The 115,343-nt window shown below is 53.3% G+C and carries 109 protein-coding genes, 3 tRNA genes and 1 riboswitch (2 of these 113 cut by a window edge); of the genes, 31 read left to right on the forward strand and 81 right to left on the reverse strand.

Going from position 1 to position 115,343, the window contains the following annotated elements; all coding sequences use genetic code 11:
- From tsaB to adk, 3 genes are all read right to left on the reverse strand, one after another.
- Positions 1–156: the start of a tRNA (adenosine(37)-N6)-threonylcarbamoyltransferase complex dimerization subunit type 1 TsaB gene (tsaB, locus tag AACY82_RS03505; protein ID WP_339615374.1), read on the reverse strand. Its footprint begins 543 nt before the window's first position; the window shows 156 of its 699 coding nt (coding positions 1–156); the start codon lies at positions 154–156; its stop codon lies off the left edge, out of view.
- Between the two features lie 167 nt (positions 157–323).
- Positions 324–1,088 (reverse strand): hypothetical protein, encoded by a 765-nt coding sequence (locus AACY82_RS03510; RefSeq protein ID WP_339615375.1) that lies wholly within the window; start codon positions 1,086–1,088, stop codon positions 324–326.
- 545 nt (positions 1,089–1,633) lie between these two features.
- On the reverse strand, positions 1,634–2,287 hold the full coding sequence (gene adk, locus AACY82_RS03515; RefSeq protein ID WP_339615376.1) for an adenylate kinase: 654 nt from the start codon (positions 2,285–2,287) through the stop codon (positions 1,634–1,636).
- Between the two features lie 455 nt (positions 2,288–2,742).
- Between adk and AACY82_RS03520 the strand changes: the two genes are divergently transcribed.
- A complete protein-coding gene (locus AACY82_RS03520; protein ID WP_339615377.1) occupies positions 2,743–3,072 on the forward strand; it encodes a type 1 pili tip component in 330 nt (109 codons plus the stop codon).
- 106 nt (positions 3,073–3,178) lie between these two features.
- Here the strand turns inward: AACY82_RS03520 and AACY82_RS03525 are convergent, their stop codons facing one another.
- The 3 genes from AACY82_RS03525 to AACY82_RS03535 all read right to left on the reverse strand — a co-directional run bounded on the left by AACY82_RS03525 (position 3,179) and on the right by AACY82_RS03535 (position 7,191).
- The gene (locus AACY82_RS03525; protein WP_339615378.1) at positions 3,179–3,709 is read right to left on the reverse strand and encodes a shikimate kinase; all 531 of its coding nucleotides are present in this window, start codon (positions 3,707–3,709) and stop codon (positions 3,179–3,181) included.
- Between the two features lie 38 nt (positions 3,710–3,747).
- The gene (locus AACY82_RS03530; RefSeq protein WP_339615379.1) at positions 3,748–5,394 is read right to left on the reverse strand and encodes a methyl-accepting chemotaxis protein; all 1,647 of its coding nucleotides are present in this window, start codon (positions 5,392–5,394) and stop codon (positions 3,748–3,750) included.
- An 81-nt stretch (positions 5,395–5,475) separates the two neighbouring features.
- Positions 5,476–7,191 (reverse strand): potassium/proton antiporter, encoded by a 1,716-nt coding sequence (locus AACY82_RS03535; protein ID WP_339615380.1) that lies wholly within the window; start codon positions 7,189–7,191, stop codon positions 5,476–5,478.
- 136 nt (positions 7,192–7,327) lie between these two features.
- Between AACY82_RS03535 and AACY82_RS03540 the strand changes: the two genes are divergently transcribed.
- Entirely contained in the window at positions 7,328–9,325 is a 1,998-nt protein-coding gene (locus AACY82_RS03540) for a VacB/RNase II family 3'-5' exoribonuclease (RefSeq protein ID WP_339615381.1), read from the forward strand.
- Positions 9,326–9,332: 7 nt separating this feature from the next.
- Positions 9,333–9,809, forward strand: a complete 477-nt coding sequence (locus AACY82_RS03545; protein WP_339615382.1) for an EVE domain-containing protein — start codon at positions 9,333–9,335, stop codon at positions 9,807–9,809.
- 83 nt (positions 9,810–9,892) lie between these two features.
- Here the strand turns inward: AACY82_RS03545 and AACY82_RS03550 are convergent, their stop codons facing one another.
- Positions 9,893–12,463 carry a pectinesterase family protein gene (locus tag AACY82_RS03550; RefSeq protein WP_339615383.1) on the reverse strand — a complete coding sequence of 857 codons (2,571 nt, stop codon included), beginning with the start codon at positions 12,461–12,463 and terminating at the stop codon, positions 9,893–9,895.
- A 391-nt stretch (positions 12,464–12,854) separates the two neighbouring features.
- Between AACY82_RS03550 and AACY82_RS03555 the strand changes: the two genes are divergently transcribed.
- Positions 12,855–13,442, forward strand: a complete 588-nt coding sequence (locus tag AACY82_RS03555; RefSeq protein ID WP_339615384.1) for a hypothetical protein — start codon at positions 12,855–12,857, stop codon at positions 13,440–13,442.
- 111 nt (positions 13,443–13,553) lie between these two features.
- Positions 13,554–14,384, forward strand: coding sequence for a S1-like domain-containing RNA-binding protein (locus tag AACY82_RS03560; protein WP_339615385.1), 831 nt, complete (start codon positions 13,554–13,556; stop codon positions 14,382–14,384).
- A gap of 283 nt (positions 14,385–14,667) precedes the next feature.
- Here AACY82_RS03560 and AACY82_RS03565 read toward each other — a convergent pair whose 3' ends face one another.
- The 3 genes from AACY82_RS03565 to guaB form a co-directional block, all read right to left on the reverse strand.
- Positions 14,668–15,294: a YceI family protein gene (locus AACY82_RS03565; RefSeq protein WP_339615386.1), complete on the reverse strand. Its 627-nt coding sequence runs from the start codon at positions 15,292–15,294 to the stop codon at positions 14,668–14,670.
- 1 nt (position 15,295) lies between these two features.
- Entirely contained in the window at positions 15,296–16,873 is a 1,578-nt protein-coding gene (gene guaA, locus AACY82_RS03570; protein ID WP_339615387.1) for a glutamine-hydrolyzing GMP synthase, read from the reverse strand.
- Positions 16,874–16,959: 86 nt separating this feature from the next.
- Positions 16,960–18,435, reverse strand: coding sequence for an IMP dehydrogenase (gene guaB / locus AACY82_RS03575; RefSeq protein ID WP_339615388.1), 1,476 nt, complete (start codon positions 18,433–18,435; stop codon positions 16,960–16,962).
- Between the two features lie 204 nt (positions 18,436–18,639).
- On the opposite strand from guaB, the gene xseA reads away from it, so the two are divergent.
- The 4 genes from xseA to AACY82_RS03595 all read left to right on the forward strand — a co-directional run bounded on the left by xseA (position 18,640) and on the right by AACY82_RS03595 (position 22,367).
- On the forward strand, positions 18,640–19,974 hold the full coding sequence (xseA, locus tag AACY82_RS03580) for an exodeoxyribonuclease VII large subunit (RefSeq protein ID WP_339615389.1): 1,335 nt from the start codon (positions 18,640–18,642) through the stop codon (positions 19,972–19,974).
- Between the two features lie 55 nt (positions 19,975–20,029).
- A riboswitch (TPP riboswitch) is annotated at positions 20,030–20,149 on the forward strand.
- A 36-nt stretch (positions 20,150–20,185) separates the two neighbouring features.
- A complete protein-coding gene (gene thiO, locus AACY82_RS03585; protein ID WP_339615390.1) occupies positions 20,186–21,334 on the forward strand; it encodes a glycine oxidase ThiO in 1,149 nt (382 codons plus the stop codon).
- Positions 21,331–21,555, forward strand: coding sequence for a sulfur carrier protein ThiS (thiS, locus tag AACY82_RS03590; protein WP_339615391.1), 225 nt, complete (start codon positions 21,331–21,333; stop codon positions 21,553–21,555). Before thiO ends, thiS begins: the two co-directional genes overlap by 4 nt.
- Before the next feature lie 2 nt (positions 21,556–21,557).
- A complete protein-coding gene (locus AACY82_RS03595; protein ID WP_339615392.1) occupies positions 21,558–22,367 on the forward strand; it encodes a thiazole synthase in 810 nt (269 codons plus the stop codon).
- On the opposite strand, the gene AACY82_RS03600 is transcribed toward AACY82_RS03595, so the two are convergent.
- The 20 genes from AACY82_RS03600 to trmJ form a co-directional block, all read right to left on the reverse strand.
- A complete protein-coding gene (locus AACY82_RS03600; protein WP_339615393.1) occupies positions 22,364–23,266 on the reverse strand; it encodes an AEC family transporter in 903 nt (300 codons plus the stop codon). The genes AACY82_RS03595 and AACY82_RS03600 overlap by 4 nt on opposite strands.
- A 39-nt stretch (positions 23,267–23,305) precedes the next feature.
- Complete coding sequence (gene der / locus AACY82_RS03605; protein ID WP_339615394.1) at positions 23,306–24,694, reverse strand: ribosome biogenesis GTPase Der; 1,389 nt, start codon at positions 24,692–24,694, stop codon at positions 23,306–23,308.
- Positions 24,695–24,753: 59 nt separating this feature from the next.
- The gene (gene bamB / locus AACY82_RS03610; RefSeq protein WP_339615395.1) at positions 24,754–25,896 is read right to left on the reverse strand and encodes an outer membrane protein assembly factor BamB; all 1,143 of its coding nucleotides are present in this window, start codon (positions 25,894–25,896) and stop codon (positions 24,754–24,756) included.
- Positions 25,893–26,570, reverse strand: coding sequence for a tetratricopeptide repeat protein (locus tag AACY82_RS03615; protein WP_339615396.1), 678 nt, complete (start codon positions 26,568–26,570; stop codon positions 25,893–25,895). Before AACY82_RS03615 ends, bamB begins: the two co-directional genes overlap by 4 nt.
- A gap of 59 nt (positions 26,571–26,629) precedes the next feature.
- Positions 26,630–27,910 (reverse strand): histidine--tRNA ligase, encoded by a 1,281-nt coding sequence (gene hisS, locus AACY82_RS03620; RefSeq protein WP_339615397.1) that lies wholly within the window; start codon positions 27,908–27,910, stop codon positions 26,630–26,632.
- A gap of 35 nt (positions 27,911–27,945) precedes the next feature.
- Positions 27,946–29,058: a flavodoxin-dependent (E)-4-hydroxy-3-methylbut-2-enyl-diphosphate synthase gene (ispG, locus tag AACY82_RS03625; protein WP_339615398.1), complete on the reverse strand. Its 1,113-nt coding sequence runs from the start codon at positions 29,056–29,058 to the stop codon at positions 27,946–27,948.
- Positions 29,059–29,060: 2 nt separating this feature from the next.
- Positions 29,061–30,023: a RodZ domain-containing protein gene (locus AACY82_RS03630; protein ID WP_339615399.1), complete on the reverse strand. Its 963-nt coding sequence runs from the start codon at positions 30,021–30,023 to the stop codon at positions 29,061–29,063.
- 14 nt (positions 30,024–30,037) lie between these two features.
- A complete protein-coding gene (gene pilW / locus AACY82_RS03635) occupies positions 30,038–30,853 on the reverse strand; it encodes a type IV pilus biogenesis/stability protein PilW (protein ID WP_339615400.1) in 816 nt (271 codons plus the stop codon).
- A 68-nt stretch (positions 30,854–30,921) separates the two neighbouring features.
- The gene (gene rlmN / locus AACY82_RS03640) at positions 30,922–32,082 is read right to left on the reverse strand and encodes a 23S rRNA (adenine(2503)-C(2))-methyltransferase RlmN (protein WP_339615401.1); all 1,161 of its coding nucleotides are present in this window, start codon (positions 32,080–32,082) and stop codon (positions 30,922–30,924) included.
- 24 nt (positions 32,083–32,106) lie between these two features.
- Complete coding sequence (ndk, locus tag AACY82_RS03645; protein ID WP_339615402.1) at positions 32,107–32,526, reverse strand: nucleoside-diphosphate kinase; 420 nt, start codon at positions 32,524–32,526, stop codon at positions 32,107–32,109.
- 164 nt (positions 32,527–32,690) lie between these two features.
- Positions 32,691–33,113 (reverse strand): SufE family protein, encoded by a 423-nt coding sequence (locus tag AACY82_RS03650; protein WP_339615403.1) that lies wholly within the window; start codon positions 33,111–33,113, stop codon positions 32,691–32,693.
- 42 nt (positions 33,114–33,155) lie between these two features.
- On the reverse strand, positions 33,156–33,695 hold the full coding sequence (gene sufT / locus AACY82_RS03655; RefSeq protein ID WP_339615404.1) for a putative Fe-S cluster assembly protein SufT: 540 nt from the start codon (positions 33,693–33,695) through the stop codon (positions 33,156–33,158).
- Positions 33,696–33,718: 23 nt separating this feature from the next.
- Positions 33,719–34,081, reverse strand: a complete 363-nt coding sequence (locus AACY82_RS03660) for an iron-sulfur cluster assembly accessory protein (protein WP_339615405.1) — start codon at positions 34,079–34,081, stop codon at positions 33,719–33,721.
- A 25-nt stretch (positions 34,082–34,106) separates the two neighbouring features.
- Positions 34,107–35,330 (reverse strand): SufS family cysteine desulfurase, encoded by a 1,224-nt coding sequence (locus AACY82_RS03665; RefSeq protein WP_339615406.1) that lies wholly within the window; start codon positions 35,328–35,330, stop codon positions 34,107–34,109.
- Complete coding sequence (gene sufD / locus AACY82_RS03670; protein ID WP_339615407.1) at positions 35,317–36,639, reverse strand: Fe-S cluster assembly protein SufD; 1,323 nt, start codon at positions 36,637–36,639, stop codon at positions 35,317–35,319. Before sufD ends, AACY82_RS03665 begins: the two co-directional genes overlap by 14 nt.
- The gene (gene sufC, locus AACY82_RS03675) at positions 36,639–37,388 is read right to left on the reverse strand and encodes a Fe-S cluster assembly ATPase SufC (RefSeq protein ID WP_339615408.1); all 750 of its coding nucleotides are present in this window, start codon (positions 37,386–37,388) and stop codon (positions 36,639–36,641) included. The genes sufD and sufC overlap by 1 nt, the downstream gene beginning before the upstream one ends.
- A 78-nt stretch (positions 37,389–37,466) precedes the next feature.
- Positions 37,467–38,903 carry a Fe-S cluster assembly protein SufB gene (sufB, locus tag AACY82_RS03680; RefSeq protein ID WP_339615409.1) on the reverse strand — a complete coding sequence of 479 codons (1,437 nt, stop codon included), beginning with the start codon at positions 38,901–38,903 and terminating at the stop codon, positions 37,467–37,469.
- Positions 38,904–39,022: 119 nt separating this feature from the next.
- Positions 39,023–40,186 (reverse strand): aminotransferase class V-fold PLP-dependent enzyme, encoded by a 1,164-nt coding sequence (locus AACY82_RS03685; protein ID WP_339615410.1) that lies wholly within the window; start codon positions 40,184–40,186, stop codon positions 39,023–39,025.
- 27 nt (positions 40,187–40,213) lie between these two features.
- Positions 40,214–40,720, reverse strand: a complete 507-nt coding sequence (iscR, locus tag AACY82_RS03690) for a Fe-S cluster assembly transcriptional regulator IscR (RefSeq protein WP_339615411.1) — start codon at positions 40,718–40,720, stop codon at positions 40,214–40,216.
- A gap of 138 nt (positions 40,721–40,858) precedes the next feature.
- The gene (gene trmJ, locus AACY82_RS03695; protein WP_339615412.1) at positions 40,859–41,647 is read right to left on the reverse strand and encodes a tRNA (cytosine(32)/uridine(32)-2'-O)-methyltransferase TrmJ; all 789 of its coding nucleotides are present in this window, start codon (positions 41,645–41,647) and stop codon (positions 40,859–40,861) included.
- Between the two features lie 203 nt (positions 41,648–41,850).
- Here trmJ and AACY82_RS03700 point away from each other — a divergent pair, with 203 nt between their 5' ends.
- On the forward strand, positions 41,851–42,654 hold the full coding sequence (locus tag AACY82_RS03700) for an inositol monophosphatase family protein (RefSeq protein WP_339615413.1): 804 nt from the start codon (positions 41,851–41,853) through the stop codon (positions 42,652–42,654).
- 89 nt (positions 42,655–42,743) lie between these two features.
- On the opposite strand, the gene AACY82_RS03705 is transcribed toward AACY82_RS03700, so the two are convergent.
- The 5 genes from AACY82_RS03705 to queA all read right to left on the reverse strand — a co-directional run bounded on the left by AACY82_RS03705 (position 42,744) and on the right by queA (position 50,405).
- The gene (locus AACY82_RS03705; protein ID WP_339615414.1) at positions 42,744–44,798 is read right to left on the reverse strand and encodes a PAS domain-containing protein; all 2,055 of its coding nucleotides are present in this window, start codon (positions 44,796–44,798) and stop codon (positions 42,744–42,746) included.
- A 122-nt stretch (positions 44,799–44,920) separates the two neighbouring features.
- Entirely contained in the window at positions 44,921–46,087 is a 1,167-nt protein-coding gene (gene secF / locus AACY82_RS03710) for a protein translocase subunit SecF (protein WP_339615415.1), read from the reverse strand.
- Positions 46,088–46,098: 11 nt separating this feature from the next.
- Complete coding sequence (gene secD / locus AACY82_RS03715) at positions 46,099–47,955, reverse strand: protein translocase subunit SecD (protein ID WP_339615416.1); 1,857 nt, start codon at positions 47,953–47,955, stop codon at positions 46,099–46,101.
- Positions 47,956–48,147: 192 nt separating this feature from the next.
- Complete coding sequence (tgt, locus tag AACY82_RS03720; protein ID WP_339615597.1) at positions 48,148–49,263, reverse strand: tRNA guanosine(34) transglycosylase Tgt; 1,116 nt, start codon at positions 49,261–49,263, stop codon at positions 48,148–48,150.
- A 74-nt stretch (positions 49,264–49,337) separates the two neighbouring features.
- On the reverse strand, positions 49,338–50,405 hold the full coding sequence (gene queA, locus AACY82_RS03725; RefSeq protein WP_339615417.1) for a tRNA preQ1(34) S-adenosylmethionine ribosyltransferase-isomerase QueA: 1,068 nt from the start codon (positions 50,403–50,405) through the stop codon (positions 49,338–49,340).
- Positions 50,406–50,549: 144 nt separating this feature from the next.
- Between queA and AACY82_RS03730 the strand changes: the two genes are divergently transcribed.
- The 6 genes from AACY82_RS03730 to AACY82_RS03755 all read left to right on the forward strand — a co-directional run bounded on the left by AACY82_RS03730 (position 50,550) and on the right by AACY82_RS03755 (position 55,510).
- Positions 50,550–50,636 (forward strand) — tRNA-Leu (locus tag AACY82_RS03730).
- Between the two features lie 221 nt (positions 50,637–50,857).
- On the forward strand, positions 50,858–52,138 hold the full coding sequence (gene egtB, locus AACY82_RS03735) for an ergothioneine biosynthesis protein EgtB (RefSeq protein ID WP_339615418.1): 1,281 nt from the start codon (positions 50,858–50,860) through the stop codon (positions 52,136–52,138).
- Between the two features lie 25 nt (positions 52,139–52,163).
- Positions 52,164–53,168, forward strand: coding sequence for an L-histidine N(alpha)-methyltransferase (gene egtD, locus AACY82_RS03740; protein WP_339615419.1), 1,005 nt, complete (start codon positions 52,164–52,166; stop codon positions 53,166–53,168).
- A complete protein-coding gene (locus AACY82_RS03745) occupies positions 53,158–53,925 on the forward strand; it encodes a PhzF family phenazine biosynthesis protein (RefSeq protein WP_339615420.1) in 768 nt (255 codons plus the stop codon). The genes egtD and AACY82_RS03745 overlap by 11 nt, the downstream gene beginning before the upstream one ends.
- Positions 53,926–54,031: 106 nt before the next feature.
- Entirely contained in the window at positions 54,032–54,946 is a 915-nt protein-coding gene (locus tag AACY82_RS03750; protein ID WP_339615421.1) for an adenylate/guanylate cyclase domain-containing protein, read from the forward strand.
- Positions 54,947–55,021: 75 nt separating this feature from the next.
- Positions 55,022–55,510: an RDD family protein gene (locus AACY82_RS03755; RefSeq protein WP_339615422.1), complete on the forward strand. Its 489-nt coding sequence runs from the start codon at positions 55,022–55,024 to the stop codon at positions 55,508–55,510.
- Positions 55,511–55,581: 71 nt separating this feature from the next.
- Here the strand turns inward: AACY82_RS03755 and lptG are convergent, their stop codons facing one another.
- Positions 55,582–56,640 carry an LPS export ABC transporter permease LptG gene (lptG, locus tag AACY82_RS03760; RefSeq protein ID WP_339615423.1) on the reverse strand — a complete coding sequence of 353 codons (1,059 nt, stop codon included), beginning with the start codon at positions 56,638–56,640 and terminating at the stop codon, positions 55,582–55,584.
- Entirely contained in the window at positions 56,627–57,718 is a 1,092-nt protein-coding gene (gene lptF, locus AACY82_RS03765) for an LPS export ABC transporter permease LptF (protein WP_339615424.1), read from the reverse strand. The genes lptG and lptF overlap by 14 nt, the downstream gene beginning before the upstream one ends.
- 311 nt (positions 57,719–58,029) lie before the next feature.
- Between lptF and AACY82_RS03770 the strand changes: the two genes are divergently transcribed.
- From AACY82_RS03770 to AACY82_RS03780, 3 genes are read left to right on the forward strand one after another with little or no spacing between them, the layout of a single operon-like run.
- Positions 58,030–59,514, forward strand: a complete 1,485-nt coding sequence (locus AACY82_RS03770) for a leucyl aminopeptidase (RefSeq protein ID WP_339615425.1) — start codon at positions 58,030–58,032, stop codon at positions 59,512–59,514.
- Between the two features lie 5 nt (positions 59,515–59,519).
- The gene (locus tag AACY82_RS03775; RefSeq protein ID WP_339615426.1) at positions 59,520–59,960 is read left to right on the forward strand and encodes a DNA polymerase III subunit chi; all 441 of its coding nucleotides are present in this window, start codon (positions 59,520–59,522) and stop codon (positions 59,958–59,960) included.
- An 11-nt stretch (positions 59,961–59,971) separates the two neighbouring features.
- Positions 59,972–60,481, forward strand: a complete 510-nt coding sequence (locus tag AACY82_RS03780; protein WP_339615427.1) for a hypothetical protein — start codon at positions 59,972–59,974, stop codon at positions 60,479–60,481.
- Positions 60,482–60,497: 16 nt separating this feature from the next.
- On the opposite strand, the gene AACY82_RS03785 is transcribed toward AACY82_RS03780, so the two are convergent.
- Both AACY82_RS03785 and AACY82_RS03790 read right to left on the reverse strand, forming a co-directional pair.
- A complete protein-coding gene (locus AACY82_RS03785) occupies positions 60,498–61,712 on the reverse strand; it encodes a sugar efflux transporter (RefSeq protein WP_339615428.1) in 1,215 nt (404 codons plus the stop codon).
- Positions 61,713–62,039: 327 nt separating this feature from the next.
- Positions 62,040–62,480 carry a response regulator gene (locus AACY82_RS03790; protein WP_339615429.1) on the reverse strand — a complete coding sequence of 147 codons (441 nt, stop codon included), beginning with the start codon at positions 62,478–62,480 and terminating at the stop codon, positions 62,040–62,042.
- 229 nt (positions 62,481–62,709) lie between these two features.
- Between AACY82_RS03790 and AACY82_RS03795 the strand changes: the two genes are divergently transcribed.
- Positions 62,710–63,402 carry a S24 family peptidase gene (locus AACY82_RS03795; protein ID WP_339615430.1) on the forward strand — a complete coding sequence of 231 codons (693 nt, stop codon included), beginning with the start codon at positions 62,710–62,712 and terminating at the stop codon, positions 63,400–63,402.
- 491 nt (positions 63,403–63,893) lie between these two features.
- Here AACY82_RS03795 and aceF read toward each other — a convergent pair whose 3' ends face one another.
- The 5 genes from aceF to AACY82_RS03820 form a co-directional block, all read right to left on the reverse strand.
- Complete coding sequence (gene aceF, locus AACY82_RS03800) at positions 63,894–65,804, reverse strand: pyruvate dehydrogenase complex dihydrolipoyllysine-residue acetyltransferase (protein WP_339615431.1); 1,911 nt, start codon at positions 65,802–65,804, stop codon at positions 63,894–63,896.
- Between the two features lie 108 nt (positions 65,805–65,912).
- Positions 65,913–68,564: a pyruvate dehydrogenase (acetyl-transferring), homodimeric type gene (gene aceE, locus AACY82_RS03805; protein WP_339615432.1), complete on the reverse strand. Its 2,652-nt coding sequence runs from the start codon at positions 68,562–68,564 to the stop codon at positions 65,913–65,915.
- A gap of 304 nt (positions 68,565–68,868) precedes the next feature.
- Positions 68,869–71,868: an insulinase family protein gene (locus AACY82_RS03810; RefSeq protein WP_339615433.1), complete on the reverse strand. Its 3,000-nt coding sequence runs from the start codon at positions 71,866–71,868 to the stop codon at positions 68,869–68,871.
- The gene (locus tag AACY82_RS03815) at positions 71,868–72,971 is read right to left on the reverse strand and encodes an AI-2E family transporter (RefSeq protein ID WP_339615434.1); all 1,104 of its coding nucleotides are present in this window, start codon (positions 72,969–72,971) and stop codon (positions 71,868–71,870) included. The genes AACY82_RS03810 and AACY82_RS03815 overlap by 1 nt, the downstream gene beginning before the upstream one ends.
- 25 nt (positions 72,972–72,996) lie before the next feature.
- A complete protein-coding gene (locus AACY82_RS03820; RefSeq protein ID WP_339615435.1) occupies positions 72,997–73,260 on the reverse strand; it encodes a sulfurtransferase TusA family protein in 264 nt (87 codons plus the stop codon).
- Positions 73,261–73,464: 204 nt separating this feature from the next.
- On the opposite strand from AACY82_RS03820, the gene AACY82_RS03825 reads away from it, so the two are divergent.
- Positions 73,465–74,901 carry a M48 family metalloprotease gene (locus AACY82_RS03825; protein ID WP_339615436.1) on the forward strand — a complete coding sequence of 479 codons (1,437 nt, stop codon included), beginning with the start codon at positions 73,465–73,467 and terminating at the stop codon, positions 74,899–74,901.
- 13 nt (positions 74,902–74,914) lie between these two features.
- On the opposite strand, the gene AACY82_RS03830 is transcribed toward AACY82_RS03825, so the two are convergent.
- The 3 genes from AACY82_RS03830 to AACY82_RS03840 are packed head-to-tail and all read right to left on the reverse strand — an operon-like array spanning position 74,915 to position 76,717.
- Complete coding sequence (locus tag AACY82_RS03830; RefSeq protein WP_339615437.1) at positions 74,915–75,139, reverse strand: SlyX family protein; 225 nt, start codon at positions 75,137–75,139, stop codon at positions 74,915–74,917.
- Positions 75,140–75,174: 35 nt separating this feature from the next.
- Positions 75,175–76,344, reverse strand: coding sequence for a serine hydrolase domain-containing protein (locus AACY82_RS03835; protein ID WP_339615438.1), 1,170 nt, complete (start codon positions 76,342–76,344; stop codon positions 75,175–75,177).
- Positions 76,345–76,372: 28 nt separating this feature from the next.
- Positions 76,373–76,717, reverse strand: a complete 345-nt coding sequence (locus tag AACY82_RS03840; protein ID WP_339615439.1) for a cytochrome c — start codon at positions 76,715–76,717, stop codon at positions 76,373–76,375.
- A gap of 110 nt (positions 76,718–76,827) precedes the next feature.
- On the opposite strand from AACY82_RS03840, the gene yciH reads away from it, so the two are divergent.
- Positions 76,828–77,151 (forward strand): stress response translation initiation inhibitor YciH, encoded by a 324-nt coding sequence (gene yciH / locus AACY82_RS03845; protein ID WP_339615440.1) that lies wholly within the window; start codon positions 76,828–76,830, stop codon positions 77,149–77,151.
- Between the two features lie 87 nt (positions 77,152–77,238).
- On the forward strand, positions 77,239–77,775 hold the full coding sequence (locus AACY82_RS03850) for an energy transducer TonB (RefSeq protein ID WP_339615441.1): 537 nt from the start codon (positions 77,239–77,241) through the stop codon (positions 77,773–77,775).
- Between the two features lie 79 nt (positions 77,776–77,854).
- On the opposite strand, the gene AACY82_RS03855 is transcribed toward AACY82_RS03850, so the two are convergent.
- The 7 genes from AACY82_RS03855 to AACY82_RS03885 all read right to left on the reverse strand — a co-directional run bounded on the left by AACY82_RS03855 (position 77,855) and on the right by AACY82_RS03885 (position 82,157).
- Positions 77,855–78,802, reverse strand: a complete 948-nt coding sequence (locus AACY82_RS03855) for an acetyl-CoA carboxylase carboxyltransferase subunit alpha (protein ID WP_339615442.1) — start codon at positions 78,800–78,802, stop codon at positions 77,855–77,857.
- Between the two features lie 345 nt (positions 78,803–79,147).
- Positions 79,148–79,957 carry a DUF4198 domain-containing protein gene (locus AACY82_RS03860; protein ID WP_339615443.1) on the reverse strand — a complete coding sequence of 270 codons (810 nt, stop codon included), beginning with the start codon at positions 79,955–79,957 and terminating at the stop codon, positions 79,148–79,150.
- 46 nt (positions 79,958–80,003) lie between these two features.
- Positions 80,004–80,471, reverse strand: a complete 468-nt coding sequence (locus AACY82_RS03865) for a DUF2271 domain-containing protein (RefSeq protein ID WP_339615444.1) — start codon at positions 80,469–80,471, stop codon at positions 80,004–80,006.
- Positions 80,472–80,510: 39 nt separating this feature from the next.
- Entirely contained in the window at positions 80,511–81,188 is a 678-nt protein-coding gene (locus AACY82_RS03870) for a PepSY-associated TM helix domain-containing protein (protein WP_339615445.1), read from the reverse strand.
- Positions 81,189–81,276: 88 nt separating this feature from the next.
- Positions 81,277–81,600 carry a TfoX/Sxy family protein gene (locus AACY82_RS03875; RefSeq protein ID WP_339615446.1) on the reverse strand — a complete coding sequence of 108 codons (324 nt, stop codon included), beginning with the start codon at positions 81,598–81,600 and terminating at the stop codon, positions 81,277–81,279.
- A gap of 15 nt (positions 81,601–81,615) precedes the next feature.
- A complete protein-coding gene (locus AACY82_RS03880) occupies positions 81,616–81,819 on the reverse strand; it encodes a hypothetical protein (protein WP_339615447.1) in 204 nt (67 codons plus the stop codon).
- 110 nt (positions 81,820–81,929) lie between these two features.
- Positions 81,930–82,157, reverse strand: coding sequence for a hypothetical protein (locus AACY82_RS03885; protein WP_339615448.1), 228 nt, complete (start codon positions 82,155–82,157; stop codon positions 81,930–81,932).
- 123 nt (positions 82,158–82,280) lie between these two features.
- Between AACY82_RS03885 and AACY82_RS03890 the strand changes: the two genes are divergently transcribed.
- From AACY82_RS03890 to AACY82_RS03900, 3 genes are read left to right on the forward strand one after another with little or no spacing between them, the layout of a single operon-like run.
- Entirely contained in the window at positions 82,281–83,465 is a 1,185-nt protein-coding gene (locus AACY82_RS03890) for an NnrS family protein (RefSeq protein WP_339615449.1), read from the forward strand.
- A 35-nt stretch (positions 83,466–83,500) separates the two neighbouring features.
- Positions 83,501–83,938: an Rrf2 family transcriptional regulator gene (locus tag AACY82_RS03895; protein WP_339615450.1), complete on the forward strand. Its 438-nt coding sequence runs from the start codon at positions 83,501–83,503 to the stop codon at positions 83,936–83,938.
- Complete coding sequence (locus tag AACY82_RS03900) at positions 83,935–84,300, forward strand: SirB2 family protein (RefSeq protein WP_339615451.1); 366 nt, start codon at positions 83,935–83,937, stop codon at positions 84,298–84,300. The genes AACY82_RS03895 and AACY82_RS03900 overlap by 4 nt, the downstream gene beginning before the upstream one ends.
- Before the next feature lie 61 nt (positions 84,301–84,361).
- On the opposite strand, the gene AACY82_RS03905 is transcribed toward AACY82_RS03900, so the two are convergent.
- From AACY82_RS03905 to AACY82_RS03975, 15 genes are all read right to left on the reverse strand, one after another.
- A complete protein-coding gene (locus AACY82_RS03905; protein WP_339615452.1) occupies positions 84,362–85,117 on the reverse strand; it encodes a hypothetical protein in 756 nt (251 codons plus the stop codon).
- Positions 85,118–85,123: 6 nt separating this feature from the next.
- The gene (locus tag AACY82_RS03910; protein ID WP_339615453.1) at positions 85,124–85,549 is read right to left on the reverse strand and encodes a hypothetical protein; all 426 of its coding nucleotides are present in this window, start codon (positions 85,547–85,549) and stop codon (positions 85,124–85,126) included.
- 386 nt (positions 85,550–85,935) lie between these two features.
- Positions 85,936–86,024: transfer RNA gene (locus AACY82_RS03915), tRNA-Leu, on the reverse strand.
- Between the two features lie 104 nt (positions 86,025–86,128).
- Positions 86,129–86,202: transfer RNA gene (locus AACY82_RS03920), tRNA-Cys, on the reverse strand.
- Between the two features lie 111 nt (positions 86,203–86,313).
- The gene (gene pgsA / locus AACY82_RS03925; protein WP_339615454.1) at positions 86,314–86,871 is read right to left on the reverse strand and encodes a CDP-diacylglycerol--glycerol-3-phosphate 3-phosphatidyltransferase; all 558 of its coding nucleotides are present in this window, start codon (positions 86,869–86,871) and stop codon (positions 86,314–86,316) included.
- A 159-nt stretch (positions 86,872–87,030) separates the two neighbouring features.
- Positions 87,031–88,875: an excinuclease ABC subunit UvrC gene (gene uvrC, locus AACY82_RS03930; protein ID WP_339615455.1), complete on the reverse strand. Its 1,845-nt coding sequence runs from the start codon at positions 88,873–88,875 to the stop codon at positions 87,031–87,033.
- A 60-nt stretch (positions 88,876–88,935) separates the two neighbouring features.
- Complete coding sequence (locus AACY82_RS03935; protein WP_339615456.1) at positions 88,936–89,586, reverse strand: response regulator; 651 nt, start codon at positions 89,584–89,586, stop codon at positions 88,936–88,938.
- Positions 89,587–89,731: 145 nt separating this feature from the next.
- Positions 89,732–90,346, reverse strand: coding sequence for an alpha-ketoglutarate-dependent dioxygenase AlkB (locus AACY82_RS03940; protein WP_339615457.1), 615 nt, complete (start codon positions 90,344–90,346; stop codon positions 89,732–89,734).
- 25 nt (positions 90,347–90,371) lie between these two features.
- Positions 90,372–91,433 (reverse strand): UDP-N-acetylmuramate dehydrogenase, encoded by a 1,062-nt coding sequence (murB, locus tag AACY82_RS03945; protein WP_339615458.1) that lies wholly within the window; start codon positions 91,431–91,433, stop codon positions 90,372–90,374.
- A 2-nt stretch (positions 91,434–91,435) separates the two neighbouring features.
- On the reverse strand, positions 91,436–91,921 hold the full coding sequence (locus tag AACY82_RS03950) for a low molecular weight protein-tyrosine-phosphatase (protein ID WP_339615459.1): 486 nt from the start codon (positions 91,919–91,921) through the stop codon (positions 91,436–91,438).
- Complete coding sequence (gene kdsB / locus AACY82_RS03955; RefSeq protein WP_339615460.1) at positions 91,921–92,688, reverse strand: 3-deoxy-manno-octulosonate cytidylyltransferase; 768 nt, start codon at positions 92,686–92,688, stop codon at positions 91,921–91,923. Before kdsB ends, AACY82_RS03950 begins: the two co-directional genes overlap by 1 nt.
- A gap of 7 nt (positions 92,689–92,695) precedes the next feature.
- Positions 92,696–93,715: a tetraacyldisaccharide 4'-kinase gene (lpxK, locus tag AACY82_RS03960; RefSeq protein WP_339615461.1), complete on the reverse strand. Its 1,020-nt coding sequence runs from the start codon at positions 93,713–93,715 to the stop codon at positions 92,696–92,698.
- A 1-nt stretch (position 93,716) separates the two neighbouring features.
- Entirely contained in the window at positions 93,717–94,139 is a 423-nt protein-coding gene (locus AACY82_RS03965; RefSeq protein ID WP_339615462.1) for a biopolymer transporter ExbD, read from the reverse strand.
- A gap of 13 nt (positions 94,140–94,152) precedes the next feature.
- Positions 94,153–94,782 (reverse strand): MotA/TolQ/ExbB proton channel family protein, encoded by a 630-nt coding sequence (locus AACY82_RS03970; RefSeq protein WP_339615463.1) that lies wholly within the window; start codon positions 94,780–94,782, stop codon positions 94,153–94,155.
- 154 nt (positions 94,783–94,936) lie between these two features.
- Positions 94,937–97,321, reverse strand: a complete 2,385-nt coding sequence (locus AACY82_RS03975) for a DNA internalization-related competence protein ComEC/Rec2 (protein WP_339615464.1) — start codon at positions 97,319–97,321, stop codon at positions 94,937–94,939.
- A 163-nt stretch (positions 97,322–97,484) separates the two neighbouring features.
- Here AACY82_RS03975 and AACY82_RS03980 point away from each other — a divergent pair, with 163 nt between their 5' ends.
- Positions 97,485–98,012, forward strand: coding sequence for a DUF2062 domain-containing protein (locus AACY82_RS03980; RefSeq protein ID WP_339615465.1), 528 nt, complete (start codon positions 97,485–97,487; stop codon positions 98,010–98,012).
- Between the two features lie 31 nt (positions 98,013–98,043).
- Here the strand turns inward: AACY82_RS03980 and AACY82_RS03985 are convergent, their stop codons facing one another.
- Genes AACY82_RS03985 through AACY82_RS03995 form a run of 3 tightly spaced genes read right to left on the reverse strand, consistent with a single transcriptional unit; the run spans position 98,044 to position 101,219 of the window.
- A complete protein-coding gene (locus AACY82_RS03985; RefSeq protein WP_339615466.1) occupies positions 98,044–99,279 on the reverse strand; it encodes a lipoprotein-releasing ABC transporter permease subunit in 1,236 nt (411 codons plus the stop codon).
- Positions 99,272–99,988 (reverse strand): lipoprotein-releasing ABC transporter ATP-binding protein LolD, encoded by a 717-nt coding sequence (gene lolD, locus AACY82_RS03990; protein WP_339615467.1) that lies wholly within the window; start codon positions 99,986–99,988, stop codon positions 99,272–99,274. The genes AACY82_RS03985 and lolD overlap by 8 nt, the downstream gene beginning before the upstream one ends.
- Positions 99,981–101,219, reverse strand: a complete 1,239-nt coding sequence (locus AACY82_RS03995) for a lipoprotein-releasing ABC transporter permease subunit (RefSeq protein WP_339615468.1) — start codon at positions 101,217–101,219, stop codon at positions 99,981–99,983. Before AACY82_RS03995 ends, lolD begins: the two co-directional genes overlap by 8 nt.
- 125 nt (positions 101,220–101,344) lie before the next feature.
- Here AACY82_RS03995 and AACY82_RS04000 point away from each other — a divergent pair, with 125 nt between their 5' ends.
- Entirely contained in the window at positions 101,345–101,908 is a 564-nt protein-coding gene (locus AACY82_RS04000; RefSeq protein ID WP_339615470.1) for a PilZ domain-containing protein, read from the forward strand.
- Positions 101,909–101,947: 39 nt separating this feature from the next.
- Positions 101,948–102,250, forward strand: coding sequence for a hypothetical protein (locus AACY82_RS04005; protein ID WP_339615471.1), 303 nt, complete (start codon positions 101,948–101,950; stop codon positions 102,248–102,250).
- A gap of 102 nt (positions 102,251–102,352) precedes the next feature.
- Here the strand turns inward: AACY82_RS04005 and sthA are convergent, their stop codons facing one another.
- The 9 genes from sthA to AACY82_RS04050 all read right to left on the reverse strand — a co-directional run bounded on the left by sthA (position 102,353) and on the right by AACY82_RS04050 (position 111,005).
- On the reverse strand, positions 102,353–103,750 hold the full coding sequence (sthA, locus tag AACY82_RS04010) for a Si-specific NAD(P)(+) transhydrogenase (protein WP_339615472.1): 1,398 nt from the start codon (positions 103,748–103,750) through the stop codon (positions 102,353–102,355).
- 64 nt (positions 103,751–103,814) lie between these two features.
- The gene (gene nqrM / locus AACY82_RS04015; RefSeq protein WP_339615473.1) at positions 103,815–104,066 is read right to left on the reverse strand and encodes a (Na+)-NQR maturation NqrM; all 252 of its coding nucleotides are present in this window, start codon (positions 104,064–104,066) and stop codon (positions 103,815–103,817) included.
- 35 nt (positions 104,067–104,101) lie between these two features.
- Positions 104,102–105,199 carry an FAD:protein FMN transferase gene (locus AACY82_RS04020; RefSeq protein ID WP_339615474.1) on the reverse strand — a complete coding sequence of 366 codons (1,098 nt, stop codon included), beginning with the start codon at positions 105,197–105,199 and terminating at the stop codon, positions 104,102–104,104.
- Complete coding sequence (nqrF, locus tag AACY82_RS04025) at positions 105,165–106,385, reverse strand: NADH:ubiquinone reductase (Na(+)-transporting) subunit F (protein WP_339615475.1); 1,221 nt, start codon at positions 106,383–106,385, stop codon at positions 105,165–105,167. The genes AACY82_RS04020 and nqrF overlap by 35 nt, the downstream gene beginning before the upstream one ends.
- 15 nt (positions 106,386–106,400) lie before the next feature.
- Entirely contained in the window at positions 106,401–107,009 is a 609-nt protein-coding gene (nqrE, locus tag AACY82_RS04030) for an NADH:ubiquinone reductase (Na(+)-transporting) subunit E (protein WP_339615476.1), read from the reverse strand.
- A gap of 2 nt (positions 107,010–107,011) precedes the next feature.
- Positions 107,012–107,674, reverse strand: a complete 663-nt coding sequence (locus AACY82_RS04035; protein WP_339615477.1) for an NADH:ubiquinone reductase (Na(+)-transporting) subunit D — start codon at positions 107,672–107,674, stop codon at positions 107,012–107,014.
- 4 nt (positions 107,675–107,678) lie between these two features.
- Positions 107,679–108,461 carry a Na(+)-translocating NADH-quinone reductase subunit C gene (locus AACY82_RS04040; RefSeq protein ID WP_339615478.1) on the reverse strand — a complete coding sequence of 261 codons (783 nt, stop codon included), beginning with the start codon at positions 108,459–108,461 and terminating at the stop codon, positions 107,679–107,681.
- A complete protein-coding gene (locus AACY82_RS04045; RefSeq protein ID WP_339615479.1) occupies positions 108,454–109,659 on the reverse strand; it encodes an NADH:ubiquinone reductase (Na(+)-transporting) subunit B in 1,206 nt (401 codons plus the stop codon). Before AACY82_RS04045 ends, AACY82_RS04040 begins: the two co-directional genes overlap by 8 nt.
- A 2-nt stretch (positions 109,660–109,661) precedes the next feature.
- Complete coding sequence (locus tag AACY82_RS04050) at positions 109,662–111,005, reverse strand: Na(+)-translocating NADH-quinone reductase subunit A (protein WP_339615480.1); 1,344 nt, start codon at positions 111,003–111,005, stop codon at positions 109,662–109,664.
- A gap of 484 nt (positions 111,006–111,489) precedes the next feature.
- Here AACY82_RS04050 and mfd point away from each other — a divergent pair, with 484 nt between their 5' ends.
- Both mfd and AACY82_RS04060 read left to right on the forward strand, forming a co-directional pair.
- Positions 111,490–114,954, forward strand: coding sequence for a transcription-repair coupling factor (gene mfd, locus AACY82_RS04055; RefSeq protein WP_339615481.1), 3,465 nt, complete (start codon positions 111,490–111,492; stop codon positions 114,952–114,954).
- An 84-nt stretch (positions 114,955–115,038) separates the two neighbouring features.
- Positions 115,039–115,343, forward strand: partial view of a CsiV family protein gene (locus AACY82_RS04060; RefSeq protein WP_339615482.1) — the start only. 556 nt of this gene lie beyond the right edge of the window; 305 of the gene's 861 nt are visible here — the first part of the coding sequence; it begins with the start codon at positions 115,039–115,041; the stop codon falls past the right edge of the window.

Raw genomic sequence — 115,343 nt, forward strand, 5'->3', positions numbered from 1 at the left:
TGTGCCTAGCTCGGCGAGTAACTCGGCGACCATAGGCAAGGCGCGTTGAGTATGGCTTTTAGCGGCCAGCTCAAAACGATCAATCAGTTGATCGCCATCGAGATAGGCAACTGAGCAGGCATCGCTCGACGTGTCTAGCGCAAGAATTTTAGCCATAGATCATCATCACAGAAAGATTAAGCCGCTATTTTGACAGATTCCCGCCTACCGCCTCAACAATCATTGGCTTAACACCGACATTTTGCCGCCAAACCACTCGCGCGAGACAAAAAAGCCCCCCACTGTTACCAGCGGGGGGCTCGTGAGTCATAACCCAGTAAGCTTTAGGTTATCTGATGAGGTTGCGCCTTTTTTGGCGGACGACCTCGACGGCCGCTGGCTTTTTTGCGTTTCGCGGGCGCTTTACGCTTGGCTGGAGTTTTTGCGCTAGCCGCCGCTTTAGGCTTTGCTTTGGTTTTGCTCTTCACTTTACTTTTTGCTTTTGCCTTGGCGGCCTCTTTTTTCTCTAGCGCTTTAATTTTAGCTTTAGCCTTTTTCTCAGCGGCTTTGGCTTTAGCTTGCATTTTCTTCGCCGCCGCTTTTATCTTTTTCGCGTCGGTGCTGGCGCGAGACTTTAACCACTTGGCCTCAAACGCCGCTTTGGCTTTTTCCAGGTCGCTATAAGCTCGTGCCGACAGGCGCTCTTCCACTTCAGCCACTTTTGCTTTGCTGGAATCTTGTAACGCTCTAACAGCAGCAAGTGACTTCTCTTTGGCCAAACGCGTTTTTTGTTCGGCCAATTTTAACCGCAACGCGCGAGCCTTTTCTGAGGCTCGGCTAGTGGCGGCTGTCGCGGCTTTCGCGGAGCGTTTATCACCCGCCTTAGCGCTTTTCGCGGCTTTAGCTTTGGCAGCTTTAGCTTTAACTCGGGCCGCGTCCACTTTTTTGGATTGCTCGTCAAGCTGAGCCTGAGCTTTATCCACCGCGAGCTGTACTTTGGCTACGGCTGTATCAGCCGTAGCAGCTACCGCACGCTTAGGGGACTTACGGGTTGATGTTTTACGTTTAGCGGGCGCTTTACGCGCTGCTTTTTTCGCAACTCTAGCCATGAGATATCTCCTAAATTGTTATTACTCGTACACGCAAAAAGTATAGCCGTGTGAACATGCGCTGCAGGCGCATCTCAAATACTATTTAAAAAACAATCAGATTGCACGTTTACAAGTCGTTTTTAGCAAAAAACAGACAACAATGGAGTATTTTTTTATTAAAAAGGCAAAAAAGTAACAATGGCGGCGGATTTTTATGTTTTATTTGTGCGCACTGGTTTTACGAGTGCGTTTAACAATAGGGATTAATGCATTAATCCTACACGCATTGAAGAGCATTTATACTTTACATCAATAGCCGTAAGGCTATGCAGTCCAAAATACCCACGATGCAAAACCAATAGCGCCCCATTAGAGCCAACTTACATAAAACACCCCTAACGCACAGTGCAACCATGCGACTGTATTAATCCTGCGGAGCCCGCCTACTCGCTCATATACTTTTAAGGTAACAGCTGAGCCTTGGATAAACCTTCAGACACAAAAAAGGCCCCGCAGGACCTTTAATGACTTTTTGCTACAACCGCCCTTTAAACTATGGCGATTTAATCGGTTAACACAGAAAACAACTGGCTGCGGATATTATCGACACTGCCCACACCCGATACCCGGGTAAAACTTGGGACATTGCCACCTTTAGCTTCAAGGGATTTATAAAACTCAACCAATGGTTTAGTTTGCTCGTGATACACGGCCAGACGCTTGCGTACCGTTTCTTCTTTATCGTCTTCACGCTGAACCAGCGTTTCTGAGGTTTCATCATCCAAGCCGGCATTTTTAGGTGGGTTGTGCTCTACGTGATATACGCGGCCCGAGGCCTCGTGCACACGACGCCCACTGAGGCGGCTCACAATCTCTTCGTCAGCAACGTCAATCTCGATCACGTAATCAATATCGATACCGGCATCTAACAACGCTTCGGCTTGTGGAATCGTGCGCGGAAAGCCGTCAAATAAAAAGCCTTTTTCACAATCGTCCGCCGTAATGCGCTCTTTCACCAACGCAATGATTAGGTCATCTGGCACCAAACCACCCGCAGCCATGATGTCTTTGGCCTGCAAACCGAGCGGAGTACCCGCTTTAACGGCCGCGCGCAACATGTCGCCAGTCGAAATCTGCGGAATACCAAACTTATCCATTATCATTTTTGCCTGAGTACCTTTCCCTGCACCCGGCGCCCCCAATAATATGACCTTCATTTACAATCACTCCTCAGTATAAATTATTAGACCTCGTGGGCCTGAACGGTCAACTGGCGCTCTAAACCGCCTTGGTACGACACCCTAGATGCCGCCCTTATGCCGTTACGACTGGTACTCTTTAACACTGTCCCGCAAGCTGAAACTTGCCACAGCAGAGCCCTGCATCGAAAGCTAATTTTGAATAAATATTGTTCAGAAAAAAGGCGATACGATACACCGCTGCCCACCCAAGCACAAGACGGGGACTTTGACAGGTCAAACATAGGACATAAGCCATTGTTTCATATAGCCATTGTCGCTATATTAGATAGTAGACTTCTCACCCGACAGCCATTGCCGGCCTTTATAGGTCGCGCTGAGCTGAGCAAGATCTAACCAGGCCGCCGAGATCTGTGCACATTATTAATGCACCCCGCGACCGCCCGACCAGTAACTGATAGAGGTAACGGAATATGAAACCCAGCGAATTAATAAGCCATTGGGAAAAAACTGCCAGCGGCGAGATGACCCGTTCCGCCTATCACGTAGCACTACCGATGGAAGATGCCGCTAAGCTTGAGGCGCTGCAGCAAATGTACCCCAAACGCAGTGTTGAACAGCTTATCGGAGACTTACTAAGTGCCGCCCTGTATGAGCTAGAAGAATCCATGCCCTACGTAAAAGGCAAAAACGTCGTGGCACACGATGAATTAGGGGATGAAATTTACGAAGATACCGGGCCAACCTCGCGCTTTTTAGAGCTTTCTCAGGCCAAACTGAAGCAACTTAAAGCAGAAGGCTAACCCCGTTTTTACAATCACATTTTTATTAACTTGACGGCCGCCAAGCCGTCAAGCTCGGTAAAAACGACTTAGATTACGCCGCCATTACCCTTTATACCGGATAAACTCAGGCGTCTTTATCGGCGTACTGACCACCCTCTTCATAAATAACTTCACTGACGATTTCCGCTGGGGTTTTGCCACGGCAATCAATCGTGATATCAGCATGGCGTTGGTACAAAGGCAGCCTTTCGGCGTAGATATCGGCCAAGCCATGACCATCGGGGCTGGCAATGCCGCGAGTTGACAAGTTATCCACGCGCCTTTGCACCTCGGCCAAATCGACATCGAGGAAAACCACCTGGCCCAGCGATTTAAGCAACCCCATTGCAGGCTCGCTGTAAACAACACTGCCACCGGTCGCCACCACGTGGCGGTCACAGACTAGTGACAACACGGTAGCCTCTTCGAGCTCACGCAAGTGCTGATAATCGGCATCGTAGACAATATCTTGCAACGTCTTACCGGCGTGCGTCTGAATTAACAGATCGGTGTCGACGAACTCCCGTGCCAGCTCTTTAGCGAGCAATACGCCAACCGTGCTTTTACCCACACCCGGCATGCCAATAAGGATAATGCTTTCGCCATGTACAGTCACGACAACTCCTGCGTATTAAGTTTTAGGGCACTTTACCTCTAAACCTTAAAGTTTCCCACCAGTTGACGCAAGTTGTGCGACAGAGTACTAAGCTCCGCGCTGGCTTCTGCGGTCTTGCTGGCGCCGCCAGAGGTATTCATCGCCAGCTCATTAATTTCCACTAAATTTTTATCAATCTCGGCGGTTACTGAGCTTTGCTCTTCGGCAGCGGTGGCAATCTGAATCGCCATATTGGTAATGGTACCCACCGCCTCACTGATACTCGCCAGCGACTCACCACCATCGTTGGCGGACTCTACCGCCTCCCCGGTCATGTCACTGGCGTGGGTCATCGCTTGCACGGCACCTTGAACTCCTGATTGCAACTGCACGAGCATCTGCTGGATATCCTCGGTGGACTCTTGGGTGCGGCTGGCGAGTGTGCGCACCTCATCGGCGACAACGGCGAACCCTCGCCCTTGTTCACCAGCGCGAGCCGCCTCAATGGCGGCATTTAATGCGAGTAAATTGGTCTGCTCGGCCACACCGCGAATCACATCAATCACTGACGTAACGTTTTTAGCTTCGTCCTCAAGTTTGCCCATAACGCCGGCCGTGTCGTTAATACGGGCTGACAACTCCTCAACACGCGCTACCGCCGTGCGTATGCGTGCTTGCCCAATCTCTGTCACATTACTGGCGTTTTTAGCGCTTTCAGCCGTCTCGTTGGTGTTTTGTGCCACCTCTTGAATCGCCACCGTCAACTCATTTACAGCAGCGACCACCATGGTAATGGCGTGGCACTGTTCGTCGGCAGCCCTCTGGCTGTTGCTTGACACCTCTAATAGTAGGTTGGCCGATACCGCCACATCTTCTGTATTACTGCGAATTTGGCTGATGAGCGATTGCAGTTTATCCATAAAGCGGTTTACATGCCCCGCGAGCTCGCCCAATTCATCACTATTGCCCTCATCCAGGCGAATCGTCAGATCACCGTCGCCCTCGGCGATGTTATGGATACGATCACCAATGGCTTTGAGCGGCCGAATCACCATCATGGGAAGCAATAACGCCGCCGCTAGGGCAACCAACAAGCAGATAACCGCAATCACAATCAGCTGCGCCGAAATGGTTTGCTCATCGGACTCGATTTGTTGCGTAAATTGATCGACGTGGGCCAAGCGCCGCTCACCGACTATGTCTAAATGAGAGCGCACCGCCTCAAAATAGCGAAAGCTCTTTTCAAACCCTTCTTGCTCTACCGCGTCAATGGCCATCGGATCACCCAAACTTGCCGCCGATACCAAGTTTCGGCTGTATTGGTACCACGAATCATACAGCCGTAAAAACTCCTCGCGCTCGGCGGGGGTACTGGTGTCGGATAACTGCAGCGACTGTAAAAAGCGGGATTTAGCCTGCTCAGCATTATCTTCAAACTCGGTTTTTAAAGCCGCAATACTGGCACCACTCACGCCGCTGATAAACATCGTGCGCTCAGCGGTTAACGCCTGATAGAGGTCTCTATCAGCCTGCAAGATTAACTGCAGCTCCTGGAGGTTAATTTTAGCAATCGTATTGGCATGAGATGCTAATTGGTTGGTCGAGCGAACGGAGTAGAGGCTCGAGTACAAAAACAATACGACCAACAGTAACAACGGTAGGGTGAGCTTCCAGCGAAAGCTCATATTATGATACCAAGCAAACATTGTGTGTCCCTCTCAACGCCAGTGGCAGTGCTATTAGCAGCAACGCCTAATTATTATAATATCGGCCGTGGACGGAAAATCTTAACGGTGCAGTTTTAAGCTGACTTTAACCACCTTCGCGTCTTGCATTTCCAGCACAATAAACTCGACATTACCTAAACGCACCCGGTCACCCACCACCGGTTTCTTGTAGCGCTTATAAATATAGCGGCCAATACTCCAGTTCGCCATGTCGGCGGGGACCTCAAAGCTATACAACATCCCCAAATCGGCCAACTTCGCTCGCGGGGTGAACACAAACTCGCCAAAAAAGGCCTGTGCATTCAAACGATCCGGCTCCAGCTCACCCACCAAGGTTTTATCGAGGGCTTTTAGGGCATCCGGTCTGGCCAGCAGATAAACGTGATCATTGGCCTGCAATGTGGGATCGTCCTGCAACGGCACCGGCATCTCTTCACGCATAATGCACAATAGCTGAGCCTGGTCCGGTAACGGCAAATTTGCCACGTCCATTTTTAGCGCTGGAGAATCCTGCAATAGCTTGTAGCCGACAAACTCAAACCCAGCCTGCCCCGGTACACCCAGCTCAACCCGCTGCACCCGCGATGAACTGGTAGGCACATCCAACTTTAACCAGCGCGCCAAGGGCGCTACCGTCCAGCCCTGTAGCACCAGAGAGATAAGCACAATAAAAAAAGCAATATTAAAAAAGAACGGCCAGTGCTCTAGCCCGGCGAGCCAGGGGAACATCGCCAACACAATGGGTACCGCGCCCCGCAGCCCAACCCAAGAAATAAACAGCGTCTCGCGCCACGAAAACTGAAACGGCAGCAGCGATACAGTCACGGCCAGCGGCCGCGCGACAAAGATTAAAAACAATCCGACTAATAACGCGCTGGAAGCATAAGTCACCAGCTCCCGTGGCGACACCAGCAAACCCAGCATTAAAAACAAGCTAATTTGCGCCAACCAGGCAATGCCATCGTGAAACCGCTGAATATTGTACAACCCGCGCGAAACGCGGTTGCCCAACATTAAACCGCCCAAATAAACGGCTAAAAAGCCACTCGAGTGCAGCACGGCGGCCACCCCAAAAATTGAAATACCGCCAAATAACGCCAACAGAGGATAGAGCCCGGGGCTTAACTGCAACTTAGTCACACCCCACGCCAGCACACGCCCGCCAACGACCCCAACGGCGGCACCTACTCCCATTTGCCAGACAAAAGCCCACAACATCGAGGCGTGAAAACCGGTCTCGCCCAGGCGGATAAACTCGACCACGGTAATGGTTAAAAAGATCGCCATCGGGTCGTTCAAACCCGACTCTATCTCAAGCGTTGCCCCGACCCTGGCCTTGAGCGCCAAGCCCTGCATGTTAAGCACGGAGAAAACGGCGGCGGCATCGGTCGAGCCGACGATAGCGCCAATCAGCATACCCTCTACCCACGACAGCTCCAGCATCCACGCGGCAAACGCGCCGCACACAGCGGCGGTAACGACCACGCCAAGTGAGGCCAACACCAACGCTGGGCGCAACCCCACCCGAAAGTTGGTGATATCCGTGCGCAAGCCGCCATCAAACAAAATCACAGCCAGCGCGATGGTGCCTAAAAATAACGCCGACTGAACATCGTCATAGGCAATTTTACCTATGCCATCCTCACCGCCGAGCATCCCCACCAATAAAAACACCAACAATAGCGGCATTCCCACTCGAGGCGAGAGCGCGCTGGCCAAGATGCTGATCAAAAAGAGAACAGCACCGAGCAATATCAACTGATTAAGTACATCCATAAGTTAATAATACACTAGCTTGACAGGCATACCGACGCCCAGGCGAAAAAATTCAAAGCGGCGACTGCTACCAGCGCAAGCAGATAAATCCTGTTATCATGCACGCTATTCTCATGCCCAGATCAAGTTGTTATTCATGCTCAATAAAGACGCTATCTCTCAGCTTTCGCAGTTAAAGTCCTCTATCGTCGCCGACAAAACCTACGCCGAAGGCATTGTTCGGCCCACCGCCAAACGCTTTGGCTTTGTCCGGCTGGATGACGGTCGCGATGCCTTTTTGAACCCCGACCAGATGCTGCGAGTACTACCCGGCGACCGAGTGAAAATCAGCCTGACCGAGAACAACAAAAAGCAGCTGGAGGCAACTCTTGAAAGCTTATTGGAGACGCCATTAACGACCTTCGTCGGGCGTTACGTTCGCAAGGGTCCTGCGCATTTTGTCGAGCCAGACTTACCACCGTTCAACCGATGGTTATTTATTCCGCCACAAGAGCGCACCAACTGCGCCGAGGGCGATTTAGTAGCCTGTCAGCTGGTTCGGCATCCGTTTAAGCACGAAGGCAAAGCGCAAATTCGTGTGATAAATCGCATCGGTCGGCCCGACGAAATCGGCATAGAGGGTCGCTATATCGCCGCTAAATTTAATTTGCCTAGCGAGTGGAGCGAGTCGGCACTGGAGCAAAGCCAGAGCATCAATATCGACCACCTTGATGACAACAAGCGGGCCGACTTAACCGACTTACCGCTGGTCACTATTGACTCGGAATTTACCCGCGACATGGACGACGCCGTCTATGCCGTCCGCGACGGCGATGGTTGGACCCTGACCACGGCCATTGCCGACCCAAGCGCGTTTATCACGTACGATTCAGCGCTTGATCAAACCGCTCGAACCCGTGGGAGCACGCTTTATTTACTGGGGCATCCCATTACCATGCTGCCCACCGAGTTGTCGCACGACACGTTCTCGCTCATTGCCGGCGAAGTGCGACCGGCCATAGTGTGTAATATCCGTATTGATAGCGACGGTAAAATTACCGATTACGGGTTTCAGCAAGCGCTAATCAAATCGCACCACAAACTGAACTATCAGGCGGTCAGCGATTTGCTGGATGAACGCGAAGGCGGTGACGACAGCTACGCAGCCCTGCCAAGTGACGTTCGCGACAGTCTAAAGGCACTGCACGAATGCGCGAGCGCGCGCTTAAATTATCGTCGCGAGCACGCCCTGGTGATGGAAGATCGCGCCGATTACCAATACTGGCTAAACGATCAGAAAAAAATCGAACGGATTGAAAAGCGCCACCGCAACACCGCACAAAAGCTGGTCGAGGAAGCCATGCTCGCCACCAACATCTGTGCCGGCCGCCTATTCAAAGAAAACCCCAGCACCGGCCTGTACTCCGGTCACGTCGGGTTTCGTCCCGAGCGCCTAGAAGATGCCAAACAACTGGCGGGTGAACTCTTGCCCGAACTGGCCGCGCAAGATCTCGCGCAGCTGCCTCACTTTCAGGCGCTGTTTAAGCACCTACGCGCTAACGCACCACAAAATCCCGAGTTAAACGCGCTGCTTTCGTTGCTGCAACGGCTGCAGCAAGCGGGCAGCTTAAGCGCCGAACATCAAAGCCATTTTGGTTTGGGCTTTGACGCCTACGCAACCGTCACCTCTCCTATCCGGCGCTACCAAGACCTGTTTAACCACTTTGCCCTTAAAGCAATTTTAACAGGTACCGATGTACCAGTAGCCCCGAGCGAATTGGCCGAGCAGCAACAGCAAATTTTAGTGCGCGGGCGACAAGCCAGCCGGCAATTAGAGCACTGGCTGCTGTGCCAATACTTGGCCGAGCACGTCGGCACCGTTCATTTCGGCACCATTACCGGGGTTAGTCCTAACGGTATTAATGTGCGCCTTAATGACATTGGCTGCGACGGCTTTGTGCAATTATCAGAAAAAGGCAAACCGCGCCCTAAATTTGACAGCAGGCGCTTACAGCTAACCACAGAAACAAAAGTCTATACGCTGGATGAAACCATTGCGGTAAAAATATCGGCGGTAGATGTTGATACTCGCCGCATCAGCTTAGAGCTAGTAGACGCCGCCGTGGCCGAGCGGTTGCAAGTGTTCGAGCAATAGTACAACCGTGGTGCGCACAAACTCTGAACAATACTGGCTATTTAAGTCGGAGCCTGATTGCTACAGCATTGACGATCTGGCGCAAGCGCCGCAACAGACCGCCCGCTGGGACGGCGTGCGCAACTTTCAAGCGCGTAATTTTTTACGCGACCAAGTCGCTGCGGGTGATCGGGTATTTTTCTACCACAGCCGCTGTAAAACAATCGGTATTGTCGGCACTGCGATCGTCAGTCGCGCCAGCTATGCCGACCCGCAACAGTTTGACCCACAAAGCCCCTACTTTGACGCCAAATCCAGTGCAGAAGCGCCTCGCTGGTTTTGCGTTGATATCACCTTGACTAAAAAATTTGCTCAGACAGTCACTCTTGATCAGATCAAGCAAATTCAAGCGCTTGATGAGATGGTGCTGCGTAAACAAGGTCGACTCTCTGTCCAGCCCGTGACCCAACGGGAATGGCAAACCATTAACCAACTGGCACTATAATGAACGGTTAACACCTTTCTGGTGCCTTTAACCCAAAAAAAATGCCGGCATATATGCCGGCATTTTTACGTCTTGCGGTCTATTTAAGGCTCTGGGTTCCAGCCCGCACCGCCGTTGTAACCGGCGAATACTGATGCTCTATCCGAGTATGCGGCCGCTTCGCCCGCAGATAACAGGTAACCCGATTCGCGCTGGGATAAATCCAATGGATTACCGCTTAAATCGGTACTACCAAACTCTTTCCAACCAGAGCTGGCATCGGCAACAACAGGGTTGGGTGCGGGCTGACTATTAACACCCTCACCCGCCCAACCGATATCGGCGATATGACTGTCCATGGCGCAATTGATAAACGCAATATTATCGTAGTTCTCAGCTTTGCCGCCACTGCGTGCCAAATAGCTGGTGCCATCTGCAATTACATTTCCCGTTGGCCCGGCGCCGCGCGTTAAACGCGAGTTTAAAAACACAAACCCCGGGTCGGTAATATTTTCAGTACGCGCCTGCAAAATATAACCATCGCTAGAGCCTTTAGAGTCGCCAATCGAGCGTATCTCACTGTCTTCAAACAGTGAAGCGACGCTATAACCCCAAATAAAATCGACGTTACCGGCTACCAACGTATTGTAAAACCAGGTATAGCCTTTTAATAACAAGGTATCCTGCTCGCTAATAAACGCAGAGTTTTTCGCGATCAAACGGTAGCTACTGTTAAAGTAAATCGTCTCCGCTTGGTTGGAGGCATTGTCGACCCGGATGTGGTCATTTTTTAAGGTGATGGTATCGAGTACTAAATTGTCGACGCCTTCAACCAAAAACACACTGCGACCACCGCCCGGTGTACCTGGGCCAGGTGCTGCACTGCCGCCCGAACCACCGTTTAACGACTCGTAGTTATCGTAGTGAATCACGGTATTGTCAGAGCTCTCGCCCCGCAATGTGAGGTTATTTTTATTACGTAAAAACAACATCTCGTGATAAGAGCCGTCGTTAATATGGACCAATGCCGCATCATCTTTCGGCACACTGGACATCATATAGTTTAACGCCCCTTGAACAGTGCGAAAATCGGCCGCACCGTCGTCATCCACCGTGACCTCATTACCCGTAGGGGCCGCCGCTTTGGTGCTAAAGCTCCAGTTGCTGTTTTCTCCTAAGCCGCTAAAGCTCATACCGTTAAGGTCGGCGACCACCACGCCATCACCAATGGCCACATAGTAATCGGTGCCGTACTCCAACAAACCCGTGTGCGGTTTAATGTGCAAGGTATTGCCATCGATAACAAAGGGGCTGTAATAAACACTGCGCACGCGATCTTGCCCCGGATAACCAATATTATCGACCTCGGCACCGAGGTTAATAGTATCAATCAACGCATTATCGCTGGCACGAAAAATACGCACCGAGCCGATGTCACCCAGCGTTGGCGCCGAGTCAAAAGTGATCGCCAAACCTTCATCAATGTGGACATCCATAGCTCTACTGGCGGGCATCAACTTACCGTCCAGATCACCATAGGTTGTACTTGGCATGGTAAAACCTTCAGCCACCGCGACATCAATACGGCGCTCGATACTGGGGTCAGAACCACTGGTAAAGGTTACGCTGGCGTCACCTTTCGCCAAAGGCGTCAATGATACTGCTGCGCCGTCAATATCCACGGCAACAATGGCCGGATCTGAAGACTCCACGGTAAACGAATCTTCCGTCACCCCATCATCTTGCAATGCGGCCACTGTCACCACTAATGGCGCGCTGCCGGCTTCAACCTCCCATGTTGGGTCAGCATAATCGATGGTGAGTTGCACGGGCTTAACCGCCGGGTCGCCCACTTTAATATCATCGATTTCGAACGACCTATTGTAGGTGTACAAACCAATTAAGCCTTTATCAGCGTAATCGGCGTCCGGCGTGGTGCCCAGCAGCTCACCGTTTAGGTAAACGGTTAAGTCTTCACCGATCATTTCAAAGCGTACGGTGTACCAAACACCATCGGTCTCGCCGGCTTCACCCAGCAAAATCGGCTTACTTGCCTGCACTGGCCGCGAGATCGAGCCGTCAACACTTTTGGCGATTTCGACCTTGGTACTGCTTGAAGAGTTTTGTACGTTTAAGCCACCGGCGTGCCAGTTACCTGCACTGTCGTAACGCGCCATCATGTATAAAAACTTACTGGCGGTATTGCTGTTTTGCCGTGGGCGAATGCGCGCTTCGACAAAATAGTCGGCATTTGGCACATCGGCAAACGCCTCGGGCGTGACCAGCAGCAGTTCACCATCTACCTTATTTGGGCCGGCGGTAGCGGCGGTATAACGCAGCACGTTATTGCCATTGTCATCCAAGATATCAAATGTACCGGTCGCGCCAGTAGTGTTATCGGGGCTAGCTAAAACGTTCCAATTGCTCAGCTCGCCGCTGGCAAAGTCGTCACAGAAATACAAACCGGTTTCAGGGCACTCGAAGGGGCCGGCTACCGGCACTTCGGGTTCAGGTTCAGGCTCGGGCTCCGGTGTAGGTTCCGGCTCGGGTTCTGGTTGAGAGCCATTATCGGCAGGGATATTAATAACGATCGGATCGTCGTCATCACTGTCGCTGCCACAACCGGCGAGTACGCCTAATAAAACGGCAGCCGACAAAAGATAGCCAGTTTTCATGCTAATTCCTTATTATTGATTATATTTTAGGCAGTCAGGTCACGGTAAACGTTTACAGCGCGCAGGACCACCAACCCACCTTACCAAACAAATTAATGGTATGACCAACAATAACATCACTGCCTTACCAAGCTCAATAGTATGATATTTATTATTGGTACCTTAAAAGCCCTATCAAGTATTCCCAACCTTTACACAACCCTCTTGTAAAACCTACATAATCAACAACTTAGAGAGACTATTTATTAATCAACTTAAATCAAATACGCCTATTTTTGTGATGAAGAGCACGCAACAGAAGGGTGGTATCGTATTTGGCAAAGCAATTGCTTTGTATGCGGCAGAGTTTTAATAGCCACTTGGCATCAAACACCCACAGGAGTACTTTACGATGGCCTTACCAGTTAGAACTATGCAAATCGCTGCGGCAACGCTTGCACTGTCTGTCGCGGGCGGCGCTTACGCCGATCGTGGCGCAGCGTTAAAGAACACTTATATCAGCTACAACCATGCGGGCCTGCAGTACGTAGAGCAAGATTTGGACGACTACGATTGCAACCAAGATGGGCTGCGCGCCTATGGCAACGTCGACATTGACGGCCACTGGTACGGGGTCGGCTCGGTGACGGATGTCAGTGGCAATAACGGTTGTGGTTCTACCACTGTGGCGGCTGGTGCTGGCTACCGTACCGCTTTTAGCCCTAGCTTTGATTTGTATGGCACCTTGAGTGTGGAGCACACCTCTCCCGACTACGGCAGCAGCGATACGGGCCTCATTGCCGCCGCCGGTCTGCGTGGTATTTTGTACAACAACATCGAAGGTAAAGCCGAAGTGGCGCACCACACCGCCTTTAACGACACCACGGCATTAAACTTAGGCGCCAACTACTGGTTTACTCGTACCATCGCCGCCACCCTAGACACCTCTCTATCGGATGAAGGCAATTCGATCGCCGCTGGCGCCCGCGTGAACTTTTAATCATTTAGCAGGCATCAAAAACAGGCAGAGGCTTGGGTTTGCCCCGAGCTTCTGCCTGCTTTATTTTTATAGACGCGTTACAATCGCCCTTTTGCTTAAGGCGACTTAGTTATGGCGCATATTGGCCGTTACGCGACCCTCCCCATTGTTAAGCTGGTAGATTTTGGCGCTTACCTAGACGCCGGTGAGCTAGATACCATACTGCTTCCCAAACGCTATCTAACCGACGAGATGACCATTGGTACCGAGGTGGATGTATTTTTGTACCTCGACTCCAACGACATTCCCGTTGCCACCACCATCAAACCCTTTACCCAAGTAGGTGAAACCGCCCTACTCAAAGTGGTGGATATTAACGATGCTGGCGCTTTTCTGGACTGGGGGTTACCCAAACATTTATTGGTCCCCTATAAAGAGCAACACAAACGATTCGAACTCGGACAGTCTTACGTCGTCACTTTGTATTTAGACCCGTATTCACAACGGATAGTTGGCTCTTCGCGCCTCAGCCGGCACCTAGAGGAAGACGGTCGCCACCTGAATGTCGGCGACAAAGTCGACTTACTGATATGCGGCAAAAGTGACATGGGCTTTAAAGCCGTGATCAACCAAGCGTATCTGGGGTTGATATTTCGCGACGACGCGTTCCGCCCGGTGCGCTACGGCCAACGGCTTGATGGTTACATTAAAGGTATTCGAGCGGACGGCAAGATTGATTTGTCCCTGCAACCGCTGGGCGACAAAGGCCGCGACCGACTGCAACAAAAAATTATGGATTATTTACAACAATCCGGTGGGCGCTCTACGCTAAACGACAAAGCCGACCCTGCCGAGATCGCCAAACAGTTTGGGGTGAGCAAAGGCGCCTACAAGAAAGCCTTGGGAGCCTTGTATAAACAGCGCGCAATTACCATTGGCCATGACGAAATCAGTCTTAACTGATAAAACCCGCGCGGCGCTGCAGAATCAAAATATCGCGTAAAACCTTGTTTTTTTAGGTACGGATACAAAGATAAACTGCAGCTCAGAGCCAAGGCGCTAGGATGCTAGGATGTGATGTCGCCACTAGGCACTCAGAGGTGCAGGCTTTGGCTCTCTGTATGACGGCAGACATACCTCGGTAACATCACCTCAAGCTCGGTCGCGGCCGAACCGGAATACGGCTCATCAACTGGGCACGAATCTAACATCACAGGCATGTACACCAGTAAAAGCCCAAGCGAGTTTACCGTCGAATAAACTCGGCGTATATCTCAAGCGTTACTTCATCACCCACGGCAGGCACAAACTGCCCCATGCCGAACTCAGAGCGCAATAACGTTAAACCGGCATCAACACCTAACGTGTAGTCTCCCGTCAGCCGATTGGTGGTGGCACCATTTAACGTAACCGTTAATGTCGTCGCTTTTGTCACGCCGCGAAACGTCAAATCACCACTAAACGCCAACACCGGCCCTGTCACTTGAGCTCTACCGCGCGATTGAAAACGCGCCTTGGGATAATCGTTAACGCACAACCAATCACACCCCATGAGTGTTTCGGCAAAATCAGGACGGTTAATATCCAGCGAGGTCATATCCACATCGGCGGTAAACGTACTCGCCGCCGGGTCATCGTTGCGATAGTTAAGTTGGGCGTCCGAGCGATTAAATCGACCGACGAAGCTAGAAATACCAAGGTGGGAAACTTTAAAAATAACGCGAGTATGGTCAGGATCTAATTGGAAGTTTCCGGGTTTTAAGGTGGACAACGAGGTGTCCACCTTACCCATTATTAACGAGCCACAACCTGCCAGAGCAAACAATGCACTGCAAAGTACAATGCCACACGCTTTTTTAGGCCCGCTAAACACATTACTCCCACTCGATGGTGGCGGGCGGCTTACTGGATACATCGTAGGTAACCCGCGAAACACCGGAGATTTCGTTGATAATGCGGTTCGAGGTTTTCTCCAACAGCTCGTAAGGTAAATGCGCCCAACGAGCTGTCATAAAGTCGACAGTCTCGACCGCGCGCAGCGCGATAACCCACTCGTAACGGCGGCCGTCACCAACCACACCCACCGATTTAACCGGCAAGAAAACGGCAAACGCCTGGCTGGTTTTGTGGTACCAATCGGCGGCGTGCAGCTCTTCTAAAAAGATAGCATCGGCCTCACGTAATATATCGGCGTATTCTTTTTTGACTTCGCCCAAAATACGCACGCCCAAACCTGGCCCGGGGAAAGGGTGACGATAAACCATATCGTAAGGCAAGCCCAACTCTAAGCCGATGGCCCGCACTTCGTCTTTAAACAGTTCTCGTAACGGCTCAACCAGCTCCAGCGCCATATCATCTGGTAAGCCGCCGACATTGTGGTGCGACTTAATGACATGTGCTTTACCCGTCTTGGCGGCTGCCGATTCAATCACATCGGGGTAAATCGTTCCCTGCGCCAACCACTTCACATCGCGAATTTTGGTAGCCTCTTCATCGAATACTTCGATAAAGCTATTACCGATAATTTTACGCTTGCGCTCCGGATCATCTTCGCCGCTTAAGCGCGACAAAAACAACGCTTCGCGATCGGCGCGAATCACTTTAACACCCATGTTTTTCGCAAACATGTCCATCACTTGATCACCCTCCGACTTGCGTAGCAAACCGTTATCGACAAACACACAGGTCAGCTGATCGCCAATGGCTTTGTGCAACAGCGCGGCCACAACGGATGAATCAACACCGCCTGACAGCCCCAACAGGACTTTATCGGTGCCGACTTGTTCGCGAATTTTTACCAGCGCATCATCGACGATATTGGCGGGGGTCCACAGAGGTTCGCAACCGCAAAGCTTAAGCACAAAGTGCTCAAAAATACGCTTGCCCTGTAGCGTGTGGGTCACCTCGGGGTGAAACTGCAGGCCGTAAAAATCTTTCTCGTCACAGTACATACCGGCAATGGGGCACGATGGCGTCGAGGCCATAACCGTAAAGCCCTCAGGCAAAGAAATCACTTTATCGCCGTGACTCATCCACACATCCAGCAGCGCATTACCTTCGGCGTCGACGTGATCTTTAATGTCGTCGATCAGCGGGCCGTTGCTATCGATTTTTACTTGCGCGTAACCAAACTCCTGAATCGCCGAGCCTTGTACAGCGCCGCCCAACTGCTCGGCCATAGTTTGCATGCCGTAACAAATACCCAATACGGGTACGCCCAGTTTAAATACCACTTCAGGGGCGCGGGGCGAGTTAGCTAAGGTGACGGACTCAGGGCCACCGGCAAGAATAATACCGTTGGGGTCAAACTCGCGAATTTCTTCTTCGCTCATGTCGTAAGCACGAATAATGGAGTAAACCCCCACCTCGCGCACACGGCGAGCAATTAGCTGTGTATATTGAGAGCCAAAATCGAGAATGAGAATACGCTGAGCGTGAATATCCTGAGTCATAGGGTTTCCGCAACGGTTAAGTTAACTGTAAAAATGAAAAACCCCCGCACACCATGGCGGGGGTTTTGATGCTGAGCAGAATCAGATTAGCGGCCACTAATAGGATAGTTAGGCGCCTCTTTGGTGATCTGCACATCGTGTACATGGCTCTCGCCCATACCCGCCGAGGTCACTCGGACAAATTTGGGCTGAGTGCGCATCTCGATGATATCACGGCTACCCGTGTAGCCCATGGCCGAGCGCAAGCCGCCCATCATCTGATGCACGATCACATGCAGTGGCCCCTTGTAAGGAACACGGCCTTCAATGCCTTCTGGTACCAGCTTTTCAGCGCCGGCGCTGGCGTCTTGAAAGTAGCGATCAGACGAACCCTGGGTTTGCGCCATAGCACCCAACGACCCCATGCCGCGATAGGCTTTGTAGGTGCGCCCCTGAAACAACTCAACTTCACCGGGGGCCTCTTCGGTTCCGGCAAACATCGAGCCCATCATCACGCAGTCGGCACCGGCAACGATGGCCTTAGCCAAGTCGCCGCTAAAGCGCACACCGCCATCGGCAATCACCGGCACGCCCGTATCTTTTAGCGCCGAAACCACATTGGCAATCGCCGACACCTGAGGCACACCCACACCACTGACAATACGCGTGGTGCAAATGGAGCCTGGGCCAATCCCCACTTTAACAGCATCGGCGCCAGCATCGGCTAACGCTTTGGCCGCCTCTGCGGTGGCGATGTTGCCGCCGATCACTTGAAGATCGGGGTATTTTTGTTTAATTGCGCGAACCCCATCAAGTACATTTTTGGAGTGTCCGTGAGCGGTGTCCACCACCAGTACATCAACCCCGGCATCAACCAGCGCTTTCACTCGGTCATCAGTATCTGCACTGGTACCAACACTCGCACCAACGCGTAAGCGACCCTCGGGGTCTTTGCTGGCACTGGGGTATTGCTCAGCTTTATTAATGTCTTTTACGGTGATCATGCCGCGCAGCTCAAACTTGTCGTTCACGATCAGCACCTTTTCGATGCGATGTTTGTGCAGCAATACCCGAATGTCCGCCGCCGAGGTGCCCTCAAGTGCGGTCACCAGCTTCGCCTTGGGTGTCATAATGCTCGAGACAGTCGCGTCTAAATTGGCCTCAAAGCGCACATCGCGACGAGTGACAATACCAACCAAGTCGCCATTTTCAAGCACCGGAACGCCCGAGATGTTATGTGCTTGAGTCAACTGCAACAGGTCGTTAATGGTGGAGTTTGCCTCGATGGTGATCGGATCTTTAACCACACCGGCTTCGTATTTTTTAACAGCGCGCACTTGCTGCGCCTGTTTTTCAATCGACATGCTTTTGTGGATAATGCCGATACCGCCCTCTTGCGCAATGGCGATGGCCAAACGCGCTTCGGTGACAGTATCCATGGCCGCGGAGATAAGCGGTATATTGAGCGAAATTCCGCGGGTCAGGCGTGTTTTTAACGACACATCCTTAGGGGTGACCTCGGAGTAACCGGGTACCAGCAAAACATCGTCAAACGTGAGAGCCTCTTCAGCGATTCGCAACATAGCTATCCAACCTTTGCGCCAATAGAAAATAAGCGCGGCATTATACTCTATTTATAGGCCGTCAGTAAACCAGAGAAATCCGGGGCACGCCGCGCTAACTGACTGATATTCTTTTATTTTTGCGGCATACAACCACACGATATAAAAAGCTCAAAATAGCACTTTACCGGCACCAATTTAGCCTAGCTTTGTTACAATCACCCCATGGATCACACAGCAACCGATAACAGCCGCACCATCTACAGCGTTACAGCGCTCAACCGCCTTAGCCGCCAGCTGCTAGAGACCCACCTGCCTCTGGTTTGGATTGAGGGCGAGATTTCAAACTTTGCCAGGCCCAGCTCGGGCCACTGGTACTTCACCTTAAAAGACGATGCCGCCCAAGTACGCTGCGCGATGTTTCGTAACCGTAACGCTGCTCTGCGCTTCACCCCGACACAGGGCGAGCAAGTGTTGCTGCGTGCACGGGTAAGCTTGTACGAGGGCCGGGGCGACTACCAGTTGATTGCCGAGCACATGGAGCCGGCCGGCCACGGTGCACTGCAACGCGCCTACGAACAACTAAAAGACAAACTGGCTAAAGAAGGCTTGTTTGACCCCGAGCGCAAACAAGCGCTGCCCGAGCTACCGCGCCACATTGGCGTGATCACCTCGCCCACCGGTGCGGCGATTCGCGACGTCCTGTCGGTGTTACAAAGACGCTACCCCGCGATTCCTGTGAGTATTATTCCGGTGCCGGTGCAAGGCACCGAAGCGGCCCCCGCGATTGTCCAGGCCCTTGCCATGGCGGCCCGCAGTCAACTGTTTGATGTACTGCTGCTAACCCGCGGCGGTGGCTCGCTGGAAGATTTATGGCCGTTTAATGACGAGCGGGTCGCACGGGCCATCTCTCTATGCCCCGTGCCGCTTATCAGCGCTGTGGGGCACGAGGTGGACGTCACCATTGCCGACTTTGTCGCCGATGTACGCGCCCCCACCCCATCGGCGGCTGCCGAATTGGTCGTGCCCGATGTCAGTGAGCAACTGGTGCGCCTGCAAGTGCGCGAGCGTCACCTAGGGCAAACGATTCAACGTCGCTTACAGCGCTTGAGCGAGCAACTCAATCATTTACAAAAGCGACTACGCCACCCCGGTGACCACTTACGGCAGCAGTCCCAAAGGCTCGACCAACTCGAATTGCGTTTAAACAGCGCCATCAACCACACGCTAGAGCGCAAAAAACAAACGCTCGCCAACTTAGAGGCTCGCCAACCAGACCCACGCTACGCACTGCAACACCTAAAAGCGCAATTCCAGCGAACCCGCAGCGCCCTTATGCAGCAGTGGCAAGCCAGTCACCAGCGCGCCTCTCAGCGCCTCGGCGAGAATGCGCGTCTACTGCACAGCGTCAGCCCGCTCAGCACGTTAGAGCGCGGTTATGCGTTAGTCACCGACTCCCACGGCAAAATAGTGCGTGACAGCGATGCAGTACAACAAGGCGATAAAGTAACAGCCAAGCTCGCACGCGGCGAACTGCACTGCCAGATTATTGAGGGTTAATCACTCGGGCAAACCTCATCAAGATTGCACGGCCCGCGCAAACCCATTATATTGAACGCTCTTGTCGGGGCGCCTCGACCTGTTTAAGACAGGGACGGAGGCTGAGATCGGTACGTCCGAACCCGTGGAACCTGAACAGGCTGATACCTGCGGAGGAAACAAGTAACGCATTCGTGCGCCCTCCTCAGCCTCAACGATTATTCGAGGCACCGTGATTGACTCTTTAACCACTCGCTCTGCGCCCTCTCGCGTGGCGATTGCCGGCGCAGGCTTACTAGGCCGCTTAACCGCGTGGCGACTATCGCGCGCAGGCATACATGTCGATGTATATGAAGCGGGCTCGCTCGACGCCCCAACTGCCGCGGCAACGAGTGCCGCCGGAATGCTATCACCGCTAAGTGAAGCGGTGGTCTCAGACTATCAAATTTATCGTATGGGGCTGCACAGCCTAACGCTCTGGCCGCAGTGGTTAAGCGAGCTTGGTCCGCAGGCGCTCACGCATTTTCACTGCAACGGCAGTTTGGTGGTCGCCCATCCACAAGACGATTGCGAGCTGGTTCAGTTTGAAGCTGATTTAACCCGACTGATTGGGCGCAACAACATTGCTATGCAATCGCTTAATGCCAGCCAAATACAAACTGTTGAGCCTGATTTAAACCCACAATTTAAACGCGCATTGTTGTTAGAAAATGAGGCCCACCTCGACAACCGTCAACTGTTGCAAACCTTATTGGAATATCTACGCCACAGCGATAAGGTAACGCTAACCGATAACACGCCTGTGGCTGTTGCGCCCCACACAATCACCCAGCTAAACCGCCAGCAAAAAACGGCGTACGACTGGGTCATTGACTGCCGTGGTTTTGGTGCCAAAACGCAACAGCCATCGCTGCGCGGCGTACGCGGCGAGACACTGCACGTCTACACCAGCGAAGTAAACCTACAGCGGCCAGTGCGATTGATGCACCCGCGCTATCAACTGTATATTGTGCCTAAACCCAACCAACGCTACATTATTGGCGCCACGCAAATAGAAAGTGAAGACACCTCACCTATCAGCTTGCAATCGTCACTAGAACTATCCAGCGCGCTGTACACGTTGGCTCCAGCTTTTGCTGAGTCGCGCATTGTTGAATCCGACAGCAATTTGCGACCAGCCTATATCGACAACCTTCCTAAAATCACCCGCGACGACGGTTTGATTTGCGCAAACGGACTATACCGCCACGGTTATTTATTGGCACCGGTCATGGTCGAGCTGCTATTAACGACTTTTAACCTACCGACCTCCAGCGACGAATTTTCGTCATTGATTCAGCACTCTCACGCCACGCCGTTGGCACAAAAGGTGAGTTTATGAGCCAGAAAACCATTGAAGTTTTTTTAAACGGAAACTGCTTGGAAATCGCCCCGGCAACCACCCTTAAAGACGCTATCGCCGAGTGGCAAAATCAAAGTGCCGTAGGCGAAAAGTTTGCCGCCGCCGTCAACGGCGAGTTTGTGCCTCGCTCGCAGTACCACAACACCTTACTTGCGAGTGGCGATCTGGTCGACATCGTGCAACCCGTTGGAGGCGGCTAAAAATGAATAAACCGGCAACCACCACAGACCCGCTAACGCTTTACGGCGAGCATTTTAACAGCCGCTTTTTACTCGGCACGGCCCTATACGACTCACCGCAATTAATGCGCGATGCCATCGATCACTCAGACTGCGACATCGTCACCCTCGGTTTGCGTCGACAAAATCCGGCCAATGGTGACGGCGAGACGATCTGGCAATACATCCGCGAGAGCGGCTGTAAATTATTGCCCAATACCGCTGGCTGTAAAACCGCAAAAGAGGCGATCAACCTGGCATTGATGTCCCGCGAGATGTTTGCGACCGACTGGATAAAACTTGAAGTAGTAGGCGATGATTACAATTTACAACCCGACTCATTCGCCCTGATTGACGCCGCAAGCGAGCTCATCAGCCAAGGGTTTAAGGTTCTGCCCTACTGCACCGAAGATTTAATTGTTTGCCAGCGATTGCTAGACGTCGGTTGCCAAGTGTTAATGCCTTGGGGCTCTCCCATCGGCACCGGTCAGGGCCTACTCAACCGCTATCACTTAAACGCGTTGCGCCAGCGCTTTGAGGTACCACTTATTGTCGATGCTGGATTGGGTGCACCCTCGCAAGCAACCGAAGCAATGGAGATGGGGTTTGATGGGATATTACTGAACACTGCGGTAGCGAAAGCCGGTAACCCGCCGCTAATGGCACGCGCTTTTGCCGACAGCATTATTGCCGGCCGCCGTGCCTTTAACGCCGGTCTGATGCAGAAACGTCAAACCGCCAGCCCCAGCACACCGACCATCGGCCAACCATTTTGGCACCAGCATCAAAGCTAAGCGACGACAGCGCGCCAAAAAAACAACGACAGCAGCCCGACGGGCAAACTGTAACCTACCAATGACGCCGCCAAGCGCGGCGCCAAATCGTAACGCATCGCCAGCGCACCGGCCGAGATCATCGCCGGCATGCCAGCCTCTAACACCACAACCGTAAGCGCCAAATCGTCGCCTCCAATAAACGCGGCAATCATCCACGCCATCAGAGGTTTAATAAGCAACAGTACGCCAAGACCAAACGCAAAAACCTTTATGTGGCGCCGCTCGAGCTGCAAATGCCACGAAATGCCAACCGCCACCATAACCACAGGCACCAAGGTTGCGGCACTCCAGTGTAAAAACTGCGATGCAACCTCTGGGTACGGGATATCAAACAGCAACACCATCAGGGCAAGCAATAAACTAATAAAAGGCGGAAACGTAATGATTTTTCGCGCGATTAAACCAACTGAGCTTTTGCCACCACCAAAGCTGGCGGCAATCACAATGCCAAAGGTATTGAGCGCGAGAAAGGTGCCAAACTGATCGTACAAAATAGCGTAGCCGACCCCATCGGTACCCACTAGCGCATCGATAAGCGGAATACCAACAAACCCGGTATTGCCTAGGGGCATCAGCAACAGCAAACAACCTGTGACAGAGCGCGACCAGTGCGCGAGATGCGCCACCAACCAAACAAGCAACGCTGTTAACACCATAACCGCCCACGCGGTGATAACAGGTAATAGCGCGGTTGCGTCAAAGGTTAAACGCGGCATCTCGTAGAGAATTAAACAAGGCAGGGCAAAATTTATGACATAAGCGTTTAAGCGCGCGGCGGCGCGCTCACCCGCCACGCGAGTAAATTGTAAAACAAGCCCCAACGCCAGCGTCAGGGCAATTACAACAAAGGGGTTCACGCCAACAAGCTCCTAAGCGCCACCAATAATTTGCTAGGGCTAGCTACCTTTACGGGGCGAGCGACGGATACGAGCGTTACGCGGCGCCGAGGGATTAGGCTTTTTGCGACCAGAAAAGGGGTTATCGCCGGTTTTAAACTCCACCCGCACCGGCGTACCGCGCAATTTTAAGGCGGTGCGGAAGGTTTTTTCTAGGTAGCGCACGTAGTGAGCCGGCACTTTAGCGGTCTGGTTGCCGTGAATTATAATCACCGGTGGATTACTGCCACCGGCGTGCGCATAACGCAGTTTAATACGGCGCCCGTTTGCGGCCATCGGCGGCTGGTGCTCTTTGACCGCATCTTGTAGTACTTGCGTTAAAAAGCTGGTCGATAGCTTATCGGTCGCCGAGTTATAGGCTTGCTCGATAGACTTGTACAAATTACCCACGCCAGTGCCGTGCAGCGCCGAGATAAAATGAATATTGGCAAAATCGATAAATCGTAAGCGACGCTCTAACTCATTTTTAACGTATTGCTTGTGGCTATCTTCTAACCCGTCCCATTTGTTTAGGGCAACCACTAAGGCCCTTCCCGCGTCTATGACCGAGCCCAACAAATGCAAATCCTGATCGACGATCCCCTCACTGGCATCCATGACCAAAATCACGACGTTTGCGTCATCAATGGCTTGCAAGGTTTTTACGATAGAGAACTTCTCGACCGTCTCGGAGACATTTTTGCGACGCCTAACACCTGCGGTATCAATAATGGTATAGGGCTTATCAAAACGCTCGTACTGAATATAAACACTGTCGCGCGTGGTGCCGGGCAAATCGTAGACCACCACACGATCCTCGCCCAACATGCGGTTTACCAGGGTCGACTTACCCACATTAGGGCGCCCGACGATGGCCATTTTAATACCGGTTGACGTCGCAATTGGTTCCTCTTCGGCCTCTGGCAACTCTTCAAACACAGTCTCCATTAAGCTTTTCACGCCGCGGCCGTGGGTCGCCGTGGTGGCAAAAACTTCGCCGATTCCCAGCTCGTAAAATTGTGAGGCGACCATATCCGGGTCCATTCCATCAATTTTATTGGCCACTAAGTAGACTTTTTTGCCCTGGGCGCGCAGGTGTTTGGCAATAGCAAAATCGCCACTGGTCACGCCGTCGCGGCTCGACACCATAAACAGTACGACATCGGCTTCATCAATCGCCTGTAGCGACTGCTCGGCCATCGCGGAGTCAATCCCCGCCTCTTCACCGGTAATACCGCCGGTATCGATAAGCATATAACGACGGTCGTCAAACTTACCCTCGCCGTATTTACGGTCGCGGGTTAGCCCCTCGTAATTGGCCACAATGGCATCGCGCGAGCGTGTCAGGCGGTTAAACATGGTGGACTTGCCCACATTGGGTCGTCCGACAAGGGCGATGACTGGAATCATAGTTTTGAATCTTGTGTCTGGAATCCGGCCCGGCCCGGGCCGCAGGGGTATGGGTGCAATCAGTCTTGCTTGATCGCGTAGGCGGCCAGTGTACCATCATTGGCCAACACATATAAAAGCTCGCCATCGCTCCACAGCGGGACACGAACGCCCGAGCCATCCACGCGTTCACGCGCGGCAAAGCGACCATCCGAGGTATTTAAAAAGTGCACATAGCCCTCTTCGTCGGCGACTACTGCGTAATCACCCAGTACTGCCGGGCCCGTTACCTGGCGGCGCAGCATTAATTCATTGCGCCACAACTCGGCACCGCTGCCCGCATTGTAGGCGACCACGGCACTGTCATCTTTGGCAATATAGAGTGCGTCATCACCCAAACCGATCTCTTGGTAGCTAGACGAGTCGATCGCCCACAACGGCCGGCCATTAGAGCGGCTAACGGCCATCAAACGCCCCTGATAGCCATTGAGGTATAAGATGCCGTCGCGCAGTAATGGCGAGGCTTGAATATCCACCATCTTCTCGAGATCCGAGCGACCTTTGGGCATAGCCACACGCTGCTCCCACAAAATCAGGCCGTTTTGTGGGTTAAAGGACATCAGCCGACCGTTGGCAAAACCTGCGTAAACGGCCGCTGCGGTAATAACCGGCGATGGGCGACCACGCAAGGTCAACTTCGGTGGCGGATTATCGTAAAACCACATCACCTCGCCGTTACTGGCGTCCAGTACGGTTAAACGACCGTCCAGAGTTTGCGCCGCGACAATACTCTCGTCACCCGCCGGTACCGACATGACCTCGCCGCTTAATTGGGTGCGCCACAACTCTGTGCCGTCGGCAAGATTAAGGGCTAACACTTCGCCTTCATCGGTGCCTAACAGCAACTGACCTTTGCCCAGCCCCACGCCGCCGGCCAAGACGGTGTCTAGATCTTTGCGCCACAACACCTTGCCGGTTTTACGGTTTAGAGCATAAAGCTCACCTTCGTAGTCCGCGGCATACAAGGTATCGCCATCGATAACCGGGGTAATGCGGGTATAGCCGTCACCTTGACCATCACCAATACCCCGATGCCATACCCGCTTGATCTCAACCGTAGGCTCAAAATCAACCAGCTCCATGGGCTCGGTGCCGTCTTCATCGCTGAACAGAGAGCAGCCAGACAGGCCAACCATCAGCCACAGTAGTGCTAGGTATCTCATGCAGAGGGCTCCTCGGCGCTGTTGGCCAATTTGAGATTGTCGATTTTCATTTGCAACACCACGCGGCGCTGTTGTTGCTCGGTGCCGACTTTTTCAATCGCGCTTTGATAAGCCGTTAAAGCGGCCGCGTTATCGCCATTCTGACGCAAAATATCGCCGCGCACTTCCGCTTGCTCGGCGGCAAAACCGGTCGCGGGCTGATTGGCAACCAGCGACAACGCATCATCGTAACTGCCCTCAGAGGCAAGCACCCGCGCCAAACGCAACCGGGCAATCTCTTGCAGGGCTGGGCTATCGCTGTTATCTAGCACCCAGTTAAGTTGGCCTTTAGCGGTGTCGAAATCCTCCCCAGTCACCGCCGCTTGCGCGGCATACAACGCTGCCTGTGCCGCGTAAGCACTGTCTTTGTCGGTGTCTTTTACCTGTTCAGCCAAGTGACTAATCGTCGCTCGATGAGCTTCGTCAGTCGCGTTACCTTCGCCTGCGGTGGTCACCAGCTGCTCGTAAAAATCAGAGGCCGCCTCCGCCTTGGCTTGCTGCTGGTCCTGCCAAAAATTCCAACCAAAGTAGCCGCCGGTAGCGACCACTACGCTGACGATCACCGTCGAGCCGTACTCCTTCCAGAGGCGTTTTAGGTTTTCTAGTTGTTCTTCTTCGGTTAGATGATCGCTCACGAATTACTCCTAACGGGTCTGTCTTATAGTCTGTCTAAAATAAGTATCCGCTCGCGCGATCAGCGCGGCGGACCGTAATGTGCCAATACAGCGGCCAGCTCTGTGCGGGCCAAGCTCTGTTGGGGTTTGTCTTCTCGCAGGTACTTTACCACGACACAATCGTTGGCGGCTTCATCTTCACCCAAAATCAATGCCACCGAGGCACCGCTCTTGTCGGCTTTTTTTAGCTGGCTCTTAAAGCTACCGCCACCGCAGTGCATCATTAAGCGCAACTGCGGCAAACTTTCGCGCAGAGATTTTGCCAGGCTCAAGGCGCTGGCTTGTACATCCCCCACCGCCGCCAAATATACATCCAAGGTATTTTCAGCCTCGGCAGGCACCACTTGTTGCGCTTGCAGCAGCAAGACCAAGCGTTCAAGCCCCATGGCAAAACCGACGGCGGGGGTCGGCTTGCCGCCTAACTGCTCCACTAAATTATCATAGCGGCCACCGGCACACACGGCACTCTGGGCCCCTAGTTTATCGGTTACCCACTCAAATGCGGTGCGACCGTAGTAGTCCAGCCCGCGCACCAAACGCGGGTTGACCCGGTATGGGACACCAGCGGCGTCCAACAGTTGCTTTAACGTGGCAAAATGCGCTTTAGATTCATCATCGAGGTAATCCAATAGCGATGGGCCGCCATCCAACAATGTCTGGGTCGCGGCCGCTTTGCTATCAAGAATTCGCAGCGGGTTGGTGGTTAGACGGCGCTGACTGTCTTCGTCTAGCTCATCTTTATGCTCATTTAGGTAAACCACCAAGGCCTCTCTAAATTGCGCACGTGCGGTATCGCTACCCAGCGAGTTAATTTCCAACGCAACGCAATCGTCTAGCTTAAGCGCTTGAAACAGATTGTGGCTTAGCATTAACAGCTCGGCATCAATATCGGGGCCCTCTAAGCCGTACGTCTCAATTCCGATTTGATGAAACTGACGGTAGCGGCCTTTTTGTGGCCGCTCGTAGCGAAACATCGGCCCCATATACCACAACCGCTGTGTCTGGTTATAAAGCAACCCGTGTTGCTCGCAGGCGCGCACGCAGCTGGCGGTACCCTCTGGGCGCAAGGTAACGCTCTCACCACTGCGATCGTCAAAGGTGTACATTTCTTTTTCGACAATATCGGTCACCTCACCAATGGAGCGTTTAAATAAGTGTGTTTGCTCCATGATAGGAAAACGGATTTCCCGATAGCCAAACCGCGCCAGTGTACTGGTGACGGTTTTTTCTAAATATTGCCATGTGGCGATGTCATCGGGGAGAAGATCGTTCATGCCCCGGATTGCCTGAATTTTTTTCAATGTTCTGCCTTACACCTGTCTTGGGTGAAACCTAATTAGCTTTTAGCGATAATATTTTTTTCGGCCTTAAGCTTTTCGTCCGCTTTTTGCCGTATTAAACGTTCAAGGTTATCCACCAAGCTATCGTTACCAAACTTCGTGCTGGGCTGGCCATCCACATACACTAAGTTGCTGGGCGAGCCGCCGGCCAAACCTAGGTCGGCCTCTTTCGCTTCACCCGGGCCGTTTACCACACAGCCAATCACAGCAACATCGAGCGGTACGGTGATGTCTTCGACGCGCATCTCCAGCTCGTTCATGGTTTTGATTACATCAAAGTTTTGCCGAGAGCAGCTTGGACAGGCGATAAAGTTAACGCCCTTACTGCGTAACTTTAAGCTGCGCAGTAAATCCCAGCCGACTTTGACCTCTTCCACCGGGTCCGCCGCCAAAGAAATACGAATCGTGTCACCAATACCGTCAAGCAATAACGCGCCCAAACCGACAGAGGACTTTACAGTGCCCGAGCGCAAACCGCCCGCCTCGGTGATACCTAAGTGCAACGGCTGATCAATTTTGGTGGCCAGCTGCCGGTAGGCACCCACGGCCATAAACACATCCGATGCCTTTACGCTGACTTTAAAATCGGGGAAGTTTAATTTGTCGAGAATATCCACATGACGCATGGCCGACTCGACTAGCGCCTCGGGAGTTGGCTCACCGTACTTTTTTTGGATTTCTTTTTCGAGCGACCCGGCATTAACACCAATGCGGATCGGAATCCCTAAATCGCGGGCTTTATCGACCACCGCGCGGATACGCTTATCGCGGCCGATATTACCTGGGTTAATCCGCAAGCAATCGACGCCTAAGTCGGCCACTTTTAGTGCAATTCGGTAGTCAAAATGAATATCCGCCACCAAAGGCACACTGACTTGCTTGCGAATTTCACCAAAGGCGTCGGCGGCCTCTAGCGTGGGCACCGAGACTCGCACGATGTCCGCGCCGGCATTTTGCAAACGAGTAACCTGCTCAACCGTCGCCGCGACATCGTTGGTATCGGTGTTGGTCATGCTTTGCACCGCGATAGGTGCATCGCCACCGACCGGCACATTGCCAACCATAATTTGGCGCGACTGGCGTCGCTTAATGGGGGATTCGCTATGCATCACTAGGCCTCAGTATTAACATCAAACCTAACCACTTTATCGCTGCCGGCAACGTCCGGAACATCGACGTCACTACCATTAAGGGCGATCTCGACGCCATCGGGGTTGCCGAGCTTAACGTTAAATGGCGCCACGCCGTGCAAGGTAATACTGGTGCCCTCGCGTTGCAGGTCGGCCGCCAGCGAATCGCCGTTAGCATCGAGCACCTCCAACCAACACTCATTATCAAAGCTCAACACCAATTCATCTAAAACCGTGCCATCAGCTGAACTGGTGGCGCCAATAGACATATCACTGACAATAGTCGCAGGCTCACTCTGTTGTTCAGTTATGGTATCGGTGGCATCGAGGTCAGGTTTAGCCGAAACCGGCTTAGGCTCTGCAGTTTCCGCCCCTATACTCTCACTTGCCGCATTTGCACCGGCCGCTAGCGCAATCGCCGGTGTGTAATCTGGCTCTGCGGCGGATGGTGCCGGGTTAGTTACCGGCGCCGCCTCAGCGGCATCGCGATTTATAACAGGCTGCGCGGTAGCAGACGCGCTGACAGCACCTTTTTGCGAGTCAACATACCAATATAAAAGCCCCAGCAACAACAGCAGCACCACAACCAAACCCAACCGAGCCGGCCACACAGAGCGGTGATTGGATATTTTTACGTTGAGCGATTCGCTTGGCGTCACAGGCTCTTCGGTGCTCACAAAATCCGTTTCAAACTCACGCACTAACGCTTCGCCGTCAAGCCCTAAGTACTTGCCGTAGCTGCGCAGATAGCCTCGGGTAAAAACCGGTGAGAACAGCTTTTCATATTGATCTGCTTCCAGCGCGATGATTTTATCCAACTGGATATTTAACGCACTGGCGATTTGCTCACGAGACTTTCCCTGCTGCTCGCGAGCTTCGGCCAATTTAGCGCCTGGCCCCGGACCAGGGCCCGCTTGCGTTTCTGGATTTACTTCATCAGACATAAACAACCCGTCGACTATTGCTCTTGCATAATTTTCTTGTACTCAAGGTATTCTTGCGAGTACGGATACTTGTTTTTTAGCATTAAGGCGTAACTCGCCTCGCGGTCTTTGTTACCAAAAATTCGCTCAAGCTTAATGCCCAACAATAATGTTTGGGGAGCCGGGCGTGCTATTTGGCTGTAAGCGTCTAAATAGCGTTTCGCCGAGGCGTAATCGCCCTGTTCAAAATACAGTGTTGCCAGCTCGTACTTCACCGCCGGGATACCGGCATTGATACGGTTAGCTCGCTCAAACGCCGCTTTAGCTTGCTCGGGTTTGTTTAAGGTAAGCGCGGTTCGGCCTAAATTAACCATCACCTCAGCGCGGTTATCGTAATCGAGCTCTTCCGAGGCGATTTCAAATTGTTTGTAGGCCTCGTCATAGCGTTCATGGGCGTACAAAAACGCGCCGTAATTGTTGCGCGCGCGGGTATAGTGACTGTCAATCCGCAAGGTTTTTTTAAAGTACTCTTCGGCGAGTTTCGGCTCACCTTCTAACTGGTAAAGCATCGCCATGGCAAAGGTTGCATCGACCGAATTGGGGTCGAGCTCAAAGGCTCGTCGTAGATGGTGGCGCGCCGACTCACGATTTTTGCCTTCGATATACTTAAGCGCCAACTCAACGTGACTGCTGAGCGCTTTATCTTCATCGACCTGATACTGAGACTCGGGCACGGTACTGACGCAAGCCGCTAACGCCAGCGCGCATGCAAACACACCCAATAAACCAACTAAACGTCGTACTACGGCCTTACAGTGCGTTGTCGTATTGCGTTTTACTGTACTCTGCATTAGAGCGCCTCTTTTAATTATTTACGACCAGCCTACAGCCTTCATCCGTGCCTGCCCATCACTGTCTATTATTGACTGACGAAGGTGATAGGTTCATCTTTGACAAAGTTTGCGCGATACCGCTCAGAGCGTTTGGTAATATCATTCACCGTACCTGCCAGCTGGCCACACGCTGCGTCGATATCATCACCACGTGTGGTTCTTACCGTGGTAATAAAACCTTCTGCAATCAAAATATCCTGAAAACGCCGCAGCGCGTTATTACTAACCCGCTTATAGTTAGACAAATTAAAGGGGTTAAACGGAATCAAATTAATTTTTACCGGCACCTCACGCAGCAGCTCGGCTAATTGGCGCGCATGCTCGGGACGATCATTGACGTGATCGATCAAGGTGTACTCGATGGTGATTTTGCGATGCGTGTCAGGCAACCCCGCAATGTAGCGCTGGGCAGAGTCTAGCAGCATCGCGATGGGGTATTTACGGTTAATCGGCACCAACTCGTTGCGCAGCTCATCGTTCGGCGCATGCAGAGAGATGGCCAAACAGGCATCGGTGTACTCACCAAGACGATCCAGCTGCGGCACCACACCCGAGGTACTCAGGGTCACGCGGCGTTTAGATATACCGTAAGCGTTGTCGTGCATCATCAAGTTCATGGAGTCGACAACATTATCAAAGTTCATGAGCGGCTCGCCCATGCCCATCATCACAACGTTGGTAACCCGGCGCGGACCGCCCGCCACTAACTGGCCAAACGATTTAGCCGCAATCCACACCTGGCCAATGATCTCGGCGGCGGTTAAGTCGCGATTAAAACCCTGTTTGCCGGTCGCACAAAAGCTGCAATCGAGTGAGCAGCCCACCTGCGAAGAGACACACAAAGTGCCCCGCTCACCCTCGGGAATAAATACAGTTTCAACCACACTGCCGCCGGAAACCCGAATTAAAAACTTGCGGGTGCCATCCGTCGAGTCGAGCTGCTCTAGCACCTCGGGCGCAACTATCTCACAACGCTGCTTCAGCTTCTCACGCAGAGGTTTGCTGATGTTGGTCATTTCGTCAAAATCGTCAACACCGAGCTGGTGAATCCATTTAAGCACCTGGGCGGCACGAAAGCGCTTCTCACCCATGGACTCAAAAAAAGCCACCAGCTTAGACTCGGGCAACCCCAAAAGGTTGACCTTGCCGGCCTCTAGGCCACTCGTCTCTACGTTTGATACTGCCATAACCTTACCTGCGCTTAATCAGCGCTAATGAACTTCCTCAGCGGAAAAAAAGTACGCGACTTCGCGCTTGGCGGCTTCGGGTGAGTCAGAGCCGTGTACCGCATTAGCGCTTACTGCGGTGGCAAAATCTGCACGGATAGTACCAGGGGCGGCGTCATCCGGGTTGGTTGCACCCATCAGCTCGCGGTTAAGGGCAATAGCGTTTTCACCCTCCAAAACCTGTACACAGACCGGACCAGACACCATAAATTCCACCAATGAGGCAAAGAACGGTCGCTCTTTATGCTCGGCGTAGAAGCCCTCGGCTTGTTTTTGCGTCAGCTGAATCATTTTCAGCGCCGCGATTTTCAGCCCAGCGTCTTCAAACCGCGCGATAATCGCGCCAATGTGATTGTCACCCACCGCATCGGGCTTAATAATGGACAGTGTCCGCTCTACAGCCATGTGTTACTCCGTTATTTCTATTCACGGGGCAAATGCGCCCCTCCAATACCCAAAACCCGCGAATTATACGCGGGTTTTGGGTCATTTTATATCAATAACTATACCGCTTTCAGGGCTTTGGTCGCTATTTTGACACCTGTTTAGCACTCTGGGCGCCGGTTCTGTTAACGGGCCTCTTGTGCGATACGCTGAATTCGCTGCACCATCGACTTTAAGCCATTGCCCCGGGTAGCACTCAGGTGGTTTAACAGGTTCAAATCGTCAAAATAGGCGGCTATGTCAAACGCCTCAATCTCAGCGGGGGTCTTACCATTGTAGGCGGCCAACACCACGGCCAATAACCCCTTAACAATAAACGCATCGCTATCGGCGGCAAAATAGAGCGTATCTCCGCGTTGCTCACTGACTAACCATACCTGGCTCTGGCAACCGCGCACCAAGTATTGCTCGATCTTATAGCTGTCATCCAGCGGCGGCAGCTCTTTACCAAGATCGATAATATATTTGTAGCGGTCTTCCCAGCCGTCAAAGAACCCGAGGGTATCAATAATGTCGGCGCTGGTTATTTCTGTACCAAATTCACTCATCTGCTTACCTAGCCTACCTTCACACGCCCACTGGCGGCGGCCTCAAAAAAACATTCCGGTTTCTAACTGCGCTTCTTCGCTCATCATGTCACGGCTCCAGGGTGGGTCAAACACCAGATCGACCTCCACCTCTTGGACATTGGGCACTTTACCAACCCGGTACTCAACATCGCCTACCAATACGGGCCCCATGCCACATCCGGGCGCGGTCAAGGTCATCGTGATACCCACATGGTTGCGAGCCTGATCGATATCCAGCGCGTATATCAGCCCCAAATTGACCAAATCGACCGGAATTTCAGGGTCAAAAACGGTTTTTAACGCCTCCCACACCTGCTCTGCGCTGATTTGACCGTCACCGGCATCGGTAAAGTGTAGCGCCTCGGATTCTTTACCCAGTGCCGCCGCGTCCGTACCATCAACGCGCACCATCTGACCGTGATAGCTCAGGGTATAATTTCCCCCAAGCGCCTGGGTAATCGTCACAAAAGTATCTTTGGGGATGGTCACGGGTGTGCCGTCGGGCACACGACGAGCCGGGCAATCAGCCTGCATCACCACCATTTCACGCTCTGTTGCCATATTAAACGCTCGTGTGTGCGGGCTTAGCCCACGTTGAAGCTCTCACCGCAGCCGCAGTAATCTTTGGCATTGGGGTTTAAAAATGACAACTGGCGATTGACGCCCTCGGTCACATAATCAATTTTTGTCCCGCGAATAACGCTCGCGCTTGCCTCGGCAACATACAAAGTAACGCCATCTTGCAGGGTAAATTCACGGTCGCCCTCGCTGGGTGCTGCGACCAAATCCAACACATACATAAACCCTGTGCAGCCACTCTCTTTTACTGACAAGCGCACTGCATTGGCCGCACTATCAGCGGACAATTGTTGGCTAAAATGCTGGATCGCTGCGGGCGTTACATCAATTAACGCCGCTTGATCGGGATTAAACTGTTCAACGCTCATGCAAACCTCCTAAGTCTCTCGACGCTTACGCCAGAAACATTTTGGCTTTGGTCAGTGCGGCAATAAGTTTGGCAACATCATCTTCGTTGTTGTACAAACTAAAACTGGCCCGCACTGTGCCGGGTATTCCAAACTGATCCATAATCGGCTGCGCGCAGTGGTTACCAGTGCGCACCGCGACACCTTGTTGATCGAGTATCATGCCAACGTCTTGCGGGTGTGCAAAATCACAGGTAAAACTCATCACCGCGACTTTGTTGGCCGAGGTACCCACCAAGGGATAACCGCCTAGCGCCTGCAATTGTTGCTCAGCACTTTTTAGCAATTGCTGCTCGTGGGCATCGGCCTGCGCCCGATCAAACGACTGCAAAAAATCTACCGCTGCGGCCAACCCTATAGCGCCCGCGATATTCGGCGTCCCAGCCTCAAATTTGTATGGCAGCTGGTTATATACCGTGCCGGCAAAGCTGACTGACTCGATCATCTCGCCACCGCCTTGATACGGCGGCATCGCCTCTAGCAGCTCGCGTTTGCCATAAAGTGCACCAATGCCGGTAGGGCCAAACATTTTGTGGCCCGAAAACACCAAAAAGTCGCAGTCGAGCGCTTGCACATCAATCGGCCAATGGGCGATGGACTGTGCCGCATCAATCAGGGCACAGGCACCCACACTGTGAGCCAACGCAACAATATCAGCCACTGGGTTAACACTGCCCAGTGCGTTAGAGACATGCCCTATCGCCACCATTTTTACACGCGTATCTAACTGCGCGGTAAAGGCGGCTATGTCGATAGTGCCATCGGCACTTACCGCGATTGGTTCGACCGTCGCACCGGTGGCCTCTGCCACCATTTGCCAGGGCACAATATTAGAGTGATGCTCCATGGCGGAGACTAAAACACGATCACCCGGCTTTAAATGTGCGCGCCCCCAGCTGGCGGCCACAACATTGATACCCTCGGTGGTGCCGCGAGTCCAAAGCAGCTGCTCTTTTGCCGGCGCGTTAATAAACTGCGCCACTTGAGCTCGAGCCCCTTCAAACTTTTCGGTCGCGCGATCACTTAACGCGTGTGCGCCACGATGCACATTGCTGTTGTCATAGCGGTAATAATTGGCAATGGCAGCAATCACCGACTCAGGCTTTTGCGTGGTCGCAGCGTTATCCAGGTACACCAACGGATGACCATTGACCTCTTGCTGCAAAATTGGAAACTGCGCTCTAACGCTTGCAACATCAAACTGAGTCAAGGTCGTCTCCATCCAACAACAGCAAATCGGTATCGCGACCAAACTGATCGGCAAGTACCGGCAACAAATACTCCAGTACCGAGCTGTTTGCGATTTGCTGAATCAGCTCGTTAATAAAGCCAAAGCTTAGCATCACTCGCGCTTGCTCTTTGGCGACACCACGGGTCTGCAAGTAGTAGAGCGCCGCGTCGTTAATTTGGCTTACTGTCGCGCCGTGAGCACAGCGCACATCGTCGGCGTAAATCTCAAGCTCAGGTTTGGTGTCCACCTCGGCTTTATTGGAGGTCAGCAAGTTTTTATTGCTCAGCTCGGCCAAAGTTTTCTGTGCGTCTTTATGAATGTGAATACGGCCGTTAAACACCGCGCGCGCGCGATCGCCAATAATCCCGCGAAACACCTCATTCGTGGTGCAGTGCGGCACACAGTGCTGCACATTGGTGTGGTAATCCACCAGCTGTTTGTTGCGCGGCAAGTACACACCGTTAAGCTCAACATGGGCACCGCTACCGCAATGCAGCAAGCCATAATCGATACGCATCAACTCAGCGCCTTTGGCGATGGCAAAGCCGTCAAAGTTAGCGTCGCGATTCAGCTCGACAAAGACGCCACCAACGTGATGAATCGCCTCCCCTTCAAGGTTTAAGCGATAGTGCTTAAAGCGCGCGTTATCGCCAATCACCACCTCAGTTTGTGCATTCACAAAGCCCGTTGTGTCATCGCTTGCAGTCGCGTAATGCTCGATAACTTCAGCCTCAGCGCCGCGCTCTAGCACGACCAGCAAGCGCGTATTGACCAGCGGTGTAGCGCCATCAGTGATGCGATTGATAATGTAAAAAGGCTTGTCGAGCTTCGTGTCGGCGGCCACATGCAACAACACACCTTTCGCCAACAGCGCCTCGCTCATAGCGGCAAACAAATGTTGTTCGCTATCGGCCAGACGCCCTAAATGCGCTTTGATAAGTTCGGCTTGCGCGGCGTTGGCATCGGCAAACAGGGTCGCCGCTTCGGGCAGCGGATCGCTCGCCTTAGCATCCAGCACACCATCGACAAACACTAAGCGGTAAGCCTCCGCCGTGAGTCCCGAAAACGCATCGGCACCTTCGCTTTCATTCGCTGCCGCAAAAGATTTCTTACCCAGGGCGGCAAGCGAGGTGTACTTCCAGTTCTCGGTGCGGCGCGTGGGCCAACTGGCTGCCTGAAACCGATCGGCGCCTTGTTGGCGCACATTAGTCAGCCATGCGGGGACCGACGGGTCTTCGGCGAGCAGCGCTTGCGCCTGCGACAAAGCCTGCTGCTGAAAATCGTTCATTACACCTCCCCACTTTCGAGCCAACCGTAACCTTTGGCTTCAAGCTCTTTCGCCAGAGATTTATCACCGGATTTAACAATTTTGCCATCGGATAAAACGTGGACGTAATCGGGCACAATATAATCGAGCAACCGCTGGTAGTGAGTAACCACAATAAAGCTGCGATCTTTACTGCGCATTGCGTTAACGCCCTCGGCTACGGTTTGTAAGGCATCGATGTCAAGCCCCGAGTCCGTCTCATCCAAAATACAAAGGCTCGGCTCCAGCAGCATCATTTGCAGAATCTCGTTACGCTTTTTTTCGCCACCCGAAAAGCCCTCGTTAACACCGCGCTTTAAAAAGGCCTGATCCAGCTTTACTTTTTGGCTGGTGGCACGCGCTAGCTTCATAAATTCGACTGACGACAGCTCTGGCAAACCGCGGTGTTTACGAACCGCGTCGACTGAGACCTTAAGAAACTCCATATTGCTCACACCGGGTATTTCCACCGGATACTGGAACGCCAAAAACAGGCCTTCGCGAGCGCGCTCTTCGACTTCAAAGTCAAACAAGTTTTTGCCATTAAACTCAACGGTTCCGCTGTTCACCTCGTAACCGGCGCGGCCCGACAAAACATTACCCAAGGTGCTTTTGCCGGCACCGTTGGGGCCCATAATAGCGTGCACCTCACCGGGTTTAACCTCAAGACTCAAGCCCTTCAGAATTTCTTTGTCTTCTACACTGGCGCGAAGGTTGTCTATGCGTAACATATGTTTTTTACTCTCAAACGTTTAATTTTGTGACCGTGGTAAACCGTGCGCAGCAAAAACTGCACCTAACCATTAGGCTTAACCAACGGAGCCCTCTAGGCTAACCTCGAGCAACTTGCCCGCCTCTACGGCAAATTCCATGGGCAACTCTTTAAATACTTCGCGGCAAAAACCATTCACAATCATCGATACCGCTTTCTCTGGATCGAGACCGCGCTGGGCGCACAAAAACATTTGATCGTCACTGACCTTCGAGGTGGTCGCTTCGTGCTCAATAACAGCACTGGGGTTTTTACTCTCGATGTACGGAAAAGTGTGCGCGCCGCAGCGATCGCCAATTAACAATGAATCACACTGGGTAAAGTTGCGCGCGCCATCGGCACCGGGATTCATACGCACCAAGCCGCGATAACTACTATCGCTGCGACCAGCCGAGATCCCTTTGGCAATAATCGTAGAGCGGGTGTTTTTGCCGATATGAATCATCTTAGTGCCGGTGTCAGCTTGCTGCAGATTATTGGTCAGCGCCACCGAGTAAAATTCGCCCACGCTGTTATCGCCACGCAACACACAGCTGGGGTACTTCCAAGTTACAGCCGAGCCGGTCTCGACCTGCGTCCAGCTAATTTTAGCGCTCTCGTGGCACACCCCGCGCTTAGTTACAAAGTTGTAAATGCCACCTTTGCCTTCGGCGTCACCGGGATACCAATTTTGTACGGTCGAGTACTTAATCTCGGCGTGATCACAGGCAACCAGTTCAACCACAGCCGCGTGCAATTGGTTTTCATCGCGCATCGGAGCGGTACAGCCTTCAAGGTAGCTTACGTGCGAGCCCTCTTCGGCCACAATAAGGGTGCGCTCAAACTGACCGGTGTTTTGCTCGTTAATCCGAAAATAAGTTGAAAGTTCCATGGGGCAGCGAACCCCTTTAGGAATAAACACAAACGAACCATCGGAAAAAACCGCCGAGTTTAGTGCGGCAAAATAGTTGTCTTTTTGCGGCACCACCGAGCCTAAATATTTTTTCACCAAGTCGGGGTATTTCTCAAGCGCCTCGCTAATGCTGCAAAAAATTACCCCGGCCTCAGAGAGCTTTTCACGAAAGGTGGTAACTACGCTGACGGAATCAAACACGACATCCATGGCGACGCCGGCGAGCATTTCTTGCTCGTGCAGAGGAATACCTAATTTCTCGTAGGTCGCCAGTAACTCGGGGTCGACCTCATCCAGACTTTGCGGGCGATCCTCCATACTTTTAGGCGCGCTGTAGTAGGAAATTGACTGAAAGTCTATCGGTGGGTACTTCACCTTGGCCCAATCGGGCTCGTCCATTTCTTGCCACGCGCGAAACGCCTGCAAACGCCACTCGAGCATCCACTCGGGCTCGTCCTTTTTGGCCGAAATAAAACGCACCACATCTTCGTTTAGACCTGGCGGTAAAGTTTCCGATTCAATCGCGGTGTGAAACCCCGCGGCATACTCTTTCCTGATTAGGTGTTCTACCTGTTCAGACATTTCTCACCTCTTTCTCCGTGGTAACGGAGTGTCGGGCATCACCCGAATTGACTAATCACATGTCGCCCAAGGCAACATTCGATGCGGCCTAAGGCCATCTTTTTTTGCTCGCGCTTACTCTATCCGGCTTTTGCTGTGAGCTTACCCACCACCGCGTTAATGTGGCCGATGGCGCGCTCGACCTCATCGGCCGTGGTATAACGCCCCAGAGAAATACGCAGCGACGCCAGCGCTTCGGCATCGCTTAAACCAATGGCTTTTAACACGTAACTCGGCGACATGCTGGCCGACGTGCAAGCGGAGCCTGTAGCCACTGCCAGCTCGCGCAACGACAATAGCAACAGCTCGCCATCGACCTCGCCAAAGCTCACATTTAAATGGCCGCAGGCACGCTCGGTGGCGTGCCCATTAAGGCGCACCCCCGGCAAGCTCTCAATGCCACGCCAAAGCCGGTCGCGCAACGCCGCCACTCGGTTAGGCGCACTATCAAGCTCGTTACGTGCCAGCTCGGCCGCCACACCAAACCCCACACACTGATGGGTAGCCAGCGTGCCGGAGCGCATACCGCGCTCGTGTCCGCCGCCATGTATTTGCGCGGCAACTTTGACATCGCCGCTGCGACGCACGTAAAGCGCACCGACCCCTTTGGGGCCATAGATTTTGTGGGCCGACATAGAGAGCAAATCGACGCCCAGATCGGTGACATTGACCGGCAATTTGCCCACGGCCTGAGCGGCATCTACATGCAGCAAGCACCCATGGGCGCGACACACCGCGGCAATCTCGGCAATCGGGTTGATGGTGCCAAGCTCGTTATTCACCAGCATGACACTCACCAACCGCGTATTTTCCTGCAACGCATCGCGCACCGACGCGGCACTAATTTGGCCGGTGTTATCCGGGGCAATTAAACTCAGCCCATGGCCTTGCTCCGCCAACCACTGTGCGGGATCAAGCACAGCTTTATGCTCGATCGCACTAACCAACAAATGGCCTACACCGTCAGCGGCAATATTCGCCGATTCGAACACGCCTTTTAACGCCAGGTTATTCGACTCGGTGGCACCACTGGTCCAAACGATCTCGCGCGGGTCGGCGCCAATCAAATTGGCCACCTGCCCGCGGGCGGTCTCTACCGCCTCTTCCGCCTGCCAACCATAGCGGTGCGAACGCGACGCCGGATTGGCAAAAGTACCATCGAGTGTTAAGCAGCTTGCCATGGCCTCGGCCACCTCGGGCGCCACCGGCGTGGTCGCTGCGTAATCCAGATAAATGGGTGTCATGTTGCTCGTTTTAACCCCAAGCGCCGCTTAGTGGCGGTCACTACAAACGATATTTTCAGAGAGCAGCTCAGCCGCCGCGCGATTGGCTTCGGCGGCGTGGCGCTCATCCTGACGCTTACAGACCGATTGAATATCCCGCCGGGCCAACAAATCGGCCAGCGTGATACCGCTTAAAAACTGATGTATTTGCCCGCTAAGGTCTTGCCAAAGGTGATGCGTAATGCAAATTTCACCATCCTGGCAGTCGCCCTTTCCCTGACAGCGAGTAGCGTCCAGTGATTCGCTTACCGCATCGACCACCTGCACTACCGACACCTCGCCGGCACTCACGGCCAAGCAGTATCCGCCGCCGGGGCCGCGCACACTGTTAACCAGCGACTCGCGCCGCAGCTTGGCAAACAGCTGCTCAAGGTAAGAGAGTGAAATCCCCTGGCGCTCGGATATATCCGCCAAGCTCACGGGCCCTTTGTCGCAGTGAAGCGCCAAATCGAGCATCGCGGTTACGGCGTATCGGCCTTTGGTGGTCAGTCTCATGGCGTTAGCGTGTCTGTAAAGGTGTATCAGGTTCGAGCGGGCACATTAATCGGCCCGCCCATAAAGTCCGACCATTTTACTCAACTATTCGCAATATTCCAAGCCAGCAACCGCCCCACAGGCCCGTCTCCCCCCAATTTAGGTGTCGCTATCGTCCGCTGACGCCTCCGATAGCGCCTTTTGCGTGCGCTGAATATAATTTTGTGTGTTGGTCAGCACGCCGCGCAAAATGCTCAACTCCATCTCGTCCATCCGGATACGCCCGTACAGCCGACGCAAGCGCGTCATCGTCTGGCGCGGATTATCTGGCTCTAAAAAGCCTAGCTCTGTCAGCGTTTGCTGCAAGTGATCGTAGTAACGCTCAAGCGCTTCAACCTTCGCCGGGGGGACATCCCAGTCATCAAAGGTGGGCGCCTTACCGTCCTGCCAGGTAAGGTGCGCCATACGCAACTCGTAAGCGATGACCTGTACTGCACAGGCCAAATTGAGCGAACTGTAGTCGCTATTGGCGGGAATATGCACATGGTAGTGACATTTGTGCAACTCTTCGTTAGTCAGGCCGCGGTCTTCTCGACCAAACAGCACCGCCACCTCGTGCTCACCGGCCTCGGCGATGGCTTTGGTGCCGCACTCGCGGGGATTCACCAGCGGCCAGGGTATGCGCCGCTCGCGCGCACTGGTACCTACCACCAAACCGCAATCGGCAATCGCCTCGTCCAGCGTTTCAACAACAACGGCGTCATCCAGAATATCCAGCGCACCTGCGGCGCGCCATACAGCCTTCTCGGCCGGGAAATCTTTAGGCGCCACCAAATAGAGTTTACTGAGCCCCATATTTTTCATGGCGCGCGCGGCGCCACCAATGTTGCCCGGATGGGAGGTGTTTACCAGCACAATACGCAGGTTATCTAAACGGTTTTCACTCATGAGCGCACCCTTGGATAAGATTGCCCATGAACTGGGCGGAGTCTAAAAGCGCGGCATTCTAACAAAATCAACCGCAAAGGAGTACATTTGCCACTAATTGTGCTGGTTTAGGTGCTAACGCGTTGTTATAATCGCCGCCTCTGGCCGCTGCCCTCGCAGTGACGCCCCGTTCTTTACTGACTCTGACTTGTTGATGGTGCCCCATGGAACCCATGCTGAATATTGCTTTGCGCGCGGCGCGCAAAGCCGGCGAACTAATTGAGCGCGCAGCCGAGCGCGTTGACCTCGTGTCTATCGAGGAAAAAGGTCGCAATGACTTTGTCACCGAGGTGGATAAAGCCGCTGAGAAAGAAATCATTTACCACCTGAAAAAAGCCTACCCCGACCACAGCATCATCGGCGAAGAAGGCGGCTCGCAACCGGGCAGCAACACCGATGTCGAGTGGATCATTGACCCGCTGGACGGCACCACCAACTTTATTCACGGCATCCCACAATACTCAGTCTCGATTGCCTGCCGCATTAAGGGCCAAATAGAGCACGCCGTGGTCTACGACCCCATCAAGCGCGAAGAATTTACCGCCAGTCGCGGTCGCGGTGCCGCCCTCAACGGCCGTCGCATCCGCGTCAGCAGTCGTCGCGGCTTAGCCGGTGCCCTGATCGGTACGGGCATTCCGTTTAGCGGTTACGCCCTCGAGAACATTTCACCTTATTTGGCAGCACTGCAAGAAATCGCCGGGCAAACCGCCGGCATCCGTCGCCCGGGCTCTGCCGCACTCGATTTAGCCTATGTTGCCGCGGGTCGCTTTGATGCCTTTTGGGAGATGAATCTAAAGAGCTGGGATATCGCTGCGGGGATTTTGCTGGTAAAAGAAGCCGGCGGCCTAGTGAGCGATTTTAACGGCGGGCACACCTACATGGACAGTGGCAATGTTGTTTGCGGCGGACCAAAGGTATTTAAGCCGGTGTTACAAATCGTTAAAAAACACATGGAGCACGTTCACTAATCGCCCCGCGATAACACTGAGCCCGACAACACCGAGCCCGACCAAGGCGGACGAGATTTCTCGGCCGCCTTGTTAATTCCAAGGGCGCACTAACCGCCATCCTGCGCCGTAAAATCCAACACTTTAGCCTCTGCCTCGCCAGCCAACTGGTTCAGCACCCGCACCAGATGGTTAATCTGCAAGGGCTTAGTCAGATACTCGTAAAACCCAGCATCGCGACCTTTTTGCACATCGATCGACATAACATTAGCGGACAAACCAATGACCGGAATCGAGGCCGTAGCCGGGTCTTTCTGTAATACGCTCAGCACCTCATAGCCATCCAACCCTGGCAAATTTATATCCAGCACAATCACATCGGGCTTACTGCTGCGTGCCCGAAAAATTCCCAGATAAGGCTCCTCGGCAACCTCCAGTGAATAATGGGCGTAGCGATTAAAAAACTGTTGCATTAAACGGATATTGGTGGCGTTATCTTCGATGTAAAGCACCCGGCAATCGCGCTCGCAAATTAATACTTCGGCGGGCTCCATGTCGAGCTCGGGAGTATTAGGGGGACGCTCACTGACCGCCTCACCGCAGCGTTTTAAATCGAGCCAAAAACAAGTGCCTTGGTCGAGCTCACTGGTAAAATCGATGCGCCCGTCCATCATCTCAACCAACTGCTTAGTAATCACCAAGCCAACCCCAGAGCCTTCGATTTTACTCATCTCGGCGTGCAGACGATTAAACGGCTGAAACACTTCTGCGTGACGATGAGCGGCGATACCCGTGCCCGTATCACGCACACTAATACGCAAAAACTGATCGGCCAACATCGATAAGGTGACGGCAACCTCGCCCCCAACCCGATTGTACTTAATCGAATTACTCAAAAGGTTAAGCAGCGCCTGTTTAAGGCGCACCGGGTCGGCGGTGACACAGGCGCCTTCTAAACCCTGATAATTTGCATGCAAATAAATACCACGGGCATCGGCCTGCGGCTGTACCAAGGTAAAGCAATCAGCCAGTAACCGCGCTACCAACACCGGCTGCAAACGAGATTCCATATTGCCCGATTCAATTTTCGCCAAATCGAGCACGTCGTTAATAAGACGCAACAAGTGCTCGCCGGCCGAGCGAATCTCGCGCAGGTTACCCTTTTGTACACTCTGCAGGTTATCGTCGTATTCAAACAGCTGGGCGTAGCCTAAAATTGCGTTAAGCGGTGTACGCAGCTCGTGACTCATACTGGATAAGAATTCGCTTTTAGCCCGATTGGCTTTTTCGGCGGCATCTTTCGCCTGCACCACGCGCTCTTCGGCACGCTTGATATCGGTAATATCCATATTGGTACCCGACATGCGAGTCGGTTGACCACGATCATCAAAACTCGCCCGCCCTCGGGCGCGAATCCAACGGATATCCCCTTGCTTAGTATGCACCCGGTACTCGATATCAAAAGCGCCCTGACCGGACATATGCTTACGCAAAGTGCGATCAAACTTAAGCAAATCATCTTTGTGAATATGGTTGCGCCACTCTCGCAGGCGATCCTGACCCGTGGTGAGCATATCGTCGTTTTCGTTGTAGCCTAAGTGCTCCCAACAGCGGCTGGAAAAGTGAAAGCCATTGCTCTCGGCGTACCACTCCCAAATACCATCTTTCGAGGCTTGAATAATGCGAACCTGACGAGCCTCACTTTCGCGCAGCGCCGCCTCTACATTTTTTAGCTCAGTAACATCAAAGTTAATGCCGGAAATATAACGAGCGCGCCCTTGCTCATCGCGGATCGAATCGGCCCGCACTTGCGTCCAAAGGTAATCACCCGCCTTAGTGCGAATGCGGTAGCAAGCGTGTAGCGGCTCAGACGAGCGCAGGTGTTCGCGCACCGCCTCAAACATAATGTCCCGGTCGTCGGGATGAATGTAATTGGGTAATTGTGCGGCGTCATAAAACTCTTCACGATCGAGATCGGTATAGCCAAGCTGCTCCCAAAAGGCGCCCGACCAGTCGATAAAACTGGTTTCAAGATCCCACTCCCAGAAGCCATAGCCGCTGCCACAGAAGATGCGTCGGTAGCGTTGGACGATTTTACGCAGTTGACTGGGCGACAAATCGTCCAACTCCTGAGTAATACTGATGCTTGGCTCTTTAATGCTCATGGCGCTCTCATATGGAGATACGTTGGGGTACCGAACGAAGCAGTAGCATACCCCGCTTTTATGGCGAAAAAAAAGCCCGCCGGAATCCGGCGAGCTTTTATTAACGAACTTATTGTAACAACTTAAGGCATTTCGTCTATTTCAGAACCTTCTTTTTCCGGCGGCATTAAATCTTCTTTAACAATATGCATCCACATCAGGGTGTTACATGACACGTAAATCGACGAGTAGGTACCCACGACCACACCGACAATCAGCGCCAGCGCAAAGCCGCTAATCAATTCACCACCAAAAATAAACAACATCACCAATACCAGCAATGTGGTTAACGAGGTAATAAAGGTACGCTCTAGTGTTTGCGTTAAAGATGCATTGATCACATCGGCAGATGAGCCTTTACGCATGCGGCGAAAGTTTTCCCGTATCCGGTCGAACACCACGATGGTGTCGTTAAGGGAGTAACCGATCACCGCCAACACCGCCGCCAGCACCGTCAGATCGAAATCCACCTGAAACAGCGCAAAGAAGCCCAACACGATAATCACATCGTGCACCAAAGCCAGCACAGCACCCACCGAGAACTTAAACTGGAACCGCGCGGCCACATACAGCATAACCACAGCCAGCGCCACCAACATCCCCAGGCCGCCCTCATCGCGCAGCTCGGCGCCAATTTGCGGGCCGACATACTCACTGCGGCGCAGCTCAACCTCACTGCCGGTTTTGGCGGATAATACATCCAGTAGCTCGCCGGTGTAAGCGGTATCAAGGGAGTTCTCGATCAAGGCAACCACATCGCTACCAGCGGCGCTAACCTCGATAGAGCCAAAATACTTAGACGGTAATATCGTCTCGTCGATATCACTTTGGCTGGCACCGCTAAAGGTCAACGATTGTGAGTAGTTACCTCGGTCGCGAGGAGCGCGGGCGACCGACGTTAAAGAGGCTTCGGGTGCCACCTGCTGCAACCGACGCTCCAGCGCTTTTTCGCCACCATCCGACATAGCACCTTGCGTGCGAATCAGCACCTCGGTGTCAGAGCCAAACAGAACCGCCACCGGGTTAACCAGGCCTTCGTCGTTTAAAATGGTGCGAATTTCGGGGATGTCGGCCGGCTGCGAGAAACTCACCTCGACCTGCGCGCCACCGGTAAAATCCAAGCCAAACTTCAAGCCGTTCACAGCCAAGGCACCGATCGACACCACCAGCAGGATCACCGACAACGCAGTGGCCGGAATCCGGGCGCCCATAAAATTAAATATTTTGTTATCTGCTTGTTTGCTAGACATCATTGGCACCATTAGATCCAAAGCTTCTTGAGATTTTTACGACGGCCATAAACCAAATTGACCAGCGCGCGTGTACCCATGATGGCCGTAAACATGGACGTTAAAATACCAATCGACAGAGTCACCGCAAACCCTTTAACCGGACCAGAGCCGATAGCGTAAAGGATAACGGCCACGATTAAGGTCGTCAGGTTGGCATCCAAAATAGTGGTAAAGGCGCGATCGTAGCCCGCCGAAATCGCCGTATGGGGGCTCGCCCCCGCTTTTAGCTCCTCTCGTATTCGGGCAAAAATCAACACATTGGCGTCCACCGCCATACCCACTGTCAGCACGATACCGGCAATACCCGGAAGCGTTAGGGTTGCACCTAAAATCGACATTACCGCAACCAAAACCAGGACGTTAACCCCGAGCGCGATATTGGCAAAAACACCAAACAAACGGTAATAAACGATCATAAACAACAGCACCAGCGCCATACCCCACTGCACGGACTGCACGCCTAACTGAATGTTTTCGGCCCCGAGTGACGGCCCAATGGTGCGTTCTTCAACAAAGTACATGGGCGCCGCGAGCGCACCCGAGCGCAACATCAAGGCAAGCTCAGAAGCCTCACCCGGAGCGTTTAGGCCGGTAATACGAAACTGCACACCCAGCGCACTTTGAATGGTCGCAAGACTAATGACTTTACTTTCAGTGTATTGCTCCGGCACTTCAACCGGCTCGCCCTCGGCGCTGGTTTCGGTGTTCATGCGGGTTTTGTATTCGATAAACAACACCGCCATACGGCGCCCAATGTTAGAGCGAGTGGCGTGGTTCATCTTGGTGCCGCCCAGACTGTCGAGGGTAATATTTACCTGCGGCGTATTGGTTTCGGGGTCAAGCGTGGTGCTGGCGTTGGCAACATGATCGCCGGTCAGAATCACTTTGCGCTCAAGCCACGCGGGATACCCTTGATAATCAAATTGCTCCTTAGCCGCCACCAAGGCATCGGGTGCCGCCTCTAAGCGAAACTCTAGGTTGGCGGTTTTACCGATCACCCGTTTGGCCTCTGCGGTATCCTGCACGCCGGGCAGCTGCACAATAATACGATTGCGCCCCTGACTTTGGACAATTGGCTCGGATACGCCCAGCTCGTTAACCCGCTTACGCAGTGTGGTTAAGTTTTGGTTTAGCGCGTACTGCTCGATCTCGCGCACCGCCGCTTCACTTAACTCAGCGTGAAACACCAACTCGTCATCGTCGCCGGGTAAATCGGTATTAAACAGCATTTGCGGGTAATCGCTGCGCAGCTCGCTAATGGCGGCATCGCGCAGCTCAGTCTCGCGAAACTCGGCCACAATCACGGTGTTTTCTACCTCGACCGAGTTATAGCGAATCCGCGCATCGCGCAGTTTGTCTTTCATTTCATCGGCGCTGGTTTCTTGCCGCTTGCTGATGGCCGAGTCAGAATCGACCTCAAGCAAAAAATGCACCCCACCGCGCAAATCCAGACCCAACTTCATGGGCGCACCGCCCATAGCAACCAGCCAGTCAGGAGTGGTTGGCGCCTGATTAAGAGCGACCACATAATCGTTACCCAGCGCATCGGCAATAACGCGCTTGCCTTGCAATTGCGCCTCACCGTCATTAAAGCGTAACTGCGCTGACGCCCCATCTTGCTCGGCGGCAAAGTAGCTGATGCCGGCGTTATCCAGCGCACTTTCGATTTTGCTCAACACTTCGCCATCGACCGTCATACCACTGGATGAGCCGGATATTTGCACCGCGTCGTCGGGGGGGTAGAGGTTCGGCGCGGCGTAGATAAAACCTAAAATTGCCACGGCGAGAATCAGCAGATACTTCCAAAGGGGGTAGCGGTTTAACATACGATCATCCGAAACAGGGCGCTGATTCGCCCCTAAGGCGGGCATCAGGCGTGTTATACATTTATGTCCCGTGCCTATATGGGACCGATTCCGGACAACTCAAGTGTCCACACCTTAATAAGGCGGCAAAAGGCTAATATGGGGGCGGATTATACCGAAACTGCGAGCAACAACAATGCGCGCCGCCCACCCTTAGGGCGCTGGCGGCACCTCTAGGCCTTGGCGACCGTAAAAATCAGCTAAAAACGCGTCTAGGGCATCATCATCCAGCGCTTGACGCATCCGACTCATGACATTTTGGTAGTAACGCAGGTTATGGATCGTATTGAGCTGGGCGCCGAGGATCTCATTGCACTTATCCAGATGATGTAAATAACTGCGGCTAAAATTTTGGCAGGTATAACAATCGCAACGCGCATCCAGCGGTGAGGTATCGTGACGATGGCGGGCATTGCGGATTTTTATCACGCCCTCATCGACAAACAAGTGACCATTGCGCGCATTGCGGGTGGGCATAACGCAATCGAACATATCAATACCGCGGCGCACGCCCTCGACGATATCGGCAGGCTTGCCAACTCCCATAAGGTAGCGCGGTTTATCTTGCGGCATCACCGGGGCTAACGTTTCTAAAACCCGCAGCATGTCCTCTTTGGGTTCGCCGACCGACAAACCACCAATGGCATAACCGTCAAAGCCTATCGACTCCAGCCCCGCCATCGACTCACGACGCAAGTCCTCGTACATTCCCCCCTGTACAATGCCAAACAAGGCCGAGGGGTTATCGCCGTGGGCCGTTTTAGAGCGCGCGGCCCAGCGCAAGGACAGCTCCATGGAGCTGCGTGCCTCGGCGGGTGTCGCCGGATAGGGCGTGCACTCGTCAAAAATCATCACCACATCAGAGCCTAAATCACGTTGCACCTGCATGGAGATTTCCGGGTCCATAAAGACCTTACTGCCATCGATGGGCGAGCGAAACGACACGCCCTCTTCCGTAATTTTACGCAACTTTCCGAGGCTAAAGACCTGAAAGCCACCGGAGTCGGTCAAGATTGGCCCATCCCAGCGCATAAAATCGTGCAAATCACCGTGGGCCTTAACCACCTCGGTGCCCGGTCGCAACATCAAATGAAAGGTGTTACCCAGAATGATCTCGGCTCCGATCTCGTTAATTTCCCGCGGCGCCATACCTTTTACCGTACCGTAAGTTCCCACCGGCATAAAAGCCGGGGTTTGCACCTTACCGCGGGGAAAGCTCAGCTCGCCGCGACGGGCGTGACCGGACTGAGATTTCAGCGCAAAATTCATAAAACACTCGCGATTGCTAACACTGGCAGAGGTAGCAGGAGTCGGGGTATCGCTGGACATAAGACGCTCGGGCTTTAATCAGTGACGCCGGGAATATCATCACCGGCGCGAGGGTTTTGGGTAATAAACATAGCGTCACCGTAGCTAAAAAAGCGGTAGCGCTCGGCAACAGCCGCACCATACGCCGCCATGGTATGCTGGTAACCGGCAAAAGCCGACACTAACATTAACAGGGTCGACTCCGGCAAATGAAAATTCGTCACTAAGGCATCAATAACTTTAAAGGAGCAACCGGGGTAAATAAAAATATCGGTATCGCCCTGCATCGGCGCAATCAACTCTCCCGCCGGGGCATTTTGCGCGGCGCTTTCTAGGCTGCGTACGCTGGTGGTGCCCACCGCAATCACACGCGAGCCACGCGCCTTGGCGGCGCGCACCGCGGCACAGACAGACTCGTCGACGTCAATCACCTCACTGTGCATTTGATGATCACTGATATTATCAACCCGCACCGGCTGAAAAGTACCCGCCCCCACGTGTAACGTCACAAACGCCAGTTCAACGCCGCGCTCGCGCAACTGCGCCATAAGCGCGTCATCAAAGTGCAGCCCTGCGGTGGGCGCGGCAACGGCGCCTTGCTTCTCGCCATAAACGGTTTGGTAGCGCTCGCGATCAACCGCATTATCCTCACGATCAATGTAAGGCGGCAGCGGCATATGGCCGTGCTTATCCAGCACCTGCAACACCGGTTCAGGAAAGGTAATTTCAAACAGCGCTTCTTGCCGGCCGGTCACCTGCAAACGCGTGCCATCATCTAACACCAGTTCGGAGCCGGCCTTGGGCGATTTACTGGCACGGGTGTGGGCCAATACATGGTATTCATCCAAGACGCGCTCAACCAGTATCTCCACTTGTCCCCCGGTGGGCTTTTGCGCAAACATCCGCGCGGGAATCACCCGGGTGTTGTTAAACACCATCAAGTCGCCGGGTTGTAGCTTATCCAGCAAATCGGGAAACTGGCGGTGCTCCAGCGCACCACTGGGACCGTCCAAACACAACAACCGACTACCGCGACGCTCGGCGGCAGGAGTTCGGGCAATTAGTTCGTCGGGTAAGACGTAATCAAAGTCTTGGCGCTGCATAACATGGAGAATCAGAATTTTTGAAGGCCGGCAAGGTTAGCCCAAAATGCAACAAGTTGCCAGCCGCCCCAAGAGCCACCGCAATAAATATTTAACATCAGTGGTTGACGAGAACAAACTCGCTGCTATAATCACGCCCACTTTGCCAGAGTGGTGAAATTGGTAGACACAGGGGATTCAAAATCCCCCGCCCTTAAAAGCGTGCCGGTTCGAGTCCGGCCTCTGGTACCATCTTGTTAAACGCATCGATCGCCACCAATCGATACGCTAAAAAGCGCAGTTAACACTGCGCTTTTTTTATGGGTGTTTGTTTTACAGCTACAGAGCTAAGCGAAAACCCTAACCCCGCCTTTACACCTCTTTGCAACAAAATCACTACTTGCATCACATCATTTTCTTTAAATCGTCTCAAACCTGCCCTATGCTGATGATTCATTCACAGGGAGACCTTTATGCTGAGTGAACCAATAGCAACCTCTGACGTTGAGCTTCGGCAATGGTACGACCGCGTCCGGCAGCGCACGACAGCGCTCACCAAAGGGTTGAGCGCCGAAGACATGATGCTGCAATCTATGCCGGACGCCAGCCCCACAAAATGGCATCTGGCACACACCAGTTGGTTCTTTGAAACGTTTGCTCTAAAGCCCCACCTGCCCCATTACCGCGTTTTTGACGCGGACTACGAATACCTTTTTAACTCTTATTACGACAGCGTCGGTGAGCGACACCCGAGACCTGCACGAGGGTTGCTATCGCGTCCATCGGCGGATGAAGTCTTCGCCTATCGCCGCCATATAGATGATGCCATGTTAGCCCTGATAGACACGGCCCCGAGCAAAACCGTCGCCGATATTATCGTCACCGGGCTGCATCACGAAATGCAGCACCAAGAGCTTATCCTCACCGACATTAAACACGCTCTAGCGCAAAACCCGTCGGCATTTTCTTCTGGTCACGCCAGCGCCAGCTTGCCCACAAGCGCCGCGCAAATAGCAACTGATTCAGCTCCCTTGGAGGTCGCATTTAGTGCATTTACCGAGGGGCTGTACTGGATTGGCGCTGAGCCTACAGACTTTAGTTACGACTGCGAGCGCCCCCGCCACCGAGTGTTTTGCAATGCCTTTTCACTGAGCAACGCCCCTGTCACCAACGGCCAATGGCTAGCCTTTATGGCCGCTGGTGGCTACCAAGACCCGGCATGGTGGCTATCCGATGGCTGGGATTGTAAGCAAAAAAACCAATGGCAGGCCCCTCTGTACTGGCAAGAGGTCAATGGTGAGTGGTTTGAATGTCAGCTCGACGGCTACCAGCCTATCAACCTAGCCGCACCGGTATGCCATATCAGCTACTTTGAGGCCGACGCCTTTGCCCGCTGGGCGGGTTACCGCCTACCGCGCGAGTTTGAGCTGGAAATCGCGGCAACCCAAAGCGCCGCGCAAGGTAACTTTGCCGAGTCAGACCGCTGGCAGCCACAACCGGCAGCAGCTGGCGAAGGGCTTAAACAAGTATACGGTGATGTCTGGGAGTGGACTTCCAGCAGCTACAGCCCCTACCCCGGATTTACCCCAGAGCAAGGCGCACTGGGCGAATACAACGGCAAGTTTATGGTTAACCAATACGTCTTGCGCGGCGGCTCCTGCGCCACGGCGCAGGCGCAAATGCGCCCGAGTTATCGCAACTTTTTTTACCCGCACCAGCGCTGGCAGTTTAGTGGCCTGCGGCTCGCGCAGTAATGTCACTCAGGATGAGGATTCAAACATGACCATCGCACTCGCAACGCAAGATACCGAACAGGCAACCTCTAAACACGACCACAGTTTTCGTGAAGATGTTTTACGCGGCCTCGCCCTGCGCCCCAAACAATTAGCGGCGAAATATTTTTACGATGAACGCGGCTCGCAATTGTTTGACGATATTTGCGCATTGGATGAATATTATCCTTATCATGTCGAGCTGGAACTTCTACCTACCGTCGCCGCCGACTTGAGTCGTTTTTTTCGCACCGAAAAAAACGACGAGCTGTCGATTGTCGAGTTCGGGGCGGGCTCACTGCGCAAAATAACACCACTACTAAACAACATCGACACCGTTAAAAACCTCACCGCCATCGACATTAGCGAAGAGCATTTGCTTAACTCTTGTGCCGAGCTACGCCGCCGCTATAGCGGGCTTGATGTTACCCCTCTTGCACAAGACTTCACTCTGCCGCTGCCCCTAAGCCAAACCGGTTTGACCCGTATGGGCTTCTTTCCGGGCTCGACCATCGGCAACTTACACCGCCAACAGGCGTTAGAGTTTTTACATAATGCCGGGCAAACCCTTGGCAGCGGCGCCTACCTACTGATTGGCGTCGACACTAAAAAGCCAGAGCATATTTTGCATCAAGCCTACAATGATCCTCGGGGAGTAACGGCAAATTTCAACAAAAACATATTGACGCGCATTAACCGCGAGCTAGATGGCGACTTTGATTTAATGCACTTTGGCCACCACGCGTTTTACAATAAAGAGCACGGCCGAATCGAAATGCACTTGCGCAGCTTACGGGCGCAACGGGTGCAAATTGCCGCGCGCGAATTTTACTTTGCAAAAGGCGAAAGCATTCACACCGAAAACTCCTATAAATACCATCCCTCAGAGTTTGCCACACTTGCCCGCAAGGCTCACTGGCACACTCGCCGCCTATGGATGGCACCCGACGATTTGTTTGCCATTAGCCTGCTGCAATATAAACCGGCAACCACAAAAATTGATGATCGTTGACAGTTTTTGTGGTGCGGGCGCACGGGGTAATCGTCACCATATTGTTGCGCTTGACACATCAACGCTAGACACCGGCAAAAATATCGAGGCGCAGATTTGGCAACAAGCTCTTAAGCCACACGCCAACACCTTGGTACTGTGGCAACAAAACGATTGTTGGCACGCGCGCTTTTTTGATTGTGGCCACCCAGTACTGCGCTGCGGCTCGGGCAATATCGCGGTTGCCGCCTATTTGTACACACACGAATTTCACAACACGTTTAACCTTACCCTACACACAGCGGCAGGCGCCGTCACCGTTGGGGTCGACAACAAAGGCGCCTATTATTGCGACCGCCCCTGCCCCGTTAGCGCGAAAGATGACCCCGCACGCTGGACTCACCTCTGCCAAACCCCGGTATCAACCGCCGTTCGTATGGGCGGCAGGCAAGATTACACCTTGCTACTACTGCCCGACCCCCAGGCACTATCGCAGCTTCGGCTACGTGCGCGCGCGCTGAAGCTGTATAGCGCGCGCTCTGTCATTGCCCTGGCGCCAGCCCACAGATATTGGCATTTGCGCTACTTTGCCCCCCAGTACGGTGTACCCGAGGACGCGGCCACGGGGTCGGCGTGTGTCCAGGCCAGCAGCTATTTAGCACGTATAACCCACCATCGGCGCTTTAGCTTCAATCAACGCTCCCGCGCGCGGGGTATTATTCATACCGAAAAACGGCCCCACGAGGTTATCGTGCGCGGCAGCTATCGCCTATATTAATTGCCACAAACCCAGCCAAAGCACCTATCGCGTCGTTTTAAGCGCTTGCCGCCCAAATCTCTTTGAGATGCTATAATCGCTCAAATTCCGAACCGAGAGTGTCGCAATGTCCGCCCAGCGCGAAACACAGGCCGTGATGTTTGCCGACGTATCCGGCAGCTCGCGGCTCTATAAAGAGCAAGGTAATACTCAGGCAAAAAGCCTTATCGACGAGACCCTGAGCGTGATTCGCAGTATTATCGAACGCCACGCCGGCGTAGTCGTGAAAAATATCGGCGACGAAGTTATGGCGCGCTTCCCCAGCGCTAGCGATGCCTGTCAAGCCGCACTTGAGTTACAACGCCAATCTCTCAATCTAGATTTACAGGCGCTGCGTATCGGCATCGCCTACGGTGCCACGCTACTCGACCCTCAGGGCGATGTCTTTGGCGATGTGGTCAACGAAGCGGCGGAGGTTTCACACATTGCCCGCGCGCGCCAGATTGTGGTGACCCACGCGGTTTTGACGCAACTCAGCGAACCTATGGCCAACCAGTGCGATGCGTTTGACCGCGTTGTATTAAAAGGCGCACAAAACATTTGTACCGTATACCGGCTGCACTGGGAAACGCCGACAATCACCCACAGCGCCACCGCCGTCATGGATGTTCGCGAGTTGCACAACGAACTGGACCGCCACCGTTTACGTTTACGCGGCCCGGAACGCGAGGCCAGCTTTACCCCCGATCAACTGCCTTTATCCTTCGGTCGCGAGCGCGCACGTGTAAACTGGGCGATCAATTCAACACGCGCTTCTCGTGAGCACGGCAGTATTTTATTTCGTCGCGGTAAGTACGTCCTGGTAGATCACAGCACCAACGGCACTTATATGCAGGGCGACGATCAGGCCAACGTGCTTTACTTGCGCCGTGAAGAAATACCCCTAACAGGCAATGGGCGCATTAGCTTTGGCGTGCCGATCGATGCTCCGGGCAGCTATGTGATTGAGTTTTTTATCGGTGCTGACACCACTTTAAACTAACACCTCTCGGCGCCACCTTTGCGCGTGAGCTAAACGCTAAATAGCGACACATTAACAACATCGGCGGAGCCCTAGATGCCCCAACAAAAACCCAAAGAACAACCCTCATCAGCCCGCGTTGTGGCCGCGAGCGCGGGCGTCGTAAAACGTTTGGCCGCTGCGGTTTACGACAGCTTATTAATTATGGCAATCAGTCTCGCGTATAGCGCAACGCTACTCGCTGTTAAAACTCTTGTACTGGGGGAGGCAATTGCCCCGGGCGAAAAAGCTCAGATGGGAATTTTTGGGTTTATCGGCTGGGTTATTATCTGGGTGGGGTTTTACGTCATCTTTTGGCAGCGCTTTGGTCAGACGCTGGGAATGAAAGCGTGGCGCCTTAAACTGACCGACAGCAGCGGCAACAAGCCCACCATTGGGCAATGCTTATTGCGCTGTTTTTTGGGCGGCCTATCACTGGCGTGCTTAGGGTTAGGCTACTTTTGGTTATGGCTCGACCCCGAGCGCCTCACTCTGCACGATCGCCTCTCGGGCACTCGCGTATTGCAACTGCCTAAGGGCCACTAATCCAGTCGTTTAACGCCCCACTTAACCGGTGGGGCACTCTTACTCTTGCGCATAAACATACGCCGTCAAGGTTACGCGGCGCGCCGTAGCAGCACCACCCCGAACAGCAAACACAAGCCAATCGGTACCAGTACCGCCACCAACGGCGGAAAACCAAACACAATACTGGATGGCCCCAGTAAGCTTTGCACCAACCGAAACCCAATACCAAACACAACGCCGGTAAAAATTCTTTGCCCCATAGTCACTTCGCGCAGCGGGCCAAATACAAACGAGATGGCAATTAACACCAAGCTGGCGGTCGCTAATGGCTGTAACAGTTTTTGCCAAAAGGCTAAGTTATATTCACTGCTTTGCAGATTTTGCTCTTTTAGGTAGCCCACATACTCATGCAAGCTCTCAATCGATTGCGCCTCGGGAGGCACCGCGACAATATCCAATAACTCAGGCGTAAGTTCTGTGTGCCACTCCCGTGTCGGTAAACGCTGGGTGGTTAACTGATCACCCGTAAAATTGGTAATCAACACGTTTTCCTCATGCCACACACCGTCGTAATACTCGACGTGATGAGTAAAACTCGCCTCTTCAAGCTTACCGCCGGCAAAGCGATAACGGCTGACACCGCGCAGGTTTCCACCGGGTTGAATGACATTAAACTGGATAAACTCATCCGATTCGCGATGCCAAACGCCCCGCCGGGTTTGACCTTCATCACTGTACCCCAACGCAATCGCACGGCGACTTTCGGCGACTTGATCGGCGTACGGAATAACATATTCGCCCAGGGCGATGCCCATAAAAATAAACAGCAGTACCGGCTTCAGCACCATCCACACAATACGCCCTACCGATACTCCCGCGGCGCGCATCACAACCAGCTCGCTCGAGCCGGCCAGGCTACCCAAGCCAATCAAACAGCCGATCAACACAGCGTAAGGTAGATATTCATAAGCACTGCGGGGCAACCCCCAGAGGATATAAATCAAGGCCTCAAAAAAGGTGTAATCTTTTTTTAAGCTATCTAACTGATCGATAAGCTTACCGATAAAATCTAGGCCCAACACCAGCAGCAAGACCATCGCCACAGCACCAACCACCGCACGCGCCACATAACGATTAAGCTTTAGCACGTTTACCCCCTCGGCGAGTAAAAACGTTAGTTGGCCCGACAAACACCAACCACGCGATAACAATAAACACGCCGTGCACCACCCACAACCCGGGCATAATCGGGAAGTTGCCCGCCTCCATCTCGGAGCGTACCGAACTGAGCCCGGCCAGATAAAAAAGGTACAACAATATAGCCGGCAGCATTTTTAGGTAGCGCCCCTGGCGCGGATTGGTGCGGCTGAGCGGTACCGACATAAATGCCACTACCAGCACTAACAACGGCATGGATAAACGCCACTGCAAGGTCGCCCGGGCCGAGATGCTACCGTCTTTTAACAATTCGCGGGTCGATCGAGCGTCCGCCTCGGAATTGTATGCGGCCGACACGTCTGGTTCGGGAATATGCTGGGCCAGCTGCTCAAACTCGGTGATTTGATAGTCGGCAGAACCCGGACGCCCCTGATAACGAATGCCGTTGTGCAACTCCAGGTAGCGCTCATCGTACTCACTATTGTGGCGCTGTTTACCCACCTCGGCTATAGCCACTGCGGTAGGGGTACCCACTTGGGTTAAAAACAACTGATTAAGCTGGGAGCGGTTGTCGCTGATAGACTCAACGTACGTTACCACCTTGCCGCCGTTGAAGGGCTGAAAGTGACCGGGCCGCAGGGTAGTAAATTCACTGCGTGAACGCTGCTCGGCAAATAATTTTTCGGTTTGAGCGGCGCCCCAAGGGCTGACCCACAAGCTCATGGCGCCAACGATTAAGGCCACTACCACCGCAGGTATGGCCGTAATAAACAATAACTGTTTTTGGCTCATGCCGCAGGCGCTAAGCACGACCATTTCACTATCCATATAAAGGCGGCCGTAGGCGAGCAAAATGGCAATAAAAAAACCAAGGGGAACGACCAACTCCAAAAAACCAGGCAGACGGTAGGCCATAATCGTAAACAGCACATCGACCGCAATTTTGCCCGAGGCAGCATCGGCTAGGTATTTAACAAAACGGCCGCTCATAATGATCAGCAACAAGGTGGTGCTGACAGCGAGCATGGTCACCAGCACCTCGCGCGACAAATAGCGATATACGATCAAAATACAACCATCCTTACTCAATTGAGCGGCCTACCCGACCGAAAACGACCGCCATAAGCAGTAACAACCAAAGACTTTGGCCCCTCGCCCACTGATGACGTAAACTAGGCGAATATTGGTGGCATTATCCCGCAACCGAAGCCGTTTGTCTCGGTGTCTGGATAAGCCAAGCGATAGACCGTGCGGGAGCGCTGTTCGTTCCAGCGACACCGTCGCCCGATTTCTCGGCAACTGTTATTGCCGGGGCGAGTGTAACCGAATAACGGTTACCGCTTAACCGCTCGCAACACAAAATTAACTAGGGGTCACACATGCAGTTTCAAGCTAAGTCATTCGACGCTACCAGCCACCGCAGCGCGCTTTTGGTCGTAGGGGTATTTTCCGACACTACCCTGACACCCAGCGCTCAGCTTATTGATCAGGCCGGTAAAGGTCAGCTGAGCAAATTACTGACTCGTGAAAAATTCACCGGAGCTCGCGGCACCAGCCTAATGCTCCATCACAATGTTGGCCAAAGTGCCGATCGCTTGCTGTTGCTGGGACTCGGAAAATCTGCCAAAAGCGACGTTGAACCTGCCGCCATTAGTGCAGCCCTTAGCGCACTGCAAAGCGCGGTAAAAGGTGCCCCGTATAAAAACGTCAGCATCGATTTAACCGGCGTCACCGTCGGTGGCCAAAACGCCAGTTGGCTGGCGCGCAAAATCGCGCAAACCTTAACCACCGATCTCTGGCAGTTTGACCAGCTCAAAAGCCAAAAGCCCAGCAAAATTAACATCAATAAAATTACGGTTAATGTCGATGGCAGCCCCGCCAGTGTTAAAAAGGCATTAGCACAAGGCCAGGCACTGGGCGATGGCATGAACTACGCCCGCGAACTGGGCAACCTACCCGGCAACATCTGCACCCCAACCTACCTGGCCAATCAAGCCCGCGCTCTGGCTCGCGGCCAGAGCAAGCTGCACGTAAGCGTGTTAACCGAAAAACAAATGAAAGCCGAGGGCATGGGTTCACTGCTATCCGTCTCAGCCGGCAGTGACGAGCCCGCTAAGCTCATTGTGATGGAGTACCGCGGAGCGGCTAAATCAAAAGCGCCCAACGTACTGGTCGGCAAGGGCATCACCTTTGACACTGGCGGCATAAGCCTTAAGCCAGGCGCCGGCATGGATGAAATGAAATTTGACATGTGCGGCGCAGCCAGCGTGTTTGGCACAATGAAGACTCTGATCGCCCTGCAGCCTAATATCAACGTGGTGGCGATTGTCGCCGCGGCCGAAAACATGCCATCGGGCGGCGCCACTAAACCCGGTGATATCGTGACCTCTATGTCAGGCCAAACCATTGAAGTACTCAACACTGACGCCGAGGGCCGACTGGTACTGTGCGACGCCCTAACCTACGCCAAGCGCTTTAAACCCAAAACCGTAGTGGACATAGCCACCCTTACCGGCGCCTGTGTTATCGCCCTAGGCAGCCACGCTCACGGCTTATACAGTAACGACCAGCAATTTGCCGAGCAGCTTTTAGCGGCGGGCATCGAGGCCGGGGATCGCGCGTGGCAAATGCCCCTGTGGGACGAATACCAAAAACAACTCGACAGCAACTTTGCCGATATCGCCAACATTGGCGGTCGCGAAGCCGGCAGCATAACCGCCGCTTGCTTTTTATCGCGCTTTACCAAAGAGCTCCGCTGGGCACACCTGGACATTGCCGGCACGGCTTGGAATTCAGGCAGTGCTAAAGGTGCTACCGGCCGCCCCGTGCCTTTGCTGGTGCAATACTTACTCGACAGTAAATAATTGCTATGACCGAAGTGGATTTTTACATCCTCAGCAGCGATGAGCCCGACAAGCGACTGGCCTTTGCCAGCCGCTTGTGCGAAAAAGCCATTAACAATGGCCGCAAAGTTTTGATCGCCACCGATGATGCGACGCAACTGGCATCAGTGGCTAAGTACCTAACCGACGAGCGGCCAGAAAGTTATCTGCCCTGGCGCCACAGTGATGCTACCGACTCGGGCGAGCCCATCGCCCTTGACTGTAGCGGCGAGTGCGGTAATCATCACGATGTACTGATTAGCTTATGCGCACAATTGCCAGAGTATTTTAGCCGCTTTGCCAGAATGGCCGAAGTGGTCATTCAAACCGACGCAGTGCTTGCGCACACCCGCCAGCACTGGAGCTTTTTAGGCGAGCGCGGCTACCCCATCAGGCACCACAAACTAGGACGGGCGCATAACGTATAAGAGTCAATGCCATGAGCGATGAGCGCGAGAAAACCCGCAGTGAGTTATTAAATGAGCTGGAGTCTATCCAAGGATTATTGGACAACGATGACATCCCTGTACTGCAAGAGGTTATTGAGCAGTTAGAGCAGCGCCACAACAACATGCTGGGCCGGCACGAAGAGAACTACGAGCTAGATTTAGGCGGTACCATCAACACTCAAGCCACTGCCGCGCCAACCCCAGGTCCCCACTCAACGGCGCAACCGACTAACAGCTCTGCAAAAAACGTAACGCCCGCTCAGCATTCATCCAGCCACAGTGAAAACCCGTTTTTGCCACAACATATCCGTTCACGCTTGCGGGGCAATCGCGCCGGTGACTTTACAACAGAACCCAACAACCGTAAAAACGCCGAGCGACAACGGCTAATTGACGAGGTCATTGGCGACTTAATGCCACAATTAAAAGCCACACTGCGCACTAAACTATCGACGTTAACAGACGCGCAGTTGCACGCACTTAACAGCCAGGACGATTAGTATTTTTCTAGCGTGCCTATGTCTCTACACCCTCACCGGCCCGCACCAACATAAACAACCCACCGGCCAAAATCACTAACACCATGTTCGCCATAAACACGCTTAAATAACCATAAGCCTCGGCCACACCACTAATAAGCAAGCTGCTTAATAACGTCCCCACGTGGGTCGTATTGGTATATAACGCCGAGGCACTGCCCGCACGCCCCGGTAACATTTGCTGCACCACCGAGACACCCAAACCGGCCAAAATGCCAACAAACACCGCGTTGGCAATTTGCAGTGCAAATAACTGCCAAAGTGCCGTTGCGCAAAACACGCCGGCATACAACACTAACCCGGCCAAGGCACTGGCGCGCACCAAGTTCAGCGGGTTCATACGCGCAGCTAACACGCCGGCAAGCAACATTACCGGCACCTCTAGCCCAGCGGCGGCACCCATAATCCACCCCACCCAACCGGTCGAAATATCCAAATTGCGTGTAAGGTGCAAAGGCAAGCTAATTAAATACGCGTTGTTGACACACCACATTAACGAAAACGCCAACACGCAGAGCGCTAAAGACCAACGCGAACGGGCATTTAAACTCCCCCATAAACCTGATTTAACCTCAGGCTCATCCGAATGGCCCGTCAGCTTTAACGCTGGCAACATTTTGGGGCTAACAATCGCCACCGCCGCAAATAGCGCCGCCGCAATCGAGTACAAGCTGGTAAACCCCCAATGGCTGGCAATTAAAAAGCCCGCTGGCGGCCCCGCCACCCAAGCAAAAGCAATTTGCGCCCGAACGACCGCGTTAAACAAGGCAATACGCTCAAGCGGCAAACAGTTTTCGGCGTACTCTAGGCTATAAGCCAAAATCTGCGAGAAAGCTACCATCGCCAAACTCAGCAAAAATACTGCCGACAAGCAGGTCAGCCAATAGTGGCGCGACAACGCAAACACCAAACAACCCAGCACCCCGACTAGACACAAGCCCACCACTAACATGCGTCGATCTTTAAGCGAGTCGGACCAAGCGCCTATTACTTGATTGTAAACAATGCTGCCAATCGCGATTCCCGCATAGGGAATGCCCACCCAAAAGGGGCTTACCCCCACCTCATCAGCAAAAAAGATACTCAATGTCGGCAGTAACAGCGCGCCGACCACCCCCGTCGCAAAGGTCAAAAAATAAATACCCAGCGCTACCGGTTTAAACAGTACCGTTTTTTGCAAAAAATTGGTCACTCTCACCTCAAGTCGTGATCGAACACCACAAGGCGCCCGGTTACAGGTATTACCCAACGAAAAACCCCAGCGTGAGCAAGCTCAAACTGGGGTTTTCGTGGTATATGGTTAAGTTTACCTCAGAACCCGTAACAAGAAGGGTAAGAAGCGTAAAGCTCAGAAAACAGGCCAGCGCATCAACAACGTACGCCTCCAACCCAAAATGCCTCACTATAAAGACTGATAAGCACTCAAGCGCCAGCAGGTGTGTTTAATAATCGCGATAACGAAGAACAGTATAGAAGCGCTTGGCAGGACTGAGCACATACAGCACCAAAAAAGTCGGTGTTAATGCTCCGCTAACAGCGCCGTTTCTAACCAATAAGACTTAATCAAAGACATCACTCTCACCAACTCATCAAAGCTGGTAGGTTTCGTAAAATAAGTATTACCGCCAAACTCGTAGGTATATTTTATATCCTCCTCGTTACTAGAGGTGGTAAAAACCACGATTGGAATGTGTTTTAAGTGCTCATCTTGCTTGATGTGGCGCAGCGCTTCGCGACCATCCATGCGCGGCATATTTAAATCGAGCAGTATCAAGCCCGGCACCAATTCTGGCGCTTGCAGTTTTTCTAACAGCGCTTGGCCGTCTTCAACAAACAGCACATCGTCAGACAACACACCATTTTCTTCTAATGCATCCCGAATTAGCAATTGGTCGTCGAGGTCATCTTCCGCTATCATTAACCCACGATTTTTTCGCCATGCTAATGTTGTTTTGCTCATATATTGCGTCCATAAGTCGCCCGGCGAGTGTATCGTGGGGTGAGTAGCCACTAGAGGTGGTTATGTAATAAGGTAGAACAAACCGTCGTTATTCGCTTGGAATTGATCGTTCAAGAGAGTAAAACAGCTGAGATAGCAACCCACTGCCATCCATCGCGTTGCAACCGGGATATTAGCAAGCTAATATCCCGGTTGCAACAGGCACCAACTCTTTAATTTGTGCGTCCTTATGAACAAAAACCTGTTAGCCAACGAGCGTATCACCCAGCTGCGAGACCTACTGGGCCTATCCCAGAGTGACTTCTCTGATCGAATTGGTATAACGCAAGGCGCTTTGTCACAGCTTGAGGCGAGCAAGTCTAAGCTCTCTATGACAACGATCAACTCAATCCACCAAGCTTTTAGCGTCAACTGCAACTGGCTCGTGGCCGGTGAAGGAAAAACGTTTTTAGTCGATACGCAAGGTGACATATCCCCACTGCAAGGTTCGAGCTGCCCAGACCCGCTTATTCCGATGCTCAATGTGGATGCCCACGCGGGCTATATAAGCCAGTGCAACGATCCCGACTATATAAAGACCTTAGGTGTTTACAGGATTCCAGGTTTTGAAGACGGAGACTACCGCCTGTTCGAAACAGACGGGGACAGTATGGAGCCGTCACTCTATTCAGGAGAGGTGGTAATTGCCGAGCGACTCGAGCCCGGCAAAGCATTTGATGACGGATCACTAGCCGTGATCGTTGCCGAAGACGGAGTGCTTGCCAAACGTATTTACCTAAGCACTCAAGATAAGCTTATAGTAAAAAGCGACAACACTGCCTACAAACCCTATACCTTAAACAAAAAAGACATAGGCGAGATCTGGTTGATTCGATCTAAAATAACCTCTCACTTTAACGGGGTCAGTGCACCGCAGCGCTAGGCCCACATTAGTAGACCACGTTCCTGAGCTAAAAGGCTCAAGCCTGACCTACAAAATTAAAACAGCGCTGTTAACTCCTAACAGAACACACTTTCAATATCCCCAATTGTAATACTTCCAGTACTCCGCAGCATTTATTAATAGGAAGCATTATTCGGCGGCATTGATTTTCAACACTCACGCCACCTTTTAAAACCTAGAAAACACACCTCAGACACCCGTCAATATAAACGGGCAACCCAAAGTCACAGGAAAAATAAAGATATTTTTGAAAACTAGTAACCCATGATTTTTTACAGTCTGCGGTCTATTGCATAGCGCATAACGAACCCACAAAAACGCTCCGTAAACAACAAATGTAATGCTAACGAGTGGAGTGCGGGGTTCGCATACAAGACAGGTAAAAACTCCCAGTGGCTGACTGCTATAACTCTTAAACAAAAAAGCCCAGCTTGATCACTCAAGCTGGGCTTTTAAACACTCACCTACTCTTACAGCAATAAGCGACGTACGTCGGCAACTACGGCAGTCAGGTAAGTAAAGAAGCGTCCGGCATCGGCGCCGTTAATGGCGCGGTGATCGTAAGACAGAGCCAGCGGCAACATGTTGCGCGGGATAAACTCACTACCATTCCAAACTGGCTTCATTTGCGCCTTAGAAACACCCAAAATGGCAACCTCGGGCGCATTGACGATTGGGGTAAAGCCGTTGCCACCCATAGCGCCCAAGCTTGATATGGTAAAACAGCCGCCCTGCATGTCAGCAGCGGTTAGTTTGCCATCGCGCGCCTTTTTAACAATTGCGCTAAAGTCGTCGGCCAGCTCCCACAAACCTTTTTTATCGACGTCTCGAATCACTGGCACCATCAAACCGTTTGGCGTATCAACAGCAACACCAATGTGCACATATTTCTTCTGCACAATGTGCTCGCCATCGTGATGCATAGAGACGTTAAAGCTGGGCTCGGCAACCAAAGCGGCGGCACAGGCCTTTAACAAAAACGGTAGCGGCGTTAATTTGCTGCCACGCTTTTCAGCTTCGGCTTTAAGGCCTTTACGGAAAGCTTCGAGCTCGGTGATGTCGGCATCGTCCCACTGAGTAACGTGTGGAATATTAAGCCAGTTGCGCACCATGTTGTCAGCGGTAAGCTTTTTGATCTTGCTCATTTTGACCGTTTCGATCTCGCCGAATTTGGCAAAATCAACCGCCGGAATCGCAGGAATACCGCTGCCGCCAGCAGTGCTCTTGCCAGACTGACTATCCGCTACGATGTTTTTCACATAGTCGCGCACGTCGTCTTTGTTAACACGGCTGCGAGGTCCGCTGCCTTTAACCTTTTTTAGATCAACGCCCAACTGTCGCGCCAACTTGCGCACGGCGGGGCCGGCGTAAACATCCGAAGAGTTAACCACTTCGACGTTATCCGCCGTTACCGGCGATCCAGACGAGGTTGTCGCTGTGCTGGCAGCAGGGGCGCTTGCGGCTTGCGGTGCAGACTCCGCCTTTGGTGCCGGCGCCGCCGGTGCCGCTGACTCAACTTCCATCTCACAAATGGCATCACCCTGCGAGAGCTTGTCACCTTCTTTAACCGAAACTTTCACCACTTTACCAGCGCTAGGCGCCGGAATTTCCATAGAGGCTTTGTCGGTTTCCAGTACGATTAAAGTATCGCCTTCGTCGATTTCATCACCGGCACTGATGGAAATCTCGATCACTGCCGCACCTTCAGAGCCACCGATATCCGGTACAGGTATAACTTCGACAGAGCTACTACCTGAAGCTGGCGCGGGCGCTGCACTGGACTCGGCGGGAGTCTCTGCAGGTGCTTCAGTTGCGCCACCGGTCATCACACCCAGCTTGTCGCCCTGAGAAACTTTATCGCCCTCTTTAAGATCGATGCTAACAATTTTACCGCTGGCCGGCGCTGGAATTTCCAACGAGGCTTTGTCGGTTTCTAGCACAACCAACGAATCGCCTTCGCTAACTTCATCGCCAACTGCAACGCAGATCTCGATCACGTCGACATTCTCTGAGCCACCAAGATCGGGGATAGTGATATCTTGCTCGGCCGATGCGGCTGCAGGCGCGGCTTTTGACTCAGGCTCTGGCGCCGGCTCATTTTTAGCTGGCTCTTCTTTGTCGCTGTCGCTGGCGCCTGCGCCACCCTCGGCTTCAACTTCAAAGATCACATCGCCTTCAGAGACTTTATCACCCTCTTTTACTTTAATCGCTGTTACCTTGCCGGCAACAGTGCTCGGTATTTCCATCGAGGCCTTATCGGTCTCCAACACCAACAGCGAATCATCGATTGCTACGGTATCGCCAACGGCGACCGAAATTTCAATGACATCTACATTTTCCGAGCCGCCAATATCGGGGACTTTTATCGATTCAATTGCCACGGTAACTCCTCGCTACTTTTTTAATCCGCCCCAGCTTGTGGCTGTGGCTTACGTTATCCATTGATCTTGCAGGGCGCTTGGCGCGCCCCACTTGTCGCGGGTAGGCGACTATACGGTCAACGGATCGGCTTTATCTGGATCAATACCAAACTGTTTGATGGCTTTGGCTACAACGTCGGCTTTGATTTTGCCTTGGTCGGCCAGAGATTTCAGTGCGGCAATCACCACAAAGTGGCTGTCAACCTCAAAGAAGTGACGCAACTTTTTGCGTGAGTCACTGCGACCAAAACCGTCGGTACCCAGCACTTGATAATCGCCCGGAATAAACGCACGCAATTGTTCTGCGTAGTTCTTCATGTAATCGGTGGCGATAATAAACGGCCCATCCTGAGACTCTAAGACCTCAGTAATATAGGCTTTGCGCGGTGTTTCGGTTGGGTGTAACAAGTTCCAGCGCGCGGTGGCCTGACCTTCACGGGTCAACTCGTTAACGCTGGTGACACTCCAAATATCAGCTTCAACACTGAAGTCTTTGCGCAGGATCTCGGCTGCGGCAATCACCTCATTCAAAATAGTGCCCGAGCCCATCAACTGAACACGGTTTTTCTTCTTGCTGGTGCCTTTTTCAAGCTGATAAATACCTTTAATGATGCCCTCTTCGACACCTTCTGGCATATCAGGATGAACGTAGTTTTCGTTCATCAACGTAATGTAGTAGTAACAGTTCTCTTTGTCCTGGTACATCCGCTTTAGACCGTCTTGTACCACAACCGCCACCTCGTAAGAGAAGGTCGGATCGTAGCTGCGACAGTTAGGGATAGTGTTCGCCAAAATATGGCTGTGACCATCTTGGTGCTGCAAGCCTTCACCGTTCAGCGTGGTACGCCCTGCGGTGCCGCCCAGCAAGAAGCCACGCGCTTGCGCATCGCCCGCCAACCAAGCCAAGTCGCCAATGCGTTGAAAACCAAACATAGAGTAGTAAATGTAAAACGGCAGCAACGGTTTTGCGTGGTTGCTGTACGAGGTGGCCGCGGCAACCCAAGCGGACATAGCGCCGGCTTCGTTGATGCCCTCTTCCAGAATCTGGCCTTTCTCGTCCTCTTTGTAGTACATGATCTGGCCGGCGTCTTGCGGGGTATACTTCTGACCCAACGCCGAGTAAATACCCACTTGACGGAACATGCCTTCCATACCAAAGGTACGAGCTTCGTCCGGTACAATCGGCACCACTTGTTTGCCAATCTGCTTGTCTTTAAGCAGCGTGTTTAGCACGCGCACAAACGCCATTGTGGTCGAGATTTCACGCTCACCGGTGCCTTTAAGCTGAGCTTTAAAGGCGTCCAACTCGGGGATAGGCAGCGATTCAAAATCAGACTTACGCGCTGGCAGGTAACCATCCAACGTGCGACGACGCTCTTGCAAGTATTGCATTTCGGCGCTGTCATCCGCAGGGCGGTAGTAAGGGATTTTCTCCAGGTCTTTATCATCGATCGGAATGCTAAAACGATCACGGAAGGTTTTAAGCCCTTCGATGTCGAGTTTTTTAACTTGGTGAGCGTTGTTAACCGCTTCACCAGTGGGGCCCATGCCATAACCTTTAACGGTTTGCGCCAACACCACTGTCGGCACGCCTTTAGTGTTAACCGCATTATGATAAGCGTTATACACTTTGTGCGCGTCGTGACCGCCACGCGCCAGGCGCAGAATATCGTCGTCAGACAAATCTTTAACCAGCTCTAACAGCTCTGGGTACTTACCAAAGAAGTGCTCACGGGTGTAAGCGCCGCCATTGGCTTTATAGTTTTGCATCTCGCCATCACACACTTCATCCATGCGCTTTTGCAGCAGGCCGGTGGTGTCTTTTTCAAGCAGTGCATCCCAGCCGCCGCCCCACAGAACTTTAACCACGTTCCAGCCAGCGCCACGGAATACGCCTTCGAGCTCTTGTACGATTTTACCGTTACCACGTACCGGCCCATCCAAGCGCTGCAAGTTACAGTTGATCACAAAGATCAGGTTGTCGAGTTTTTCGCGGCCAGCCAGCGCAATTGCGCCCAAGCTTTCTGGCTCGTCACACTCGCCGTCGCCCAAAAACGCCCAAATTTTACGGTCGCCTTTGTCGATCAGCTCGCGCTGATCCATGTAGCGCATTACTTGCGCTTGATAAATAGCCGCAATAGGACCGAGGCCCATAGAAACGGTGGGAAACTGCCAGTAATCAGGCATCAACCAAGGATGCGGATAAGACGACAAACCTTTACCGTCCACTTCGCGACGGAAGTTATCCAGTTGATCTTCGGTCAGACGACCTTCGAGGTAAGAGCGCGCGTACATGCCCGGAGAGCTGTGCCCCTGGAAGTACACCAAATCGCCCGGCTTATCGCCGTCATTACCACGAAAGAAATGGTTAAAACCCACCTCGTACAAGGTAGCCGCTGAGGAGAATGACGCGATATGACCGCCCAGCTCATCATCATTTTTGTTCGCACGAACCACCATCGCAATCGCGTTCCAGCGAATAATTGAACGGATTTTACGTTCAATGTAGTGATCGCCGGGGCTTTGGATTTCTTTGGAGGTGGGAATGGTGTTGCGATAAGGCGTGGTGATAGCAGAGGGCTGATCAATGCCGTGGTCTGCAGCAGACTCGGACAGGCTCTTCAGAAGAAATGCGGCACGCTCTTTCCCCACGTGACGTACTACAGAATCGAGGGCATCGCGCCACTCTCGGGTTTCCAGAGCATCAATATCTTCTATCATTTAATTCTCCTCAGTCATGCGCCTTTTGAGCACATTTGGACACAGCGTTAACACCAACGCAGACCGTACCTGGCAGGATAGCTACCAGTGGCCTCGCCCCTTTACGTTGTGACTATATTAGGGTTAAACGTGGCGATTACCCCAATACTGGGGCCCAAAAATGCGCGAATTTTTACATATTTACGGGATTTTTGCTAGCCCTGCGATATCAGCAGCGGGGCAACACCAAGATCGGTACGCATTTTGCTCAGACAGGCCAATTTTCAAACAGGCCCGAACGACAAACACCCGGCCGCGCTACATTTTAGGGCAAAACGGGCCCCTGCAACGGCTGCTTCTGCAAATGATTCCAATAACTATCTAGCGCTTTTTGGTTAGAGCTTGGCGCATTTTTCTCCGCCGCTCCCGTAAGAGTTAGCGCGCCGGCCACCCGCTCAGCCAAATAGCGGCGATATCGCTCAGACGAGGCCACGCTTGCACCGGCAACCTCTGTCATAACAGATGTATTGGCCATGGTAGCATCCACCAGCTCACGCCACAGCGCCGTGCTTTTTTCACGCAAACCGCCGGCACTATCGTTGGCAAGCCTTCGCCCAACAACCGTTTGGGCCTCTGCGATCGCAGCGGATGGCCACTGGCGAGCCAACTCTTGACGCACAAACTCGCGCAGCGCCGCCCCGTCGGCTATCTCTCCCGCCCAATAAACCACCAGCGCCGGGCGCCCTGCCAGCAGCCAATCAAATACGGCGATATTAGCCGGGTCAATGGTCGTTGTGGGCGTCACTGAATGCGCTTCCCGTTGCGAATCATCTGCAGAGCTTTCGTCTGCCGCACTTTTAAGGCTCACCGTAGTGTCTGCGATAGCACCCGAGGCACCTTCAGCGGTATCGTCACCCGCGACGAGCCCTTTGATTACAAACTGATCCGCAATGTTCTCAGGCTCTGCCGTTAGCGATTCGCGCAGCAGTTGCGCGGCAAGCTGCATTTGAGCGTAATCGACGGCGCTGGCGCCCCGCCCCTGCAGGTAGAGCGCCACACCACTGCCATCGCGAGTTGGCAGGTTTAATTGTGGGCCCTTACCGCCACTCAAGCGGCCATAAGTGGCGGTACGTGGCGCACCGGCATCATCCTCTAAAAAATAGTGCTCACTTAGAGCCGCCAGCCGCTGCGCTTCTTGGCGATAAAGATTGCCGTAAAACAATATGCTAAGACGCGCCGGACGGTAATGAACATGCTTAAAGTTGCGCAGCTGATCGGGGGTGATACTTGCCAACGCTTCCGCGCGTTCCGCTCGCGTCCAGCTAGGGCGATAGTGCAAGCGGTCTAAACGCTCGCGAAGAATGCTATCCAGCGTATTTCTGGGCATCGTTAAGCGCTCTGCCAACATATCCTGTGCCCGCTTAAAGCGCCGATCTGTGATTTCTGCATCGTCCAACACTTGATCGATGCGCGTTAGCATCAAACCAAGTTGCGAGTTGTAGCCATGCACATGGACGTCCAGCCCTAATGCGTGCGGCTGCACCGTAAAATCAACTCCGGCCAGATGTGCGGCAAACGCCTTTTCATTAAGCTCTTGGCGAACCAGCTCCGCCATTAGTTCAGCCTCGGCTGCCGCGAGCGCAGACGCCCCCGCCGCCGGAATCTCTAAGCGCAGCAATACCGACGCCGCCGGGCTGGCAATGTGACCGCGATTAAACCAAGCACTAAAACGCGGCCGGTTAAACAGCTCTACCACCTCATTAATGCCGGTATTTTGCGAGGTAGGTAGCATCGGCGCTTCTTTGGTGCTTAAACGCGTCGGAATAAAATTATTGCGCTCGGGAAAGTCCAGCCGCCGGCGCACAGTAATTTTAATGTCGGGCTGCGCCTCACTCGATTTAACCGCGGAATACGGCGTCAACAACACCGGGCTGCGTTGCTCGCCCGCAACCGCCGCCGTTGACGTCAAACTCACCAAAACATTGTCGCTGCGTAAAAAGTCTAAATAGCGCCGCACCAACCGCTCGTTAAATTCGTTGTAGCGAAACGGGCCGTAAAGGACATCGCGCGGACGGTAATAATGCAGCGCATGAGCCAGCTGAGCGGGATCGCGCACTGCTGAGGCGTCGCGATAACGAAAATCCAACGCCGCCGTGCGGGCCAGCTCAAGGTGGCGCCACTCGCGTAACCCCCGCACCCTGATTTGGTCGAGCATGTAAAATACCAGCGCCACAACTTGATCTTTGGCGCGCACACCGAGGTCAGTCAAATCTATGCGCACTTCAAATAAGCCGTCATAGCGCGACTGCATGCCCATGCCAGTATCGATAGTGTCGGCCCAGCCTAAACTTTTTAGCAGCGCCAGTAAGCTGCCGGGGCCACCGTCGGCCAATAACCTAGAAACTTCCGCCAAGGGTTTTTCAGCGTACAACGCTAAGGGGTTGGGCACAGGAAACAACAACTGCAATTGCGGCTTGGCAATATCGGCCTGGATTTGCACATCAATGGGCAGCGTTTGCGGTGTAAACAGTGGTGGATAATTTGCGTCGCGGATAGTCCCCGGCGCTTTTTGGCTCAAACGGCTCAAGGCAGCGGTGACAATGCTTTGTTGCCGATCGAGCGGCAGATTAGCCACAAGGGCCAGTCGCATCCGCGCGGGGGTATACAGGCGTTTAAAGTTTTTTTGCAGCGCTTCAGTCACTACCGGCAACTGCGCAATACTGGCGGACGCCCCTTGGCGGCGCGCCATTGGGTGCTCAGCATTAAAAAGCGCACTAAAAACATCGTCGCGGCGATCCGTCAGTGTGGCACCCAGCCCCGAGCGAATATTATTGGCCAGTAAATGTTGTCCGCGCTCTATCTCTTCAAGCGGTATTTCTGCACTGCGATCGATATGCGTAAAAAAGTCAGTAAGCGCTGTGGCCAACGCATTCGTCGGCGCTCGCAAATGATACTCGGTGTGCTCGGGCTGAACGTTAATATTGGCCGCCGGATCACTGTATAACACCAAAGCCAGCAAATTATTCAGCCCCGGCAACGCTACCGGATCTTGGTTGGCCCCAGCCAACACACTTAACGCCCAGTTGGCTTCTGTCGCTGCCGGGTCGCGCACTAGCAGCACCTGTAAACCATTGTCATAGGCAAGCGCACGATACGCGCGCGGATCTTCCGGGCTGGCGATCACCTCTTCGACCCGAAACCCCGGCGCCTCGGCAGCGGACTCTGCGGCGGGTGCCGCAAACAGCCGCATCGGCAACACCAGCAGCATAAAACTCAGCACAGCCGTTAAGGATGCTGCCCTTGGCAGCCACCAACCCAACACCATTACTGCGGCTCCGAAATATCAACCGCTGGGCTTGGCTCGGATTCTGACTCGACGGCAATTCCCATGGGCCAGGCGTACAAAATCGCTTTTACTAAGGTGGCTAACGGGATCGCAAAAAATACCCCCCAAAAGCCCCACAAGCCGCCAAACACCAAAACCGCCATAATAATCGCAACCGGGTGCAGGTTAACGGCCTCAGAAAACAGCAGTGGCACAAGAATATTGCCATCGATGCCCTGAATAATGATGTACACCAACATCAAATAAAGAAACTCCGAACCCCACCCCCACTGGAAGTAGGCGATCATGGCAACCGGTATGGTAACCACCGCCGCGCCAATGTACGGAATAACCACCGACAAACCCACAGCAATACCCAGCAGTGCCGCGTAGTTCAGCCCCAACAGCGCAAATGCCACATAAGACACAGAGCCGACAATTAATATCTCGATGGACTTACCGCGCACATAGTTGGCAATTTGCTGGTTCATTTCGCTCCAGATCTTGGTCATCACCGGGCGCTTTTTGGGTAAAAAGCTGGCGATCCAGTCCGCGATTAAAGAGCTGTCTTTAAGGAAGAAGAACACCAAAATAGGCACCAGTACAAAATACACCAGCACCGTCATCAAAATGGGCAGACTGCTTACCGAAAACGTCAAAACATTTTGCCCCATACGGCCAAGCTCGGCCGTTGTGGCCGCGATTAAATCCTCGACCTGCGCTTGGGAGACTAAATTAGGGTAATTCTCGGGCAGCAATAGCAACACGCTTTGCCACTCACCCAGCATCCTCGGCACCTCGGCAAACAGTCGCGCCGACTGCTGCCATAACACTGGCAGCAGTACCAGCAATACCGAGGCGAGCATGAGCAACAGCAAAATAAATGTGACGGTAACCGCCAGCCAGTGCGGCGCGCCCCACTCGCGTAAGCGTACCACCAACCCCTGCATTAAAAACGCGATAATAATACTGGCAATCATCGGGGCCAGTACCACCCCCATGGTTAAGATAACCAGCAAGCTGACAGCAATGATCACCACCAGCAGAACCGCCTCCTCATCGGAGAAATAGCGGTCAATCCAGCTGCGGACTATTTTCAGCATCGTTGTTTCACTCTCCAGATGAGCATTAGACCGCACCTCCTTTTTCAATCAGGTAAACGTATTCATCCCCCATATCGATGAACTCGATCATCTGGTGGCCAGCAAGCTGCACATAGGCGTGAAAATCTCTGACGGAACCCGCATCAGTGGCGCGCACCTCAATCTGGTCGCCTACCGCCAAAGACCGCATGGCCTGCTTGGCACGCAACAGCGGCATAGGGCAGCGCAGTTGTCGGGCGTCTACCAGCGTCGCACTCGGGAGGGAACTGCTCGGATCGATCTTTGTCATACCACCTACAAGCCCACATCAGAACCGCCAGCGGCATCGCCGGAGGTGACCCGACATGCTAGTTAACATTGCGCGTGTGCACAAGTAGCAGGCCGCACGATTGCACTTGCCAGCGCCCCTATGCATTAATGATACTATGCCCCGTAGCAGGACTGACCGTCGTATCTAAATGCGGCTCCGTGTGCCCGAAGAGACCGAGTTATTGTGAATAAAGCTTTATCCCTTGTGTTATCGCTGCTGTTAAGCATTCCCGCCGTAGGCCGCGCCGATGACTTAAACCTGCCGGATTTTGGCGACACGTCATCGGGGATCGTCTCATTCCAGGAGGAGAAACGCCTCGGCAAATTATTTATGCGCAGCTATCGTGCGCAAATACCGACCTCTGACGATCCGCTATTGATTAGCTACTTACGCGATTTAATTGGCCGGCTCACGCAGTTTAGTCAGCTAAATAATCGCAACTTTGAGCTGATCGTCGTCGAAAACCCCGCCATGAACGCCTTTGCCGCCCCCGGCAACGTGATTGGCGTACATACCGGCCTATTTATCTATTCGCAAAACGAAGCACAATTGGCCTCGGTACTGACCCACGAACTGGCTCACTTAAGCCAGCGCCACTACGCGCGCCGGTTAGAGCAGCAACGCAACATGACCATCCCATTTTACACCGCTTTGCTCGCAAGCTTAGTGTTAGCCGCGAGCGGCAGTGACGGAGGCATGGCTGCTATGGCCGCAACTCAGGCTGCGGCCGCCGATGCTCAGTTACGTTTTAGCCGGCAAAACGAGCAAGAGGCTGACCGCCTGGGAATCGATACGCTTATTGATGCCGGTTACGATCCCTACGCCGCGCCGGACATGTTCGAACAGATGCTACGCGCCTCGCGTTATTCGCGCCGACCACCGGACTTTTTGCTCACGCACCCGGTAACCGAGAGCCGGGTAGCCGACGCCCGCTCGCGCGCCATGCGCTATCCGCGCGATGGCAAAACCCAAAAAGACTCGCTGGACTTTCAGCTAATGAAAGCCCGGATTAAAGTACTGCAAGCCGAAAGCGCGCAACAGGCGATTGGTATTTTCCAGTCCGAAATGGACGGTGACAACGCTACCCCAGAGGCCAGCCGCTACGGTCTAGCACTAGCCTACAGCAAAATCGGCAACGCCCAGGAAGCCGCCAAAGCCCTTGCGCCACTGCTGCAAAAAGAGCCAAACCGACTGGTGTATCAAGTCATGGATATCGATATTGACTTGGCTGCTAAAGACTACGACACCGCGCTGGATAAACTGCGCACCGGTCTGCGGCGCCTGCCCAACTACTACCCGTTTAACGTGCGCTACGCCGAGGCCCTGATGGACTCGGGTCACTACCAAAGCGGCGCGGAGTTTTTATCGCAATACGTGCGTAAAGAAACCGAAGACCCTTACATGTGGTATTTGCTGGCCGAGGTGAACGGATTGGCGGGCGACGGACTTGGGGGACACGAGGCGCGGGGCGGATACTTTATCCAGGTTGGTGTGTACGACCGGGCGATCGTACAGCTGCGCAATGCGCTAAAGCTTGCCAAAAACGACTCGCACCGCACCGCCATTTTGCAAGAGCGGTTGCGCTACGTCGAACGCCTACTCTCGGAGCTGGATTTTTAAGAGCAGCGGCCCACTAATAGTGTGGCGGCCGCTCGTCCGCCGCCGATCCGCCCTGCTCGCGATCAAACATAGCGTCGTCAAACTTACTTGCCAGTCCGCCCAACTGCTTGGCCAGCGCCTGCAGTTGACGGTCTTGTCGAGCGACAATGAGGTTCAACTCATTGATCGTGTCCTCTTGAAAGCTCAAACGGCTTTGCAGCTCAATCAACGCTTCTTGCAATACATCGTCCTGCGACATTCTGACAACCTCAATAAAACTATAAGTGAACGCCCTTAAAGTGGCGCCAGCTCGGCAATTAAACGCTGGGCACGAGCATCTATCAACAAACTCTGCCCCAAACGCGCCGTGATATACGCAAACCCTAAGCCCGATTTTGGGTCGGCAAAGCCAACGCTGCCACCGGCCCCCGGATGACCAAACCCCTGCGCACTACCAAACAAACAGTCACCCGCTGACTGAGAGCCCATAAAACCCAAAGCAAAACGCAAAGGCACCCCCAAGACTTTATCGGGCTCGGCGTGCCGCGCCTGAGTAAACTCTGCCAACGTTGTGGCCTCTATGCCCGCGCGCTCACCACCGGCCGCCAACACACCGTAAAAGCGCGCCAGGGCGACGGCACTGGCATGGCAATTAGCCGCTGGTATACAAGCGCTACGCCAAGCGGGTGTGTTAGTCGAATTCATCAGCGTCATAGGATTGGTAAAGGCGCGATTGACCACCCCGCGTGGATCGGCCTTCATTAACTGCCCTAACGCCGCACTATTAGCGCCAGGGCTGGCACTGCCCGCATCGCCCAAGGGCTTTTTTAACGGGCCGACATCAGCCAGCGTCTCCTGCCGCGGCTCTGGCACGCCAAAGTAGGCGTCAAGCGCTAACGGCTCAGCCCAATAGCGTTGAAACAGCTCACTAAACGAGCTCCCGGTAACTTGCTGCACCAGCTCGGCTAAAATCCAGCCGTACAAAAAGGGCGAATAACCTTGTGCTGAGCCGGGTGTCCACCAAGGCTCATCGTATTCTAAAAGGGATTTGACCGAGGCGGCGTCAAAAATCACCGGATCTTTTAGCTTGGGGTGAAACGCACTCATACCACTGCGATGCGCCAGTACATGCCGCACGGTGATAGCCTCTTTCCCCTTACCGGTAAACTCGGGCCAGTAGCAACTAACCGGCTTATCCAAAGCAATCTCACCACGGGCCACCAGCGTCATCACAAGCGCCGCTGCCAGGGGTTTGCCCGCCGAAAAAATATTGACGCAGGTATCCTCCCGCCACGGATGCTTGCGGGCTTTATCGCGAGTGCCCGCCCAGGCACTTACCAGCACCTGATTATCGCGCACCACTGCCACTGCCGCGCCCTCCTCGGCAAAGCGCGAGAAGTTATCAGCAAAGGCGGCAATTAACGGCTCGGCCTCGGGGCCCCACTGCCCTTGCACTTCAATCATAAGCTCAACCCTTTGCTGGTTAACACGTCTACTCCCCCTGGGCGGCAAAATAAGCCGCCAGATGCTGCATGTCGGTATCCGATAAACTCGCCACCATGGCATTCATCATCGGGTTCTCACGACGACCCGCTTTAAAATCGCGTAATTGCGTCAATAAATACGCGCGATCTTGGCCGGCCAGAGTGGGGTAACTCGCCACCCGAGAGACGCCGCCCGGTCCGTGGCAACTCATGCACACCCGCGCCTTGCGCTCACCCAGCGCCACCGGATCAACAACCTCAGGCTTATTATTGGCTCCTTGCGGCTTATCGCATGCGGTTAACGAGATCATCAATATCAGTGCGAGCAGCACACGAATAAAAGCAGTTGTCATAGGCGAGCACTTATCCAATAAAATCTTGAGGCGCATTCTAGCGTCTGTGCCGGCCGAGCGCACGTCGGTTATACTGCCGGTTCCGTGAACCCGAGCAGGAGGAAAAGCGTGTGAGCAAAAACAGTCGACTTGTGTATTCTACCGACGGCGGCCGTGTAAGCGAGAAGCCCCAAAACACCGAAGCCCCCACCGGCGACGGCATCGTGCGCATCCAGCGCTCAAGCAAAGGCCGCGGCGGCAAAACCGTCAGCGTTATTACCGGGGTGCCATTGGTGGGCGATGAACTAAAAAGCCTAGCCAAAAAGCTAAAGCAAGTGTGCGGCACGGGCGGCGCCGTAAAAGAAGGTAACATCGAGATCCAGGGCGACCATCGCGACACCCTTAAGGCGACGCTAGAAAAACTCGACTACAAGGTGAAACTGGCCGGCGGCTGAGTCGCCGAACCACATTAGCTGGCGTAGTTATTGCTTCAAGCCTACCGGAGTTTCAAACTGACAATTTCCTGACGGTGAGGCAAACCCGTGGACAGCACGATCACATACCAAATTATTGACACCGCATTAAAAGTCGCGATTGGCGGCATTGTGGCGCTTGCCAGCGCCTGGTGGTGGAGCCGCCGGCAAATGGTCATCGGCCCGCGCAGCTTGCGCGAACAAAAGCGGCTGGACGTCTTTGAAGACATCTCGGCATTCGTCGGTGAGGTAACCCATATGTTCAGCAAGTACGCCTCACTCGCGGCCGAGTCCGTTGAATTTGGCGAACGCTGGCCCGCCGAGCGCAAACAGGAGTTAACCCGCATCACCGAAGAGCTGGTGGAATCGTTTGGCAAGATGTCAGCCGCCGAGGCAAAACTGCTAATTTTGGGCGAGAAGAATTTAGAGCGCAGCCTAAAAATATACGCGGGGCAAATCGTCGCGTTTCGCCGTCAGGTATACAACGGCCGTAAAGACATCACCACCGATCAGATTAACGCGCTAAAGCAAGGGGTACTGCAAGCACGTGAAAGCTTTTACGACATGCTAAGCCGCAAGTACGACCAAACGCTGGCAGGCGCCTAACCACCAAGCATTTAACTTAAGCACCAGCCATAAAAAAACCGCCCGATACGGCGGTTTTTTTATGGCTAAGTAATAGCGCTTAATTGCCGTAGCTCATTAAACGCTCATAGCGCTTTTCCAGTAACTCTTCAGTGGGTATTTCATTCAGCTGCTCTAGCTGCTCGCTTAAGCGCTGGCGCAGCGTATCAGCCATAGTGTCGATATTGCGATGTGCACCACCGAGCGGCTCAGGGATTGTCTCGTCGACAATGCCTAATTCCTCGAGCACGGTTGAAGTCACCCCCATTGCCTCCGCAGCCAAAGGCGCTTTGTCGACTGTTTTCCAGATGATGTTGGCGCAACCTTCGGGTGAGATTACAAAGTAAGTTGAGTATTGCAGCATGTTTAAGTGATCGCCCACGCCAATGGCTAAGGCGCCACCGGATGACCCTTCACCAATAACCGTACAAATAATCGGAGTTTTTAAACGTGACATCACCGCTAAGTTTTGCGCAATAGCCTCACTGATGCCCCGCTCTTCTGAGTCAATACCTGGGTAGGCCCCAGGAGTATCGATCAAGGTTAAAATGGGCAATTTAAAGCGCTCAGCCATTTCCATTAAACGCAGCGCTTTGCGGTAGCCCTCGGGCTTGGGCATGCCGAAATTACGCTGTACTTTCTCGCTAACGCTACGGCCTTTTTCTTCACCGATTACCATCACCGGCTGACCATTTAACCGGGCTACGCCACCGATAATTGCGTCGTCGTCACCAAAGTGGCGGTCGCCATGCAACTCGTCCCAATCGGTAAAAATACGCTTAATGTAATCCGAGGTATAGGGGCGCTGTGGGTGGCGTGCCACCTGTACCACCTGCCATGAGGAAAGATTGGAGTATATGCTCTCGGTCAGCTTGGTGCTCTTTTCTTTGAGCTTACTGATCTCTTCGTTGATGTTGAGGTCGTTGTCATTGCCGACCAATTGTAGCTCCTCGATCTTACCTTCGAGGACGGCGATAGGCTGCTCAAAATCCAGATAATTCAGGTTCATAGTCACAGTAAACGTATAGGGGAACCCGGTTGAACCCAGGCACCCGCAAAATTAATTAGGGTTTAACAGACTCTTAAAAAATGCCGACGGGGCCCGCGATGGAACGCAAAATCCACGAAAACAGGGCTTTTACCCCCTACAAATGTGCATTTTTAGCTGAATATAAACACCGCTTTGGCCTCGCGACTCGTCTCTCTAGAGCCTACTAGGTGTGCCTAAGATACGCGAAAGCGGCCCGTTCGTCGACCTTTACAAAAGCCACCCGGCTATGCTTAACGGGCAAAGTTTATCCCAGACACAAAAAAGGCGACCGCGAGGTCGCCTTAGCTACACCCAGCGAAAGCGTTACGGCTTAAGCACTTCGACTGTCAAAGAATAGCTGTAGTAGCGCTTGGCGATTTCGCTGCCCTCGGGCATTTCAACCTGAGTGCCAACCTCCAACAAATAACGGCCGGGCACACTCCAGTTAACCTCGGCGGCGCCTTTGCCATCCAAGGTGTAGGCAACGGTGCCTTCTTCATCGCGGTAGCGAGTACCGTCCGGGGTCACCTCTACCGTTAAACCTTTAGCCGGCTTACCGTTTAAGTTAAACACAAAGCGCGATGGCTCATCCGCATACAGTGTATTGGGGTGAGCCCCGCCCACCAACTCAATGCCCTGGCCGCTGGTGCCAAAGTTTTTGCTCGGCGCCCCCAAGGTAATGTAAGTCTCCAGCAAGCTGACAGACTCAGAAAACTTTACGTCGGTAGCATTCGCCGGAATCTTCGCCTTCAGCTCATCCAAAGCACCGCGCCCACGGCTTGGCTTTTCTTCGCCCGGTACTTGGTACGATGAAAAGTACATCGGCTTACCGCCTGACACGACACGGTAGGTGCCCTCTTTGTCGATATCGACATCAAACACTGAGCGACGCTTGCGCAACACCGGGTTAATGGGTGCGTGCACGTTACCGGTCGGGTCGATAATCTCAACACCGTCCGCCGGCATGCCTTTGTCGACATAAAACAAGTTGTTAGAGGCGGTAAAATCAACGCTCACCTGCTCGGCATCACTCAAGCTAAAATCGGTCGGCAACAACCAACGTTTGTGGGCATCGGCCACCAGCGGCCACCCCATTACTGATACGGCTAACGCAACCATCATCTGCTTTTTCATACGTACTCCCTTAATCTAATATTTAGGTTGTTCGGCGCTACATTCATTATTTGGCAATGTTTGCGACAATAAGGCCAAGCTCTTTTGAGCCTTGCTTTTCAACTTTACCGCTGCGATTTGCCGGTAATGGCAAGCGTAAATGCTCGCGGCCGCCCACTTCGCGCACCGCCTCAACATTTAGGGTTAACTCGCCCTCGGGTAAGTCACCCTCCCAGCTAACGGTATAGGTACCGGGCTTTTTGGTCGCCCCCGAGACACCATCAATAGGCAGCTCAGTGTGCGCGCCACCACGACGCCACCAGCTGCGCATATCCCGCCACCACTTTTCCTTCTCGACCCAAACCGCCACATGCTCAACGATTTGGCGGCTGTCATCGCTGATCCATACCGCTACATAAGGTCGGTGGTACTCAGCGGTGTCCATCTCGGGAATGGCCAGCTCTACCGTTAACGTCTCGGCCTGGGCAAAACTTGCTGTCGCCATTAACGCCGCGACCCCTACCAACTTGCGCATATACGCTCCTTAAAAAGTTACGCCCGAAGCAGCCAGCCACTAAGGGACAAACACAACATAAATAACCATAGGTACCAACAACCCCAGCCCCACCAGTGGCCAGGTGCTGTTGCGCTTAGGTGCATAGAGCACCAGCAGCAACAGCCCAGTAATGGACATAAACACGCCTAGAATTGCCGAGACATCGATAAACAGTGACCACGCTGCGCCACTGTGCCGCCCCTTGTGCAAATCATTAATTAACGAGACCGAGCCGTCAGAGGTAGACTCAAACATCAGCTCGCCCAGCTCGACGTCATACACCACAGAGGCCACCCCACCCGGGCGGGGATAATCAAAAAACCACTCCACCTCATCGCGATCAATCTGACGCGGCACACCTAGGCCAAACTCTTTGTCAATCACGCCCAACAGCAATTGCAGTTGTTCGGTCTCTGTGATGCTTAACCAATCTGCGTGAGAACTCTCCGGCAAGGTCACAACGCGGCTAACAGTCTTTCGGTCTGCTTTAAACCAGTCCGGGTGGTTAAGGGTGACGCCGGTAATCGAAAAAAACAGCAGTGCAACTAAACCAATGGCCGAACTCGTCCAGTGAAGGGTCCGACTCCAGCGTGCCCACTGGCTTTTTTTGTTGGATTTTTTCTCAGCGGCTTTCTTGCTTGCGCTGCGCTTTGGATTATGTGCCCGTTTGTGTTCGGGCACCGATGCCACACTCACTCTTACCGCCCTAATGATATCCGCAAAGGCGCTAATGATAATAATTATTATTTTATTTAGCAAGCGCTACTGGCGCGCTCAAACAGATTTAAAATTTTGCCCGCAACGCCGCCGAGTAAGCCCAGCGAGCCCACTGCAATGCCTCATCCGGGTCATCGAAGATGGCCTCCGGCGCTTGACGATAAGATAGCCGCACCGCTCTGGTACCCTTTTGGTAACTAAATGCTTCACAGTCCAGCTCATCAAACCAGCGCGCGGTTTGCTCATCCGCCTTCAGATAAAGGGTGTCGTCCGCCACCAGCGCAAACATAAGCCCGTCGTGATACACACCAAAACCACCAAACATCCTGCGCGTGGTAATCACGCCAAAGGGCGCAAACACCTCGTGCAAAAACTCGACAAACTCGCTCATAATCCGCCTAAACCACTACTGAGCTTGCTCAAGCTGTTTGCGACGCGCCTGCTCGGCCTCTTTTAACGTGTTCTCGACGTCTTTAGCCTGCTCGAGTGCTTTGGCCTGACTATCGGTATAAGCTTCAAATGCACCTTTCTTTTCCGCTGCGGTACCATTGTCACTTTGCCCACAAGCGCTCAAACCCAGCACCAAACCAGCTATCACCCACTTGCTCATAATGCACTCCTCTCGAATAACGCGACCCCACTCAGGTCACCTGGTTTAACCTCATTAGTGGCAATCATAAACGATCAACGCACGTAACGGGCAACATAGCCTGCCGCGAGTTAGTCCACCGGACGCCCCATTTGCTTAAGTGCCGCCAAACGCAACACATAACCCAACTTAAACACCGCCGGAAACAAAATTAGCGCGATGTGTCCCGCCACCGTGACCGGCAAAGGCAACACTAATGCCTCGGGTGCGCCATACAGTAAATACACAATCACCAATGAAACCGCGCCACAAACCGCCATACTGCCATGAGCTGCGCTTAACAGAAGATCCGGTGCCATACTAACCTCCTCACGTTAATGTAACAGGGCAAAATAAAGATGCATTTAATATACATCTATTTTATAGTATATTAATCGAACACCTTCAAGTGTGTTTTTTAAACAAACTCCAAAAGGCGCCCCATGACATTAACTACTCGCCTGAAAACGCTATTGGCCTATCCATTCCGGCTGTTCTTTTTACTGACGGCACTGTACGCGGTGGCAATGCTCATTGGCTGGCTAGGCTTTTTACTTGGCGGATGGCCGCTACCGATCGGGTTTAGTCCGTTTAAGTGGCACAGTCACGAAATGCTGTACGGATTTGTCGGCGCGGCTATCGCAGGTTTTTTACTGACCGCCATCACCAACTGGACCGGGTGCCAGCCGCTGCGCGGCAAGGGACTCGCCCTGCTGGCAGCGGTTTGGCTGGCTGGCCGCGTCGCGTTCTGGAACTTACATCTGCTGCCGCCAACGTTGGTGGCACTGCTCGACCTTGCCTTCTGGGCCTTAATGCTGGCGTACGTAATGCGCGTGCTGATTGTCAGCCGCAACCTGCGCAATGTACCTATCGCCGGCGTTTTACTGCTGCTAAGCGCCGGCAACGGTTTAATGCACTGGGGCTTTATTACCGGCAATACCGGCTTGCTAAGACTGGGGCAAAGTTGGGGGCTGGATTTGGTCATGCTGTTAATGGCAATTATTGGTGGGCGCATTATCCCGGCGTTTAGCCGCAACTGGTTGGTTAAGCACGGCACTGGCGGTCAAACGATACAACAGCATCCTCGGCTAGATCAGGCTGGGCTCTTGGTCATTTTGCTCTTAATCATCGCCAGCACCGCGGGGCTCAACAGCGCGATTATTAGCGCGGTCGCCTTTACCGCTGCGGCGCTGCATACGGCTCGGCTTTATCTGTGGCGGGGCTGGCGCTGCACCCGCGAGCCTCTGCTGTGGGCGCTACACGTGGGCTACTTATGGCTAGTGCTCAGCCTTTGGCTGCGAGCGGCGACACCCTGGCTGGAGCTTCCCGCCAGCCTATGGCAACACACCCTCACGGTCGGCGGCATGGGCACCTTGATTCTTGCGGTGATGACGCGTGTCAGCCTGGGCCATACCGGTCGGCCGATGACCCTGCCCCGCGGCGGTGTCTGGATCTATGTGAGCATCAGTGGCGCCACCTTTCTGCGCCTGCTGGTCGCGGCCGGAATATTGCCCTTTAGTCTGGGCTTAACCGCAACCGCCAGTTTATGGGTTATCGCCTTTGGGCTATTTGTACTGCTCTACACACCCATATTAACAGCCCCTAGGCTCGACGGACGGCCCGGGTAACCGGCGCCCCCTACCACCCAACAAAAAGGTAACGCATGAGAATCACCCGCTATACCGACTACGCCCTGCGGGTTTTAATGTACTTAGCAGTGTGCGATCAACGAGCCACCATCGCCGATATCGCGGCGCGCTACGATATATCCAAAAACCACCTTATGAAGGTAGTGCAACAGCTCAACCAGCTAGGCTACCTTGACGCCACCCGAGGCAAAAACGGCGGCTTGCAGTTAAGCCGCCCAGCCGGCGAAATAAACCTGGGCGCGCTGGTGCGCGACACCGAACAAGATTTTGCCATAGTAGAGTGCTTTAACAGCGCTACCGATACCTGTACTCTAACCCCTGTGTGCCGCTTAAAAGGCATTTTTGCCGAGGCATTGGCGGCCTTTATAGCGGTACTAGACAACTACACCCTGGCCGACTTAACACCCAATAAAAAACACCACATCCAACTACTTAGGTTGCTAAATTTATGAGCTACATGGCCCTCAAACACTCCCACCTGATGTTCGTTGTACTCTCCATCGGATTATTTGCCTTGCGTTTTTTCGCCCGCGAAGCCGGCGCTCGCTTTATTCACGCTAAGTTTTTTAAAATCGCGCCTCACGTTATCGACACTTGCCTACTCCTCAGCGGCTTTGCCTTAATGTTTACCGTCGGCTATTCACTCTGGCCCATCAACTGGCTCAGCGTTAAATTACTGCTGGTTATCGCCTATATTGTCACCGGGGTTATTGCCATGAAATCCGTTAGCAAAGCTAAACGACGGGCGGCTGGTGCACTGGCCTTTGTGTGGATTTTGGGGATTTTACATTTGGCCATGAGCAAAGCGTTCTAAGCAAACTGGGATATAAAAAAGGCCCCAGGGTAACAACACCACTGGGGCCAAGAGGGTAAGACTATTCGCCAATGGCAATCGTGCTAATTAACTCTCTTGCCACTTTACGAGCCAACTCCAACTTAACCTCGTTCGAGGTGCTCCAACTCTGATTACAACTACCGCCACTCACATCGGGGCCTAATAGCTTATCGGCGTAGGTAAATTCCGGCACCTCCACACTCCGGCCGTAGCGAGCCTCGCGAGCGCTATAGCGATTTTGGGACCGCACAAAGTTTTCGACTTCAGCGGCGTTTGACACATAGTGACGCTGCCCCAACTCTACCGATACAGACTGCACCCCAGAGCTAAATTCATTGAGACTATGCTCACCGATCCAGGCAATCTCACCGGTTTTCACATGCACAAGTTTGGCATTCAAACTCGCCTCAATTACCGCACAGCTGATCTGATGCTTACTGGGCGAGCCTGTAAACTCATCGGCTATACCTGGATTATTGCGCACAAATGCTCGTATTTGATCGTCATGGCGCAAGTCCAGCATTAACTTCTTTTGTTTTTCCGTATCAAAAATATTGATCTGTAAGATGTAATCCGAGCGAATTTCTCCATCTTGCGCCGCACGGATAACTTCGGAAATATCTGTTAGCTCTTTTTCATCACCATTGCGGCTACGCCCTGCTGACGACATCTGCATTTGCGAACGAATGTCCCGCACTTGCTCAGCGTATCGTGTTGCCGACAAATCACCGCGATCAAATTTAGCTTTCAGCTCTTCTAGTACAGGTTTTACATCGGGCGAAACTGAGGAGCGCAAGCAGTCCTAATTACTTAAATCGCAACGAGACTCATCGCGCAGCTCACGCAACTTTGCCTCAAACTTTGAACGACTCAACACCCGAAAGCCATTGCGCATTAACTCTTTTTCGGTCTGCTGTTCCGCTTCATTAAAAAAGTCTTTAGTTTTAAAATCTTGGTTGTTAGTTTGCGAATCAGACTGATCTTCAAACAAACTTGCCGGCACGTTAATCACAACCGAACTGTTAGCGCTAACCGCATGAGAGCTTAGCTGCACAACATTATCGGCCAACTGACTATCGTCAAACACCTTCAGCTCCGCCTCGACAAAGCTATCCTCTGCCAAAGGCACGCTAGGCATTGTCAAAGGCGCCGCCAATTTTGGCTGACTCGCACAGCCGTACATCAAAACAGAAGCTGCTACGACAGCCAAGGTTGAACCTTTAATCATACTTTTCCCCAAAAATACTCTTGATTAGAACGGCTTATAAAAATTGCGTAATTTGTCGCCAACCACTACCAACCTGGCACAAACAGCTCGAGATGGTATTGCGTCACACATTTTTTCACTACCCTTAACATTGGGGGTGCACAGATTGCTCAGCCGAACCAAGTGCGCCACTGGCTAGACAAATCACAGGCACAACAAACCAGCCCTGGAGATACCCTAGAGAACTAAACAGATAACCTGACAATCAAAGCCATACCGGCAGACAGCCGGAGGCAGACCGATTTAACGGATAAGTACGCAGAATTAAAAGCGAGTAACAACACGGAAACCGGCTCAATCTTGGCCGATCTTGCGCAGCAGAGCAAACAACAAATGATAAAAGAAAATGGTGCCCGGAGCCGGAATTGAACCGGCACGATCATTTAAGATCGGCAGATTTTAAGTCTGCTGTGTCTACCAATTCCACCACCCGGGCATATCAGGAGGTATTTTTTTTATAGTAGAGATTGGTCCCTACTTCTTGCTATACCAGAGCTTGGCTTTGGCTCCACCCCATCAACACAACTGCTCGATGGAAAATGGAGGCGCGACCCGGAGTCGAACCGGGCTAGCTGGATTTGCAATCCAGAGCATAACCGCTTTGCTATCGCGCCGTTTTGAGGCCGGCATTCTAGCGTAAAAAACCAAAAAAACCTACTCTATTTCCACTTTTTGGAAACTTTTAATTCTGTAAACGATTGATCTGTAAACAGTTAGCGCGGTTTTTACTCGCCGTCGGTGCCGGTCCCGGCCATTAAGAAGGGCCAGGCGGCTTTTAAGTACAGAATCATCGACCATAAGGTTAAGGCCGCAGCTGCGACCACGGCGATATAACCGAGCCACAATAACGCGGGGATATTGGCGAGCAACACGATGATCGCCACCATCTGCAAGGTGGTTTTGATTTTACCTATGTAGGATACCGCGACACTGGCGCGCTGGCCCAGCTCGGCCATCCACTCGCGCAGGGCCGATATCACGATCTCGCGGCCGACAATCACGCAGGCGCAAACGGCAAACCAGGCGACGGGGTGCAGAGTAACCAGCAGCACGAGGGCGATAACCACCATCAGCTTGTCAGCCACGGGGTCTAAAAAAGCGCCCAGCTTGGTACTTTGATTGTATTTACGTGCCACATAGCCATCGGCCCAGTCGGTAATGGCGGCAACGCTAAAAATAATCGCGGCCGCGATATGAGCCCACTTATACGGCAGAAAAAACACCACAACGAATAAGGGAATAAGCCCAATACGAATAAGTGTGAGTTGATTGGCTAATGTCATAGGTGACTTCTTTTACAGCGTTTCGCGTCTAGCGGTAGGAGCGGCCGATTGGTGCCCCGTATAAGGTCATGATAATACACTACCCTTGCGGCCGCTGTAAGCGATCAGCGCGCTTTTGTGGCGAATAGACCTGGAGAGACCTATACACCTGTCGCGGCCTTAATCAGGGTGAAAATAACCGTAAATGTCTTCGGCCAGCTTGCGGCTTAGGCCGTTCACCCGCGCTAAATCATCCACGCTGGCGCGCTGAATGTCTTGCAGACCACCAAAATGGCGTAAAAGCTCACGGCGGCGGGTTGCCCCCACGCCGGGGATTCCCTCCAGCGACGACGTTTTGCGCTTTTTATCCCGACGATTTTTGTGGCCAGTGATGGCAAACCGGTGCGCCTCATCGCGGATGTGCTGAATTACATGCAGTGCGGGCGAGTCGCTACCCAGTACAATCTCTTTGCCGGTGCCGCTGTGATACAGGGTCTCAAAACCGGCCTTGCGGGTTGTCCCCTTGGCCACACCGATCAGCAGTACGTTATTGACGCCCAACTCGGCCATCACTTTTTCGGCCACACCCAGCTGCCCCTTGCCGCCATCAATAAACAAAATATCCGGCAGCTTGCCCTCACCTTTTTGCAATCGAGTATAGCGCCGAGTTAAGGCCTGCGACATGGCCGCATAGTCATCGCCGCCGGTAATGCCATCGATGTTAAAACGGCGATAATCGGACTTCGCCGGGCCTTCTTTATCAAACACCACGCACGAGGCGACTGTCAGCTCACCACTGGAGTGACTGATATCAAAGCACTCCATGCGACTGGGCATTTCATCCAGCCCTAAAACATCTTGTAGCGCCAGCAAGCGGTCGGTCACCGACTTGCGGCTATTGATGCGCGCGATAATATTTTGTTCGGCAGCTTGGCGCGCCATATCGACCCAACGGGCGCGATGGGTGCGCACTTTATGCGTTATGTGCACCCGCGCGCCGCGCGACTCCGCCAGGGCATTAATCAATAGCTCGCGCTCCAGAAGTTCGCAATCGGTGACAATAGCAGCGGGAATATCGCGGCTGCCACCCAAATAAAATTGCGGTAAAAATTCACTAAGCACATCTGCCTCGCTCTCGGCCAGGCCCAACTTGGGGTAATAACTGCGGCTGCCTAGAATGCGCCCTTGGCGAATAAACAGCACATGGACGCAAGCCGTCGCACTTTTCACCGCGGCGGCAATAATATCCATATCGCCACTGCTCTCTTCGACCGACTGCTGCGACTGCACCGTACGCAAAGCACTGATTTGATCGCGTACCTCGGCGGCGCGCTCGTACTCTTGCGCCAGTGCGGCTCGCTCCATCTCATCGGCCAGCTCACTCATTAGTTGGTCACTTTTTCCCAGCAAAAACATGCGGGTATGCTGCACATCGCGGGCGTAATCGTCCGGGCTAATAAGGTCCACACAGGGGCCGGTACAGCGATCAATTTGATACTGTAAACAGGGGCGCGAGCGGTTGCGGAACACACTGTCCTCACATTGGCGCACCTTGAAGGTTTTTTGCAAAAAGCTCAGGCTGTCTTTTACCGCGCCGACGTTAGGGTAAGGCCCGTAGTAATCGCCACGCTTCTTTTTGGCGCCGCGATGCACGCTAATACGCGGATACGGCTCGCCGGAAGACATAAACACATAGGGGTAGGATTTATCGTCGCGCAATAAGATATTGTAAGGCGGCCGATTCGCTTTGATCAGGTTTTGCTCAAGAATCAAGGCCTCGGTTTCACTGCCGGTGACCGTCACCTCGACTCGGGCAATGCGCGACACTAACGCCGCGGTTTTGGGCGATAAACCACTGGCCCGAAAATAACTGGACAGTCGCGATTTAAGATTTTTTGCTTTGCCAACGTACAAAATATCGCCAGCGCTATTGAACATTTGATACACGCCGGGCGCACGGGTCTGGCTCGCCAAAAAGCGTTTAGCATCAAAGGTGTTTGCGGATTCGGGGGGAGTGTCTGCCATGCAAGCTAGTATACCGTTACCTACACGTCGAAAAAACAGCAATAAGCCGCGCTGATCGGGCTATACCACCGCTTCGGGGTCGAGCAAATTATATTTGACCGCCAACAGCGCCAGCTCGACGTCAGAGTGAATACACAGTTTGTCGAATATCCGGTAGCGGTAGGTATTCACGGTTTTGGGGCTCACCGAAAAGGTTGTCGCAATATCCTGCGCCCGTCGGCCGCCAGCAATCATCATCGCGGTTTCCAGTTCGCGCTGGCTTAGGCGCTCAAAAGGCGAACTGTCCCGGTCACCGGCCACGTTGCGCAGCGCCAACTGCTGCGCAATAACACTGCTCATATACTGCCGACCGCGCACCACGGTATCAATCGCCGTGGTTATATCGCCAAAGCCGGTGCCTTTGGTCACGTAGCCCACCGCACCCGCCTGCAATAACCGAGCGGGGTATAGAGTATCGTCACAGGCGGTAACCGCGATGATTTTGACCGCAGGATTGGCGGCAAGCATTTTACGGGTAGCCTCAAGCCCACCAATACCAGGCATTTTTACATCCATCAGCACGACATCGGGCTTAAGTTTGCGCGCCAGACTAATGGCCTCCTCGCCGCTTTTCGCGTCGCCGGCAACGTGATAGCCCGGCACATCATCCAACATACGGACGATACCCATACGCACCAAATCGTGATCATCTACGACTAAAATACTGGTCACTTACCCCCCTTGATGTTGCCACCAAGTATCGGCCGCAAAGCCGCTTCTTGTTTTATTATCGGGCGAAATGATCTTTGCAAAAAATCTTTCAGCTTGCCGCCATAGTAGCAGAATTATTCTTATTTGCGATAGCGCGCGCTATTACTTACTTCCAAACGCGACGAAAGGTAAGATTAATACGCCGCCCGACTGCCCCCGAGACCTTGGGAAGCTGATGTTGCCAACAGCGCTGCAGGCGCCCAGCCATGATGAGCAAATCGCCATTTTGCAGCGTAACGCGCACCTGCCGCTGACTCTGCTTGTGACGCAACACAAAGTCTCGACCGGCACCTAAGCTGAGTGAGACAATTGTCGGGGTGGCACCCAACTCTCGCTCGTTATCGCTGTGCCAGGCGACACTGTCGCGCCCGTCTCGGTAGCAATTGGCTAAAACGCTGTTAAAGCGAGTATCGACCATGGACTCAAGCTCATCGCGCAAATTTTGCAGCGCCGCCGTCCAAGGTCGGGGGGTAAAGTGGGCACCGGAATAGCTGTAGCGACTGCCCGCATCGCCATACCATGCGTTAAGGCGCGGTATAGGCACAGGCTTCCCATACATCTGCAGGTGGGTTTGCTCCCACGCCAGCGACGTATCTAGCTCAGCAAACAATAACGTAGCTCGCTCGGGCGTTAACCAACCGGGGTACAAGATGGCACTGCCGTCTTCGCTGATCAGTGTCTGGGGTTGCTTACTGGCAAATAAATCCGGTTGCTGCGACATAACATTAAACTCGCGGCGTTAATACTTAGACTGAACCCATCTCAGGGTAAACACGGGGCTCTAACTCCAACCTGACGCCATAGCGCTCTTGCACCGACTGAGTAATTTTATCGGCCAGCGCCAGCACATTGGCCCCTGCGCCCCGCCCCGGATTGGTAATAACCAACGCCTGCTCGGCATGCACTGCCACATCGCCATCGTGATAGCCGCGCCAACCGGCGCGATCAATCAGCCAACCGGCGGCCAATTTTACCGTGCCATCGGCCTGCGGGTAGGCAATGATATCGGCAAATCGTTTGCGCAACCGGGCAAACTGAGCGGCATCGACAATAGGGTTTTTAAAAAAGCTGCCGGCATTGGGGGTGTCGGCGGGGTTGGGCAGTTTCTCTTGTCGCACGGCAATAACGGCGGCGGCCACTTGCTCGGGGGTAATGGGCGCCACATCAGCGATGTCACTATTTATAGGCGCCGCTAGTTGCAAGCGCTGCCGTAAGCTTGGGTACTCGAGCACCAGGTTAGCAGCGCGATCGAGCTTAAACGTCACGCTGGTGATGATGTACCTATCTTGCGCACTGTGTTTAAACACGCTATCGCGATAGGCAAAATTACAGCTCTCGGCGGTAAAAGTAACAGGCAAGCCCGAGCGAATATCAATGGCCGATAACTCGGTGACTCGGTCTTTCACCTCAACACCATAAGCGCCTATATTTTGTATCGGCGCGGCACCCACCGAGCCGGGTATTAACGAGAGGTTCTCAAGCCCGTAGCAGCCCATCACCAAGCAGTGCTGCACAAAATTGTGCCAGTTTTCACCGGCGGCCGCACGCACCCATACCGACGTCTCGTCTTCGTCCACCAACTCTATGCCGTGCAACTTTATATGCATCACAAGGCCTGGGTAATCGCCAGCCAACACGATATTGCTGCCGCCGCCGAGTGGCAATACCGGCAACTGGCGCTCGGCGGCAAAGCTCAGCGCCTCAAGTACCTCTTCACTGCTGGTGACTGCCACGTAAAACTGTGCACGGGCCGGAATCGCCAAGGTGTTAAGGCGCTGCAAATCAAACTCTGGCAGAAACAGCGCCACCGCTAACCTCGAGCCAAGTGACGCTTTTGGATATCCTCCAGCAAGCCGGTGGCCGCCTGCTCCACTAAATCGAGCACATGAGCAAAGCCTTTGGCACCGCCATAGTAAGGGTCTGGCACTTCGTGCTCGGCGGTATTAGCCGCAAAATCCAAATACAAACAGCAGCGACCAGCAAAATCATTAGGCCGAAAGCTGTTGAGGTCGACCAGATTGGCATCATCCATGGCCACAATATAGTCAAACTCAGTAAAGTCGGCGCCAGTCACTTGGCGGGCACGCAAGCTGCTAATATCAATACCGCGCTCAGCGGCGGCCGCTATCGCGCGATCATCCGGCGCCTTACCCACGTGCCAGCCCGCGGTGCCGGCCGAGTCTGTTAAAACCACATCCTCTAACCCTTGCGCTTTAAGGCGCGCTTTAAACAGGCCTTCGGCGGTGGGCGAGCGGCAAATATTACCCAAGCACACAAACAACACTTTGACAGTCATTAACTTTGCTCCTGTAGCTGCGCCCTAACCCGAGCCAAGTCGGCATCGGTATCGACACCTCCGGGAACCTTACAACAGGCCTCGGCTAAATGAATTCGCTCGCCATAGGCCATGACTCGCAGCTGCTCAAGAGACTCAGTTTGCTCGATCAACGCCGGCGCCCACCGTACAAAACGCTTGAGCAAAGATACCCGGTAAGCGTAAATACCAATATGCCGACGCGCAGGAAAATCATCCGGCACCGCCTGCTCACTTAACACGTCGGCATTGTCGCGCGGCCACGGAATGGGCGCGCGGGAAAAATACAGCGCGAGCTGATTATGATCATAAACCGTTTTAACCGCATTCGGGTCGCGAAACTCTCGGTAGCTGGCAAGTGGCTCACACAGTGTTGCCACGCAGGCGGTATCGCAGGCAGCCAAATTAGCCGCCACCTGGTTGATCACTTCAGGGGGAATCAGAGGCTCATCGCCTTGAACGTTGACGATAATATCATCGTCGCTCATGTGCTCTAGCGCCGCGACCTCTTGCAAACGATCGGTGCCCGACACGTGATCGGCGCGAGTCAAACATACATCGCCGCCAAACTGTTTAACCACTTGAGCAATACGCTGGTCGTCAGTGGCGACAATAACGCGGCTCGCGTCACTTTGGCTCGCGCGGCGATAAACGTGCTCGATCATTGGCCTACCGGCAATATCGGCCAATGGCTTGCCCGGCAAACGGGTCGAGGCATAACGGGCGGGAATAACAACTGTAAAGCTCATGATGTGTTTACTCGTAGGGCAGTAACGCGTCGAGCGCGTGCTCAAACTCAGGCCAAAAGCGTTTTTCTAGTACCGCATCGACCTCTAAGGCCAACCACTCGGGCTCGGCAAAGCTCTGACACTTCACCGCATCTTTACTCGTCATCACTACCGGTAGCGTTTGACGAAACTGAAAGTTCTCGCGGGTAAAAATATGGTGATCGCGATAAATATGACACTCTGGTGTCAGCCCCAACTTACCTAGCGTGGCAAAAAAACGATCGGGGTTACCAATACCGGCCACCGCGTGCACATGGGCGCCGGAGGCCAAATAATCCAGTGGCAGTCGCGTTAAATCTTTTACTTTAAACCAGTGTTTAGGTTGCAGGCGCATGTTGTAATAACCGCGCTCGTAGGTCACATCGGACTCTAAAGAGGTCTGATTTACCACCACAAAATCAACCTTTTTTAAACGCGAGCGAGGCTCACGCAGAGGTCCGACCGGCAAACAATGGCCATTGCCAAAGCCGCGCGCGGCATCAACTACCGCGATTTCTAAAGCGCGCCCTAAGCGGTAATGCTGTAAGCCATCGTCGCTTAATAAAACATCGCAACCGGCACTTTTTAAAATGCGTGCAGCCGCTACACGATCGGCATCGATGCATACTGCACAACCGGTGGCGCGCCAAATGCTTAGGGGCTCATCGCCGGCCTCTTTGGCACTGGATGATTCCGACAGCACATAAGGGTACTGCGGCGCCGCCGAGCCATAGCCACGGCTGATAACGCCGACTTTTAAACCGCGCGCTTGCAAACGGTTTACCAAAGCAATAATCAGGGGGGTTTTACCGGTGCCGCCAACGCTAATATTACCCACCACAATTACCGGTAAGCCAACACGTTTTTGTTGCCAGCGCACAAGAATCAAACGCCGCGCAGCAGCAAAAAAACGAAACAACCCCTCAAGCGGTAACAGCGCGTAGACCCAACGCTTTTTACCATACCAAGCGGCCAACCATTTTACCTCGCGATCGGAGCCGTGGCTCATGTTATTGCTCTTGCTCTGGGTGGCGGGTCGTTATGCTCATATTCACAAACCCAAGCTGACCGGCACTGTCCATCGCGCGCACCACAGACTCATGAGGCGCCTTGGCATCGGCGGTAATAATTAACGCTTGCGAGGTGTCTCCGCCGCCCATTTCAGTTAAGGCCGAGCGCAATGTGGCGGCCTTACTGTTGACCAAGCTTTGACCGTTTACCGCGTACTCACCAGCGGCATTAATAATAATTTCGAGCGGGTCTTCGGCGTTGTTGGCCGCCTCACCCACGGCCTCTGGCAGGTCAATTTCTAAATGCGTTTCTTTGGTAAAGGTGGTAGACACCATAAAAAAGATAAGCAACAAAAACACCACATCAATCAGCGGTGTTAAATTAATGCTATCTTCTTCGCGGGGTTGACGACGAAATTGCACAGGCGGCCTCCGCTTACTTCTTCACTTTCACATCGACCCGACGATCGCTGTGCAGAGCATCAACCAACTTAATAGCCTCTTCTTCCATGGTTACCACTAAGGTATCGATTCGGCGCTGGAAAAAACGGTGAAAAATCATCGCCGGAATCGCCACACACAAACCCGCAGCGGTGGTAATAAGTGCCTGTGAAATACCGCCCGCCAAAACGCCGGCGTTACCTGTGCCCTTAATCATAATCGCGTTAAACACTTCGATCATACCGAATACAGTACCCAACAAACCCAGCAATGGCGTAATCGCGGCGATCGTTCCCAGCACACCAATAAAACGCTCCATCTCGTGGATGACTTTATTGGCCGCCTCCTGAATACTGTCTTTCATGGTTTCGCGGCCGCTGCGTGAATTGCTAAGGCCCGCCGATAAAATCTCACCGAGCGGTGAAGACTGTTTTAACTCTTTCAGTTTAGCCGCATCCAGCTGGTTATTTTTAATCCAACCCCACACTTGAGCCAACAAGTGGCGCGGTGCAATTTTAGCGGGATTGAGACTCCAGTAACGCTCAGCACTAATCGCCAGCACGGCAATCGAACAAAGAACAAGCGGCAGCATTAACCAGCCGCCGGCGGCGATAACTTCAAACACGGGTGGATTCCTCTTGTGCAGGCCTCTACTGATGCCTATTTTTTATGGTGCCTATTCTAGGATTAAAGCGGCTGTTAAAAACGCTGTACACTACCACAGATGCAGGCGTTAGGGTTAACCTGGTTAAGCGAATGTGACCTGTGCCATTTTCATTTTAATCGCGCCAGGGCCGCGGCGCTAGCTGGCGCTGGGTATGGCTGCGCAGCGCACCATCGGCATCAATGTAAAAACCAACGGCACCATCGACTGCCGTGTTAAAAATACGGCTACCCACTTTTTGATAGCGCTCAACCACTTGAGGGTGCGGATGTCCGTGGCGGTTATTAAAACCGGCACTAAACACAACGTTATCCGGCGCGAGTGCGGTGACAAACGCCGCACTGGACGAGGTTTTACTGCCGTGATGCGGGGCCAACAAAACATCAATTTGAGACACGCCATAAGCGGTCAATGCGGCCACCACATCAGCCTCTAACGGCCGTTCGATATCACCGGTTAACAGCCAGCGCTGGTCTTGATACTCGAGCAACAACACGCAAGAGGCACTGTTACCATGACTATTGCGCTGACCGGGCAACGTTAAAAAACGAAACGTTACCTGGTGCCAGCGCCAGTGAAGAGCATCGAACTCACTGCCCGCACTAACGTCACTGGCGCGCCGGGGGTGACAAGAGCGCGCCCGCGGTGCATCTTCGAGCGCTAAAGCCGGCAAAGGTTCACCTAGGTAGATATTGTCGCTGGGCAGCACACTCAACAGCCCCGCGGCGCCACCTGCGTGATCGGCGTGAGCGTGCGACACCACCAAGGCGTCTAGCCGATTTGCACCACGCCCGTCTATTCCTTGCTGACGCAAAAAAGGCGCAATGATATCTGCGCCCGCATCAAAACTATCACTGTAACGGGGGCCGGCGTCGTACACTAAACTGTGCTCGTGCGTCTGAATCACTACCGCCAAGCCCTGCCCTACATCCATCACCGTCATGGCCAAGCGTGGCGCGGCGGGCCTGGGCACCCAAAGCGCCAACAGTACCAGCAGCACCCCTGTGGCGCGCAACCTAAAGGCCTTGGGCAGTAGTAACAGCAGCGCGCCCAAAGCAATTAACAACAAGGCGATTAATCGCGGCTGCCAATCGACACTGATCGGCCAGCCATAATCGCCCTCAAGCCGCGCCAATAGCTGCAGCCACCACCAAAAAACATCCAGCGCTCGATCTGCCAGCCACAACAAGCCACCTGCGACCGTGTCGTTAAGCCAACTACCGAGGGCGGCGGCAAACAGTAACGGCACAACCAAAAGGCTTACCAGTGGTATCGCCAGCAGATTTGCCACTGGCGAGACCAGCGATACCTGACCAAAGAAGGCACCCAAAGGCACCAGCAGCGCCAGAAACACCACCAACTGCGGCAACCACAGCGACTGCCAGCGACGTGCGGGACTAAGCAGGCCATCGTATACCAGCACCAATGACGCCACCGCGACAAATGACAACCAAAAACCAGCATCGCGCACACTTAAAGGGTCGAGAGTGCACACCAGCAACGCGGCCGCCGCTAAAATCAGCCCACCTCCGCTATGACGCGCCAACACGCGCGAGGCATACAACAGTAACAACATTGCCAGCGCCCGCTGGGTGGGCAAACTAAAACCTGCCAGCGCACTGTACCCCCACGCCGCAAAAGCGGCCCCGGCAAAACCCACAAGCTGTGCCCGCCAAGGTATAAACGGCGCCAATAATTTACCCGCGGCCAGCGCCAGCAAGTAACCCAGGGTGGCCGCCAAACCAATATGCAACCCCGATATGGCAATCAAATGGCTGGTACCAGTGGCCTGTAGCAGTTGGCGCTGCGTATCGCTCAACTCGCCTCGCTCCCCCAGCAAAAGCGCCCCCAGCAAACCGTGGTTAACCGGTTCTTGCCGCGCCAACCAAGCACTTAAGGTTGCGCGCACGCCCGCCGGCACCCCCTGTGTCAGCCGTCGATTGCCTGCCTCCGTCCGCACATACCCAACCGCACCCACACCCCATCGCAGCTGCCACAGCTTGTAATCAAACCCGGCGGGATTCACAAAGCTACGAGGGCGCTTGAGGCGCACGGTAAGGGCTACCCGATCACCTGCCGCCAGGGTTTGCACCCACCCTGGCGCGCGATACCAGCTCACCTGTAGGCGCCGAGGCAAGGAAACCAACTGCCCCTTCAAGCTCCCCGTGTGAGGTGCCAGCAACATCCTCACGCGCCTTTCACTGTGCTGAACCGGCGCGTCGACAACCCCAGTCACCAGAATATCCTCACCCTCGAGTGTGGCATTGAGCTGATTGGCCACTAGCGAATGCAGACTCCAACTGCCCCAACCAAAACCCACGAGAAATAACAACGCAATAGACAGAGCGCTAGAAACCCTCCTATAAGCGCGGCGTTTTACGAGCAACCAAGCGCTCAAAAACATCGTCACCGACGCGACCACTGCCGGCAAAGGCAGCAGCTGAGGTAAAAAACTGGGGAGTGTTACGCCGGCGAGCAGCGCCAAGAGTGTGCGGTACATATCATCCCTGTAGAGTGTTCGTCCTTGCTTTGTCCGGTGGTTATCTGCCAGTGTAGCAGCCTACATCGCTCGCGATTTAGCTTACGGCACGTTAAGCGTGGTTATATCGCGCTTTTGTGGGCATAATGTGCCCTTTCTTTATAGTCGTAGTGTGACCAACCAGATGGCGCGTAAGATAATCAGACGTTTTTTGCCCGACGCCACCACGGTAAAGGACAAGCCAGCCCTACAGTTTTTGGGTGATTTACTGCACGACCCCAACCTGTTTCATCTAAACCGGCACTCGGTGTCGCTGGCTTTTTTCTTTGGGATTTTTCTCGCTTTTTTGCCCTTGCCCGGGCAAATGGCGCTTGCTGCGCTATGCGCGCTCTGGGTGCGCTGCAATCTGCCCATCACCATGACATTGGTGTGGATTACGAACCCGTTAACCATTTCACCCATCTTTTTTGCCACCTACCAGCTGGGCCGCTGGATTTTAGAGTCGCCTAAGGTCACCGCCCCCACCGAGCTGTCGTGGGCTTGGCTCGCCGAAGAGTTCGCTTTAGTGTGGAAGCCGCTATTGCTGGGCTCAGTACTGACAGGTTTTGTATTTGGTGGGCTGGGTTATATCACTATGCAGCTTTTTTGGCGCTGGCACGTCACACGCAGCTGGAACAAACGCCGCAAAGAGCGCTTAAACCGGTCCCAATAACCCTCGCCTTTTTATCGTTCTGAATGCCGTGTTACTCGTGCCGCAATGCCTCGGCCGGCAAGATTCTGGCCGCGCGCCAGGCCGGGTAAACACTTGCAATAAAGCTCAACACCAACGCTGCACCGGCAATATAAGCCACATCACTTAAGAGTAACTCAGAGGGAAGATAGCTGACCGGGTAAACGTCCGAGTGTAAAAATTGAAACCCCGTTAAACGCTCGAGACCGGCCACGGCCGAGGTTACCGTATAGGAAAAAATAACCCCTAAAATAACCCCGATAAAGGTTCCGGTGACGCCAATATAGCCACCTTGCACCAAGAAGATTCCGATAATATCCGCGCTACTCGCCCCTTGCGTGCGCAAAATGGCAATGTCGGCCTCTTTATCGACGACCACCATAATCAAGGTGGTCACTAAATTAAACGCCGCAATCCCAATCAATAGAATCAGCAAGAGCCCAACCAACTTTTTCGACATATGTATCGCTTGATACAAATTGCCGTGGCTGCGCGTCCAATCCCGACCGTAAACGGATGCGGGTAAATTCGCGGTGATTTCGTACATAGTAGTCGGTGCGCGAAATAAATCGTGCAGCTTTAAACGCACACCACTGACGCTGCCTGGGTAAGCCGTGAGCTTGGACGCAGCACTCATATTCATCAGCGCCAGATTATTATCGATCTCAGTGCCTGTGACCAATATATCAACCACCTCCAGCGCCCAGACACTAGGGCTGTCGCGCCCGGCACCGGCACGTGGAATCACCAGGGTTAAACGATCGCCCACCTCAGTGCCGATACTTTTAGCTAAAGTGCTGCCCAGCACCACCGCGTGGGCATTATCACCAAGTTCATTCAAGCGATGGTGCGTTAAGTACTGGTCGACTCCCGATGCTTTTACTTCAAGCTCCGGCACAATACCAAACAGCCCTACCGGGGCCACCTCTTTACCTTTTGCCAACAGGCCTTGCAGGCTAACAAAAGGGGCCGCGGCGATCACCTCCGGGTGCTGTAATGCTTGCGCCATAACCGCACCCGGATCGCGAATACCCTCGCGACTGTAGAGCGTGCCCTGGGGCATCACCTGTAAAATCCGCTCGCGCAATTCGCGGTCAAAACCGTTCATAATCGCCATAACCAAGATCAACAAGGCCACCGAGATCACCAAGCCAATCACCGACATTCGCGATATAAAACTGACCAGATGACTACCTTGGCGCGCTGTGGCGTAACGCCGACCCAGCGTCAAGGTAAAGCGATTAAACACCGGCAGACTCCTGACGCGCCAGCTCGGTTAATTGCCCCTCGGCTAACTGCAGCGTGCGATCCATTTTACCGGCGAGCGTTAAATCGTGGGTCACCACCACAAAGCTGGTGCCAATACGGGTATTTAAATCGAGCATTAGCGCTTGAATGTCGGCCGCCGAGTGGGAGTCCAAATTACCGGTCGGCTCGTCCATCAAAACACAGGCGGGCTCGGTGACCAATGCACGGGCAATGGCCACCCGCTGACGTTCACCGCCCGACAACTCTGGGGGTTTGTGGCTGGTGCGTGCTGCCAACCCCACCTGCGCGAGCATATCGCTGGCGCGGGCATTGGCCGTTACACTATCGAGGCCGCCAATCAGTAGCGGCATGGCGACGTTTTCTAGCGCGGTAAACTCGGCCAACAAATGATGAAATTGATAGACAAACCCTAGGGAGCGGTTGCGCAATTTACCCCGGGCATCGGCACCCAAAGCTGACAGCGCCTGCCCGGCGACCACAACCTCGCCCGAGTCGGGCAAATCCAACCCGCCCAGAATATTCAGTAAAGTCGACTTACCTGAGCCCGATGCACCAATCACCGCAACTCGCTCGCCAGACAATACCTCAAGCTCGATATCGCGCAATACACTGACCGCTTGCGGCCCCTGGGTGTAGGCTTTGTTAACGGCATGACACTGCAATACAGCGGCAGAAGTTAGATCACTCATAACGCAGGGCCTCGGCCGGTTGGATTCGTCCTGCCCGCCACGCGGGGTAAAGGGTTGCCAGCAAACTGAGCAGCAACGCCAGAGAACAGATTGTCAGTACATCGCCCCACTGTAACTGCGAGGGTAAATGGCTGATAAAATACACGTTTGCATCAAACACTTGCCGCCCTGTCAGCGATTCAAAAAAGGCAACCACCGGGCTGATATAAAGCGCTAATAGCACCCCGCCAATAGTGCCAACGGCGGTGCCAATCACCCCAACACCGCAGCCTTGCACCATAAAAATTCCCATAATCTGACGCGCATTCAAGCCAAGTGTGCGCAGCACCGCGATGTCCGAGCGTTTATCGGCCACCATCAGCACCAAGCTTGAAACAATATTGAATGCCGCCACCGCTATAATAATACTCAGCAACACGCCTATAACAATTTTTTCCATTTTTACCGCTTGAAACAAACTGCCTTGGGTTTGGCTCCAATCGCGAAACTGGTAATCGTTGCCCAAGGATTGCCGCAACCGGCTGGTAATGGCGCCGGCCTTATAGATATCGGTAAATTTTAACTGCAACCCCATGGGGCCCGAATTGCGGTAAAGTTTCTCGGCATCGGCAATATGGATAAGCGCTAACTCTTGATCCACCGGCGCGTTAACTTCAAACACACCGACCACGGTAAAACGTTTAACGCGGGGGTAAACACCGGCGGGGGTAATCGATATCTCAGGAAGCGTTAAGGTCAGCTTATCGCCCGTCACAACACGCAACTGACGCGCTAACACTGCCCCCAGAACAATACCGAATTGGCCGCTTTGCAAATCAGATAACTCTCCGATCAACATATTGTCAGCCACCTCAGAGACCTCGCCCTGTAGCTGCGGATCAACCCCGGACACCTGCACCCCTTGCACCTGTGAGTGATACCCCGCCAATGCAAAACCCTCAACAAAGGGGGCGGCGGCGACAATGTCTGTATCGGTTAACAGCTGAGTGCGCAATTGTTGCCAGTTATCCATGGCCGGCTCTTGCATGACAAAGCCGTGGGGAATTACCCGTAACAAACGTTGCTTCATCTCTCGATCAAAGCCATTCATCACCGACATAACCACAATCAGGGCCATCACACCCAGCGCCATGCCCAGCAGCGAAAAGCCACTGACAAAAGAGATAAATTGATTGCGGCGTTTAGCGCGGATATACCGCAAACCAATGGCCAAAGGGATGTTTTTTAGCATGTGCGCATTTAACCCCAATGCCCCAAGGACTACAAGAGCGGCGACACCGGGAACACACTCAATGCTCTAATCCCGCAGTTATGCTATGGTTTGAGAGTGATTACCCAAGAGCATGAGTGCCCTACATGGATGAACGACGCGATTATTTTCGTTTAACGCTAAACGCCATCGTCGAGCTGAAAGCGCTGGCCGCAAAACCATTGGTCACCAGCGGTGCCGATGCGACATCGCATTTTACCTCTAGCCGCATTTTGCAAACCATGGCCGAATTAAAGCGGCTAGAGCTGGATGGTGGCCAACTACAACAGCAAATTAAAGACGCCGATCGCGCTCTGGGCGAATACCTAAACATTCTAACGCGCAAAATCGACGTGCTGGCGCAGTTTTGTTTAAGCAGCCAAGTCACAGATTACGCTAGCGCGCAAGCCATTGAGCTCAGCGAAGGCGGACTCATGTTTCACCACAGCGAGCCACTGCCCGAGCATCAGTGGCTTGCCCTCATGCTGAGCTTTGAGTCTCCCCTGATGGCCACCGCACTGCATGCGCAAGTGATTCGGTGTGAACCGGATCGCGGCAACGGTTACCTAATTGCGGCAGAATTCCTGTATTTAAATGCGGCTGAGCGACAGCAAATCAGCCAGCAAATTATGCGGGCACAACTAGAGTCGGCGCGGCGTAAGCCGCAGTAACCCAACCAAACGTCCGCCTTGGGGACATAAGGATTAACCATGAAATCAGTTATAGCATTTATCCTGCTTGCTCTGGCCTGCCAACTACAAGCCGAAACAGTACGCATCCCCATCGGCCAGCAAGAAAAGTCGGGGGAATACTTATCAACGCCAGCCACAGGTATGACGAAAACCCGCGTTAAAGACCACTATGGCGAGCCGATAAACCAAGCCGGCCCGGTGGGCGAGCCGCCAATTTACACATGGGTATACGAAGATTTTATCGTTTACTTTGAGGCTGACCGGGTGATCCATTCCGTTGTTAAGTTCACCCCAAAAATGAAAGCCGCGGCCAACCCCTAAATTTTTACGCTTTAATCACCCCTTTTCAACGAAAAAACGCCACCCTAGCTTCCCTAGGGTGGCGTTTTTTGTGCCGTTCATCTAGGCGGTGCTAGAGCGCCTTTATTGTCGATTGATCCGGTTCGTACCATCCAGAGCTGCCAAGCGATATGCCTCCGCCATGGTTGGGTAGTTAAACGTGGTATTCAAGAAGAAGCTAATATTATTGTTCTCACCGGGCTGACTCATAATCGCCTGACCAATGTGAATAATCTCAGCCGCTTCGGCGCCAAAACAATGCACCCCAAGCAGTGCTCCGGTGTCAACATTAAACAGCAGTTTAAGCATACCAACATCTTCACCACTAATTTGTCCGCGAGCGGTATTTTTAAACAAGCAGCGGCCAACTTCGTAAGGCACCCGTGCCTCGGTTAGCTCGCGCTCGGTTTTGCCCACAGAGCTAATCTCGGGCAAGGTATAAATACCGGTCGGCACCTCGCTAACATCGTTAGCCGGCTCACCGAGAATCACCGCCGCTAGCGCTCGACCCTGATCGTAGGATGCACTCGCCAAGCTCGGCCAACCTACCACGTCACCTACCGCGTAGATATTCTCAACGTCGGTTTGATACTGCTCGTTAACCGTGAGGTTGCCGCGATGATCCGGTGTCAAACCAACCGACTCGAGGTTTAACTGATCGGTATTACCGCTACGACCGTTACACCACAACAGTGCATCGGCTTTAATACGCTTACCCGATTGCAAATACAGGGTCACGCCGCGCTCGGTGGCTTCGATTTTTTCGTAGGTTTCACTGTGGCGCACTCGCACGCCGTTATCTCGCAAGTGATAACTTAACGCATCCGAGATTTCATCATCCAAAAAAGACAACAAGCGATCGCGGCTGTTGATCAGATCAACCTTCACCCCGAGCCCGGAAAATATAGAGGCGTATTCACAACCGATCACCCCGGCGCCGTAAATCAAAATATGACGCGGAGTGTGTTTCATCTCCAAAATAGAGTCAGAATCGTAAATACGCGGATGCGTAAAATCAACATCGGCCGGTTGATACGGACGCGAACCAGTGGCAATAATAAAGTGTTCGGCGTGGATCGTCTCAGTCGAGCCCTCGCTAAACTTCACTTCCACTGTGTTAGCATCAAGAAAAGACGCAAAACCCGAGTAAACCGCGACGCGGTTGCGCACATAAAAGTCAGTGTGCAACTCAACCTGCTTGGGAATCACTTGATTTGCGGCTGCCAACACCCGCGGATAAGTAATACGCCAGCTTTCGCCATTTTCGCGAAACAAACTGCTGGTTTTAAACTGAATAATTTGTTTAACCGCATGGCGCAACGACTTAGAGGGGATGGTCCCTTTGTGAGCACAATTGCCGCCCACTAAACCACGCCCTTCTATTACCGCCACTTTTTTACCCGCTTTGGCAGAGGCCATTGCCGCACTCTCACCCGCCGGACCAGATCCAATAATTACCACATCGTACGTATATGTCGCCACAATAAGCCCCCAACGTCCCTACTACGTCCCCTACAAACTTAACTGCTTAGCTTGCGGGTACAGGTTAATTTCGCGGCTGCTTCGCCGTCGCATCTACAGCCAAACTTGCGTTCACGGTTGCCGCTGAGCCATCTTTAAGACTCTCGCACTTTTGCTCATCCCCGCCGCACAGCTCGCAGCTGTAGTCTTTCTCGCCCAGCGCTTTACCGACCCCGCCGCACGAGCCGGTTAACGGCTTGCGGCCGAAAATAACGCCAACCGACATACCGACTACAACCGTCAGCATAACCGCTAACACGACTAAAAATACTGCCATCACTTTACCCTCCTGTGCCGCACCCTGCTTAGCAGTTAATGCAGCAGCTGTGAAAAAGTCACCGATTGCGTATCAACAAAGCCATCACCGTCTTTGACAATCATATAAACCGCCAGTTGCTCGGCATTAGCCAGCTCCATGCCTTTTTCAGGCCCCAACACATTCAGCGCCGTGGCCCAGGCATCCGCCCGTGCTGCGGTTTCAGCCACCACGGTAACCGACGCCAAATTGTGTTTAATTGGCCGCCCTGTTTTTGGGTCGATCGTATGAGAGTAGCGCACGCCGTCCACTTCAAAATAATTGCGATAATCGCCCGACGTCGCCACTGCGTGATTATCCACGTTTAGCGCCAACCGCGCGCCACCCGCCAACACTGAGGGCTGTTCGATCGCGATACGCCAAGGTGTACTGCGCGGGCTATCGCCCACGACGCGTACCTCACCGCCGATTTCGACCATAAAATTGTCGAATCCACGATCGGTCAAAAAGTTAGCAATCCAATCGACACCATAACCTTTTGCCACCGCCGACAAGTCCACACTAATATTGGCCGTGCGGCGCGCCCGGTTAACATCCAGCTGTAAATATTCATGTCCGGTGCGTGCCAGCGCGGCAGCCAGCTCATCTGGACCTGGCACCCGATCGGGCTGCATCTGTGGGCCAAAGCCCCACAAGTTCACCAGCGGGCCTACGGTAATATCAAAAGCGCCATAAGATCGCTGACTGATATCCTCACTGATGCTCAACACCTCCATGACGGGCTCAGATAACTCGACCCATTCATTCACTGGCTCACGGTTAAACTGCATGAGCTCAGAGTCGTCGATATAAGTCGACATCATTTGATTAATCTGCACCAGCTGCTCATCCACCGCACTTTGCAGAGCATCGACGTTAACCTCAAACTCTCCCGAGGCCGGGCCTACCACCGTAATATGATAGTGGGTGCCCATGGTTTGGCCAGAGAATTTAACACTCGGGCGCTCGGTACCGCTGGGCGTACAACCACTGATTAACAGACATAAAAACAAAAAAGAGGCTGACAGTAGTGTCAGCCTCTTTTTTATTATCATTATGTCAGGCATATGAGCTTTGCAATTAGCCACCAAAGTCATCCAGCATAATGTTTTCATCTTCAACGCCTAGATCGTGGAGCAATTTAATCACCGCCGCGTTCATCATTGGCGGCCCACACATATAAAACTCGCAGTCTTCCGGTGCGGGGTGATCTTTAAGGTACTCTTCATACAACACGTTATGAATGAACCCCGTTAGACCTTCCCAGTTATCTTCCGGCTGCGGATCAGACATGGCAACGTGCCAGGTGAAGTTGTCGTTCTCATTCGCCAGCATGTCGTACTCATCTTGGTAAAACAACTCTTTTAACGAGCGTGCACCGTACCAGAAGGAGATCTTACGGGTCGAATTAAGCCGCTTAAGCTGATCAAAGATATGCGAGCGCATTGGCGCCATACCAGCACCACCGCCGACAAACACCATTTCGGCATCGGTGTCTTTAGCAAAGAACTCACCAAAGGGACCAAACACCTTAATAGTGTCACCGGGTTTTAGGTTAAAGACATAAGAGGACATAATGCCCGGCTGAATATCTTTAGAGCCCGGAGGTGGCGTCGCAATACGAATATTAAACTTAACCAAGCCACGCTCTTCGGGGTAGTTCGCCATTGAGTAAGCGCGTTGAACAGGCTCGGGGTTTTTTGTTTCCAGTTTAAAGAAGCCAAAGCGCTCCCAATCAGCACGAAACTGCTCTTCGATATCAAAATCAGAGAACTTAATATGATACGCAGGGCACTCCAGCTGAACGTAACCACCGGCACGAAAATCTACGTTCTCGCCCTCGGGTAGTTTGAGTGTCAGCTCTTTAATAAAGGTAGCCACATTGGGGTTTGACTCAACCGTACACTCCCACTGCTTTACACCAAAAACATCCTCTGGAACTTCTACCACCATATCCTGTTTAACCGGAGTTTGACAGGACAAGCGCCAGCCCTCTTGAGCCTCACGCTTGGTGAAGTGACTTTCCTCGGTGGGCAGCATAGAGCCGCCACCGTCACTGACCACGCAGGCGCACTGGGCACAGGTGCCGCCGCCGCCACAGGCCGATGGTAAAAACAAGCCAGCGCCCGACAGCGTTTGCAGCAGTTTGCCGCCCGCCGGGACGGTGAGTTTCTTCTCGCCGTTAATATCGATGGTGACGTCACCAGTCGACACCAACTGTGCACGTGCGCTCAAAATCACAATCACCAGTATCAGCACGATGACCGTGAACATGACTACGCCAAGTATAATTTCGTTCATGTGAATCCTCGCTGATTACAGATCAATGCCGCCGAATGACATAAAGCCAAGCGACATCAGGCCCACGGTAATAAAAGTAATACCCAGGCCGCGAAGCCCTTCGGGCACATCACTGTACTTCATCTTTTCGCGGATACCGGCCAGTGCGGTAATAGCCAACGCCCAACCCACACCAGAGCCAACACCAAAGACGACACTCTCGCCAAAGTTGTAATCGCGCTCAACCATAAACAGAGAGCCACCCAAAATGGCACAGTTCACGGTAATGAGCGGCAAAAATACACCCAGCGCGTTGTACAGCGCAGGAACGTATTTATCGAGCACCATCTCAAGGATCTGAACCAAAGCGGCAATAACACCAATGTAAGAAATCAGCCCCAAGAAGCTCAAATCAACATTAGGCAAACCCGCCCACGCCAGTGCACCATCAGCCAACACATAGGTGTACAGCAAGTTATTAACCGGCACGGTAATGGTTTGCACCACAATAACGGCAATACCCAAACCAAACGCCGCACCGATTTTTTTCGATACAGCCAGCAAGGTACACATGCCCAAAAAGAAAGCCAGGGCCATGTTGTCGATAAAAATCGACCGAACAAATAAGCTCAAATACGCTTCCATGATCAGGCCTCCTTAGCTAGCGGCTTGGTGTTAGGTGCGATTTTATAATCGGGCTCTTCTACTTGATCTTTTTTCCAGGAGCGGATGCCCCAGATAAACAAACCAATCAAAAAGAACGCACTTGGCGGCAACAGCAGCAAACCGTTTGGTGTGTACCAACCACCTTCGGTGGCCAATGGCAACAACTGAGTACCAAACAGGCTACCCGAGCCTAACAGTTCACGTACAAACGCCAAGCCCAGCAACATAGCGCTGTAGCCCAAACCGTTACCAACGCCATCTAAAAAGCTCGGCAGTGGTGGGTTTTTCATGGCGAAAGCTTCAGCGCGCCCCATGACGATACAGTTGGTGATAATCAACCCAACAAATACCGACAACTGCTTGCTGATTTCAAAGGCGTAGGCCTTTAGCACCTGATCGACCACAATCACCAGCGAGGCAATAATAGTCATCTGGATGATAATACGAATGCTCCCCGGAGCGTGGTTGCGCACCAGCGAGACAAACAGGTTAGAAAAAGCCGTTACCGAGGTTAGTGCAATACACATAACCACCGTAACCGACAATTTACTGGTAACCGCCAAGGCCGAACAAATACCCAAAATCTGCAACGCAATTGGGTTATTGGAGAATATCGGCGCAAATAATAGCTCTTTGACTTTCATAATCTTAAGCCTCCCCGTTTTTCAGGTTGGTAAGAAAGGGCTTGTAGCCATCTTCGCTCAACCAAAAATGGATCAGATTCGCCACACCGCGACTGGTCAAGGTGGCACCCGACAAGCCATCAACTTGGTGATCTGCATCTTTAGATTGCGGGTCAACTTTGCCTTTAATAACAGTCAGTTCCACATCGCCGTCACTGTCGTAGGCTTGTTTTCCTTCCCACTGGGCTTTCCAAGATGGGTTATCAACCTCACCACCAAGCCCCGGCGTTTCACCGTGCTCGTAAAAGCCCAAACCTCTAACGGTGTTCAAATCAGAGTCCAACGCCAAAAACCCATACAGCGTCGACCACAGACCGTAACCACGAACAGGCAAGACAATCGTTTCCAGCCCTGAATCACCCTCGATCATGTACACCAGGGCGTACTCTTCGCGACGGGAGATTTTAGCCAGATCCTCATCGGGGCTCAAATCAGTGGAGCGAGCCGGATCTTTACTGGCTTTGCGCTGATCGTAGTTAGCCGGATCAACCGCATCGGTAAATTTACCCGTTTCTAAGTCCACCACCTGTGTATTAACACGATCGGCAAACAGGCTCTCGACACTGGCTTTATCGGTTTTCTCAAGCAAACCCGCCGCCGCCAAAATGTTGCGTTTAAAATCCAAGGATTTGTTCACTTCTTGAATCGGGCGCAGAAGTACTGCCGCTGTGGACACCACCACCGAGCAGACAATACACAGCAACAGCGTTACTGTGATTGTTTTCTTAATGGAATCATTACTAGCCACGTGCCAACCTCCGCTTGATATTTGCGCGAACTACCAGGTAATCAATCAGCGGAGCAAACAAGTTGGCAAACAAAATCGCCAACATCATGCCTTCGGGGAAGGCAGGGTTTACTACCCGAATAATAATCACCATAAAGCCAATCAAAGCACCAAACCAGTATTTACCAGTATCGGTCATAGAGGCCGAAACCGGATCGGTCGCCATAAAGATCATACCGAAAGCAAAACCACCGATGACCATATGCCAGTACCAAGGCGTTGCCATGGCGGGGTTAGAGCTCGCATCTCCGGTAAAATTAAACAGCAAGGTGGTCGCAATCATGCCCAGCATAACGCCGGCAACGATGCGCCAAGAGGCAATGCCCATCACCAGCAACACAGCGCCACCAATAAAAATGGCTAAGGTTGAGGTCTCGCCAATACTGCCCTGCATAAAGCCTAAAAAGGCGTCCATCCAGCTCAATTGGTTTTGCAGCGCTTCGACACCGTTTTGCGACAGAACCGATAGTGCCGTCGCACCGGTGTAGCCATCAACAGCCGTCCATACGGCATCACCCGACATACTGGCGGGGTACGCAAAAAACAAAAACGCACGACCAGTTAAGGCAGGGTTTAAGAAGTTTTTGCCGGTACCACCAAATACCTCTTTACCCAACACCACACCAAAGCTGATGCCGAGAGCGGCGTACAACAGCGGTAAATCGGGCGGGCAAATCAGGGCAAACAGTACTGAGGTAACAAAAAAGCCTTCGTTGACTTCGTGACCGCGCACCATGGCAAACAGCACTTCCCAAAAACCACCGACAATAAACACTACGGCATAAATAGGAAGAAAGTAAGCGGCGCCGTGCACCAAGCAATCCCACACACTGCTGGGGTCAAAACCGGCAATGGATGAAATTAGCGCAATGCGCCAGCCTTCGGCACCGGCCATACCAATGTCCGCCAAAATCATATTGGCGTTGTGACCGACGTTGTACATACCAAAGAACATCGCGGGAAAGGTACACAACCACACGGTGATCATAATACGTTTCAGGTCGATGCCATCGCGTACATGAGAGGTGGTTTTGGTCACATCCGATGGACGATAAAAAATAGTATCGACCGCTTCGTACAAAGCGTACCACTTTTCATATTTGCCGCCCTTGTGAAAGCTCGGCTCGATTTTATCGAGAAAATTGCGTAATGCTTTCATAGTTAGCCCTCCCGCTCGATCATGGTGAGATTGTCGCGCAAGATAGGGCCGTACTCGTACTTACCCGGGCAGACAAATGTACACAGCGCCAAATCTTCTTCGTCCAACTCTAAACAACCCAGCTGCTGAGCCGACTCACTATCACCCACAATCAACGCGCGTAGCAGTTGTGTCGGTAAAATATCCAAAGGCATGACTTTTTCGTAGGCGCCCACAGGCACCATGGCACGCTCACTGCCGTTGGTCGAGGTGGTAAAACCAAAACGCTTAGACGGCATCAACTTTGACAAATAAATGCCCATTACCGAAAAGAGATTAGCGCCGGGACGCAAATAATGCAGCATCGGGCGATCGTCGCCCTCTTTAAGCACACTGATTTGCGTGTGATAGCGACCAAGGTAGGCATAGGGTCCGCGGGCGGTGCGACCGCCAAATACAGAGCCCGAAACAACACGATTGCCCTCGCCGGCCAATTGCCCTGCGGTTAACTCGTCCAAGTTGGCGCCAATGCGAGTGCGCACTAAGCGCGGCTCGTTAACGGCGGGACCGGCCAGCGCCACTACGCGACGGGTGTCGATGCGACCGGTAGTCACAAAAGCACCAAACGCCGCTACATCTTGGTAGTTAATCGTCCAGACGGTTTTACTGGCACTAACCGCATCCAAATGATGGATATGAGTGCCGACATTACCGGCCGGGTGCACGCCACCAAACTCATTGACGGAGAATTGCTCGCCACTCGCCACTGGAATATCCGCGCCCGGGGCTTTAGAGACGTAAACTTTACCCTCTGTGAGTCGCGCCAGCACTTTTAAGCCGGCGACAAAATCATCGGCGCGCTCTTTAAGCACAACCTGAGGGTCGGCCGCCAGCGGATTGGTATCCATCGCCGAGACGAAAATCCCATGGGGCGTGCTATCGATGGCGGGCACCTTGCTGTAAGGGCGAGTGCGCAAAGCCGTCCACAGCCCGGCTTCATTGAGCAGCTCACGCACGCTCTCGGCGCTCGCGCTGCCGAGTTCGGCATCGCTCAAAGCTTTAAATGTTTCGGACTCATCGCCTTCAACATCGATCACAACCGACTGCAGCATCCGGCGCTCGCCGCGATGAATCGCCGCGATTGTGCCAGCGGCCGGCGCGGTGTAACGCACGCCCTCGGTTTTTTTATCGGTAAATAACAGCTGTCCGAGCTTGACTTTATCGCCTACGGCTACGGCCATAGTCGGCTTCATGCCGTGATAATCTGGGCCGATGACTGCCACAGAGCGGGCTTCAGGCCCATCGGCGATCGTCTGCTCGGGTGTACCGGATATAGGTAAATCCAATCCCCGACGAATCTTTATCATACGTCTCTGCCTAATCACTCGTTGGATTAATAAGTAGCACGACTCAGTCGCTGAGCCGCAATGTCGCTGTGTTGACTGTGCGTCAACGGCTTCTATTGATTGAAGCTTATTGATTGTTTGAGCCCGGTCTGGCGCTTCTTATTGGTGCAGGCGTTAACCCGCTAAGGAGCTCTGTTTGAGGCATTATCGCTAAAAGCCCGCTTTATCGGTGGACAAAGGCAGATTTTGGCGCAAAAGAACAAACCGGAACCTACTGAAAAATCGCGGCAATTATAAAGATCAGGACTGCTAATGACCAGTGTCGTGGCACAATTTTAGCGCATCTTTGCCTAAATCGACCGATTCGATCAGCGGTTGGGGATAACAGCCCCCTACAGAACCCGTAAAAACGGGTACAATGCCCGCCTCGCGCTCGCGCCAACCACCTGCGTGGCACAAGCGCCCACAGGCAACCTCAACCTCAAGCAACCTGCAAAAGATCGCTATGACTCAACTTGATCCTCGCCACCCCGACATCACCGACCGCCCCGGCGAGCGCCGCCACTGGGGGCAATTACACGGTGGGGCACAAGCGCTGGCGCTGGCCAGCGCCGCCCGGCAACATGCGGGATTAAGTTTAGCCGTTACCAGCGACACCGCCAGCGCCCAGCGGCTTGAGATCGAACTGCGTTTTTATGCCGGCCCCGAGCTCAATATTCTACACTTGGCCGACTGGGAAACCCTCCCCTACGACTCGATCTCGCCCCACCAAGATATTATCTCTGAGCGCCTGCGCACCTTGTACCACCTGCCGAGCACCCACCACGGCATACTGGTCGTACCGGTTACCAGCTTGCTGCAACGGCTGATGCCCAAAGACTACCTTGTACAAAACAGCTTACTCTTAAAAGTAGGCGAGACACTGGATCTTGCCACCTTGCGCGACAACCTAATTCAAGCCGGCTATCGCGTAGTCGATACAGTTTACGAACACGGCGAGTTTGCGGTGCGCGGTGCGCTGATTGATATCTTCCCGATGGGCAGCGATTTACCGCTGCGGATCGACCTGTTCGACGACGAGATCGACACCCTGCGCACCTTTGATCCGGACACCCAGCTCACTCAGGATAAAATCGACAAGCTAGAGCTACTACCCGCGCGGGAATACCCGCTCGACAAAGCCGGCATCAGCCGCTTTAAAAACCGCTGGCACCAACGCTTTGAGGTGGACCCCAGCGCCTGCTCGATCTACCGCGATGTCAGTGACGGCATTGCGCCGCCGGGCATCGAGTATTATTTACCGCTGTTTTTTGACCACAACAGTACGCTGTTTGATTTTTTACCCAGCAATACCGTCGCCTACACATTAGGGGACACCCAAGGCGCTGCCAGCCACTTTTTGCAAGAACTATGGGCGCGCTACGAGTCTCGCGGGGTCGACCCCACTCGCCCACTGTTGGCCCCGCACGAGATTTACCTACGCGAAGAAGAGCTATTTGCCGGCCTCAAAGGTATGAGCCGCACCCAGATTGGCGCCGAGCAATTGCCAGACAAGGCCGGCCAGCTGAATTTCGACTCCAGCATTCCGCCATCGCTGCCCGTCCACGCGCAAGCCGAGAACCCGCTCACCAGCATCGAAGCTTTTTTGATGGAGTTTAACGGCCGCGTACTGTTTTGTGCCGAGTCCGCCGGGCGCCGTGAAACCCTCTTAGAGCTGCTGGGCCGCATTCGCGTTAAACCTGCCACCATCGACCAATGGCAGACGTTTGCCGATGGTGACGAGCGTATCGGCATTACCATTGGCGCCATCGACCAAGGCCTAGTAATCGCCGACGGCGCCATTGCCTTAGTGGCCGAGTCGCAATTGTTTGGTGAGCGTATCCAGCAAGCCCGGCGCCGCCGCCAAGGGCAAGACAACGCGGAAAACGTCGTTAAAAATCTCACCGAGCTTAAAGTCGGCGCACCCGTCGTCCACATCGATCACGGCGTGGGGCGCTATCGCGGCTTGGAGACCATCAGCATCGAAGGGGACACCAGCGAGTTCCTGATGCTGGAATACGCCGACGAAGCCAAGCTTTATGTGCCAGTTACCAGCTTGCACCTTATTAGCCGCTACAGCGGCGCCGATGAAGAAACCGCACCTCTGCACCGACTCGGCTCGGAGGCCTGGCAAAAAGCCAAGCGCAAGGCGGCCGAGCAAGTGCGCGACACCGCCGCCGAGCTCTTAGACATTTACGCTCGGCGCGCCGCGCGCAAGGGTTTGGCTTTTGCCGACCCTAAAACCGACTACCTGACGTTTGCCGCGGGCTTCCCCTTTGAAGAAACCCCCGATCAACAGACCGCCATTGAGGCCGTCGTCAAAGACATGTTGTCACCGCAACCGATGGACCGTTTGGTGTGCGGCGACGTCGGCTTTGGCAAGACCGAAGTTGCCATGCGCGCGGCATTTGTAGCCGCCCACGCCGGCAAGCAGGTGGCGATTTTAGCGCCCACCACCCTGCTCGCCCAACAGCACTACGAATCGCTAAAAGATCGTTTTGCCAGCTGGCCGTTCGAGATCGAAGTCATGAGCCGGTTTCGCACCAGCAAAGAAGTCGAGGCCGTTAAAGAGCGCTTAGCCGACGGCAAAGTAGACATCGTGGTAGGCACCCACAAGCTGATCCAGCCAGATATCAAGTACAAAGACATTGGCTTGCTGATTATCGATGAAGAACACCGCTTTGGCGTACGACAAAAAGAGCAGCTAAAAAAGCTGCGCGCCGAGGTGGATATTTTGACCCTGACCGCCACACCGATTCCGCGCACCTTAAATATGTCCATGGCGGGCATACGCGACTTATCCATTATCGCTACACCGCCAGCGCGGCGACTATCGGTAAAAACTTTTGTCCGCCAACACGACGATGCCACCATCAAAGAGGCGGTACTGCGCGAAATCTTACGCGGTGGTCAGGTGTATTACCTGCACAACGAGGTCAAAAGCATCGAGCGCACCGCCCGCGCCCTGCAAGAGCTAGTGCCCGAGGCCCGCGTCGGCATTGGCCACGGCCAAATGCGCGAGCGTGAACTGGAAAAGGTCATGTCCGACTTTTACCACAAGCGCTTTAATGTGATGGTCTGCTCGACGATTATCGAAACCGGGATCGACATCCCCAGTGCCAACACCATTATTATTCACCGCGCCGATAAGTTTGGCTTGGCGCAACTGCACCAGTTGCGCGGCCGTGTGGGCCGCTCGCACCATCAGGCTTACGCCTACTTGCTCACCCCCGAGCGACGCGCCATGACCGCCGATTCACTCAAACGCCTAGAGGCTATCTCAGCCGCCGAAGATCTGGGCGCGGGCTTCACCCTAGCCACCCACGATATGGAGATTCGCGGTGCCGGCGAACTTTTAGGCGATGAGCAGAGCGGCCAAATTCACACCATCGGCTTCTCGCTGTATATGGATATGCTGGATCGGGCCGTAAAAGCCATGCGCGCTGGCAAAGAGCCCAACATCAATCAGCCACTGGAAGACAACACCGACGTCAACTTACGGGTGCCAGCGCTGATCCCCGACGATTATCTACCCGACGTTCACTCGCGTCTGGTCATGTACAAGCGCCTCGCCGGAGCGACTAACAGCGAGGCGTTGCGCGAGCTGCAAGTAGAGATGATCGATCGCTTTGGCCTGCTGCCCGAACCGGTTAAAAACCTGGTGCGGGTAACCGACATCAAACTGATAGCGGCCGAACTAGGCATCAAAAAACTTGAGGCGTCGGCCACGGGCGGCAAACTGGAGTTTGCTGCCGACACCGCAGTCGACCCGTACAACATTGTTCAGCTGGTACAAAATCAGCCCAACGTATTTCGTTTAGAGGGCGCCAACCTTTTGAAGTTTACCCTGCCCATGGACGACCCTGAAATGCGCCTTGAGCACGTCAAGGATTTACTGCAAATGCTAAAGCCGGCTAACACCGAGGGCTAAAAAAACGCTAGACTCAACCGTGAAATATTTAAGGCCTCCGGCTAAAAACATGCCGCAGCCGGACAACCGGAATTGAAAAACACTATGAAAGTACGCGCCGCCGCTCTTTTCGCCGCTCTGCTGCTCGGCAGCAACCTCTGCGCAGCCCAAAGCACTTTTGAGGGCTGGTACCAAATTGAAATGATCATCTACAGCCGGCCTCAACAAAACAGCGTCGAGCTTTGGCCTAAAGATATCAAACTGAACTACCCATTTAACTGGCAGCAGCTCTATCACCCAGAAGACCCCAATGGCGAGCCAAACGTAGACTTAGATCGCACACCTTTTTACCGCTTACCGCGAGACGCGCGCAACCTGAATGCCGTCAGCGATAGACTGGATGCGCAACC

Origin of the sequence: uncultured Gilvimarinus sp. (assembly GCF_963972205.1) — a bacterium.
Classification (GTDB): Bacteria; Pseudomonadota; Gammaproteobacteria; order Pseudomonadales; family Cellvibrionaceae; genus Gilvimarinus; species Gilvimarinus japonicus.

Coding starts and splice junctions, on each gene's coding strand:
- ndk (WP_339615402.1), bottom strand. CDS start 32,526: ATGGCTGTAGAGCGGACACTGTCCATTATTAAGCCCGATGCGGTGGGT.
- AACY82_RS03700 (WP_339615413.1), top strand. CDS start 41,851: ATGGAACCCATGCTGAATATTGCTTTGCGCGCGGCGCGCAAAGCCGGC.
- ispG (WP_339615398.1), bottom strand. CDS start 29,058: ATGCATAGCGAATCCCCCATTAAGCGACGCCAGTCGCGCCAAATTATG.
- AACY82_RS03975 (WP_339615464.1), bottom strand. CDS start 97,321: ATGTACCGCACACTCTTGGCGCTGCTCGCCGGCGTAACACTCCCCAGT.
- secF (WP_339615415.1), bottom strand. CDS start 46,087: ATGTCTAGCAAACAAGCAGATAACAAAATATTTAATTTTATGGGCGCC.
- trmJ (WP_339615412.1), bottom strand. CDS start 41,647: ATGAGTGAAAACCGTTTAGATAACCTGCGTATTGTGCTGGTAAACACC.
- nqrM (WP_339615473.1), bottom strand. CDS start 104,066: ATGGCAGTATTTTTAGTCGTGTTAGCGGTTATGCTGACGGTTGTAGTC.
- AACY82_RS03510 (WP_339615375.1), bottom strand. CDS start 1,088: ATGGCTAGAGTTGCGAAAAAAGCAGCGCGTAAAGCGCCCGCTAAACGT.
- AACY82_RS03560 (WP_339615385.1), top strand. CDS start 13,554: ATGGCGCATATTGGCCGTTACGCGACCCTCCCCATTGTTAAGCTGGTA.
- aceE (WP_339615432.1), bottom strand. CDS start 68,564: ATGATAGAAGATATTGATGCTCTGGAAACCCGAGAGTGGCGCGATGCC.
- sufC (WP_339615408.1), bottom strand. CDS start 37,388: ATGTTACGCATAGACAACCTTCGCGCCAGTGTAGAAGACAAAGAAATT.
- xseA (WP_339615389.1), top strand. CDS start 18,640: ATGGATCACACAGCAACCGATAACAGCCGCACCATCTACAGCGTTACA.
- AACY82_RS03555 (WP_339615384.1), top strand. CDS start 12,855: ATGGCCTTACCAGTTAGAACTATGCAAATCGCTGCGGCAACGCTTGCA.
- AACY82_RS04045 (WP_339615479.1), bottom strand. CDS start 109,659: ATGAAAGCATTACGCAATTTTCTCGATAAAATCGAGCCGAGCTTTCAC.
- AACY82_RS03840 (WP_339615439.1), bottom strand. CDS start 76,717: ATGACAACTGCTTTTATTCGTGTGCTGCTCGCACTGATATTGATGATC.
- AACY82_RS03855 (WP_339615442.1), bottom strand. CDS start 78,802: ATGAACCTGAATTATCTGGATTTTGAGCAGCCTATCGCCGTCCTCGAA.
- AACY82_RS03940 (WP_339615457.1), bottom strand. CDS start 90,346: ATGTCGCAGCAACCGGATTTATTTGCCAGTAAGCAACCCCAGACACTG.
- pgsA (WP_339615454.1), bottom strand. CDS start 86,871: ATGACATTAGCCAATCAACTCACACTTATTCGTATTGGGCTTATTCCC.
- sufD (WP_339615407.1), bottom strand. CDS start 36,639: ATGAACGATTTTCAGCAGCAGGCTTTGTCGCAGGCGCAAGCGCTGCTC.
- pilW (WP_339615400.1), bottom strand. CDS start 30,853: ATGCAGAGTACAGTAAAACGCAATACGACAACGCACTGTAAGGCCGTA.
- AACY82_RS03830 (WP_339615437.1), bottom strand. CDS start 75,139: ATGTCGCAGGACGATGTATTGCAAGAAGCGTTGATTGAGCTGCAAAGC.
- egtB (WP_339615418.1), top strand. CDS start 50,858: ATGCTGAGTGAACCAATAGCAACCTCTGACGTTGAGCTTCGGCAATGG.
- nqrE (WP_339615476.1), bottom strand. CDS start 107,009: ATGGAAGCGTATTTGAGCTTATTTGTTCGGTCGATTTTTATCGACAAC.
- AACY82_RS03865 (WP_339615444.1), bottom strand. CDS start 80,471: ATGCGCAAGTTGGTAGGGGTCGCGGCGTTAATGGCGACAGCAAGTTTT.
- AACY82_RS03790 (WP_339615429.1), bottom strand. CDS start 62,480: ATGAGCAAAACAACATTAGCATGGCGAAAAAATCGTGGGTTAATGATA.
- AACY82_RS03890 (WP_339615449.1), top strand. CDS start 82,281: ATGACATTAACTACTCGCCTGAAAACGCTATTGGCCTATCCATTCCGG.
- AACY82_RS03540 (WP_339615381.1), top strand. CDS start 7,328: ATGCTCAATAAAGACGCTATCTCTCAGCTTTCGCAGTTAAAGTCCTCT.
- AACY82_RS03885 (WP_339615448.1), bottom strand. CDS start 82,157: ATGGCACCGGATCTTCTGTTAAGCGCAGCTCATGGCAGTATGGCGGTT.
- sufT (WP_339615404.1), bottom strand. CDS start 33,695: ATGGCAACAGAGCGTGAAATGGTGGTGATGCAGGCTGATTGCCCGGCT.
- secD (WP_339615416.1), bottom strand. CDS start 47,955: ATGTTAAACCGCTACCCCCTTTGGAAGTATCTGCTGATTCTCGCCGTG.
- iscR (WP_339615411.1), bottom strand. CDS start 40,720: ATGAGACTGACCACCAAAGGCCGATACGCCGTAACCGCGATGCTCGAT.
- AACY82_RS03660 (WP_339615405.1), bottom strand. CDS start 34,081: ATGAGCGTTGAACAGTTTAATCCCGATCAAGCGGCGTTAATTGATGTA.
- kdsB (WP_339615460.1), bottom strand. CDS start 92,688: ATGAGCTTTACAGTTGTTATTCCCGCCCGTTATGCCTCGACCCGTTTG.
- AACY82_RS03895 (WP_339615450.1), top strand. CDS start 83,501: ATGAGAATCACCCGCTATACCGACTACGCCCTGCGGGTTTTAATGTAC.
- AACY82_RS03745 (WP_339615420.1), top strand. CDS start 53,158: ATGATCGTTGACAGTTTTTGTGGTGCGGGCGCACGGGGTAATCGTCAC.
- AACY82_RS03530 (WP_339615379.1), bottom strand. CDS start 5,394: ATGTTTGCTTGGTATCATAATATGAGCTTTCGCTGGAAGCTCACCCTA.
- AACY82_RS03520 (WP_339615377.1), top strand. CDS start 2,743: ATGAAACCCAGCGAATTAATAAGCCATTGGGAAAAAACTGCCAGCGGC.
- mfd (WP_339615481.1), top strand. CDS start 111,490: ATGACTCAACTTGATCCTCGCCACCCCGACATCACCGACCGCCCCGGC.
- AACY82_RS03795 (WP_339615430.1), top strand. CDS start 62,710: ATGAACAAAAACCTGTTAGCCAACGAGCGTATCACCCAGCTGCGAGAC.
- AACY82_RS03595 (WP_339615392.1), top strand. CDS start 21,558: ATGAATAAACCGGCAACCACCACAGACCCGCTAACGCTTTACGGCGAG.
- AACY82_RS04050 (WP_339615480.1), bottom strand. CDS start 111,005: ATGATAAAGATTCGTCGGGGATTGGATTTACCTATATCCGGTACACCC.
- rlmN (WP_339615401.1), bottom strand. CDS start 32,082: ATGGCAGTATCAAACGTAGAGACGAGTGGCCTAGAGGCCGGCAAGGTC.
- guaA (WP_339615387.1), bottom strand. CDS start 16,873: ATGACTCAGGATATTCACGCTCAGCGTATTCTCATTCTCGATTTTGGC.
- AACY82_RS03650 (WP_339615403.1), bottom strand. CDS start 33,113: ATGAGTGAATTTGGTACAGAAATAACCAGCGCCGACATTATTGATACC.
- AACY82_RS03685 (WP_339615410.1), bottom strand. CDS start 40,186: ATGACACCCATTTATCTGGATTACGCAGCGACCACGCCGGTGGCGCCC.
- AACY82_RS04035 (WP_339615477.1), bottom strand. CDS start 107,674: ATGAAAGTCAAAGAGCTATTATTTGCGCCGATATTCTCCAATAACCCA.
- AACY82_RS03860 (WP_339615443.1), bottom strand. CDS start 79,957: ATGAAAAAGCAGATGATGGTTGCGTTAGCCGTATCAGTAATGGGGTGG.
- AACY82_RS03755 (WP_339615422.1), top strand. CDS start 55,022: ATGCCCCAACAAAAACCCAAAGAACAACCCTCATCAGCCCGCGTTGTG.
- AACY82_RS03950 (WP_339615459.1), bottom strand. CDS start 91,921: ATGACTGTCAAAGTGTTGTTTGTGTGCTTGGGTAATATTTGCCGCTCG.
- AACY82_RS03780 (WP_339615427.1), top strand. CDS start 59,972: ATGAGCGATGAGCGCGAGAAAACCCGCAGTGAGTTATTAAATGAGCTG.
- tgt (WP_339615597.1), bottom strand. CDS start 49,263: ATGAATTTTGCGCTGAAATCTCAGTCCGGTCACGCCCGTCGCGGCGAG.
- AACY82_RS03750 (WP_339615421.1), top strand. CDS start 54,032: ATGTCCGCCCAGCGCGAAACACAGGCCGTGATGTTTGCCGACGTATCC.
- AACY82_RS03900 (WP_339615451.1), top strand. CDS start 83,935: ATGAGCTACATGGCCCTCAAACACTCCCACCTGATGTTCGTTGTACTC.
- lolD (WP_339615467.1), bottom strand. CDS start 99,988: ATGAGTGATCTAACTTCTGCCGCTGTATTGCAGTGTCATGCCGTTAAC.
- AACY82_RS04020 (WP_339615474.1), bottom strand. CDS start 105,199: ATGAAAACATTATGCTGGATGACTTTGGTGGCTAATTGCAAAGCTCAT.
- egtD (WP_339615419.1), top strand. CDS start 52,164: ATGACCATCGCACTCGCAACGCAAGATACCGAACAGGCAACCTCTAAA.
- AACY82_RS03995 (WP_339615468.1), bottom strand. CDS start 101,219: ATGCTAAAAAACATCCCTTTGGCCATTGGTTTGCGGTATATCCGCGCT.
- AACY82_RS03910 (WP_339615453.1), bottom strand. CDS start 85,549: ATGATTAAAGGTTCAACCTTGGCTGTCGTAGCAGCTTCTGTTTTGATG.
- bamB (WP_339615395.1), bottom strand. CDS start 25,896: ATGAGATACCTAGCACTACTGTGGCTGATGGTTGGCCTGTCTGGCTGC.
- der (WP_339615394.1), bottom strand. CDS start 24,694: ATGATTCCAGTCATCGCCCTTGTCGGACGACCCAATGTGGGCAAGTCC.
- AACY82_RS03775 (WP_339615426.1), top strand. CDS start 59,520: ATGACCGAAGTGGATTTTTACATCCTCAGCAGCGATGAGCCCGACAAG.
- AACY82_RS03705 (WP_339615414.1), bottom strand. CDS start 44,798: ATGAGCATTAAAGAGCCAAGCATCAGTATTACTCAGGAGTTGGACGAT.
- AACY82_RS03810 (WP_339615433.1), bottom strand. CDS start 71,868: ATGGTGTTGGGTTGGTGGCTGCCAAGGGCAGCATCCTTAACGGCTGTG.
- AACY82_RS04005 (WP_339615471.1), top strand. CDS start 101,948: ATGAAATCAGTTATAGCATTTATCCTGCTTGCTCTGGCCTGCCAACTA.
- AACY82_RS03875 (WP_339615446.1), bottom strand. CDS start 81,600: ATGAGCGAGTTTGTCGAGTTTTTGCACGAGGTGTTTGCGCCCTTTGGC.
- AACY82_RS03815 (WP_339615434.1), bottom strand. CDS start 72,971: ATGCTGAAAATAGTCCGCAGCTGGATTGACCGCTATTTCTCCGATGAG.
- queA (WP_339615417.1), bottom strand. CDS start 50,405: ATGCAGCGCCAAGACTTTGATTACGTCTTACCCGACGAACTAATTGCC.
- guaB (WP_339615388.1), bottom strand. CDS start 18,435: ATGTTGCGAATCGCTGAAGAGGCTCTCACGTTTGACGATGTTTTGCTG.
- thiS (WP_339615391.1), top strand. CDS start 21,331: ATGAGCCAGAAAACCATTGAAGTTTTTTTAAACGGAAACTGCTTGGAA.
- AACY82_RS04000 (WP_339615470.1), top strand. CDS start 101,345: ATGGATGAACGACGCGATTATTTTCGTTTAACGCTAAACGCCATCGTC.
- AACY82_RS03820 (WP_339615435.1), bottom strand. CDS start 73,260: ATGACAAAGATCGATCCGAGCAGTTCCCTCCCGAGTGCGACGCTGGTA.
- uvrC (WP_339615455.1), bottom strand. CDS start 88,875: ATGGCAGACACTCCCCCCGAATCCGCAAACACCTTTGATGCTAAACGC.
- AACY82_RS03770 (WP_339615425.1), top strand. CDS start 58,030: ATGCAGTTTCAAGCTAAGTCATTCGACGCTACCAGCCACCGCAGCGCG.
- nqrF (WP_339615475.1), bottom strand. CDS start 106,385: ATGAACGAAATTATACTTGGCGTAGTCATGTTCACGGTCATCGTGCTG.
- AACY82_RS03630 (WP_339615399.1), bottom strand. CDS start 30,023: ATGTCTGATGAAGTAAATCCAGAAACGCAAGCGGGCCCTGGTCCGGGG.
- AACY82_RS03535 (WP_339615380.1), bottom strand. CDS start 7,191: ATGGATGTACTTAATCAGTTGATATTGCTCGGTGCTGTTCTCTTTTTG.
- AACY82_RS03880 (WP_339615447.1), bottom strand. CDS start 81,819: ATGAGCAAGTGGGTGATAGCTGGTTTGGTGCTGGGTTTGAGCGCTTGT.
- lpxK (WP_339615461.1), bottom strand. CDS start 93,715: ATGAGCCACGGCTCCGATCGCGAGGTAAAATGGTTGGCCGCTTGGTAT.
- AACY82_RS03835 (WP_339615438.1), bottom strand. CDS start 76,344: ATGATTGAAGTGCAAGGGCAGTGGGGCCCCGAGGCCGAGCCGTTAATT.
- AACY82_RS03550 (WP_339615383.1), bottom strand. CDS start 12,463: ATGAAAACTGGCTATCTTTTGTCGGCTGCCGTTTTATTAGGCGTACTC.
- AACY82_RS03980 (WP_339615465.1), top strand. CDS start 97,485: ATGGCGCGTAAGATAATCAGACGTTTTTTGCCCGACGCCACCACGGTA.
- sufB (WP_339615409.1), bottom strand. CDS start 38,903: ATGTCTGAACAGGTAGAACACCTAATCAGGAAAGAGTATGCCGCGGGG.
- adk (WP_339615376.1), bottom strand. CDS start 2,287: ATGAAGGTCATATTATTGGGGGCGCCGGGTGCAGGGAAAGGTACTCAG.